Consider the following 115,343-nt stretch of genomic DNA (forward strand, 5'->3'; position numbering starts at 1 on the left):
TATAAAAGACCATCCACCATTTTGTCTTTTAGCTTGTCCAAAAACCAGGATGCACTTTTGTTCTTGAATGAGACCGAAGTGAAATATTGCCCGGAAAGGATGGCCAAAAAGACCGAGATGAACTGAGACCATTTTAAGAACTGGTCATAACCGTTAAATTTCGTGGATATGGGAATGATAAAATCAAAAAGGACGGCTAACGCGACAAAGAACGTGAACGAGGCCAACATGTATATGCTAACCTGGTGGGGGAGTGTTGTATCGCTTGCCTGCACTATGTTGCGAATTATGTCATATGAAGTGACAATGATGTTTGGCAGTACAAATAAGGCCAAAAGAAGGCTGTAAAAATTAAATATGGGCCTTTCTGCAAAAGGTCTGTAGCCAAAGAAATCTAGGCTTGGGATATAGCTTGGATCATTGATAAAGAAGTAGGTCGAAATAAGAACCGCTAAAGCTCCGAAAATGTTCATGAGCTTCCAGCCGTTCTTGCGCTTCATCTTGAGACTGATTTCTGCGGTATGGTGTATGGCGTTCCCGAGCTGGATCCAGCCAAGGGCTGCCGCGCAGAATATGAGTTGCCTTGCCGTATAGGCTTTGGTCCCTGCAATAAAGTTATCGCCACTAAAGAAAATGTCGCCAATCAAGTTGCTCGCTTGCCAGAATATGCTGATGATGACCAGCTGGTGTATGGGGCGAGGGAGCTGCTTGACGGACGTCTTTTGACCAAGCATGATGGGAAAATAGCATACGATGATCAACGCTACTACAGTAAGCGTTATAACGTAGGGCGAGTTTGTAAATAGACTCTCGTGCATATTTTCCCAGCTTCTTGACCTTTTTTACTTGGTTCTCTTGATACCGAAAGTCTTTTTCTGCTCGAAGGAGTTCTTTGTAGAGAAGTTCTTGATAACCTTCGGGTTGCCCTTGACTTCGGAGTTGTTCATGTTAGGTGTAAATTTAGTTTCGATTTCGGCCTTGTAAATATATGCACCTGTGCCAACTGCTCTATCATCCTTGCTTCTGATGCCCGATGGAGCCTTATTTGCCCATTCAATGACGAATTCCACCTGGTTGTTGGGCGTGAGATAAAGCTTCGGGTCTACGTTGAAGGACTTGTTGAAGCGGTTGACAAAGCTTCCGAGGTTAGAATAGATCGGAATGCGGAACTTGACGTTCAGGTTGCTCCATGCGCATTCGGTGCTTAAGGAGGCGCCGCGAGGTACGGTGAGCTTCACGTCAAAGATGGCACCACCGATATCGGTAGAATCGATACCTGTCAAGGTCACCTTGCCGTCCTGAATCAAGTCATACTTGTTGCTAGACGGATTCTTGACGTAGAGTCGCATGGTTTCCTTGACATCAACCTTGGTGCGGTTGTTCGAGTTCAAGTCGGAGACGATGTCGCGCAATTTCACGTCGAACTTGATCTTCGGTGCGCCATTGCCGTTGACCAAAACCCAAGGAACATCAAATTCCGGATAGTTGCCATTAGCATCCTTGAAGGCGCTTGTCATCATGGAGCCCATTCTCACAAAATCGCCTTCCATGACAGTTCCCGAAAGATCGTTCATGAAGAGGATGGACAAGCCCGTATTGTTTTGGGCAAAGTTCCAGAGCGAGAATGCGCTGCTGAATACGTTGGACTGTTTTTCGGCGCGCTTGTGTCTGTAGAACTGCTGCGTCGAATCTGCTAAGACGAGAGGTTCACTTGCTGTAATGGAGAGAATGTCTGCCGTAGCGGTTTGGCTAATGACCGCAGAAACAAAGACCGGTCCAACCTTATCTTCGGCGAGAACGGAGTTCGTTTCGGTGGCAGCACCTGTTCCGAGATATTGCGTGACCTGACCTGCGTGGACAAGCTGCTTGCCGCCTGGGAGGGCGCCTTCAAAGTTACCGGCCGTATTGCCGAACTGGAACGGCTTTTCAAGGTCGATAGAGAGGTTTTCGCCGTTAAACACGAACAGGCTCTTATCGACGGTGAGCGTTTCGGGCTTTGCCGTACCGAAGATGATTTCCAGGTATTCCGGTGTATGCTTTGCATCAAGAGGTTTCTGGAAAGAGACGTTGACATGGCTTGCATAACCGTTTTGGAGCTTGTCTGTGATGACGGCGTATGTCATCGGAATCGGCAAGATCTTCAGGAGAATTTCAACCTTTTCCGGTGTACAGAGGCCTGCGACGCCATTGCCGTTCAAGTCGGTGATGGTGCCTGCCGGGTCGAGCTGACCCCACATGCCTGCAGTTACTAGGGATCCTGCACTTGCATCGATTTCGAAGTCCCAGATGTTCTTTGCGTCATTATAGAGCTTGGCAGAAAGGACTGTCGGCGTTGCTGCCTTGGTCACCTGGTCGGCCGCATAGAGAACGAGCGGGAAGTTTGTACCTGGTGCAGAAATCGGTTCGCTGAATTGCAGATAGAGGTGGTCCGGTGCGGTCGGTTCAGATTCAAGGCGTTCAAGAACCGTTGCCGAGAGAAGTGCCGGAGCGATTCCGTCTGCATACGAGTCGTCGACCGTTTTGACGTTACCCTGAATGTCGCTTGTGAGAGTGATTTTTCCGGTAGCGTTCGTCACGATTTCCTGTGGAACGTTGATTTCAACAATAAGCGACTTGCCGTTCAGCGATTTAACCTTGTTGGCGGTGATGGTCTCGCTTCCGTATGTGAACGTAATCGAGGTGAAGTGCTGGTTTTCCGCATATTCAGAGGAAAGCGTAATGTCCATGGCGTCAGGAATGTGGTCGCAGTTCAAGTCTACAATCTTTGCGAAGTCGATAATCGGCCATGGCGGAAGCTCTTCAATGGTAAGCGTTGCTGTTGCCGGCGTGTAAGAATAGTCCTTGGTGTTGGAATGCGTTGCCGATATGGTTGTCGTTACGGCGACCTTGGAGCTCACATAGAATGTGGCCTCGCCATCGTAAAGCGTTATGGTTGTGACCGGAATCGTTGCCGTAGGATCCGTGTAGAAGAGAACGTTCGGATCTTCGCTGACGAGTTCTACGTTCAGGTTCTTTTCGCTCTTGAGAAGTTCGAGGGCGCTGTCGAGGAGCGATACGTGCACTTCGACAAACTTGTCCTTGTAGCCGACGATATTACCGCTGTTAAAGACGAGATAGCGTTTTTCGAGCGGCTTCGTGATACTGTCGATTTCAACATTGCTACGGACAACAGCGCAGGCGCAGTCGTACTTGTTTTCTTCCTTCTGGTTGGCGTTTCTGTTGTGCCAGCTGACCCATTCCATGTAGTTGTTGCCGTAGGCAAGCGTTGTGTCTGGGGTTGTACCGAAATAGATTTCTGTTTTGCTGGTCGGGCTGATATAGTCGAACTTGTAAGGATCGCTATTCATTTCAACGGCATCGAGAAAACCTGTGGGAGTGACCTTACTTGTTGCGGCATAGACGGTTTTAGGGTCAACTCTTTCGGTGGAGTATCTCGGGCTTACGAACGGTTCCGTGAAGGATATTTCAACATTGCGTTTGACCTGAGGTCCCTTTTCTGGCGTGTAGTCCGGGCCATAGCCGTAGATGTGCTTGCCGTGGTAATGGACGGTAATATAGGGGTCTCGGGTAAAGGCAACCACTTTTTCGCCTTTAGAGTTGTGTTCAAGGAACGTTGTTTCAGAACCCTTGAAGTAAGGAGCTTGGGTCAAGTCGATTCCTTCGAAATATTCAGGATCAGTATTTTCGGTGTGTGCGCGAAGAGACCAGGAATTATCGATGTCCTTGAATGTCACTGTCTTTACATTAGGATCGTAGTTGTGGAAAATAATTTGGATAATCAACTGTCCAGAAACTTCTACAGTGCCCTTGACGTTAATGGGTAAATAGTAGCCTCCAAAACCGTCATCCTGTGCTGTGCCAAACATTACACTGATCGGTTTGCCCATTTGACCGTCGCCACCGAAGTTCTGATGGGCGTTTCCGAGGGCAGAAAGGTTTTGATCCTTGAGATACATGCGGATTTCGAAGTCTTCGAATGGTACGGTGTCGTTGTTTGCAAGCGACAAGATAAAGGCGTGGCAATCTTGCCATTGGCTACAGGCTGCTTCTCCACCGTAAGAACTCGGTTTCAAAGAAATATCGAGATCAGCGTAGGTGGCGTGGGTTTCTGTGGTAAATGAGTATTCTTCAGAAGTCTTTGCGCCCGAGGAAACGGTAAAGTAATAGGTCGTACCGGCTTCTAGTCCTGTGAGCTCGGCTTCGTGGAAAAGGACTGCGCTGCCACTTGCATTTTGGGTTTCAGTGTAGGCTCCCTTGGCCTTTCCGTAGTTGACGACTCCATTCAGACGGTCGGTGCTCCACCAGTAAATCTTTGCACTGCGGTGGTCTACCTGGCAAATCGTAACTCCCTTGATTTCAGTCAGTTTGGGAGTCATGGTAAAGGAGTACCAATAACCATGGTTGTCATCCGTGGTTAGATTTCTCTTGGTATCCACACCTTCGAGGAAGAAGTAGTATGTCTGGCCAGGAACGAGATTTGTAAGTGTTATAGCACCGCCCTTGGATGCCTTTTCCTGTTGCACGGATTTTGCCGTATTGGGGTTTGTGGTCACATCGTAGAATACGGTTACAAGTGCAACTTCATTTGCATCCCAGCTTATAATCGCTTCGGTATCCGAAATCGGGGTTCCTACGATGTTGCTGAAAATCGGACCTTCGTTATCGGGCGGGAGTGTTTCTGCAAGGCTCTGTGCCGGGAAGAGGAACTGTGCCGAGAAGTCGATGCATGTTTCTGTCGAGGTGTACTTGCTCCAGTCTTCAATAAGAGTTTTTTCCGGATCGCGACCACCCATGAGGGCGCCCTTCGGGCAGCGATACTGGTAAGGCATACCACCGGTATTGAGGCCATCGGGGTTTGCAGAACGGTTGTGCGGGTGTTGCGGGTTCTTGTCGCCTGCGCCCATCAAAAGTGAAATATCCCACGGGTTTGCGCCAAGGGCGTAATACATGTTGTCCAAAGCGACCCTCAGGTAGCGTTCGTCCTTCGTGAGTTCATACATCAAGAAGATGGAAACGGCCGTACCCAGGTTGTAACGGATGACACCCCAGTCAAAGCTCGTCCATACAAGGTTGTAGGGTGTGATGACCTTGAGGTCTGTTGGCCCTTCATGAGCTTCGCTTTTTTCGTTGGATTCTACACCCGGGTTGACGAGAACAGTAGAGTCACCCTGATTTGTGGCGTCATTCAGAATTTTGCGGAATGTGGCCATCGTACGCATAGAGAGCGAGTCTCGTTCGATTTCAGTAAGGCCGAATTCTGCTGCTGTTTCTGTGCTCTTCAAAATCAAGTTCTGGAAAGCGAACAGCACATAGGTGTGAATGTTCTGGTAGTCTGTTGCCCAGCCGCCAGGAGAAAAGCCGCTTTCGTTGCCGAGGAATCCTGCTTTGAAGTAGTCCAGGTTGAATCTAGAGTTGGTGGGGTTGTTGAAAATGTTGGTATTCTTGTAAAGGTCGTAACGGTAGGTCGTGTCCTTTGTGGCGTACCACAAGGCGAGTGCAGCTGCCGCACCGTCGTCATAACGCGGACCGCCACCAGTGTAGAATCCCGGGAAGTCCGTTGTCTTTCCCATTTCGTTTCCGTTGCCGTAGTCAAAGAGCGGCATCATCACGTTTTTGTAGATGTCCTTTGCGGCTTCGATGAGCGTATCTGAATAGGCCGGGTCATAAACGCGATAGCCGGCTGCGACGTTTGCAAGGGCTGCAACGAACATGCCCGAAGTATTGGCTCCAATGCCTGTGAGCACAACGCGGTCCGGACCACCCTTTGCTTCGGTCTGTGAATCTTGGCGTTCCGGCAAGTCCCAGAACGAGTGGTCCTTTTCGTCAACGCCTACGGAATGGTACATGTCATTTTTGGCAATCAATCCATCTTCTTTGGAGGCCTTGTAAAGCTTGAGTATGTAATCGGCACCGATTTTTGCTTCATAGAGAATATCCGGGATACCGTCTGTAAAGACCGTGTCCGCATAGGAATGACCATAGCGGTCTTCGGCCTTGTTGGGGTAGGTGAGGTAGACCATCGAAAGCACGTAGGCCGTGTAGCCGAGCGTTTCGGAAACTTTGAAATGGTCACCGCAGTCATGCCATCCGCCCGTCAAGTCATGTCCGACTTTGGAGCCGTCTTTCAAGTGGCAGGGCTTGTGGAAGTGCGAATCTGTGTTACCGCAGCGTTGAATCCCGAAGAACTGCAAGGAGTTCTCAAGGATGGCGTTGAAAATAGAAGGGTGCACATGGAATGTGGCCGAAGTATCGTTTCCGACAACAAGGAAGTATTCACCTGTAGTCGAAAGTGTTGTAAAGTCTGCGCGATACAGGTCTTCTTTTTCTGTGCTGATAGAATCCTGCTTGCCGAACTCATAGACGCTTTCCATTGAGTTGAACGCTCCGTTAATCCAGATGTTAGGCTTTGTAGCGCCTTTCTTGATGAGCGAGAGGTTTCCGCCACCAGGAACTTCTTTACCGCTATTGGCGTCAATGACCTTGAACGTCATTTCCTTCGGATTGGCAACGTAGGCGTACTTGTAGTCCTGTGGCCTGAACCCGCTTTGGTTCAGGCGGATTGGGCGTCTGTTATAGACGTTCAATGAGTCCAGGTAACGACGGTTACAGTTTGTACACGTCCTGTCGATATTAGGGAGTTCCCCTGCAATAGAATAGTCCATGCAGAGTAAGGCCAGTAAAGAAATTGCGCTAAGTAGTTTTTTCATACTTCTAATTTATCTTGTTCAAAAAAATAAAGAAGCCGCCTGAATAGCTAGATCCAGGTGGCTCCATGTTTATTAATTATTTCTTTCTCTTAAAGCCGAGAGTCTTTGTCTTGCTGTCGGTTGCCTTTTCCTTTCTTTCGCCAACGGTCTTGCAAGCAAGCTTGTAGTCGTTGCTAGAAGCTTCGAAGGTCGTTGCGCAGTAGGTTTCGGCGGTAAGGTCGAACTTCGCGATGTAGGCGCCGGTTCCAATCTTATTGCCCTTCTTTGCTACAGGTGCCTCGTTGTCCTTGGCTGCCCATTCCACGTTGAGCTTAAGAATACCGTTGTCTACAAGTTCGCGTATTGCCGAGAATTTTTCCTTCGGAATGTCGAGATTGTACGTGTTGATGTACTGTCCAAGATTGTCGTAGAGGTCCATGACGATCTTCAGGCGGTAATCAAACATGGGGATTCCTTCGTGAGTCGTGAAGGCTGCCGAAGGCATTGTAATCTGGATATCGAAGTTCGGACCCGATCTGTAGTACATGGCAGTATCGGCTTGACCGAGAATATTTCCGTTATCGCTGATGAAGCTGTTCTTGCCACCGATCGTCGCTGTCGTAACGAAGGCGTTATCCTTGGCTGCAATCGGACGACCTGCATAAGCGTTGGCCTTCGGGGTCGAGACCGGCTTTGTGAGTGTCACGTTGAAGCGGATGTTGTCGTCACCAGTGATACGGACGTAGGGGTTCGCGCTTGTCGGAGCGTTGTTGTTCTTGTCAAGGTAGGCAGAACCGATTGCGTCCGGAACGAGGCGGATACGGTCACCGGCATGGACAACGTTATCCTTTTCGTTGTACATGAAGACCTGGGCCTTGCTGGAGCCTTGCGGCTTTTCGGACGGAATGTAGCTGTCACGTTCACGCTGGATGTACTTGCCCGTTTCGAGAATGGTGAGCGGTTCAGACATATTGACCGTAAGCATTCCCTTGATCATGCGGGCCGAAGAGATAACCGGCGGGCACTTGTCGTACAATGTGTAGTTCGTTTCGAAGAAGCCGTTTGCGGTACCCTTGAGCGGGGAGACCGTTCCGTTGCCGTCCTTGTCGCCGCTTGTAGATCCGTAAGGATAGGCCTTGGAGGCAGGAATGGTGATTTCGATAATGCTGTTGGTATCTTGCACGAGCTTGGTGTTGACTGAATCAACCGCTACAGTGTACGGAGCCGAAAGTGTATCACGGATGGTCCAGTAGCTTTCTTTAGGCTTGATTACACCTCCAGTGGTGTCTGCAGTCGTGATGAAGCTACGAGTGATGCCCGGGGTGCCCCAGACCGTGACGATGCTGTCGAACACGTCCTTCGTCTTGAGCTTCTTTTCGAACATCATGTAGATAACATCGGGGACGCCATCGCCTTCAAGGTCAATCATTTCAGCATGGTAAATAGGTACCGGGCGAGAAATCAGCGTTACCGGAACGGTCGGCTTGCAGCCTACCGGATCAATAGCGTTGAAGCTTTCGTCGGTAATGGTGAAGTTGCCAGTAGTTCTTGCCGATGCGAGTGCGCCGACAGGGACAAGCGAATTGTTTTCGTTACCGGTGATGATAATCTGCCAGCTCTTGCCGTTGTTGGTCGTCGTTGCAGATCCAACTACTGTAGGCATGCCCGCGGTATTCGAGATAACGAGCGGCCATTCGTTCATGGAAGAGAACACAACAGGTTCAGAGAAGGCGACCATGACGGTATCGAAACCACTGTTGTCGTCGTCAGCCTTTTCGAGAATCGATACGCTCACGAGCGTGGGGAGAATACCATCGGTAATCTTGGCCGTTTCTGCGTTTGCAATGCCATTTTCTGCAACGTAGGTCGTGATCTTTCCAGAAGGACTTGCGTTTACAGGGTGGAGGCTCGTGTCGATTGCGACAACGACTTCGTTTTGGTCAAGATAGTTCTTTGCGACAAGCGGAACCTTGATGGTGTCTGCCATACCTTCGATGAAGTACTTGATGCTGTCGAGCGTGTAGTTGTCGGTAAGCTTGTTCGTGAAAGTAATTCTCAGCTGGTCCGCCTTGTTGTCGCAGTCGGTATCTTCTGCAAGAACCTTTTGCGGAGACGGAATCTTGGATTCGGCGTAGAATGTCTGCTTAGAGATATCTTCTTCATCGTCTGGGTCGATGTAGATAACCTGGATCGTGTCGCCAGCGTAGAACGAAATTTCAGAAGTCTGGTTCCTCGTTTCCTTGGAATGGTTGACTGCTGTAATCGGTCCTCCGACGAAGTGGCCAGGATTATTAGCATCTGCCGTCAAAGTCACCTTGAGGACATCGTCCTTCTTGTTATTGATGATCTGGACTTCAACAGTCTTGACATTGCCCTTAATCTTATCCTTGTCCATCACGTCGATGTAGAACGTCGTTCCTTCCGGCTTTGCAGGGCTTGCAATCGGGTTGCCTGCGGCATCCTTGATCACGAGCGTCGAAGCGGTAGCATCGCCCTTGGAGAAGTTCACGTAGTAGCTTCTGTTTTCAAATGCGCAACCGCCATTTTCGGTGCAGGCGTCGCAGGTCGGATCCGGGCCAACAAATATGGTCACGTCAACCTTGTTACTGCCGATACCCATCTTGACCGGAATATCGAGATCCCACATGTCGCTTGGAATGTCGTACTTGGCGATAATCTGGGTTCCGGATTCATCGAGGAGCCACTTGTTCATGCCGTCGACATATCCCTGACCGCTAACCTTCACGCCGTTTGCCCAAATCTTTGTGATGTGGCCATTTTCTGTGACGTGAGCCTTACCGGTGACATGCACGATGCTGCTGGTCTGGTCGATTTCGATGAAGGAGCCGTTAGAGACGTTGAACGGTTTATCGAGAGTCAGAGAAATCTTGTAATTAGCCCTCTTGGTTTCCATTTCCTTTCTGGATGGGCTGTAACCCCAGACAAACTGGTCTTTACGATAAACAGTGATATACGGGTCTACAGGAATGTCGCCGTCGATATCGCCGTAGTCCTTGTCTTCGACTGGCATACCGTCATAATCGGCGCCATCTTCCATGTAGGTGTGCGGACGCCAGGACCAGTCGCCAGATTCCTTGCTGAAGCGCTTTTTGCCCGGGGCGCGTATGGTTTCGCAGGTCTTGTAACCGTCGTTTGAGATACCGGAAGAGAAGCCGAAGTCTACGCGGAGACGAGACTGGGACTTGATGACGGAGGAGCCCAACGGAGCCGGGAAGTAGTAGGAGTATTTTCCTGTTGCCGGATCATAGGTGTCGTCCAGGCGAACCGGAAGTGCGGCACGCAGCAAGTCGCGAAGTTCGCGGTCGTTTTCGCAAGGCTTGTTGAAGCCTGCTTCGTCGTATGCCTGGCAAATATCGGAGTCGATCAAAGTAGCGCACTTTTCGACTTCTTCAGGCAATGCGGTGAAGTAGAGGCGAAGTGTCAAGCTGTCGAACGGTCTTGCTTCGTTGTTGTAAACGTTCAAGTTCAAGAAGTCCATGCCACCGAAGATGTACTGGTAGCCGCGGACGCTAAAGTCATACTGCGTCACAGGAGTCGTGAACTTGAGGAGTTCGCCATTGTCGTTGACATTGGTGAACACGCCGTTGCTTTCGACCATGAAGTAGTATGTCGTCTTTTCCTGAAGTCCGCCAATCTTTACGTAATGGAACTTGGTTGGAATGCCGGAAACGTCGGCGTTTCCGCTACCAGAATTGTATGCGAATTCAGCTGCCGTGGAGTGCGGCTTTGTATCCCAGTAAACCTTGGATTCGTATTCGCCGTTCGGGGTGTACCACATGATTTCTGCGGTATCTGCCGTGACGTTACAGACGGTCACGTTCACGATGTTTGCGTTTTCAATAGTGTTGAGCGTCGTAAATGTGAACGGAGTCTGAGTGCTGTCGACAAGGAACTTGGTCTTGGAATTCTCGGGCTTATAAGCGTTAAGACCGGTAACGTAGAAGTAGTAGGTTGTGCCCGGAGTGAGGTTGCGGAGCACCATTTCGTGCTGGACGCCGGCTACGGTATCAGCTGCCGTCAGTGTGTACTGGCCTTCGGCGGTACCGTAAGATATGACGGTTGTACCGCGCTGGGTGAGCTTCACCATTACGATAGCGGAGTCCATGCTCACGTGGCGGATTTCCACGTTGATGTCCGGTGCTGCGGTCTTGTCAAATTTCTGGGAGGCGATCATGTTCGAGCTAACCAGCGTTGCTGCAGCGTCGATACAGGTTTCGGACTTGTGGTAGTCTTCCCAGCTCTTGTTGTCGGGGACCATGGAGTTTTCTGTACCCGGCTTGACACCACCATAAAGGGCGCCTGTCGGCGGATTGTACTTATAGGCTGCACCCGGCTGGTTCTTGCCTTCGGGGTTTGCTGCACGGTGGTGCGGGTGAGCGTCGTTCTTGTCGCCAACACCCAAGATGTAAGAAACATCCCACGGGTTCACACCAAGGAGATAGTTCAACTGGTTGATGCCCAACTGGCGCATTTCGTCGGCCTTCCAGTCCGGAGTGCCGAGGTCGGGGAGGCTAATACCCTTTTCGGTAATGTCTTTGGCGACATCGGAATAGGCAAGAACTTCAAAGATGTTGCCGGCCTGGTAACGGTTATAGATCCAGTCCTGGTCCGTCTGCATGGTGTACCAGATCGGGTCGTACTTGACTGAGTTCGGCTTCCAGCCGATACCTTTCCAGTTCGGGCTTGTGGGGAGCACGATTTCTGCGGTTCCAGAGCCCAAGCTCATGTCGCCGAGGTTGTAAATCATGTCCATGATACAGTCTTCAACGGCGTGAGCCCATTCGGTTTCGGTAAGGCCGTAAACTGTTGTTGCTTTAGTCTTGTCAGCAAGAATGAGCTTGTAAAGGGCGTAGAGGGCGTAGCTGTAGGCGTTTGCCCAGCTCGTGTTCTTGACGTTCTTCAAGAAGCCCTTGTTGTCTGTAACGAACCAGCCACCTTCAAAGCAGCCGGAGCAGTCCATAAAATCTTGGGGAACAGTTGTTTTGAGTGTTCTGGAACGGATTGCGTCATCGCCATACTTAGAATCTTCGGTTGCATACCACAGGGCGACCGATGCAAGTGCAAGATCATCAAAGTATTCGTTGTTGCCGTTGTAGGCCGGGCTAGACCAACCGGCTGCTTCGGTGTTGTTCTTGTAGGTCTTGCCTTGTGCCATCGACTTTGCAAAGTCGTACATTTCTATTGCGACTTTCAAGCAGCTGTCAGCGAAAGCTTTGTATTCGGGGTAATCCTGGTACATCTTACCGACAATGGCAAGGCCTGCTGCCGTTTCACCACCGATGTTTGCACCGATTTCACCGAGACGCACCGTACGGGATGCCGGACCACCACGGTCTGTTGCCGAGGCGGAGTTGTCGACCGGGAGCTTGTCCTGGTTTTCGGGGCGTCCCCACCAGCCGTGGTCAGAGCCGAAGTTACCGACAGAGAGGGCCATGTCGTCGATGACGCCTTTTGCGCGAACGTAAGCACGGAGAACGAAGTCTGCGCCGTGCTTTGCTTCACGGAGCATGTCCGGTATACCGTCGGTATTGACCGTTTCGCCCTGGTTAAAGGCGTAGACGTCCTGGTCTGCATCCGGGTTTGTCGCTGCCATCACAGCTGCGACCATGAATGCATACATTTGGGTCTGAGATTCCTTCAGATGGTCACCGCAGTCATAGTAACCGCCTTCAAGCGTCCCGGCGAGGGAGGCGTTGAACGGACCGCGAACATCGTCTGCTCCGGTGACGACCGGACCACCACCATCAAGAGTGTGGCTAGCCGGGTGGAACCAGGACTCGCCATTACCACTGCGGTTGATGCCGTAGAACTTGAGGGCGGCATTCTTCACCATGGAGTAAACCTGGTTACTGATGATGAATGTACTCGAAATTTCTTTGCCGACTTTGATACGGAGACGGGTTTCGGTCGGAACACCCTGCGGAATGTTACCGATCATGATCTTGCCGGCTTGGCCTGTGATATCGACCTGGTAACGCTTCTGGTCGTTTGTAGCAGCGTTTGTGCCTGCGATAATCGTCCAGTCCGAGGTTATGCTTTGGCCATTGGGAGCGGGCTTAAGGGTGCCAGTTACAGCAGGGCTAAGGGATTGGCCGTTGACGTCAACGACTTCAAAGGAACTTTCGTTGCCGATGACATAGAATTGGCGTTCCAAGTCGGATTCAAGATAACCCGCCTGGTTGACGCGGATAGGCGACATGCGGACGTTAATGGCGTCCAGATATGCCTGGTTCAGTGTATCGGGAATTAAAGCATTGGGTGCATAGGAGGCCGGAGTTCTGTTCTTCGGCACCATGTTGTGCTTGTTCGTGACCGTTGTATCGAACCGGTTGAATACGGTGCTGTCCCACGTTAACGGATAGGTGGGGCGAATCAAGTCATAAGGAGTCGGTTGTTCCTGTTGTGCTGCCATTACGGATGTTGCAGCGCACAATGCAAACAGATACTTCTTAATACTCACGTTGTCTCCTTTACATATGTAAAAAGCGGGCAAAACTAGTCTTGCCCTCTAATTATATTCTCTCAAAAGATAAAATAGATTATTTATGTAAAAATGTTTTGTGATATATTCCTTTTTTGTTCTCAGAATATTCTCTATTTTGCTTTTCTGATTTGTTAAGTGTATCATATGAATAAGGAAATAAAAAAATGGGCCCAAAGGTTTCATTGAGCTTCCACTTATTCTTTATGTAATGTATATAAAAGTTTACCATTTTGAGAAAAAAGTCTCCTAGACCGTTAAATCCAGGAGACTTTTTTCTGATTTTTACATTTTCCTCTTGAAGCCGAATGTCTTGGTTTTGCTATCGGAAGCTTTCTCTGCCTTGATTCCGGCTTTTTCGCATGATAGCTTGTAATCGTTGCTGGACTTGTCAAAATTCGTGGCGCAGAAGGATTCTGCCGTGAGGTCGAATTTTGCAATATAGGCTCCAGTTCCAATCTTGTTGCCCTTCTTGGCTACAGGAGCTTCGTTGTCTTTGGCGGCCCATTCCAGGTTCAACTTAAAAAGACCGTTATTGATCAGGTTTCGCATCTCTGCAAATTTTTCTTTTGGAATATCAAGCTTATAGGTGTTGATGTACTGTCCGAGGTTGTCATAGAGGTCCATGACGACTTTCAGGCGGAAATCGTACATTGGCAATCCTTCGTGAGTCGTAAAGCTTGCGGACGGCATCATGACTTCGATTTCGAAGTTCGGGCCCGAACTGAAATAAGCAGCCGTATCCACTTGACCGAGAACGGAACCGTCTCCGTTGATAAAGTTGTGCTTGCCGTTGATGACTGCGCTTGTGACGAAGGATTCGTTGGCGATTGTTTCTGGGCGCCCGATGTAGGCTTCTGCCTTTGGCTTAGAAACAGGCTTGGTCAGCGTCACGTTGAAGCGGATCTTGTCATTGCCTGTGATGCGTACGTAGGGATTAGAAATTGTCGGTGCAATTCCGTTCTTGTCGATGAATGCTGAACCGAGTATGTCTGGGACGAGACGGACGCGGTCGCCGGCATGGAAGACGTTATCCTTTTCGTTGTAGGTGAATAGGTAGCTCTTGCCGTAGCCTTGTGGCTTTTCGGATGGAATGTATTCGTCGTGTTCCCGCTGTATGTACTTGCCTGTTTCGAGTATATTTACCGATTCAGATATGTTGACCGTGAGTAAACCACTGACTAGACGTGCCGAGGTGATGATTGGGGGGCATTTGTCGTAAAGTGTGTAGATGGTTTCGAAAAATCCATTAGTAATGCCTTTGTGCGGGGAAATCGTACCGTTTCCGTCATTTTCGCCGCTTGTAGAACCTATTGGATAGGCTTTGTTTTCTGGAATGTTGATTTCGATAATGCTATACGTGTTGACGGAATCCTTTTTCGTAACGGAGTCTATTTGCACGGAGAACGGTGCCGATACGGAGTCACGGATTGTCCAGTAGGATTCATTTGGCTTGATGACGCCGCCTGTGGTGTCCGCCGTTGTGATAAAGCTGCGTGTAATGCCCGGATTTCCCCAGCTCGTCACGATGCTATCGAACATGTCCTTTGTTTTCAGCTTGCTTTCGAACATGATGTAGATCTTGTCCGGAATGCCGTCGCCTTGGATGTCTATCATTTCTGCGTGATAGACCGGAACTGGGCGGCTGATGAGCGTTACTGGTACCGTAGGCTTGCAACCAGTTGGATCAATCGGATTGAAATTTTGGTCGGTAATGGAATATCCGCCGGTCGTTCTTGCGGCAGCTTGGGCGCCAATGGGTACTAGTGTATTGTCCTTGTTTCCGCTGATGATAAATTGCCAGCTCATTCCGTTGTTTGTTGTTGTACCTTTTCCGGTGACGGTTGGTACTCCTGCTGCTCCCGAAATGGAAAGCGGCCATTCGCTTTGGGATGAAAGGATTACCGGTTCTGAGAATGTTATCAAGACGGTATCAAGGTCGTTGTTGTCATTGTCCGATTTTTCGAGAATCGAGACACTCACGAGTGTGGGGAGGATGCCGTCCGTTATTTTTGTCGTTTCTGCATTAGGCGTGCCCTTGTCTGCAATGTAAGTCGTGATTTTTCCGGACGGGGTTGCATCGGTCGGGATAAGGCTTGTGTCAATAGGGATGGTGACTTCATTCAAGTCCGCATATTTCGAGGCTGTAAGCGGAACCTTTATGGAGTCTGTCATGCCTTCGATAAAGTACTTGATGCTGTCAAGCGTGTATCCCTCAGTAATCTTGTTCGAAAAAATGATTCTCAGCTGGTCTGCTTTGTTATCGCAGTCGGTATCTTCGGCGAGAACCTTCTGTGGCGACGGAACCTTGGATATGGCGTAGAACGATTGCTTCGAAATATCGTCTTCGTCATTCGGGTCGGTATAGACAACCTGGATGGTGTCGCCTGCGAAGAATGAAATCTCGGAAGTCTGGTTTCTCGTTTCCTTGGAATGGTTGACTGCGGTAATCGGCCCGCAGGTAAAGTGGCCTGGATTTGCTGCATCTGCTTTCAAGGTGACGGTGAGTTCGTCATTCCTCTTGCTGTTGATGATTTGGACATCGATTGTCTTTGTGTTGCTCTTGACTTTATCTTTGTCCATCACGTCAATGTAGAATGTCGTGCCTTCCGGATTGGCGGGGCTGATAATTGGGTTGCCGTTGACCAAGGCGTCCTTGATGACAAGCTGCGATTCCGTGGCATCGCCTTTGGAGAAGTTCACGTAGTAGGATCTGTTCTCGAAGGCGCATCCGCCGTTTTCTAGGCATGCATCGCATGTGGGGTCAGGCCCTGCGAACAGGGTTATATCGACCTTCTTGCTTCCGATGCTCATTTTGACCGGAATGTCGAGATTCCACATGTCGGTCGGAATATCGTACTTGGCGATGATTTTTGTTCCTGATTCGTCAAGAATCCATTTATTCAAACCGTCAACATATGGAACGCCACTCACTTTGACGCCGTTGGCCCAAATCTTTGTAATGTATCCTCCTTCAGAAATGTGAGCCTTGCCGGTGACGTGGACGGTGCTGCTGGTTTGGTCGATATCGATATGGGAACCGTTGGATACATTGAACGGTGGATCAAGTACCATGTTGATTTTGTAGTTCGCTCTCTTAGTCTGCATTTCCTTCTTGGAAGGACTGTAACCCCAGATAAATTCATCCTTGCGGTACACGGATACATAAGGATTCACCGGAGCCGCGTCAAAGTCTTTGTCTCCTTCGTCTTTTTCGATACACGGCATGCCTGGGTAATCCAGTTCTTCGCCGTTTGCGCGAGAGTGCGGCATCCAGCTCCAGTCACCCGGATTTTCATCCAAGGTTGGGGCGCCCGGAGTTTCGTTGGACGGGGCGTACCATTTGTTGCCAGAATAGCAATAAAGCTTTTTGTTTGGCGCTTCGTTCATCAAGTCCTTGTAAGGTGGGTACGGACTGCGGTGATCAAATCTCACGTCAAAGCGCAGGCGGCTTGAACTTTTGATGACTGTGGAGCCGAGGTTTAGCGGGAAGTACCATTGCCATGTTCCAGTAGCATCGTCGTAGGTGTCTTCAATTTTGACAGGATGGGCGTCGCGCAGGAGTCTTGCAAGTTCCTCGATGGTTTCTTCAGGGCATGAGCCGCTGAAACCCGCTTCGTCATAGTCGTTACAAATGTCTGTACCCATGCCGATATCGTTTTCGATTTCGTCGGTACCGCGCATGTAAAGGCGGATGGTCAAACTGTCGAATGCTCTAGATTCGTTATTGAAAATGTTGATGTTGACCATGGCCATATCGACCTGCCAAGGGTACTGGTAAGTCTTTACGCTAAAGTCGTACCACGTGACGGGTGTCGTGAATTTTAACGGCTTGCCGTCATCGTCGACATTGGCAAATGTGCCATTGCTTTCGACCATGAAGTAATAAGTCGTCTTTTCCTTGAGCTCACCAATCTTTACGTAATGGAATTGGGTCGGAATGCCAGATACATCGGCGTTTCCTGCACCGGTATTGTAGGCGTATTCGGTTGCTGTAGAGTGCGGCTGGACGTCCCAGTAAATTCTGGATTCGTATTCGCCGTTCGGGGTGTACCACATGATTTCGGCGCTGTCTGCAGATACGTTACAGACGGTGACGTTGGTGATTTCTGCGCTTTCAACGGAACTTAGGGTCGTGAATGAATACGGCGTTTGTGTGCTGTCGACGAGATATTTGGGCTTTTCGTTTTCAGGCTTGTAGGCGTTTGCTCCCGTAACGTAGAAGTAATAGGTGGTGCCGGGCGTTAAGTTGCGGAGGACGATATCGTGCTGGACGCCTTTAAGGTTGTCTGTTGCGGTAAGCGAGTATTCACCTTCTGTGGTGCCGTAATGAATGACGGCTGTTCCTCGTATGGTCAGATTTACAGTCACAATGGCGGAGTCTGCGCTTTTGTGGCGAATTTCTACGCTTATGTCTGGCGCCTGGGTCATATCGAATTTGTGGGCGACAAGGCTAACCGCGCCTAAGAACGTAGCAGAGGCGTCGATGCAGACTTCGGATTTTTCATAATCTTCCCAGCTCATTGTCTTTGGAACAAATGAATTGGCTCCACCGGGCTTGATGCCTCCAAGGAAGGCGCCTGTGGGGATTTTATACGGGTAATGACCGCCTGGAACATTTGTTCCTTCTGGGTTTGAAGCACGGTGGTGCGGGTGGGCATCATTCTTGTCTCCGACGCCGTAGATAAACGAAATGTCCCACGGATTCACGCCAAGCATGTAGTTCATCTGGTTGATGGCGAGCTGTTGCATTTCGTCGGTTTTCCAGTTGGGGGTGCCCATGTGCGGGAGCGTAATGCCTTGAGCTTCTATGCTTTTGGCGACATCGACGTATGCCATGACATCAAAGATGTTGCCTGCTTGGTAGCGGTTGTAAATCCAATCCCCAGATGGCGAGGCCATGTTGTACCAATCGTCGTCGTATGTCACTTTATTCTGTTTCCAGATGATGCTGCCCATGGGTAGTTCGATGGAGGCTCCGGCACCTTCGGACATGTCGGAAACGTTATAAATCAAGTTGGCAACGCAGTCTTCAACGGCGTTCAGCCATTCATCTTCGGTCAGGCCGTATTGCGTGATTGCCTTGTTCTTGTCGGCGAGGATGAGCTTGTACAAAGCGTAAAGGGCGAATGTGTAGCTGTTGGCCCAACTTGTAGACTTTACGTTTTTCAAGAACCCCTTGTCGTTTGTGACGAACCAGCCGCCTTCAAAGCAACCGGCACAGTTTTCCATATATTCCTGAGTTGGAGCCGTTTGCCCTTTATCGCCAATTTTTACTCCTGCTGGCACTAATTTCCTGGTACGGATCATATCATCGGCGTATTGCTTGTTTCCGGTGGCGTAGAGAAGGGCTACAGAAGCGAGTGCCAAGTCGTCGTAGAATTCATTGTTGCCGTTATAGGCTTGACTGGACCAGCTTGCTGCAGATGTGTTGTTCTTAATCGGCTTGTCGCCGTCATAGGTGCTTTTACCTTGAGCGATGGCTTTGGCCAGGCTGTACATTTTTTCTGCAACCATCAAGCAGCTGTCCGCAAAATCTTCGTATTCGGAATAATCTTTGAACATCTTGCCAAGAATGGCAAGGCCTGCGGCTGTTTCACCGCCGATATTCGAGCCTATTTCACCTAAACGGACCATTCTTGAACTTGGGCCGCCTCGGTCTGTTGCTGATGGCGAGCCGTCTACCGGAATGCCATCCTGATTTTCCGGGCGTCCCCACCAACCGTGGTCAGAACCTTTGGCTCCAATGGAAAGGGCCATGTCGTCGATGACGCCTTTTGCCCTTACAAAGGAACGGAGTACAAAATCAGCGCCGTGCTTCGCTTCGCGGAGCATGTCCGGGACACCGTCGCGTCCGCCTGCTCCATGGTTGAATTTGTAATGGTCTACGTCTACATCCGGGTTTGTTGCCGCCATGACCGCAGCGACCATGAAGGCATACATCTGGGTTTGGGATTCTTTCAGGTGGTCACCGCAGTCGTAGTAACCGCCTTCGAGAGTCCCTGCCATTGATGCGTCGTAATAGTTTCGAACTTCTGCTTTGTCGCCGACGGTTACTGCGCCGGCGCCATCTTTCGTGTGGCTTGATGGGTGGAACCAAGAATCTCCGTAACCGCTGCGGTTGATGCCGTAAAATTTGATGGCGGCATCCTTGACCATAGTGTACACCTGGTCGGAAATGATGAACGTGCTAGAAATTTCATTGCCGACTTTAATGCGGAGGCGGGTGTCTGTGGGGACTCCCTGCGGAATGTTCCCAATCATGATGGTGCCGGATTGACCGGTAATATCCACTTTATAGCGCATCTGGTCATTTGTGGCGGCGTTTGTGCCTGCGACAATGGTCCAGTCAGAGGATGTCGTGTGGCCAGAAGACTTTAGCGAGCCGGTAATGGCAGGGCTAAAAGGCTTGCCGTTGACATCGACAATTTCAAAGGTGGAGGCTGTTCCGATGTAGTAGAATTGACGTTCCTTGTCGCTTTCGAGATAGCCCGCCTGGTTTACGCGGATGGGCGACATGTGGTAATTGATGGCGTCAAGATAAGCCTGGTCTAGGGTGTCGACAATATAGGCGTTCGGCGCGTAAAATGGAGTTGTCCTGATTTTGGGAACGGTATTCTTTTTCTTGGTGACCGATGCATCGTAATGATCAAAAACGGTCGTGTCCCATGTTAGCGGAAATGTTGGCCTGATTAGGTCATATGGAGTGGGTTGTTCTTGTTGTGCGATTGCTAAGGGTACAACAAAAAACAGTATCAAAAGATACTTTATAATAGACATTTTTCCTCCCAAACATGGAAAATGCAAAAAAAAATATTTTGCTTAATTACTTTATCTTATCTAGAAGTAAAATAATTTATTTACATGGGGATGACTTAAAATAAATTTATTTCTGTTCTCTAGCTGTTCCTCATTTTTGCAAAATTTTTGGACGCACAAAAAAAAAAGACCGTCCTTGCGGGCGGTCTCCAAATTTTTAGAAAAGCGTTCTTAAAATCGCTTATTAGTCCCCAGTGAAGATGATCACGAGAACAGAGGCGATGAATGCTGCAGAAACGGCGATGAATTCCCACGGATTGTCCATGACTGCGGATTTTGCCGTGCCGCTTGTTTCATTTTCGACGTTCTTCTGTTCTTCTTCAGCCTTTGCCTTAGCTTCGGCTTCAGCGGCCTTCTTTTCTTCTTCGGCCTTGGCGAGAGCTGCGGAGTCTACCGGAGCTTCGGTCTTGGCTTCGAGAACTTCAGTGGCTTCAGCGGCCTGAGCCTTTGCTGTGTCAGCGACGGCTTGTGCCTGAGCCTGTGCGGAATCTGCTGTTGCAGTTACTGCCTGTGCTGCGTCAGCGGCTTGGGCCTGCGTTGCAGCTGCTGCATCTGTTGCCTGGGTCTGTGCTGCTTCGGCGGTGGCGGTTGCCTGAGCCTGTGCTGCATCAGTCGTTGCTGCGGCTTGAGCCTGAGCTGCAGCTGCGGTGTTGTCAGCTGTTTTAGCTGCTGCAGCGGTTGCTTCTGCTGCCTGAGTCTGGGTAGCGGCTGTGGCTTCAGCAGCCTTTGCCTCTACTGCGGCCGGAGCTTCGGCTGCTTTTTCTACCTTGGCGGCGACGGCCTTCTTGGCCGGAGCTGCCTTGCTAACCTTTTTTGCGGCCGGAGCTGCAAAAACCATAGCTGCCGAAATCATCGTGGCGAGCAGAATCTTTTTCATTATTCAATCCTCTTAGAAAAGAAAGTTTTTTGTTTCGTTATCAAAAATAATACATCTTCTGTGATTTTGGTCATGAAAAAAGTAAAAAAGTTCAAAAAAATTGTGAAAAAGGGTGATGAACGGTCGGTTCTAGGGGATAAGTGGAACAAAGTTGGGTAGCTTTTTCGATGGAAAGAATTATTTTTACAGCCGAAAGTAACGAAATAACCCTTAACCCCTATTATCTACTATGGCATTCAAATACGAAGCTACCGTCCAGCACGGTGAAGATACTACCGAATACGTAAATCTCGGTAAAGATGGCGTTTCTGTCGCCGAATTCGAAGGCAAGAAGATCCTCAAGGTTTCCAAGGAAGCTTTGACGAAGATCGCTCAGGCTGCATTCGAAGAAGTTGAATTCTGCCTCCGTCCGGCCCATACGGCCAAGGTCGCCAAGATTCTCCAGGATCCGGAAGCTTCGGATAACGACAAGTTTGTCGCCCTCACCATGCTCAAGAACGCATGCGTTGCCGCTAAGGGCATTCTCCCGTTCTGCCAGGATACCGGTACGGCTATTTGCGTTGCCCACAAGGGCCAGCAGGTCTGGACGGGCTTTGATGACGCCGAAGCTATTTCTGAAGGTGTCTACAACGCTTACACCACCAAGAACCTTCGCTACAGCCAAATTGCTCCCTTGACCATGTACGAAGAAAAGAACACGGGCTGCAACCTCCCGGCTCAGATTGATATCCATGCCGAAGAAGGTGCCGAAATGAAGTTCTTGTTCGTCGCCAAGGGCGGTGGTTCTGCTAACAAGACTTACTACTGGCCGATGACCAAGGCGCTCCTCAACCCGAAGTCCTTGGAAAAGTTCCTCGCCGAAAAGGTGAAGACGCTCGGTACAGCCGCTTGCCCTCCGTACCACCTTGCTATCGTGATTGGCGGTACCTCTGCCGAAATGAACACGCACATGGTGAAGCTCGCTAGCTGCGGCTACCTCGACGATATTCCGACGAGCGGTTCTGAAGGCGGTCGTATTTTCCGCGACCTCGAAATGGAAGAAAAGGTTCTCCACATTTGCCAGAAGACAGGCATTGGCGCCCAGTTCGGTGGCAAGTACCTCGTACACGATGTTCGCGTGATCCGCGCTCCGCGTCATGCTGCAAGCTGCCCGGTTTCCATCGGCGTTTCTTGCTCTGCTGACCGTAACATCAAGGCCAAGATTGACGAAAACGGCCTCTGGCTCGAAAAGATGGAACACCATCCGGAAAATTATATCCCGGCTGGCAACGCCGTGAACCTTGCTCCGGCTATCGAAATTGACCTTGACCGTCCGATGAAGGAAGTGCTCGCCGACCTCACCAAGTATCCGGTGAAGACGCGTCTTTCCCTCAAGGGTACGATGATCGTGGCTCGCGACATGGCCCACGCGAAGATTGCTGAAATCTTCGACAAGCAGGAACGCGGCGAAGAACTCACGGACGAAGAAAAGACCGTGCTCAAGGTTGTTTCTGACCACCCGATTTACTACGCTGGCCCGGCCAAGACTCCGGCAGGCATGCCGACGGGTAGCTTTGGCCCGACGACGGCTAACCGCATGGACCCGTACGTGATGCGCTTCCAGAGCAAGGGTGCTTCGATGATCATGGTCGCTAAGGGCAACCGCTCTCAGGACGTGACCGACGCCTGCAAGAAGTACGGTGGATTCTTCCTCGGCTCTATCGGCGGTCCGGCAGCCATCCTCGCTGAACAGAACATTCTCAGCAACGACATCGTGGCCTTCCCGGAACTCGGCATGGAAGCCATCCGCAAGATCACCATCAAGGACTTCCCGGCATTCATCTTGGTCGATGACAAGGGCAACAACTTCTTTGAAGGACTTATCTAATCGGATGAATTGTCATTCCCGCCTTGAGCGGGAATCTCCCTTTCATTAAGAACGTCCCGCAAGTTTGTGCTTGCGGGGCGTTCTTGTATATAGGAATTTGTATATATTTAAAGCGATGTTTAAGGCTTTGCGTATCGCTGTATTTCTTTTGATGTGCTGCAGTTCTGTAGCGATGGCCCAGCTTTTATCTGATGTTCAGAAATCTCAAAACGAAGAGAATGTTTGGGTCCCTGAATCTGTATTATACATGTCTCCAAATTTACCCAAATGCATGGACTTAGGGAACGGATGTCTAGGGGAAAACCTTAATTATGATAAAGTAAAAGATGGAATAGAGTGGGACAAGTGCCGTAATGGAGATAAGGATTGCTATTTGACAAAAAATGTGAAGAATGCGGAACCCTTTGTTAAAGCTCTAGTACAGCCGTTTATCTATAATCACGAAAAGCGTGAACGCCAGTCCGGCGAATCGTCAAAATAATCGTAATGTAATTGCTATTGAAAAAAGCAGACTTCTTTCGAAGCCTGCTTGAATGAGTTTGGTTGTGAGGAGTGTGTTATTTCGTATTTGAAATTCGAATTGTTTTGCTATTGGTCTTGATGACGTAAATGCCACCTGGTAGATTTACACGAGCTTTATCCCAAATGTTTTGCATAGAGCTTTCGCTTGCTTGGAATGAGGTCACGCGGTTCCCAAGGACATCATAGACGGAGTAAGCTTGCGATGAATTTGTCCGAATGCTGAATTTAGGCAATGCCGTTTTTTCTTTGGCCGCAGCAATTTCAATCCAATCGAGATTAAAGTATGGCTTGTCTATTCGAATTTTGAGTACATGGTCGCCCGCGGTAATTGCAGGTACGGTCGTTGTGACGGTTTCGAAGTTTTTCCAGTCACCGGTGTTGGGAACAGTGATTTTAGCGATATCTTTATCATCAACGAGAATGGAGAAGAATGTGCTATCGCTTGGCGACGATACGCGTGCGGTAATGTCGAGCGAATCGTTTTTGGAGACTTTTATCGTATAACGCAGCCAATCGTTGGCATAACCCCAGCCGTAAATAATGGCGTCGCCTGCGCTGTCGAGGCCTGCATTGTCTTCGCGGTAGAGCGAGTTCTCGTTTTCAATGTCGGTGTCCAAGAATCCCTGACCGTTGCCGCCCTTGTCGTAGTTTTCTGCTTCGATTTTTCCCGGGATGGTAAGCGTATCCTTAAACGGTTCAATCGGATCAGGCTTCTTGAGTTCAATTTTACTTCCATAACCGGCAGCGACAATGTTTGCTTGAACTTTATCGTCAATAGAATCTGGCGGGTTGCCGATTGTCATGCAGCCTTCGAAGAATGTTCCTGCGCCGCCATCGCTGCCGTCACCGCCGTTGCCGAGGACAATGGCGCCTTGGAGCTTGCGCGGACTATAGCCTCTTTTGCGGGGACCATCCCACATAGTGGTGAGCTTTCCTTCTTGCGCACTGCCGCCTTTCAGTTTGAATGTGCCGTCGTTCGGTCCTTTGAGCATGGCTGTAGCGTAGTCGGCATCAATTGTTTGTGCATCTGGCCATGGGGTAGTATGTGTTCTGCCCCACATGTATCCGGCATCGTTGCCTTTGAACACGCCGTCTTCCAAGTCGGCGGCGACCCATGGGCCTGTGCCTTGTCCAGGACCGCCCCAATCCTTGTCGTCACCGAAATAAATACATTCCATGGTTCCCGGGCCGTCGTCATTGCCGGTTGTTTCAGCGTTGCCGTAGTTGAAACAGCACATGTCATTGTAGTGCCTGCCATCGACCACCATGTACATGGATTCTTCTTCGTCTCCGGTAGCGACACCTTTGGTTTCGTTGTTGCGGTAACCTGTAGAAGACCACGCGTCGCGATAAAAGCCGTACGCTTTTCGACCGTTGATGTAGATGGGCGCCCTGTCGGCGATGGCTTCTCTGCCGCCTTCTTTAAGCCAAAAGACGGGAGGCGATTTTTTCAAATCGTTTTTGTAACTACTCTGGTCATAAATGATTGAAATTGTGCATTTGGAGCCTGCACAAAAGTCGTCTTGCACGGAAGATTTGACATAACCTCCCATGGTCTCAACCGGAATGTCCTTGGTTTCGCCGTCGGCACGGCGGACCTGGTAAAGATTCCCGTTGTAATTGCCGTACAAGGCTCGGGTTAAACTGTGTGCGGCTACGCATGGCGTATTGGCTCTTGCGTAAATGTCGCACGGACCTTCGTTAGCATAGACTGTTATGGCTGTAGCCGCTAACAAGGCTACAACCTTGATTGTTGTGTATTTCATCCAAATATCCCCCTTTGGTGATTACTATTAAGAAAATATCTCTTTGAAGGGGGATAAATATTGGCTTTTAGAAATCTTCCATTGTCAATTTATCAAAGGCGAATAATCGGATGTTTAAATAACTTTGTCTGTGACGATGCGCCATTCGCCGGGCTTTAATTTGCCAAGCGGGATGTTTCCGATTTGCACGCGGACAAGGCGGAGCGTGGGGAAGCCTACGGCTGCAGTCATGTGACGGACTTGGCGGTTCTTGCCTTCGATGAGCGTTAAACGGACCCAGCTGGTGGGAATGTTTGCGCGGAAACGTACTGGCGGATTGCGTTCCCAAATCCAGTCCGGGGCTTCGACAATTTCAGCTTTGCAGGGCTTCGTGTGGTAGCCCTTGATGTCTACTCCTTTTGCGAGCTTGCGAACGGCTTCTTCGGTGATTTGGCCGTCTACTTGCGCGAGGTATGTGCGTGGGTGCTCGTATTTTGGGTCTAGAAGCTTTTTGATGAGCTTGCCGTTATCGGTCAGGAGCAAAGCGCCCTCGCTATCGTGGTCGAGTCGGCCTGCGGCGTACACTCCTGGCGGAAATCCGAAGCTATCGAGGGCGGGGTGGCCCGCTTCGGGGGTGAACTGGCTCAAAACACCAAAAGGCTTATTGAAAATAATAACGGTAGACATGCGCCCAAATGATAAAAAAAATTATATTAAAAACCATGATTGATATTTATACTTTGGCGAAAAATCCGCTCGTGTTCCAAAAGCCGAGAACAATTACTTCGGCTTATATTGATGTGTCTGGAAAGATGGGTCTTGCACAGACTGTGCTCATGGTCCAGGACAATATTACTGAAAATTTTGGCGCCATGAAAATGGATAATTTCGTGGTGAAAGAAAAGGGCGGCTTCTGGGTCGTTTACAAGGCTAAGTTCAAGTTCCTCAAGCGCCCGTATTGGCGTGACAAGGTTGTGACGACGTCTTTTCCGGCGGATAATCAGCTGATTCGTTTGAACGAAAATACGGCAATCACCACGGTGGAAGGCGAACCGATTATTTTTGCAAAACAGGAAATGTGCTGCCTCAGTCTCGATCGCCATCGCCCGATGCGACTTTCTTCGGTGGACTTCCCGACGGAAGGTTTCCCGGAAGCGTTTATGACGGATGAATTCGACCGCTTTAACGTGAAGCCCGAAGAGTACGAAGAAGTTTATCAGCAAAAGGTGCTGCCGCAGCATATCGACATGTCGCACCACATGAACAACATTGAATATGTGAAGCTTGCGCTCAATGTGTTTAGCGCTTCGGATTTGGAACTCTGCATTCCGTCTGAACTCGAAGTTCATTACTTGGGCGAATCCGAAGAAGGGCAGACGATGAGAGTCTTCCGTGCCGATCACAACGGTGCTACGTACATGCGAATTCTCGACGAAAATGATCGCCCCGTCTTCGAGATGAAACTTAGAATGATGTAAACTATTACGCTCGTCGTCATTCTGACGACCGTAGGGCGGAAGAATCGAGTGCGAGGTGAGCAAAGCAGGGCTGCTTGCAGACCTATTTTTGAGCCGAAGCCTCGGACGGCGTAGCCGTCAATCCAGTAATTTCTTGAGTTCTTCGCTAGACTTGACTGGATCTTTCCGCCGTTGGCGTCAAGATGACGAGATGCATCTTTATTGCTGCAATATCTGAAAGAATTCCGGGCGGTGAAAGTCCGGTTTTTCTGTTTCTATGCGGAATGCGCTCAGGTAATGGGGCGTGTTTGCTTTATCGGCGCATTTGTAGAGGTTTCCGCGGAGTGGCGCCTCGAATGCTTTTATTCCAAAAATCTCGGCAGGAATTTCGACCGTCATTGTCCAATAGACAGAATCGTCCTGAATGCTCGGCGCTGTTCCTGAACGCTTGATTTTCGCGATAGTGTCGAGCGGAAGCGTTTGTCTGTTGTTGCGATCGTTTCCTCGGGCGGCGAGCACAAAGCCTCGGCTTGTCGTTTCGAAGTTGAAATATTCGGCTGGGTTCGTTGGGTTCTGCAAAAAAATTTCCACGCAGGAATCTTCCCAGCTGCGTCCGTTGTCTTCTTGAACGGCGGCGCGGTAGCAGTCCAAAGGTTCTTCTACGGTAAACTTAACGACGACGCTGTTTGTCGTTTGCGAAAACTCGGCTGTGACCATTGGGTGAATGATTCCCTGGTTGGCCGTCCATTGCATATTCGGTTTTAAAAGCATGGGTAGAAGTTAGAAAAAGTTATTGGTAGTTGGTCATTGGTTATTGGTCTTTGGTTGATTGTTGAAACTAAAGATTTTCTAATGACCATTGACTAATGACTATTGACCTTATTTTATAGCTTTAATTTAATGTGGATAAAGTATTGAATTTGATTAACTTATATGAATTAAAAAGACTGATTAATCAGTGGTTAAATCGATTAATCACTTTTTTATTTGAATGAAAGTGCTGAAATTTGCTTAAAAACGCCAATTTTTGCTTTGGCACGCCTTTTGCATACTGTGTTGTGTTCCGCTAGAATGCGAGTGCATTTGCCTGCGGTTAATCTTCAAAAATAGGAGGCCGATATGGCTGAAAAAACAGAAAAGAAAACATCGTGTATCCCTGCAATGTCCCCGGCGTTTGACTGTCTTGCCGTGACGAATGTTCAAGTTTATCCGTTCAAGGAAGGGGCTAATCTTGGCCACATGAAGGGGATTGCGACAATTGTACTGAATGACCAAATTCAGATTCGTGGGCTCCGCGTGATGGATGGCGAAAATGGCATGTTTGTGGGGTATCCGCTTGATACATTCTACAAGGGCGAAGATTACCGCACTGTATGTTTGCCGATTACGCGACAGCTGCGTGAACATATCGAAAATTGCGTGCTTGAAAAGTATCAGGCTGCAGTAGCGTAAGGTAGGTGCAAATTGTTTCGTAGAATCCGTTCTTATTGCTTGTTTGGAATAAAGGCTGTTCCCGTGAGTGTAGAAGTCGATGCCTCTCAAGGACTGCCAGGTTTTACTCTTGTTGGGCTTCCGGACAATGCGGTAAGGGAATCTCGAGAGCGAGTCGTTTCGGCAATACGTTCCATCGGGAAAGTGGTGACTGGTTTCCGTACAACGGTGAACTTGTCGCCTGCGGATTTACGAAAGGAGGGGAGTGCATTAGACCTTCCGCTAGCGATTGGCTTGCTTGTTTCGACTGGGGAAATTGAAATTCCACAGCTGGATCGCTATGTCTTTGTGGGCGAACTTTCATTGGATGGTTTGTTGAAGCCTGTCCGTGGAGTGTTATCTATCGCAATGAATTTGTCTACAGAACGTGAGCGCATTCTCGTTATTCCGCGCGGGAATGTGCAGGAAGCCTCGCTAGTGGAAGGTCTTCGTTTTATTTGTGCGGATACACTTGGGGAATGTGTTGAAATTCTAGAGCGCAATTCAAGCCAAGATGTGAAAATCTCAAAAGGGATTGCGTCGTGTCGGGCGGATATTGGTAATGGCGTTCCTGATTTTAAGAATGTGGTGGGGATGGAAGGTGTAAAGCGAGCGCTTGAAATTGCTGCTGCGGGAGCGCATAATTTTTTGCTTGTGGGCTCTCCTGGTGCGGGCAAGACGCTTTGTGCGAAATGCTTGCCGGGAATCCTCCCTGAGATGACGGAACAGGAAATCTTGGAAACAACGCGAATCCATTCCTGTGCGCGTCGTGCTGGTGATTCTGATGAGTTTAAACCTGTACTTACGCGGCCATTCCGTTCACCGCATCATTCGGCGTCTATGGCTTCGCTTGTAGGCGGTGGCACACGGCTCTTGCCGGGCGAGGCGAGCTTGGCACATAATGGCGTATTGTTCTTGGATGAGTTGCCTGAGTTCAACCGGAGCGTCTTGGAAGCTTTACGCGAGCCGATGGAAGAAGGTGAAATCTCGGTTAGCCGAGCTAGCGGTACTGTGGTGTGGCCTGCTCGATTTATGATGGGGGCTGCTATGAACCCGTGCCCATGCGGCTATTCAATGGACCCGAAACGCGAGTGTACTTGCTTGCCCGAGGCTCGCAAACGTTATCGTGAAAAAATCTCGGGACCGCTATTGGACCGTATCGATATCCAGGTGAGCGTGCCACCTGTAGATGCTGCCATGTTTGCGATAAAAGGGCGAGGGGAGTCGTCTGCGGATATTCGCAGGCGCGTGTGTACTGCACGATCTGTTCAGCGGGAGCGCTTTCGCAATTTGACTTTTAAATCCAATGCCGAAATGTCGTCGGAATACGCACGGAAATTTGCGGAGATGACTCCTGCTGTAGAAAGCTTTGCGGTAAATGCCGCTGCTAAAATGGAATTGAGTGCGCGCGGATACTTTAGGTTGTTAAAAGTCGCGCGCACGATCGCTGACTTGCGCGGCGCCTCCGCCGTTGATATTATGGATCTTTCAGAAGCTTTGCGCTACCGCGCCTTTAGAGGCTAATCTCTACTAATCTTAATGCTTGCTTCGGCGCCAAGGCAACCGGGAACGGCTTTGGGCTTTGCGACGGATACTTCGACGGCGGTTGCTTTGGGGTAATGCTCCAGAACGTATTCCGCGGTCTTAACGACCAGAGTCTCGACTAGCTTAAAACAAGAAAGGCGGATGAACCCTTTGAGTTCTTCCGCCAGCTTTGCATAATCGATAGATTCGTTTAAATCTTCAGTTTCTGCAGCTTTGGCAAAGTCCAACCAAAGGGTCAGGTTCAAGATGATTGGCTGTTCGTTTTCGCGTTCGTAGGGGAGTATGCCTACAATGCAATCAAATTGAACGTCTTTGAGTCGGATTCGCCCTTGTTCCATTACCATGCGAACAACACGATAGCTGTTGTCAAGGAGATTGCTGTGACGCCGAACCAGATGTTGCGGCCCATAGCGTAAGAATCCTTGGTGTCCGTGTTAACCTTCATTCTGTCTTGGAGGTCTGCATAAGTCCAGCCACTAGCCATGAATGCGCCTCTATTAGTTTCAGTCGTAGCGTTTCTTGTTGTCTTGTAGTGGTCAATGCAAGCTTTCTGGTCCGTGACACCGTTAATCTTGCTGCAAGCGGTCTTGATCTTGTCTTCGACGATGTCAGAAACTTTCTTAAGCTTCTTGTAGGCGTCGTTTGCTTCGCTAGACTTCATCTGCTGGTAGATGCCCATGACGGCGCTGCCTGCTGCAACTGCGGAGAGGGCGACTGCGCTCCAGAAGCGGACTTCGTCAGCAATACCGAAACGGTCGGTAACATCTTGTGCTGCTGCAGAAGCGGAGTAATCGCGAGCATCGGCACGAGCGTTAGTGCTATTCAAGTCACCGGAAACATCGTAGTTCTTGCCGCTTTTTGCTGCAATGATGTCTTCGTCGCAAGAAACGTCAAATTCGTCGCATTCCTGCTTCGGAGCAGAGGCGCTTTCAGCCGGAGCTTCGCCCTTGAGGTCAACCTGTACGCCGTTGACAAATGCGATTGCGGACGTTGCACCCGGGATGTAAACGAACTTGCCGTCAAAGTAAACCTTTTCTGCGTCATCACCCGGCTTCATGCCGCGGCGAACGTAAAGCTTGGACTTCACAACGTTTTTGTAAGAGGCGGTAGAAGGAACGCTCAACGCTGTCATGGAAGAAATATCACCGACATCACCGATGTAAAGCTGATAGGCGTTAATGCCGGATTCCTGAGCAAACTTCTGACGGAGAACGATTTTTCCAGAAGGAACAGATGCTGCTTCATCAACAGAAACTGTGTTCAGTTCGCCGTAAGAGGCAAAAATCTGATTGTCAGACGAGACGGCATCTTTTGCCGTGAAATCAGCAATATCATAAACTCCAGCGAATGCTGCTGCAGCGGAAAGGCAGAGGGCCAATAAGAAAGAACGCTTCATCGTATCTACTCCGAATAATCCAATTTTTTTGGAAAATATATAAAAAAAACACCAGTAATGAATTATATAATTTTTTTTCACGAAAGGAATCACGATTTGGGCGAATAAATTATTAGTGTGATGAAAATATCATGTAATTATAGGGTTTAATTGGCTTCGTTTGTAAACGTCTATTTACAAAATGCAAGGCTGGGCTAAATGGGGGGGGATGGGGTTGGCGCCTTCTTGTGAAATCGGAATTAGGAAATTGTCGCAGCTCTCGCCTTTGACGCTCTTTGAGCGTCTTTTGCTGGGCTCAAAAATGAATCTGCAAGCAGCTTCGCTTTGTTCGCCCTACGCAAAAGTTACTATATTTTCCCGCGTGAAATTTTAACCCTAAAAAAGAAGGTGCTATAATGGCAAAGCTTTCTATCGAAGATCTCGAACTCGCCGGCAAGCGCGTGTTCATCCGTGTCGACTTCAACGTTCCGCAGGACAAGGTGACTGGTGAAATCACCAACACCAAGCGTATCGAAGCCGCTCTCCCGACCATCCAGTACGCTCTCGACAAGGGTGCAGCCGTCGTGCTCGCTTCCCACCTCGGCCGTCCGAATGGCGAAAAGAACATGAAGTACACGCTCGCTCCGGTTGCAAAGAAGCTCGAAGAACTCATCAAGAAGCCGGTGAAGTTCCTCTCCGACTGCGTTGGTCCGGAAGTCGAAGCCGCCTGCGCCGCTATCAAGCCGGGTGAAATCATCCTCCTCGAAAACCTCCGCTTCCACATCGAAGAAGAAGGCAAGCGCAAGATCAAGAACGCTGATGGCACCGAAACCAAGGAAAAGGCCGACAAGGAAGCCGTCAAGGCATTCCGCGCAAGCCTCACCAAGCTCGCTGACGTTTATGTGAACGACGCTTTCGGTACCGCTCACCGCGATCACTCTTCCATGACTGGTGTCGCACTCCCGCAGCGTGCCGCTGGTTTCCTCATGAACAAGGAACTCAAGGCTTTCGACCAGGTGCTCAACAATCCTCCGCGTCCGTTCCTCGCCATCCTCGGCGGTGCAAAGGTCGCTGACAAGATCCAGCTCATCAACAACCTCCTCGACAAGGCCGACAAGATCATCATCGGCGGCGGCATGGCTTTCACCTTCAAGAAGGTTCTCAACAACATCGAAATCGGTTCTTCTTTGTTTGACGAAGAAGGTGCCAAGCTCGTTCCGGATCTCATGGCTAAGGCTAAGGCTGCTGGCAAGGAAATCATCCTCCCGGTTGACTACATCGCTGCCGACAAGTTCGCTGCCGATGCTGCTACTAAGGCTGTCACGGATGCCGAAGGCATTCCGGCTGGCTGGATGGGCCTCGATGTGGGCGCTGAATCCACCAAGCTCTTCGTGAATGCTATCAAGTCCGCAAAGACCATCGTCTGGAACGGTCCTGCAGGCGTGTTTGAATTCGAAGCCTTTGAAAAGGCTACCAAGGCTATGGCCGACGCTATCGTCGAAGCTACCGCTGCTGGCGCAATCACCGTGATCGGTGGTGGCGATACCGCTACGGCTGCCAAGAAGTACGGCGCTGACAAGAAGGTGACCCACACCTCTACGGGTGGTGGCGCATCCCTCGAACTCCTCGAAGGAAAGGTGCTCCCGGGCGTCGCTGTGCTTACTGATAAGTAATCCACAGGAAAGTCATCCTGGAGCCCTAAAAAGGGCGATAGGATCCATCACCTTTGAAAGACTCTGCAAGTTTTTGCAGGGTCTTTTTTGTGTTGTCATGCCGCACTTGCTAATAGCCACTTGCAGCTTTGCTGCTTAGTGGATATAGTCCTCGAAACGGGGAAGGCGGCATCGCCTTTTTAGAGACTCTCGCGTTCTCGCGAGATTTTTTTCGTTCTATATATCTTTTTTATTGCTTTGTCAGTTATTCGCTTTTTTTTCAGAGAATCTGGAATCATTATTCTATTTTATTTGCATGCATTTTTACAAACATTTGATTGTAGCTTTGATTTTGCTTTGTTCGTTCAGTTTTGCGCAGGAAAAGTCTTTGAACGGCTCGATTCCTGTTGCGAAGACTCCTGTGGATTCTGCTGCGTATTATCAGAAAATGTATGAGTACAATTTGGAAAAATATCACACCGATGTTTTTGTGAAAGACGTGATGTTCTGGACTTATATCGGAGGCATGATTGCTTCTGGTTGTATCTCTTTGCCTGTGGCTTTGGGGGCGGGAGTTCGCGGTGGAAAAATATCTACTATGGAGAAGGTTGGGATTATTGCTCCTTTAGCTATTATGGGAACTGCTGGTCTTGGGTATATTACCTTTGAAATTGCGACATTAGTTCGCCGCAGTAAATATGAAAAATACTATCAAAAGTGGAATGATTATCAAATCGTGCCTTTTGTGAATCCCGTTAATGGGGGTGTGGGCGGATTATTGTCGTTGAATTTCTAGAACTGCAGGACTTATTCCTGTCAGTGGAATGGTCTTCGGGGCTTTTTTCGGATATGCTTGACTTGCGGTCTGCTTTTTTGTATATTAACAATAGAAACAGGGTGGTAGGTCGCCACCTGAGAAAAAAAGAAAGGCCAAATTGATGAAACAGGGTGGTAGGTTGCCACCTGAGAAAAAAAGAAAAACCAAAATTTGCCGCTTCTTATATGAAAATATAAGGAGCGGCTTTTTTGTTGAGGAGAAAATGAGCCGAATTACAATCGTTCATTTGAACGAAAAATTTTTTGAAGAGCATGCTCAGCATGTTGAAATATTAAAGAAACCAAAAAGACCGCATTTGGTTTTGATTTTGAAAATAGCTCAGGGTACGTTTGCTATTCCTTTTAGAACAAGTGCTCACCGTCCTAAGACAGGTCGTATTTCGCATTGCTTTTTCTTTGCAAAATCTGGTCGAAAATCGTTAAGCACGACAGGGCGTATCCCGGCTCTTGATTTTGCGAAGGCTGTTATTGTTACAGAAGATGATATTGGAGATGTAACAAGGATTGATGCAAATGAATTTAAGGAATTGCAAGATCATTTCCGCGAAATCGAGACGAAGTTTCTGAATTATCTAAGATATTATGTGAATTCAATTAAGACACAGACGAATTTGGATGCCCCTGAAATCAAGTATTCTTCACTGCAATATTTTATGGATACTCTTGTTGAAATGGATCTTGAAAAATAAATGGTTCTCGTTTTAGTCTTGTTCGCCTTGCTTTTGCGGTGCGGTTTCGTCGTGTTCCTCGATTTTACTGACTTTGGTGAACCAGTAGTCTTCGCTGTTGATGGAACTCATGTTGCCGATGAGCTGGTCGAGGTCGAGATTTTGAATGTCGTTGTTTTCGTTAGGCATAGCTAGAATATATATATTTATAAGAAAAGGTGATGCCGGCACGGAGGCCGGCATGACAATGTAAAAGGAGCTTTTATGTCGATTGCCGAATTTTCGAAGAAATTTCATGCAGATAAGCGCGGTAATTGCGCTATGGCTGTAGCTTATGGCTATGCGCGTGCTACGGGCAAGTCCGAAGATGAAGCGGTAAAGGCCGCTGAAATGTTCCGTACTTTTGGCGGTGGCAAGGCTCCGGACGGTTTGTGCGGGGCGCTCTATGCCGCGAAGATGATGCAGCCCGACCACGCTGAATCGATTGAAGATGTCTTTAAGCGCGGTGCTCAGGGCTGTACCAAGTGTAAGGAAATTCGCCCGAATAAGATTATCCCGTGCAACCGCTGTGTGGAACTGGCGGGCGAGGCGCTGGATTTTTTGGAGAAATAACTGGATGCTTCGGGCGTTTGCCCTCAGCATGACGAGTTGTACATTGTGGGCTTTCGCCCTCAGCATGACGTGATTAGGTGCTTCGGGCTTTTTGCCCTCAGCATGATGGTCTATACCCTCACGTTCAAGAGGTCTTCTTCCCAGGCGTCTTTTTGCTTGCGGAGAGCTTCGAGAGACTTGTCGTCGGCGGTGCTTTCGTCGCGTGCCTGCATGAGCTGCTTGTAGCCTTCGGCGAGTTCGCTTGCGTGCGGGTAGTCCGGTGCGAGTTTTGCAAGGGCCTCTAAAATGGCGTTGTCCGAATACAGGCGGGCAATCCCTTCGAGGGTGCGCTCGATATACTTTTGAGTTTCGTTGCTTTGCTTAAATGATTCAGCCTCTTCAAATTCAAGAGGCTTTATTTTGTCCATCCACTCGCACTCTTGAGCGTAGAGTTCGTTATCTTCGGCGATGGCGTCTTTACGACCGAAAATGGCCAACTGAGATTTGAGGAACGGACGGTAGCTCTCGATGTCGATTTTTTGCGATGTTTGCTCGAAAAAATTGCCAAGATTCTTGAGATTTGTTTCGGATGGATTGTTCAGAAGGCATTCTTTGAGGACTGCAAGCTGATCTTTTGGCGGGAGTCGCTTGAAAGATTCGGAACGGGTGCTGTTGGCGCGGATTCTGAGGCGTAAAATGCGCAACAGCAGAAGCATCATAACAATGAAAAATACAATAGACCAATTCATGGGCGGAAAAAATAGATAATCTGCGTCAAAAAATGATAGATAAAAGAATAAATTGCCTGTATTATACGGGTATCATTTAAAAAATCTCAAAAAAAACTGTTTTTACATATATTTTGCAATATTACAAGACCTCATTTCTTTTTATTTGGTTTATATTTAGGTGGAATTGTTGTACCTATTATTAGGTGGAGATTGGAATATTATGAAATTGACTAAATGGATTACCCTAAGCGCTTTATTTGGTTTTTCCGTGTCCTTTGCACAAGGCGCTAAGGATGTCCGTATCCTGGATATTGTTATTCGCGATTTCCAGCCGAATCACCCAGACTTCGAAAATTTCTCGGAAGAAGCTGTTAAGCATCTGGACAATATTTATAATTACAGGACTGGTACTGGAACGCTCATGCAGTTGAATGGCTATGATCTTTCCTGGTATAATAATGCGGCCAAGTATCATTATTCCTGTGGTAATATGAATACTATTGCTTTGGGTGCCGGTGCTGCGATTGGTGCAGATGGTCTTCCGATGAAGCCTAACTATGCTCTGCCTTTGTATTTGCAGCAAGTTTCTACTAAAGATACTTTGCGATATGGTGAATGCGGTGATAAGTATAAAGACCCGAAGACGCAGGTCGAACTGACTCAACGTGGTTATAAGAACGCACAAAATGATGTTAGTGGCTACAAGTGCCCGAATGGAAATACCATGTGGGCAAACCCGGTTATTTATACTCCGGGCATGGTGGCTCCGTATTTGCAGTTCCCGAAAATGACGGGCGGCGAAGGCAAATATGACATGCTTAATGATGTGGTTATTGTTAAGGCAAACGACCTTTGTGATAACCAGTACTTTGAACAGTGGTTTGCAGATGTCCCGCCGGTAAATGGCCTTTATGTCAATAAGCGTGTTAATACGACGATGGACATTCCGAAGGACGATAATTCGAACTACTTTATTTACGACTACAACTACAACAATGGCGGTTATTCTCCGTTGGATAGTATCAATCCGGATACTAGAGAATGGGTGATGAATAAGCCCTGCAACCCCAAAATCCAGCCAAACCAGGTTTGTGATCAGTTTGATCCGCAGACGCTTTCTATTTTCTGCCCGCCGTATGATTATGAATGGCGCGATAAGCAGGCGGACTATCGTGGAAATAACACGTATAAGCTTTGTACGGACTGGCTGAACTATGGTGGCCCGCGCAATGTAAGTGCAATTGACGGTAGTGGTTATAGTGCTGCATGGCAGGCTGCTGTGTATAATGGTTCTTTGGGTAAGCAACACCTCCGCAATTACGCCTTTACGATGATGGGCTATGCTAGCTTCAAGTACAAGCAGAGCAACCAGAGTCCTATGCACGAAGTCTTCGAATTCGCCGGTGACGATGATATGTGGATTTTCGTGGATGGCGTTCTTGTCGTGGACTTGGGCGGTACTCACTTGTCAGCTCCGGGTAAGGTGGATATTGAAGTCCTTGCCAAGAACAACCATGGTTGCCATATCCTTGCTGACGGAACTCCGGAACCTCTTGCTAATTATTCCAACTGCGCTGGCGCTTCTGATGCAAAGGGTTGGGCTGATGATACCTGGCACCATTTGCACTTCTTCTATGCAGACCGCCAGTCTGATGGTTCTAACATTTATATTCGTACTTCTCTTGCTGAACTTGCTCCGTCTCGCTATGGTCAGCCGTCTGTAGGTAACGTTATTGTGAAGGTGGGCGAAGATGGCGTTCCTAAGAACAGTATGTTTATGAACGTTCCGCTTGCTGATTCCACCGTTGCCAATATGGTCAATCCGATTAATAACGCTCCGTCTATGCTTGTGATGCGTGATGAAGTTGTGCTTGGTTTAGATGGCAAGCCGTTAAAGAATTCCCAGGGTACGGATTCCATGGTCACTAATGTTTATGGTTATTATGTGTCAAAGATGGAAGGTCCTGTTGATAAAGGTGCTGATGGTCAATTGTACCAGTTCAGCGGTACTTTGACGGATGCGACTGGTAGAGTTCTTGAAGGTGGACTTTTGGGTAATGACCGCATTGCCTTTAACGTGAAATGGTCTCAGGGACTTGAAGATGATGGCAATGGCGGAAACTACACTGCTGATGAATGGAAGCAGATCATGTTCTGGTCTAAGTTGATGCCGTTTAACGTCGCTGCATCTTCGGGTAAGAATGTGGAAGGCTTCGACGAAAAGGATAAGTGGGCCAAGATTTCTTATACGGCAGTCGCTGTTGTGACGGTTATTCCTGATGATCCGGCTTATGACCGTCCGGACTTTACTAACGAAGCTCAGAAACTTTCGAATTTGGCTGAAGCTAGCGATGATGGAACTCTCCCGACGGATATGACGGCTGACCTTGTGTTGACTCCGATTCCTGCAACGGGCATTGACCCGATGAAGTGGGCTAAGGATAATGCCGAAACCATTACGGTTTCTGGCCCTCAGGGTGAAGTTGCTGCTGGTTCTGTCGTTTATGGTGCAAGTCAGGGGACGAATTCGACGCTTTGCTATAGCAATGGCTCTAAGAAAGTTCCTGGCAAGAAGAGTAATGAATCTTGCACACAGTGGTCTTTCCCGACAACTCAGCCGTTCCACGTGAACATTCGTGTGTTTGACCATCTTGGACACTTTGTGAACCAGTATACCAAGCGTGTTACGGGTGATGATTTCAAGAATGCATTGATGGGTCAGCGCGCCGGTAGTGTTGTTGCTGGCAAGACTGAACCTAAATGTAATGATTTGCCGTTGTATGGTGAAACTGGTGCCTTGCTTGCTACGATCAAGATGTATCCTGTAACGGATAAGGGTCGTTTGCTCGCTACGGGTCCGTATGTATACCAGATGACGGTTGTGTTGGAACAGTTCGATTATTGCTATTCGAATGGTAGTTCTACAACGCCTGCAACGATGCCGTTCCAGCGTACTACGGAAACGATCAGACGCGGTTATCGTAGAACTGTAAGAAAGTAATTCTTAGAGAATATTGAAGATACTCCCTGTGGTGATTCCACGGGGAGTTTTTTATAGTCTGTGGGAGGAAAGCGCGCAGGGGCTCGCGGCGTGTGGCGCCGGTGCGGTTAGAGAGGCTTTGCTATCAGTGCGAAGGGTTCGGCATCGGTGATGCGGACGCGGAGCGTTTGCCCGGCAGGGAATGTGCCTTGTAAGGCGACGGGGCGGTAGGCTTCGTTGCGGGCGATGGTTGTGCCTGCGCGGTAGCCGGGCTTTTCTGTGACGACGGTGCATTCGTCGCCGATCCATTCGCGGTTGTTCTCGAGGGCGATTTTCTGGAACGCTTCGGCGAGAATCGCGGAACGTTCGTGCTTGATATCGTCGGGGACTGCCAGGCTGGATGCTGATTCGAGATGCGTTGGTTTGCTTGTTTCGAGACGCGCGGCGACAGTGCCTGGGCGTGCGACAAAACGCGTGTTGTTGCAGACGGTCGGGCGAGTTTCTTTTAAAAGCTTTAACGTATCGTTGAAATCAGCGTCGGTTTCGCCGGGATAGCCGACAATAAGGTCGGTGCTGAGCGTGAACTTGCGGAATCGCTCGGTAAAGGCGTGGGCGAGGGTTGCGTAGTCGCGTGCGGTGTGACGGCGGTTCATCGCCTTGAGAACGTTTTCGCTGCCACTCTGGACGGGAATGTGGATGAACTTGTAAATGCGATTATCCGTGAAGCAATCCAAAAGTGCTTCTTGATAGCCGAGGACATGGCGCGGATTGCCCATGCCGAGGCGGATGTGGTAATTGCCGTTCACGTGTGTGAGGATTCTTTGTGTGAGTTCAGCGAGATTCGTGCCGATGTCAAAACCGTAGCAGGCGCAGTCTTGGCCGGTGAGCTGGATTTCGAGGCAACCGTCATCGACGAGCGCTTGGACTTGATCTACGATAGTTTGGGGCGCAAAGCTGTGGAGTCGTCCTTTGACGAGGTGCGTGCTGCAAAAGGCGCACGCGTCGAGACAGCCTTCTTCGATGTTCACGATGCCGACGAACGGGGATTCGCGAAGGACATTGCGATAGATTTTGTTGCTGCCGGGAGTGCGCGCGGATGTCTGACTTGAGGGGGATTGCGCGGACTGGGTTGGTAATATTGCCGAATCTTCAAGTTCTTTTAGGCTTGTGAATTGAACGTGCGGAACGGCGCGGAGAGCTTCTTCGCGGAAGTCCTTAGGGGCGCAACCCGTGATGTATATGGGAACGCCCGGAAATGTGCTCGCTGCTTTGCGCAGAAGTTTCATGGCGCCCGCATTGCCCTTGACCGTGCAAACGTTCAGGTAGAACGCTTCGGGCTTTTCAGTGCGGAAGTCCACGGGATTTGCGGCGCTTGTGGAATTCGCGGCATTTTCAAGATTCGCGGGCGTCTTGGAAGAAAAACTCGTTGCTCTTGTGGAATGCGCCGGCTTCGCTTCCGGAAACTCGAACGTGACTTCGGATTTTTGCGAGAGGATGCGCGCAATCTTTTCACCGTCACCGAAATTTGCGGCACAGCCCTGGCTTAAAACGACTATCATCTCTTGAATTTTTCCAGCGTGATGCCGGGGTAATAGTGCGTTAAAATCTGGATGTAGCTTTGACCGGCCTGTGCGCGAGCGCGAGCGCCCATTTGGCAAAGCCCAACGCCATGCCCGAATCCCTTGCCTTTGAGAATCCATTCATTCCCGTTCTTGTGGATGCGGAAAAAGCTGGAGGGGAGGATGGTGCCACCGCGCTTGAATAGCCAGCGGATTTTGTCTGCTTTGGCAGTGAAAGAACCGTTGTTCGTTTCGATGACGAGCGTGTGGATGCGACCGCTTTTGAGCGTGTCTTGAATGTGCATCGACTTGATGCTCGAAAAACTCGGGACGTTTGCTTTCGCTTCTTTTGCGTTTATCTGGAATAAATCGCGAAGTTCATCTTCGGTGAATTCACGAGTCCATTCCGAGTAGCTTGATTCGCGGCACCACGGTGTTCCGTCGGGGCGGAGGTCGGGCTTGTTTTTGAGATAGGGGTGGTCTGGGCGACCCCAGGTGACAACGCCTTCGGTTTCGCCTCCGCAAGTGGAATGGTAATAGGCAGTGATGAATTCTCCGTTGTACGTCATCACGACGCCTTCGGTTTCACGGATGGCTTTGTCTGTAAGTGCCGTGGCGCTGTGGAGACCTTTGTAGACTTGGTCGCGTGTGTCGGCGTAAACGTCAAAGCCTTGTGCGACTCGGCTGCCGAAGTGCTTGTAGGCATAGGTACGTGCGGCAACGGCTTGGGCCTTGAGCGCTTCAAACTTGGATTCGTCGAGTTTGCCGATTTCGTAAGGAACAACGCCTCGCAAGTAATCTTCAATGTCGATGACGTTGATGGCGTTTAGCTTGTTGCCATTGGCGGTGACGATAAATTCACCGTTGTAGCAGGCTTTATTGAGGCCTGCCTTGTCTGTTGCAATGGCGATGCAATCGCTTGCGGAAGATCCTGTGGCCTTGAAAACGCGTCGGTCTGCGGTTTGCTGGCGCTTTGATTTTGTCTTGATTTTGAGTTTGCCTTTAGAGGCGGTGATGTGCAGTTCTTCGTTCTTTTGACGGACGAAAATGTTTGGCACACCGACAAAGACGCCCACCTGGATAGGGCGGTTGAGTTCTTTGGCGATTTTTTGAGGAACGATGGTCTGCTCAGATACGCTGTTTGCTTCGATCGGGCTATACTCAGAATTGCCGGCCGCAAGAGATGAGGTCGCCAAGGAGAGTGTCGTCAAAGCAACTGCTGAAAATATCCGGAGCAGGCCCATGGACCTTATTTCTTTTTGAGCTTCGCCTGGGTTTCTTTTGCCATCTTGCGGAGCTTGGACTGATTCATCGTGCGGTCCGACGTCGAGATCTTATCGACAAAGAGGTCGCCGTTGAGGTGGTCGCATTCGTGCTGGATGCAGCGGGCGAACAGACCTTCGCAGTTATGAATTTCCTGGGCTTCGCCATTGATGTCAAAGAAACGAACTGTCACGCGGTCCGGACGGACAACGTTGCAGAAAATTTCCGGGAGGGAGAGGCAACCTTCATCGTAATCGACGTTTTTGGCATCCGGTTCAGCTTCCCATTCGGGGTTGAACATGATGTACGGACGCGGTTCCTCTTCGTCTGGAATGGCGGTGTCGATGACCACGAGACGGATGTTCTTGCCAATCTGCGGAGCGGCAAGGCCGCAGCCCGGAGCATCGTACATGGTTTCGAGCATGTCTTTTGCGAGCTGGCGGAGTTCCGGCGTGATTTCGGTGATGGGTTCGCACTTTTTGCGAAGCACCGGGTCACCGTAAATTCTGATGGGGAGAATGGCCATGATTACTTCTTTTCTTCGACCTTAGCGGAAGTGTCGTTGTTGATGACGCGGAGAATGGCTGCCTTTTCGAATTCGATGGTGGAGGTGCCAGTGCGGAGCGTGATGATGTTTTCTTCCATGCTAGCGATGGTGCCGATGATGCCTGCGGCGGTCATGACCTTGTCGCCCTTCTTGAGCTGCTTGCGCATTTCGTCCATCTGCTTCATTTCCTTCTGCTTCGGGCGGATGAAGAAGAGCCACATCACCACAAAGAGGAGGATGAGCGGGAGGAAGCTAGCGAGAGCGCCCGGCTGTTCCGGCTGAGCGGCTGCGTCCTGTGCGAAAGCGGCGATGGAGGAAAGAGTCACGAGAAGTGCAGAGAGTTTCATATTGAACCTTGTAAAAGGGTGAATGTGTTACGTAACAAAGATAGTAATTTGGATTTTAGAACTTAGAACTTAGAGCTTAGAATTGCTGGCAATAATCGATACTTGAATTTTTTTTCGTTTTACAAGAAGGCGATTCCCGACTGTCATCCCGGACTTGTTCCGGGACGGGAATGACATTCAGTCTATTGACTAATGACCGATGACTACTGGCCAGTAATTAATTTCTTATCGAGCAATGGATAAATGCGGTTGAGTTCGAGCAGGTTTAGGAGCTTGTCGAAGTTGGCGCAATATTTTTCTTTGGGGAGCTCTTTGAGGAGCTGCTTTTGCAAAAGCGTTTCGAGGTTGCGCGGGGTGAGGCTCATCCCGTGCATGGTGCGCTTGGTTTGCTCAATCAAATCGCTGGTGTTAACGGCAACGAGACCGTCGGACTGGAGTTCGCCTTTGTCGCAGGCGGCTTTCACAAATGCGGTGAGGATAGCCTGGTCGGTAAGCGAAAGGATGTTCGGCGATGTGCTCTTGTAAATGGCGCGATGGCGGAGCGTCTCGTAGAGAATCTTGATCAGCGGCTTGTTCTCTACAGATACGGATTCCGATTGCAAACGGACGAGCTTGAAGTCCTGTAAAATAATTAATAGTTTGTATGTTCCAAGTGCGGAGAGCTTTGAAAATTGAGCGATTTCGTCTTGTAGTGCGACTAAACTAATATCTTTCGCGGGCATTCTCGAAAGCACGAACAACAGCGACGGGAAAGTTGTGATCAAGTCGCTTTTGCGCTTGTTCTCTTGCGCGATGTGATTGCGCTGTGTGAGGAACGCGAGAATGGACTTGAGCCAGATGGGTTGTTCTTTCATCGTGTCGTGCAAGGCGCTTTGCGGAACGACTTCGATTTCGCAGTCTTCTTCGGCGCAGACCGTGTATTCCATGGGTTCGCCTGCGATAAGGCTGAGTTCGCCAAATGTGGAACCTGGGCCGAAATTCAGAATTTGCGTACCGTTTTGCTCGTCCTTAGAAGTTGCGGTAAGTGCACCGCTTTTGACGATGTAAAACGAATGGGTGAGGTCGCCTTGCAGGCAGAGATTTTCGCCTTCTCTCAAAATCATTTGACCGTCCCCTTGAGATTTGGCTCGTACTGCAAAGCCAATAAATAGTAATTTACTTTGTCAAAATTAAGGGCGAAAAGATGGTTCTCTTTTTCGTTGAACCATTCAAATTGCTGCATTTGGAGCCAGTCTGTAACGCCAACTTCAAGGTTATGTTCCTTGAATAAATTCATCCATGCGGAGCCGTCTATGGTTGTACTTGGTTCGAGAGTCGATAGCCAAACGAGACATCTCTTTTGCTGGAGCGTGAGCTTGAACGGAAGCCACGGAAGTTCAAGTTCTTGCGTCTTGAGGTAGTCCGCGAAAATTTTGAGAAGGAGCGGGTCCGGGACGGTTAGCGTCGAGCCGTTGGCTTGCGGGATGAGCATCTTGCGGCGGATAAGCGTCTTTAGAGCTTCGTTTGCAGCGGGGAACGGCGTCTTGGTGAGCCACGAGAATTCTTGCAACAGCAACTGCTTTTGCAAAATTTCGTCTTTGCTGTAGAATTTGCAGAAAGAGGCGAGGCTTTCGAGCGGATTTTCCGTCTTTGCTGCGCGGATGGACTCGTTGATGCGGCGCGTTTTGGCCGAAATCGCCTTGATAGCTGCCAAAAGCCAGACGGGGAGCGCCTTTAGCTCGGATTCCATGCACTCGTCATTGATGATGGTGATGGTGGAATCGGTTGTCGCCTGGAAAATATAGCGTACGGGTTCGCGTTCAAGCAGGGCGCCTACGCCCACGAGATTTCCGGGATGGATCTTGAAAACGACCTTGTTGTTCGCTTTGGGGTCGAGTGCGACAAGCTCACCTTCGTTCAAAAGGATGATTTTCTTGTCTTCGTCCTCTGGTGAGGATACAACAAAACCCGCCTTCACGCGGAGTCGCGTGGGCGGGATAAGTCTTGGTTGCGAATTCCCCGTAATCATCGGGAAATAACCGCCTTCGAAGTCCGGCTAATTAAGCCTGGCGTTCTTCGATACGTGCAGCCTTACCGCGGAGGTCGCGCATGTAGTAAATGCGAGCCTGGTGAACCTTACCGGAGCGTTCGACAACGATGGAGTCGATGCGCGGGGAGTTGACCGGGAAGATACGTTCGACAGCGACTGCACCGGACATCTTGCGGACCGTGATGGACTTGCCGATGCCAGAGTTCTTCTGCTGAATAACGACGCCCTTGAACGGCTGGATACGTTCCTTGGTACCTTCGATAACCTTGACGTTAACGGTAACGGTATCGCCAGCACGGAATTCCGGAAGGTCGGTCTTCAAATTTTCGTTTTGGATTGCTTCAATGTTCAGGGACATAATGTGTACCTCGTTATTATTTGTCGCCAAATGTAGTATTTATTTCAAGATTTTTAAAGATGTCGGGGCGTCTTTCTTGCGTTCTTTTTAACGATTCTTGACGTCTCCACTCTGAAATGTTCTTGTGATGACCGGAAAGTAGCACCTCAGGCACCTTTTTTCCTTCGAATTCTTCGGGGCGGGTGTAGACGGGCCAACCCAAAACGCCTTGCGCAAAAGAGTCCGTTTCACCGGATTCCTTGTGGCCCAGAGCCCCGTCCAGCAGTCGCACTACGGCGTCCGTGACGAGCATCGCCGGAAGTTCGCCTCCGCTCACGACAAAATCGCCGATGGAAATTTCCATGTCGACCTCGGTCTGGCGGATGCGGTCATCGATTCCCTTGTAGTGTCCGCAGACAAGAACAAGGTGGTTTTCTTGAGAGAGTTCTTTAGCAATCTTGTGTGTGAAGGGGACGCCATCTGCCGTGAGGTAGATGACTTTTCCGCCATCTTCCTTGACTCCCGTGCTGCGAATGGCCTTCGCAAGCGGTTCGGGACGGAGTACCATGCCCGGTTCGCCACCGTACGGAACATCGTCCACCTGCCCGTAGGCGTTGATGGCGAAGTCTCGCAGATAGACTGTATTGAACTCAAACAAGCCTTTTGCCTGTGCGCGGCCCATGATTGAATTTTTCATCGGCGCGAACATTTCGGGGAAGATGGTGATGCAGTCGATCTTCATCGTTCCTCCGGGCAAACGGATTTTAAATAGTCGCTATCACAAACAATGAACTTTTCTTCGTCGTTGATTTCCTTGACGCAATCGTCAATCCAAGGGGCGAGGATGGACTTGCTGCTGAATTCAGATTGCACGGCAAGGTCGAACTTGATGAGGAACGCATCGACCGTCATCAGTTCTTGCACTTCGATGACTTCACCGACGTCGCGACCGTCTTCGGTGTGGACGCGGAAACCTTCCAGGTCGTCAAGATAGTATTCGCCTTCGGGGAGCGGGAGACGTTCGGATTCGGGAATCATGACGTCGCCATTGACGAGCGGAGAGAGTGCTTCTGGAGTGTCGAAACCCTTGAATTTCAAGAGCCAGAGGTTGTTTGCCTGCTTGGCATCTTCGAGGGTGAGTTCCAAAACTTCGCCATTCCTCTTTTGAACGCGCACGTCTTTAAGGCTCTTGCAGCGAGTCAGGTCGTGGGTCAGGGGCATCGCTTTGATGTAGCCTTTGACGCCATGCGCACGCATGAGCTGGCAGACGGTGATGTATTCTTGAGAATCCATTTTAGAAGAAAGACGAGAGACTAGAGACGAGAGATGGTTGTTTGTGGTTTGCTAAAGAAAAAAGTCCCGTGCATGCGGCACGAGACTCTTTATTAAAGGCGTAATTAAGCCTGTGCTTCTTCAGCGGCCGGAGCTTCAGCAGCTTCCTTGGCAGCCTTTTCGGCTTCGAGGCGAGCCTGAGCCTTCGGGCTCAACTTGCGCTGCTTGGACTTGATTTCGCGAGCGACCGGAGCCTTGCCTTCGATGGAGCGGTTGGCCTTGAGGTCGTGGAACAAGTCAGAAATGCCAGTCTTCTTGAGGAGAGACTTGACAGTGTCAGACGGCTGTGCACCGACGGAGAGCCACTTGAGGACCTTTTCCTGTTCGAAGCGGATTTCCGGCTGCTTGAGGTTCGGGTTGAAGAAACCGACCTGTTCGATAAAGCTATCGTCGCGAGCCTTGCGGTTGTCGATGACGACGATGCGGTAGATCGGGTTGTGACGCTTGCCGAAGCGGGCGAGACGGATAACAGTTGCCATTTTATACCTCTTTATGGGGTTTTTCCCGAAATTTCGGGGTTTTAGTTCTTTTGATGCCAAATATAGCAAACTTGCTTTTGTGTGTAAAGGACGGCAATGAAAAAAAATCCGTCATTTACTTATAAATTAATTTGTTGAGCGGCGCGAAAATCTATAAAAATGCCGAAATTTGCTCAAAAATGCCAATTTTAAACGAAAAAGACCCGCTTTGTCGCGGGCCCTTGATTATCTCTTTTTCTTCTTGTTTTTGTCCTTGGGCGGGGTGTAGTTCGAACCGATGGTTCCGCCGTTGTTCTGGCGCTTGGCGAAATCGCCGACCTTCTTGAACATTTCCTTCATGCTTTCGTACTGCTTGAGGACTGCGTTCACGCGGGCGGCATCCGTGCCGGAACCCTTTGCGATACGGGCCTTGCGGCTACCGTCAATAATCTGCGGCTTCTTGCGTTCCTTCGGCGTCATGGAGCTGAGGACAGCTTCCACATAGACCAACTGCTTTTCGTCGATCTGGTCGAGCGGGAGCTTGTTGAGTCCCGGGATGAGGCTCAAAATATCCTTGATGCGGCCGAGCTTCTTGATCGTGCGGAGCTGCTTCAAGAAGTCGTTCAAGTCGAACGTGTTGTTGAGAATCTTTTTCTTGAGGTCCTTCGCGTCCTTTTCGTCGATGACCTGCTGAGCCTTTTCAACGAGGGAGACCACGTCGCCCATGCCGAGGATTCGGCTAGCCATGCGGTCCGGGTGGAAAAGGTCGATTTCGTTCAGCTTTTCGCCAACACCGATAAAGCATATAGGCACGCCCGTCATCTTCTTGATGCTGAGCGCTGCACCGCCGCGGGTGTCGCCATCCATCTTCGAGAGGCAGACGCCCGTGAAGTTCAGACGGTTCCAGAAAGTCTCGGCGACATTCACTGCTTCCTGACCGATCATGGCGTCAGCGACGAACAAAATTTCGTCCGGATGAACTGCGTCGCGTGCCTTTTCGAGTTCCTGCATCAACTCTTCGTCAATCTGCAAACGGCCTGCGGTATCGTAAATCACGAGGTCAAAACCGTTGTCCTTTGCGTACTGGTAGCCGTGCTTGATGATTTCGACCGGATTGCCCTGGCCTTCGTCATAAACCGGGACGCCGATGGACTTGCCGAGCACCTGCAACTGCTTGATAGCGGCCGGACGGTAAACGTCAGCGGCGACGAGGAGCGGTTTCCTCTTCTTCTTGCTGCGCATCCAGAGGGCAATCTTGCCTGCAAACGTCGTCTTGCCCGAACCCTGCAGACCGACCATCATGATGCCCACCGGGGAGGGGGCGGAAAGGTTGATTTCCTTAGTTTCTCCACCCATGACGGCTACAAGCTCGTCGTGGATAATCTTCACAATCTGCTGACCCGGGGTCACGGAATTGAGCACTTCGGCGCCCATGGACTTTTCCTTGACAGACTTCACAAAGTCGCGGGTCACGTTGAAGTTCACGTCGGCAGCGAGGAACGCGCGACGCACCTCACGCAGCGATTCCGCCACATTTTCTTCGGTAAGTTTGCCCTGCCCACGCAGGTTCTTGAGGGTATTTTCTAGAGAATCAGTCAGCTGTGAAAACATAGTGGGTCAAAGATAGTAATTAGAACTTAGAACTTAGAGCTTAGAACTTAGAAAAGTGTGTGAAAAAGCTTGTAATGGTGTCATTCTGAGCGGAGCCAGTAAGGCGAAGTCGAAGAATCTATAAAATTTAGGAATGTTGGTGAAAATGCTTGTAATGACGTCATCCTGAACGCGAAGCGTGAAGGATCCAGTAAATTTTATATGGGGAGGGAGAAGTCTCTCCCTCGCTTCAGCCTTCGGCTTCCGCTACCTTTTCCGCCGCCCTGAGCTTGTCGAAGGGGAGCGGGCTTCAGACGCCAGCCCGCAACGCCTGGCTTGTCCTGCCCGCACGCCATCAAAATCCTTTGAAAAATTCCCATTTTTTAGAAAAAATCACTCTTTTGTAAACTTTTTGTGCGTTTCGCTCTTTTTTATGTTATCTTTTTAACGAAATAGAGTTTTTACTCTTGTTCTCCAAACGAAATCTGCAAATTTCAAATAACCGAGAACAAGGTGAACGCTCACGCAGGCACGCCGTTTTTGCGGTGTGTTTCAGTTTGCTATGCCGACTATTGAGTCGGTCTTTGGCCGTATGGTCAAGGGCAACAGCCCTTTCGGGGCGTGGGTCGTTTGCGTTTATCGGTTATAGGCTTTGCAGAGCCTCGTTTGGATAAATGCAACGATCTGCGCCTTTTTTGTATTCTCTAAAAATGCGGATTATTGCCAAGAAGGGGAGAAACTCCTGTAATTTTAATTAAGGAGAAATTTATGCCTAAATGTCCTCATTGTGGTGCTAATGTTGATGCTGAAGATCCTTTTATTTGGACCTGATTTTATAAATGTTCAAAATTGACCCAAGTCGTATCACTTAAACAAGGAAACTATTATGTCAAGAGAAAGAAGAGTTAACTATCAATGTAACTATTGCGGTAAGAGCGGAATAGGATATGTAGAAGAAGAATATAGAAATAATCAATGGCAAGTTGTCAGTGAGACAATTCCCAATGGATGGAGTAGATATCGCTATAAAATGCTTGTTTGTCCTCAATGTGATGATAATCCCAAAGTAAGAGCGGCTATTCGAAATAAAATAAAGTCAAAAGATTCTTCCCGCACAGGTTGCTTTCTTGCTCTTGCTTCATTTTCAATATTGATTCCTGGATTTTCTTTTTTGGCAAGTAAAGACTACATTGGGATTATATTTTGTTCGGCCATAGTGATAGGTAATATCTTTATTTTTAAAGCACTAGGAACTAAAAAAAGTGGATATGTTATTTCTGTTCTACTTTTAATAATTGAAGTATTCCTTTCTTTTGCTTTATTAATAGGCTCTATTGATGCTGGCAAATAATCAGATTCTTCGAATTATGTTGCAGCTTTAATAACGGAAAAGCGTAATGTATCCCCAATGGGTTAACAAGTAAAACATCCTCCTTATCTTTATTGCTTGAAGTAGAAAACTATAAAAATTTTGAACAGTTAATAAAGTTATGGAGGAAGTTTATTTTTCCCCGATGGGTAAAAATACAAGAAAGAAAAATAGTCTAAGGAGTAATGATATGGTGAAGTTTTTTGCTTTAGTTTTATTTATGGAGGCCATGTCTTGGGCTGTTGTTGTTAAGCCTCCCTTTTCGAAGAAAGATATTCTCGTAAATATTCTATCTCCTTCGAATACAAGTACTTCAAAGGTGTTAAGTACTATGCCGATTGTTATTGATGGACGATATATGTGCCCATATATTGGTTCCGTATATGGTCCCATGGAAAAGGATTTTGTCTGTGCTGATGCGTATGTTTATCATTTGGTACGGGTTGCTGCAAATACAAAAAAATCCTTAGATTGTTATTATGATTACAATCTGCTTAGTGGTGATCATACGCTTTCCGTTCTGCAACAGAAGGAATGCCCAGATATTCTTGTTAGCTATGCAGGATACAAATTTTTAGCAGCTGTTTATTTTGATGAGATTGATGATTATCGATTGTATTTCTTTGATATGGATGTCCCGAAACAGGTTTTTCAGGGAGATTTGGATAATTTTCCCAAGGTACAATCTCAAATTCGGTATAGACGAACGCATATGGGTCGTGAAAAAACTAAAAATGAGATCATATTTTAGTCTCTAATTAAAAGTGTGTGCATATAAGTATAGCAGGCCGTGAACGACCTGCTGCTTTTATGGAATGCGCGGCCCCTTGCGCGCTCAATCTCGAAATAGTAAATTCTTATTTAGTTCAAATTTCAACAGCGAGGTAAAGAAAATGACGGATGTGATGGCTGAACGCGAAAACGCTTTTGCCGAAGGCAAAGAAGAAGGTTTTGCCGAAGGCAGGGCGGAAGGCTTTGCTGAAGGGGCTTTTACCGAGCGTACAAAAGCGGATAAGGAAAAACGTCAAATGGCGAAAAGTCTCAAGGAACAGAATGTAGATGTTTCTATAATCGCTAAAACGACTGGTTTTTCTGAAGAAGAAATTCGCAGTTTATAGCTGAAATTCAGTCTTTAAGAATGCAAAAAAGCAGGCCGCATGAACGACCTGCTTTTCTTGTTCCGTTTTTACAGCCTTTGTCCTTCGTTCCAGTAATCGGTGGGTTGCTCGACGCCGCATTCTTTTGCGATGTAGACGGGTTCAAGTCCTTTCTTTCGCTGGTCGATGTAGTTCTTGAGAGCTTTAATCGCAATTGGCGAGAGAATCAAGATGACGGGGATGTTCACGAGGACCATGAGGCCTTGGCAAAGGTCTGCGCTGTCCCAGGCGAACGATGCGCTGGATGTGGCGCCTAAGAAGACGATGGCGGTTGCGATGGTCTTGAATACATTGCGGATTTTCTTGGTGGGGCGCCTGTTCAAGATGAAGCGGAGGCAGCCTTCGGTGTAGTAGTAGTTTCCGATGAGCGTGGTGTAGCCAAAGAGGCACATGGAGAATGTGATGAAGATGGCGCCGTTGCTGCCGAGAACGGAGGCGAGAGACTTTTGTACGTAAATGATTCCCGAAATGTCCTTGCTGGGTTCGATGTTGGTCGAGAGGCACATGAGGGCTGTGGCGGAGCAGATGAGGAGCGTGTCGATGAATACGGAAAGCGATTGCACGAGGCCTTGCTTGACGGGGTGCGAAACGCTTGCACTTGCACTTGCGTTCGGGGCAGAACCCATACCTGCTTCGTTGGAGTAGAGGCCGCGCTTGATGCCGTACATGATGCAGCTTCCGGCGAAGCCGCCAAATCCAGCGTCAAACGAAAATGCATTCTTGAAAATCGTGCCGAACATGGCGGGAACGTTCGATATGTTGTATATGATGATGCCGAAGGCGACGATGACGTAGATGGTTCCCATGAAGGGGACTAGGTAACTTGTGATGGTGGAAATTTTCTTCGCGCCTTCCCAGATGCAAAGAGCGAAGAGTGCGGCTAAAATGAATCCGACGATGAACGGTGTGGATGCCTGATCGTAGAATTTGTATCCGGTGAGGGAGTCCTGAATGTTGTACGAGGCGAGCAGGTTGTAGCCCACGATGTAGGTGAGGAGCACAAAGCCCGAGAAGAGAACGCCTAGCCAACGTTTGCCGAGAGCTGTCTGGATGTAATAGGACGGTCCGCCGTAAGAGTGTCCTGTGACATCGTCATGGCGCTTGTAAATCTGGGCGAGGGTGGATTCTACGAATGCGGAGGCGGCGCCGAGGATGGCGATTACCCACATCCAGAAAATGGCGCCCGGGCCGCCGAGGCAAATGGCCGAAGATACGCCGACGATGTTTCCGGTGCCGACGCGGGAGGCTGTCGAGACCATCAATGCCGCAAATGACGAAATCCCGTGCTTGTGCAATGGCTTTTCGCGGGTGACACGGAATGTTTCGATCAGATAGCGGACTTGTGGAAATCCCAAACGGACTGAAAGGAATACCCCAGCAACAATCAAAAACAGCGGGACTATGTAGAAATCGTAAAGGGCGGTGTTAAGCACCGAAACAACGGGATGTAAGGGGTTTGACATAGAAATCTCCTATTGGATAAATAGTAGAAAAATTTTTAAATTTTCCCGCCATGCAACCGTTAAGTAAACGCACTGAAACTTTTACCGATTCCGTTATCCGCCGAATGACCCGTATTGCCAATGCTTGCGGGGCTATTAACCTGTCGCAGGGATTTCCTGATTTTGACCCGCCTGAGGCGCTCACGAAGCGTCTTTCGGAAGTGGCTTTGACGGGGCCGCACCAGTATGCGATTACTTTTGGCGCGCAGAATTTCCGCGAGGCGCTGAGCGATAAGCAGTTCCATTTTAGCGGGCTGCGTTACGATCCGCAAAAAGAGATAGTGATTACTTGCGGCAGTACCGAAGCGATGATGGCTTCGATGATGTCGGTCTGCAATCCGGGCGATAAGGTGGTACTGTTCTCGCCGTTTTACGAGAACTATTCCGCCGATACGATTTTGTGCGGGGCGACTCCGGTTTATGTGCCGCTTTCGCCTGTTGACTTGAGCTTTGATGCGAACGTCTTGGAAAGTGCGATGGCGCAACCTGGCGTGAAGGCGCTGGTGCTTTGCAATCCGGCAAATCCGAGTGGTAAAGTCTTTACGCACGAAGAACTTTCGATTATTGCATCGCTTGCTGTCAAGTACGACTTGTATGTGATTACAGACGAGGTTTACGAGCATATCGTTTTTGCTCCGCATCGCCACACGTACATTGCGACGCTCCCAGGAATGCTCGAACGCACGATTGAATGTAGCAGCTTGAGCAAGACTTACTCGATTACGGGTTGGCGTTTGGGCTATGTGCTTGCAGCGGAACCGGTTATGGAACGCATCAAGAAGGTTCATGACTTTTTGACGGTGGGTGCTGCGGCTCCGTTGATGGAGGCTGCTGTGACGGCGCTCCGTTTTGACGACTCGTACTATACGGGGTTGCAGGCGCATTACACGCACATGAAGGATGTATTTACAAACGGACTCCGCAATCTCGGGTTGCGTTTTACCGAACCGCAAGGGGCTTACTTTGTACTGATTGATATTAGCGAGTTCGGGTATGAAGGAGATGAACAATTCTGTATTGATATGGCGCAGAAGGTGGGTGTCGCGGCTGTTCCGGGGTCGAGCTTCTTCCGCGAGCCGGTGGACCATCTTGTTCGTTTGCATTTCGCGAAGAAAGATGAAACGCTTTACGAAGCACTCAATCGCTTGGAAAATTTGAAAAAGTTGAAACGATAGCTTGTGTGAATTAATTTGTAATTAAAAGGTGTGGCGGAATGCTGCTCCTTTTTTAGTTATAAAAAAATTGTATCATCAGTAATGAAATAATAGTATTGGACAAAAGCCTCCGCAGAATCTAATATTGTGCCAACAAAAAAACAACTTAACAACGGAGGAATCAATGAATATCTTTAAAAAAAATACGAAACTTTCGACTATTATTTTAGCATCACTCCTTTCACTTTCTGCATGTTCTGATGACGATTCAAATTCTGTCGCTCCTTCAACCTCTGAAGAACATGAACATCATGCTACGGAAGAACATTCCGGTTCTGGCGAAACGCATTCCGGTGCTGCCGATGAACATTCTGGTCATGCTACGGAATCTGGTGACCACAAATCTGCATCAAGCGGCTTGACGCTTGGCGATGAAAATATTAAAGATGGCATCATTTTCTTGCAGGATACGACAATTAATGGCGTGTTGACGGTGAATACTTCAACGCCGGGCGCAACGGTGCTTAAAAACGTCAAGGTCACAGGCAATTTGTTGATTAAGCGCTCTGGCCGCGTCGATTTCTCGGGTAGTGCCGATGTGGTTCACGTGGGTAGCAGCAATACGGATGTCTACGCTTTTGAAGACAACGCAAAAGTGAATGGCCATCATTTTATGGGCAAGAACAATACCTTTACGACCAAGAGATTTTCGGATTATCAGGAAGTAGATTGGACCGAAAAGGCTGTGCATTTGTCTACAGGAATCCACTTGGCTTATACGGTCACGGGTGACGAAAAGGGCACTCCTGTCATTTTGATCCACGGCCTTACGGATGGTCGCGTTTCTTGGTCGCAGGTGGCTCCACAGCTTGCCAAGAAGGGCTATCGCGTTTATGTTCCGGAACTCCGCGGTAACGGAAAGACGGATAAACCTATTGAAGAATCGGCTTATGCGCTCAAGGAATTGACGAATGATATCGCAGCCTTTATTGATAAACTTGAACTGAAGAAGCCGCATATTGTTGGCCATTCTCTAGGCGCGTTTGTGGCGCAGGAACTCTCTATTTTGCATGCCGATAAAATTGCATCCATTACATTGATTGGCTCGGGCGCTGCGGTCGATGAAACGAATGCCACGATAGATTGGCTTGTGAATGGCACAGGTGATAAAAATTTTGATGGAATTTTTGCTTACGATTCTACGCAGAAACTTCCTGAATCCTTCATTGAAAAGTGGGGCGAAAATACGAATCCCGATGAAGAATTCCAGGCGGCGAACTTGGAACATTTAAAACAAGTTCCTTACTATGCATGGAAATTCCTCGTCAGGAATTTGTTGAAGATTGATAATTCGAATCGTCTTTCTTCGATTAAATCGGATGTCCAAATTATTTGGGGTACAAAGGACGCTATATTCGATAAAAAGTCGCAGGAAACTTTGCAAAAGGGTCTCGATAAGGCAAAGAGCATCGAATTCCATGAAATCAAGGACGCCGATCATAATACACATTGGGGCTCCAAAGCCGCTGTAGAAACGGTAACGGACTATATCGACAACTTTATCAAGGGCGACAAGTAATTATTAATTATGGGGAGGAGTATCTGTAAAAAGATACTCCTTTGTGTTATGAATAAAATAATTTTATCATGCGTTTTATTGTTTGCGGGTGTCGCTTTTTCTGAAATTCGCCCGAAGTTGGACCTTTCTGGGATGGTGATGGTCCACGCTTATTCCGATTGGAATACGGATGAGCCTAAGGTTACGCACCGTTTTGAATCTATGCTAGATTTGGACTTTGACCTTCGTTTTAACGATCGCTGGTCTGCATGGCTTGAACTCGAAGCGATGGGGATGGCGATGAACGGAATGGAGGATATGGAAGGAATGGACATGGGCGATGAATCGTCTATGGATCCCGTAAATCCTGCTGTTGTCTTTAATGGCGCGTATATTCAATACACTCGTTCGGAACGCACTTTCTTTCGCGTTGGTGACTTGAAATTTTTTGAAGGTATTTTCAAGAATTATTATGATTTCGGGGATCCGCGCGATGACGCTGCAGGCATTTCGCAAAAGACGATTCGCGGTTTAGAATTCCAGTGGAACGGATTGCAATTTGATATAGGTTTTGGCACTGCGGGCAATGACCAAAGTTGCCATTACCATTTCATGTTTGGCGAGTACATGGGAATGGATTGTCTGGAAGGTTATACGTATGAAGTTCATGCGGCGTACGACTTAGAAATTGCAAATCAAGTTTTCCGTCCTTATTTTGATTACAAAAGCTATCAGCGTAAAGACTACAATGAACTTTATGCAGGCTTGGATGTATCGCTATCTTTGGGAAACTTTGCTTTCCACGGGTTGTACGGATTTCATTCGGTATTCCTCGCAAGTGACGATGCTGTCTCGAACCACGTCTTGCTTGTAGAACCGTCATTTGATATTTCGAGATTTTGCATAGTGGGCTCTTTGTTCTATGCGTTCATCGATGACCCTGTTCGTACAAGTCTAGAAATTACCTCGCGTCCGGAATACTTTTTTGCTTTCATTGAACCGAGTGTTGCCGTGAATGAATATCTGAGTATCGGCGTTCCTTTGGAATTGCATACGAACAGCTTGGATAAAAAGGATGACTTGGGCTCTGTGCGCATCGGCGGAAGATTCTACTTTAATGTTCCTGACTTTAAAATAGATATTATTTCGATGGTGCTTGTCGATATCCCGTATGGCGATGATTGGCCGTCCGAAGGGAATAAGAATGATCCTTCCTTTATTTTTGGTGTAGAAGCGATGTTTGACTTCTAGGAGCTCATATGAAAAAGATTGTATTACTTTGTATTTTGCTGAGTTCCCTTGCGATGGCTCGTTTTGATTGCTGTGCCCGCAAACGCGCAACTATTAAAAAACAAGAAACTTCATTGACTTTTTCGGTGGGAGTGGTCCGTGATGAAGATGAGTCCCTGCTGAAGAAGGCTTCATCTTCGCTTGCCAAGGAATCTATCACGTTACAGATAAAAAAGTGGGATACTCAGGAGCATGCCAACGAGGCACTTGCCAAGGGCTTTGTCGATGGCTTGTATATTGATAGTCTTTGGTTTAACTCGGATTCAGATAAGAAAGAAGTTCTCTTGAGGCTGAAAAAAGAAATAGGAAAGTAAAATCGGCTGTCGCGCGGTCTTTGATTTTTTCTATCTTTGCCAAGCTATGGTTGATGCTATTTTAAATAGGTTCTATAAACCTTCGAAATTCAAGAAGAACGGGGACGTGAAGGATGTGCTCGTGGTGGCACTCCCGATGCTTCTGTCGATGTCGTTTGACACGTTCATGACGTTCATTGACCGATTGTTCCTCTCGAAGCTTGGCCCTGCCGAAATGAATGCGGCGCTTGGGGCGGGGGCGGTGCAGCTTGCACTCACGATGTTTTTTACGGGCGCGATTAGCTATACGACGGCAATGGTGGCTCAGCGCTTGGGTGGTAAAAAACGCTGGGATTGCGCCCGCGTGTTCATGCAATCGGTGTACTTGTCGCTGATTTCAGTGCCGCTTTTGTACCTCACGATTCCGCTGGGGCATTTTGCGTTTGGACTGGAGCATTTGCCGGCGGATCAGCTCGAATACCAGAAGACGTATTTCAATATTTTGATGTTTGGCGGCGTAATCAATTTGTTGCGTAATGCCGCTCCGTGTTTCTTTAGCGGTATTGGCGAAACCAAGGTCGTGATGAAGGCTGCTTTCGTTGGCATGATTGTGAACGTTGCTTGCAACTTTGTGTTGATTTACGGCTACGGTCCGATTCCTGCGATGGGCGTTGCGGGCGCTGCTTATGGCACGCTTATTGGCAATGTGGTTTCTACGGTGATTCTGTTTGCGAAGTTCTTTAGCAATAGTTGCCATCGTCGTTTCCGCACGCGTTTTGCTTTCGCGTTTAGCTGGCCGTTGACTCGCGAACTTTTGAAAAAGGGCATTCCGTCTGGCGTCGAGATGTTCTTGAACATGGCGGCGTTTCAGTCGTTGATTTTGATGTTCCATGCGCTTGGGCCTGAGGCGGCGACAGCTTCTTCGATCATGTTCAACTGGGACTTGGTGGCGTATGTGCCGCTGATGGGGCTGGAGGTCGCGTCGACGAGCCTGGTGGGGCGCTATGTGGGCGCCAAGAATGCCGCTGCGGCAACGCGTTCGACTTATTCTGGACTTAAGCTTGGCTGGGGCTATTCTCTGGTGATGGGCGTTTTTTTCATCTTCTTGCCGGGCGTGTTGACGGACATTTTCAAGCCGGATGTTGCCGAGGCGACGGAAAGCGCGCTTGCGATTTTTAATGCGGCTCGCCCGATGAGCATGTTCATGCTTCGGATTGCGACGTTCTACATTTTTGTTGAAGTCTTGCTCGTGATTTATGCGGGTGCGCTTCGCGGTGCGGGCGATACGGTCTGGGTGATGTTCGCTTGCGGTATCATGAACTGGTTCGTGGCGATTGCCTTGTACATCGTGGCTTACGTCTTCCATCTGCCGGCCCATTACGCTTGGATTGTCGTGGTTGCCGTTTATAGCACGGCTCCGCTGATTTTCTGGCGTCGCTGGAAGAGCGGAAAATGGCGCAGACACGTGATGAACGCTAAGTAAAGCTCAAAAATCGTAGATTCGGGGCTTTTTTACAACTTTTAACTAGGCTTATCGAAGTGCTGTAGGTATATTTATAAGACCTGCGGCATTTTTGTTTTTGGTGTGGGCTATTTTTGCAGAGGTCGTGGGTGAGGATTGGAATTGGATATGAAAAAAAATCACGTCATTGCGGGCTTCGTTGCGCTCGCATCTATCGCTTTTGCTGCCCCGCCGTCTAACTTTAGCGGCTGGAATCTCGTTTTTGAAGATAACTTTGACGGCACTTCGCTTGACACGAAAAAGTGGAACTCGACGTACAACTGGGGCCCGACGCATAACCATCGCGCCTACTGCGCCAAAGAAAACGTGATTGTCTCCGATGGTACACTCAAGCTCAAGGGAGAAAAGAAAACGCATCCTGATGCCAAAGGACGAAAGGCCAAATTCAACAACAAGGAAATCCCTGTCGATTACACTTCGGGCGCAATTGACACCAAAGGCCATTTCGAAGTCAAGTACGGATATATTGAAGGCCGTTTCAAGGCACCCTCACAAAAGGGAACTTGGCCTGCGTTCTGGACGTTGCAAGACGGCTGGCCTCCTGAAATCGACATTTTGGAAATTCCTGCGTCGCGTAAGCAGCACCATTATTATTTACATTACACAGACCCGAGCTGGTACAACAGTCATGGCTCGGCGTGGGATCATGAAGCCTCTTTTGGCGGCCATAAGGACGACAATGTGGACCGCTCGGCGGATTTCCACACGTATGCGGTGGAATGGGATGAATCGACGCTTAGCTTTTATTTTGACGACAAAAAGTTTGCAAGTTACAACCGCCCGACTGAAATCAAGCAGCTTTCGGCGCAGTACATTATCGTGAATTTGGCGATTGGTGGCTGGGCTGGCGATGATATTGAAATCACTTCGGACAAACCTGCATATTTCGAAGCGGACTGGGTGCGTGTATGGCAGGCGAAACCTGCAAAGCCCGATACCGTGCGCATTATGTCGATGAATTTTGGTACATGCATGACGCGAACTGCCGAGGACAAGCTTGCGCTTGGCGATTGCAGCGGCGATAATGCGATTGCAACGATAACTCCGCTTTCTTCGACAACTTACCGCATCAATTTTGGCGATATCTCGCTAGATACGCCGAATGAGTCAACTGATGCGGGTGTGACGATGGGCCTTTACAAGTGGAATGGCGGCGGTCATCAAAAAGTAGTCATGGAAAAGCAATCCGGCTATGAGGGCTCCGTGGTGCGCATGAAAATGCAACACAGCAATATGTATCTGCGAGCAACGACGGATGGCGAACGCGTGGTGCAAAGCTGGGCTGATGACTGGGAATGGAACCAGATGTGGCGTTTACTCAAGTCAGGTGATGAAATTCCGACGAAGGATCCTACGATTGGTTTGCGCGATGTCTCGCGAACACAAGCCCCTGCTTATGGCGCCAAAGTTTTCCGTAAGAATGGGATGCTTTACGTACAGTTCGGCGACGGGCTTCGGGGCGATAATTCCCGCGAATCCCGCACCTACGATTTCAAGGGCCGGACAATTAAATAAATTACTCTTTTCTTTTGTATCCGCTGAGCCCGAGTAAAATCAGGGCCGGCGTATAGAAGTACCATACAAAGTTGTTGGCGACAGTCGCTACAATTTCTTGAACGCTGTGGTCATCGCCGGTTGCAAGCGAAATGCCTACGCATGCATCGCAGCAGAAGAATAGAATCATGCCGCGTTTGATGTTGCGTGCGTTTTTAGCGGGGAAATATCCTTTGCTAGGAACCTTGCAGGCGACAACGAGTGAGCAAATGAGGAATGCTGCATAAGTTGCGATAATCGGGACTGTCGGTCCTTCGAAAATGCGGAACAGATGAAGCGCATTCGTGATGAACATGACCGTAAATGGAATGATCAAAATCCACGGAGAGCTTTTGTCTGTATCGCTTGTGCGTGTGTGACGGTAGATAAAAAGCGCCTGCACGACCATAAAGAAGCAAATGCCAAGCAACGTGTAATCGCTGCGGTGCTCCAGAACGTGTGCATAATTGTGCATGATTTTCAAACAGAAATCCGCGCACAAAGCCATAGCGAAACCCGCCTGCAAAAAGTTGCGGTCGCGCTTGCACAGGCAATTCCCGCCAATGAAAAATACGACAATCGTCATGATGGCGGTAACAGCGAACTTAGCGATGTTCTGGTAGTTGCTGCTTTCGACGAGGCACTGCTCGACAGCACCACAGTTGTAAAATACAAGCCAGTCTCTCACGAAGAATGTAATCATGAGAATTCCGACGATAATAATAAGCGAAGTTATAAGTGTTTTCTTGTTCATAACGTACAATATAAGTAAATTCAAAGATAATGAATATTATTTGTCTGAATTTATATCAATGTCGAGCATGTCTGCAACGCATGGAATGAATTCGTTTTTATATTGTTCATTGTTGCTGTATTCATAAACATGGTGGTTGGGCTTTTCCCTTATGTATTTGCTCATGTCCTTTGTGTTGCAAAGTGATTTGGGGTATTGTATGTCTTCTCGAACATGTTTACTTGTGTAGGAACAGGTCTTGTCTTTAGATTCAAATGTTACGGTTTCTGTAGCGACGTTGTCAGAATTGATTTCATATGATCCTGTTACTTTTACAGAAATCCCGTTGGCTTTAAATTTGGCTGTATTGCATCCTGATTTTAGAATTGAAACGTCGTCGACATCCATATCTAAATCGTATTGCAAAAATTCTTCAATCCAATAATCGTCAAAATCATCTCCGATGCAATATTTCTTGTTCTTTTCCCAAGAAAAAGCAAGACTGTTATGTGTGATTGTTAGAACGCGAAAAGCTTTTGATTTTTCACCTTTTCCTGGTTCGCATTCTAGGGTTCCGTTTTCGTAGTGACAATCGTCATCGTTTGGTACTTCTTTCCAAGTGCCATAGATGCCTTCTGCGTTATTGCTTGTTAAAACTAAAGGATCTCCTTCGTGTCGAACTTTTGCGATGGAGTTGATGTCTGTAGAACTATTTCCTGTGAAGATGAGTAATGTGTCATGGGTGAATTCGTAACCATAATTCTTTTTGTATACGTATTCATCCCAACGTGTGCTGTTTGAAGTTACATAGCAAAAATCATAAATGATTGAAAATAGCTGATTTGTTTCATCAAGTATGTATTTGGGCTTTGAACTCGCTGATGTTCCGTTATCTCCACAACTGGTGAGGGGAAAAATAATGGATGCAAATAAAGTGAATAATAAGATTGTATTTTTCATGAATTATTCTCCTAATTCAACTTCTTCAAAACGGTATTTTTGTTTGACGTCTGGATATTTTTCGTGATCGACTTCGCTTAAGAACATGGATTTCTCGCGAAGCCAAACTGTATTATCGCCGTAAAGTGCGCGGTAGATGACGTATTCATCTTCGGTTTCGGAATGTTTCGCTACTCCTTCAACAATGTAGTAGCGATTTTTGAAGTGCTTGTAAATGCCGTGAATTTTAAGTTCTCTTTTTTCCATAAATTTTTTCCTGAATATTAAAGAATGATTTTTTTCAATTTTTTGTAACTTATTACAATTTGTGAAACCTCTTTTACATCTTACGTAATATTTTTGAATTGCAAAAAAATATTTGTTTTGCAATTTACCTTATTTCGTGCGAATTCGCAAGAGCTTTTGTTATATTATGACATGTAAAGCGCAAGAAATCTTGCATCAGGAGGCGTAAGATGATTTCTTTGAATGACTATCTGTTTTCTGGAAACACTGTGTTGAAAATTTTGCACCAATATTCAAATGATCTCAGAAACAGCGCTAAGGAAACACATAATGGCATCGATCTTGCGCATTCAAATTTTCTGATTCAGATTATTGAATTGCTGGAACACAATGACTTCTTGACTTCGCAATCTCAACGAATAAAAGAATTCTACAAGTACATGACGAGGGAATATCCCTTCTTGGCGTTTACGTTCAAAGGGCGTATCAAATCTCTGATTCGCGCCGAAGAAAAATTTAATGGGTATATCCTTGAATTTGTTTATAACTATTACAAGAAAAATGGGGTGTTCCCATCTGAAGCCGAAATAAAAAGCACGCTGAATTTCCGCGACTTGATTGCTTACCGTATCGTTATTTCGATGCCATCTTGCCATATCAAAAAAGGTGAAGAACGGAGCGAAGTTGAACGGAAGTATCTTTACGAAATTGCGAACGTCATGCCCGAATTTTTGGAAGAACGTGGGTTTACTCCAGAAATTTCAAGACATAAGGATGGCGGTCATTGCGACTTGCTAAAAGATGCTGTTCAGCCTTATTACCATGACTCGGTGGCGACTCCGCGAAGCTCCGGTTACCAATCGTTGCATATAACGATGTATGATAATCTTGCACGTTGCTATACCGAAGTGCAACTTAGAACAAAAGATATGGATGACTTTGCTGAAATCGGTGATGCAAACCACTTCGGTTATGAAAAGACGCAAGAAACGCGACGCTCCAAGCATGACCAAATTCCAAGCGGCGAGTGCGTTTACTTTGATGATGCTTATGAGCGCCTGACGAAATTGCAGGAACTTGAGCTTTCAAAGCTGGACGTGAATATGTTTAAGGCCATCAACAATCAATTGATTAACGATGGTTGCGGACTTTTCAGAGGACGCCAAATTTTGCCGTTCGAACACCTATCAAGATTCCAGAACGACTTGATAGATTAGCGTTCTGGTATGATAGGCTTTCATTAGTTATTGCTATAGATAAATTCTACTTCACTGTTATTTTTTGCATTTGCGTTCCGCTTGCAGTTTCTATGCGCACAATGAAATTGCCTCTGCCGAGTACTTCGCTTGCAATGCGGATGTTTCCGCGGGCGATGGCGTGCATTCGCAGTACGCTTTGCCCGAGACTGTTGAACACGTTTATACGGCGCACTTTCCCTGAACCGTTGTCGATAAACCAGTTGCCGTTTTCATGGTGCAGCAGGTTCCCTGTGAGAGCGCTTCTCGTGGGGGCTATGGCGTCGATTTGTTTTGGCGTAGTTGTAGTGAGTAGCACCGCGGTGATGGATTTTGCAGGGAGCGTCATCTTGAATCTGTTTATGCTGTAGCCCGTCGCAGTGGTCGTTCCGCCCTGCGCATTTGCTTCAACTGCGTTCTCTTTCAAGGCGTTGCTTGTGTGCGAAACGAACGTTTCGCCTTGGAGATTTTGCAAGGTGAGTGTTTTGACTGTTCCGTCGGAGGCGAAGTTCGCAAGATCGAGGTTGATTTCTTGTGCGTCCTTTTCAGCGCGGTTCACGAAGATGACTGTGAGCGAATCGCCCTTGTTACTGATTGAACTGTAGGCGGATACCAGCGAATCATTACTTGAAGTCGACTGCACTCGGTTTGGATGACCGTAGCGGCTGAAAAGGTGCACTGTTTCGTACATACCGTCGCCCCAGGTCCACGGGGTGAAAATTTCGACACCGTTGTCCTGCATGGTGCCAAGGAATGACGCGTAAATGAGTGCTGTCACCATAGGATCAGAATCGTTCAGGTCGGTTTCGGTAATGCCGAGCGTAATGCCGTGATCCTTGCCGAAATATTTTTCGAGCCAGTCGTTGATACGCTTGAAGATGTACTCCTTGGTGATTTTATTGTCCCAGTTGCCACCGACCATCTTTATGCCGTTTGCGCCTGGATAGTTATAGGTCGTGTCAAACAAGACTCGATGCCAGTTCACGCGTGATTCGTAATCCTTTTCTGTCGGGTACCAGTGAATGTCGAAAACATCGAGTAGGCGAACACCAGATTTTTTCTGTTCTTCGGCAACTTTCATGATAAAGTATTCTAGCCAACAGTAGTTGCGGTCTTCGCCTTTAGGGCGGTCTTCCTTGTTGTACGAAGATACGGAACACCATTGCCATTCGTTTGCGGCAACAGGGCCGGTGAGCTTGATGTCTTTCCACTGGGCGCGCGCCTTCTTGGCAACGTCAATGTAACGCTCAACGAGAAAGTCTCCCGTGACGGGCAAATCCAGGTCGGAATGTGTACCGCGCCAAATTTCCATCTCGTTGTCCATGCTCCAATACTTGAAACGGCTCATATCAAACTTGAGTTCGTCTTTCCAATGCGGGATAATCGCTACCGTAGAATCGGCCGGCCATTCTATGTTGTAAAGCGATGGGTCGCCCGCTTTGATGAGCGTCTTTCCGTCTTCTGAGACTTCGCCGCCGCCCGCAAGGTCGAACGTTTGCGTTGCGTACGTGCCGTGTTCTTGTTTCCAGTTCCAGTCGGGAAAGTTGTAGTCAGTGCTACTAGCTGCATAGCCTGTGAGCTGGAAGGCGTACATCGCGTCGATCCCCGGCATGTTGTCGAGCACCTTTTGTGCGGTAATCGCCCAATCGTGCGAGTACACGTTGTTATACCAGTCGGGGTGAACTGTCATTTTGTGACGCCAATTGTAGCGCGTGGCGTTGTTGCCGTTGTTCGCTCGCAACATGTGGATGCCTGCTTCGAGCATCTGGTTGATGAAGGCAGACTCTTCTTCGGTCACCTCAGCGTCGCCATCGCTGATTTTGTCGATGTTTCGCCCGTAAAGGTACGGCGAAATTTTCTTGATGCCCGCATTTGCATCAACGGTAATGTCGATGGCCAATGTGGGGGAGACCGCAAATAGCGTGCCGAAAGCAGCCACTGTGAAAAAATTTGAATATCCCATAAACAACGCCTTTTAAATGGTCACTGCGGAACGGTTTTCCTGTAAATATATACTCAAATATAGTTTGGCAAAAATTAAATAAACGCCTGTGGACATTTGTGACTACAGGCGCATTTTTAGGGATGGGCGTTTTTTTTACGGAGATTCCGCCTTTTTAGGACTTTTGCGCCATTCCTTGAGCTTCTGCACGCCGTCAGTGGACCAGAGTGCCCAGGCAATCAGCACAGGCTGGAAGAACAGGCGGATAAAACGAGCCTGGTCAGTGTCAAGTCCGAATGCGTTGATGCCGTTCACGTACTGGCTGATGTTGCCCGGGAAAATAGCAACGTAGAACAGCGCAAGCAGTACGCCAACCGTACCCTTGTGCTTGTACAAGAATATCATGCTGAGGCCGAGAGCGATCTCGACAACCCCCGAGGCCAATACCACGAAATCCAGGAATCCCGGATTCTGCGGAAACCACGATGGGACCTGCGCCAGGAATTCCTGCCTAGCGATGGTCAAGTGACTGATACCTGCATAGGTCATAAATAACCCTAGCAGACCCCTACAAAACATTTTTAAGTATTTCATATTTTTAATATAGGATAAAAGGGGCGGAAAAGTCAAAAAATTTTTTTGCCACGAATGAGTGCTAAAAGGCTAACGTTAAACTGAAATTTCTATTTCAAACAGTTGGTTCGCAAGCCCGACCGTTGGTTCGAAATCAGCAATCTTCTTGAACCCGTATTTTTCGTATAGGCCGTGGTGCTCGCTTTTGAGATAAACTTTTTTGTAGCCGAGCCTTTGGGCGTAATCAAGCGCTGCGTCAATTAAGCTTTTGGATAGCCGCTCTCCCCGGAATTTTTCGCTAACGTAAACGAGGTTAATAAAGGGGCTGCAATTGAATTTCGGAGGAATGTTCCCGTTCTCCTCGAGAACGCAAAAGCCGACAACATCTTCACCGTGTACAGCAACGAAAACTTTTTCCCAGTCTAGGAAATCGTTCTTTGACATTCGCTCGGCTAAACGACGCCCCGGCAGCCATGGGCAATCATTCGCGAAAGCGCGGGTCTTTTCCCACCACGGATCATCTTTGTTAATCGCGATTATCATTGCTTGCCTCAGCTTTTAAAGAATCCCTATAGGACTTAACTAAACAAGATAAACCTATTTTAGGACAATATACCACTTTTTCAAAGGGATAGTTTTACCCCTGCTCATAAAGAGCCCTTATAAGTTTTTACGGGTACTTTGCTCCGGGGACGTTCTTCAGAATTTCTTTCCAGAAGTCGCGGAATTCCTTTTCGGTGACGGAGCCTCCAGCGGAAAGTAGCCGGTAGTGCTCGCCTTGCCAAACGTAATCGACGGGGGAGGCTTCAAAGCCATTGCGCTGGTAAAAGTCGCGACGACGATTCCTGCGTTCAAGTTCTTCGGCGTCCTTGGAATCTTCTTCGACTTCGATATCGACAACGATGCGTGTGTCGGGGTGTTGTTCGCGAATGACTTGCAGAATTTGTGAGCCGTACCCGCGGCTGCGCAGTTCTGGAACGACTGCGAAATAGACGATGTTCGTAATGCTCCCGTGCGTGATGGAGTTCGAGAATCCGCAGAACTTGGGAGCCGCGCCACTTTCGCCATCTTCCTTGCCGAAAAACGCCCAGAATTCACGCTTGATTTTATCGTCAAGCAAATGCTTGATCGGGATGCGCTCGTTCGCCGGGAACGCCGATTCGTACAGCGCCTTGACCTGCGGCAACCACGGAGATTTCTTTGTGACTTCAAAATACTGGAGCATTGTCGTTTACCAGAACAGGTTTTTGTAGCTAGTTCCGAGTGCATCGGCGAGGCGGTGAGCCATCTTGCGACCGATGGGCTCCTTTCCTCGTTCCATTGCGGATACTTGTTGTTTGGTGATTCCAGCCTTGTCTGCCAACTGTTGCTGGGTGTAGCCGAAGGTCGTTCGCAAAAGTTTTAAGCTTTCTGCAGGAGTGGACTTGGCTTCCGTTTCCTTGAACCAGTCGGTATCCATAATATTTATGGATTCTTCGTTATCATCGCACTTGATTTCCTCTACATTTGGAAAAGCGGACTTTAAAAATATGACGAGATAATCAGGAATGTTTTTCCCTTCAAAAGTAAAAACGGTCCCATTCTTAGCCTTGCTAGTAAGGCGCATTTTCACGGCTTCCAACATAGGTGACCTCCAGTTCAATTCCTTTAATCGTTTCAATCCAGCATGCCGCCCAGTCGTGTAAGTCTCTTACCAATTTGGCGAAGAGAACTTGCTCTTTTTGGGGCTTAAGCCTTACTGCTTTTAGAATTTTTGGTTTTGTTATTACATTCATAATGTATGAAAAATCTTTCCTTGTGTCAAGAATTTTTCTTTACATTGATAATGAAAAAGACTCCAAGTAAAAACTTGGAGTTTTAATCTACAATCGAAAAATATGAAAAAAGTGAAATCCCTAAATTTTGCAATCAGCCGTTTGCAAATCGCTTGATTTTGTCATCTATGGTTGTCTGTTGTTCACTTGAAAAGAATAGGAATGTATATTTATCCTTATGAAATTGCTTGAAAATAAATTTATTCCATTTGTCGCGGCGATTGCTTTTGCGATTGCAGGCTGCAGCGACTCGAAAAATTCCACGAAAGAATCTGCGGAACGTAAGTCTGCGGTAAATCTTGAAACTCCTGCGAAAGTGACGATGCCTTCTGCTGCGGTGAACACGCCTGAAGTCGAAGGAACGAAAACTGTTACGCTTGCGAACGGAGCTTCGGTCACTTGGATTCAGGACAACGAGGGCAAAAAGCTGATGCCTCGTGAACTTTTCAGCGATGCGAGCGACTCTCTTTACGAAAGTTTGAATATGCCTGCGGGCCTCCCAGCTTCTGTCAGCACGTTCTTGGTAAAAACGGATGGTAAGTACATCTTGTTTGATGCTGGTCTTGGAGCGTGGGGCGGACAACTGATGAAGCGGCTTTCTGCGTTAAACGTGGATCCGGATTCTATAGGACTCGTCTATTTGACTCATTTTCATGCGGACCACATTGCGGGCCTTGTGAAAAACGGCACCGCCGGGAAAATGGAGAAAGCCTTCAAAAATGCCGCAGTGTATGCAGGCAAGGTGGAATATGACGCTTGGATGAACGATATCCCGAAAAATGATTTGCAAAAGGATATCATGGCTCTTTATAAAGATAGTCTCCACTTGTTTGCTTTCGGTGATAGCCTTCCGCATGGTGTTCTTGCATTGGATGCCGTGGGGCATACGCCAGGCCATACCGCTTTCCAAATTTCAAACTTGCTCGTGATTGGCGACTTGATGCATGGCTATGCATTGCAAAAGATCCATCCCGAAATCAATTCCAATTACGACATGGACAAGGAAAAATCTGCCGCAAGCCGCAAACGCATTATGCAGTACGCACGCGAACATAAACTCCTGATGGCCGGAATGCACTTGCCACCTCCCGGATTTGCGAAGTAATGGCTTTTTTTTGCGGAAAATTGGCTACTAGAACAGGTTCTTGTAGCTAGTTCCGAGTGCATAGACAAAGTGTCTATAAAATTTTTAGGGGAGGGCGCGCGCTTAGCCACTTTTCTGTATAATTTATAATTGTTGTTTAACCCAAAGGGATATATGGGAATGTTTAATAAGCTTTCTGGTTTTGCGTCCGCGGCGTGTGTTGCTGCGGGCTTTGTGCTGTTTGGTGCGGTTCCTTCCGAGGCTGCTCCGGACCCGAATTTCCACATTTACATTGCGTACGGGCAGTCCAATATGGGCGGCACGGCTGATGCTCAGAGCGCAGATAAGGTCGAAAATTCACGCTTCAAAATTTTCGCAACGCAAAAATGCTCGGGCAAGGGGCGCAACACGCTCGGCGATGTTTACCCGGCAGTGCCTTCGCTCTTTAACTGCGGCAACACGATTTCTGTGGCGGACTGGTTTGGTCGCACAATGGCTGACAGCATGCCCGACGTGACGATTGGGATTATCCCGGTCGCGGTGGGTGGCGCGAGCATCAAGCTCTTTGACCAGGACCAGTACAAAACTTATCTCTCGACGGCAGAAACCTGGCTCCAGAACTACGCCAAGGAATACGCAAGCGATGGCAATGTGACGAAGACGATTATCGACATCGCGAAAAAGGCGCAAGAAAAGGGCGTTATCAAAGGCTTCATTTTTCATCAGGGCGAAACTGACGGTGGCTATTCCGACTGGCCGAAAATTGTGAAAAAGACCCGCGATGATATTCTCAAGGCGCTCGACATGAGTTCCGATACGGTGCCGTTTGTGGCGGGCGAACTCCTCCGCGAAGGCTGCTGCTATTCTGACCGCGTGTCGAAACTTCCGAATTCCATGGACAATACTTATTATGCCTCTTCCGAAAATTTGAAGGGCAATGGCGTGGACCGCTACCACTTCAATCACGATGCCTACGTGGAATTCGGCAAGCGCTATGCGGCGCAGATGCTCAAGGCAGTGAACCGCAAGCCTGTAGAACCAGTTCCGCAGAAGCCGTTTGGCAAGGTAGAAGGCGATAGCGTTGTCGCTGGCGAAGCCGCCAAGATTCCAGGCAAGATCGAAGCTGAAAACTACGACATCAATGGCGTCGGTACGGGCAATTTCTCGTACTCGGATAAAGATTCCGAAAACAGGGGTGGCGAGTATCGCAAGGATGGCGTGGATATTTATAAGGGCGGTGACAATTACGCCATTGGTTACACGCAAGAAGGCGAATGGCTAGAATACACCGTGAATGTGGAGCGTGATGGAAAGTTCTACGTCTCTGCGAATGTGGCTTCTGGAACAGAATCGTCTAGCTTTAGCTTGCTTTTGGATGATAAGGAAATTGTACCCTCCACGAAGGTTCCAAAAACGGGCGATGAGTGGGACGTCTATGAAAGACTGGAATTAGGTCAGGTGGAATTCACTAAGGGCGAGCATGTGCTGAAGCTTTTGATTACAGGCAATTACGTGAACATCGACTGGATTGAAGTTGAGGATCGCTCGCTTGCCATTCGTCCGAAATTCGAGGCTTCATCGGGCGCGCAAACCTACGATGTATTCGATATGCTCGGAGCGCATGTTGGCCGTATCGAGGCTACAACCTCTCAAGATGTTTCGCAGAAAGTCCGCGCTCTCGTAAAACAAAAAGGCTCGTATCTCGTGAAGTCCCGTAACAGCTCTGCGACAATACGTGTGATGAAGTAATTTTTGCGATTCTAAAGAACTGCTTTTCTAAAGACCCGGGCGACCTCGTCCGGGTTATCGCTTTTCAGCCAACTTAATGTTTCCGTGCCACGGTAGCTCCAGGCAAAAATGTTCTTGATGCCTGCAGCACGGCTTTCAGCGACGGCGATAGCGAGGTCGTTTTCTCGGCCCGCTTCAATCTGGTAGGCCTTGACCCACATCTGTACGGACTTCCCGTAGTGGGCCGCAACTTCTACGAGCTTGTTTGCTGTCTCGCGGTATTTTTCGCGGACCCATTCTTCACTTGCTCCGCGCTCCCAGTACGGATCGCTTGCGATTTCATCGACGGCCTCAAGGCGCGCGACACGACCCCAGTCGTCGAGCCCCGCCGGGAACCACGGCGGGAGCATGCAAACGCAGTTGCGTTTGCCGCGCGCTTTAACATCTTGAGTCATCTCGTCTAAGAAATCAATGAGGCTTTCTTCGCGGAAATGCTTTACGTCATCTGTAAACTCGGCGGGCATCTCGTAGCCGAACTTTGTACGGAACTTTGCGCGGCATTTTTCGCAGCGGCAGCTCCAGTTGCTAAGCCCGCCCTTCTCGAAGTAAAAGTGCGGTTCGTCCCAGAAAATCGTAGAGACGTTTGTATCGCAGACCGTTGCAATCCACTTGTGCATGTACGCGCGGAACTCTGGATGATTTGGGCAGGCGGCAACCTTTGGCTTTCCGTCTATGGCGACTTGGCACATGTCGTGATTCCTTGCTGTGAGTTCCGAATAAGCTTCACCGCCAAACACGCGGCCGACGCCCCATGGATTCACGTAAACGGAAAGTCCCATCGCGGCAGAATCGTTCACGATCTGCTTCATGGTGTCATAATAGTATTGCAGGTCTTCTTCGCTCCAAGTATGGAGGATTGCGTTGTATCCTGCTTCCTTTATGTGTACAAGGTCCATGTGTGCGAGCTTCGGAGAGCGCACACCAAAGTAGCTGACGCCTTTAATCACGGTAAAAAACCTCTGTTTAAAATCCTCTGTAGCTCTTGTGCTGAGTCCACTTGGCCCATTGCGGGCAGCCGTTCTTGTGCAGCACGTTTTCGAGCGTTGCGCACCATTCGTCTTCGTTTATGGGGCGCCTGATCCAGAATGTTCCGTTGTCGCTTGAATCTTCGGGGAGAGGCATGTCGTCTGGAATGATTTCGATAATCCACGATTCGGGAATGCCGTTGTGGAGTTCCTTGCTGAAGGCCAGGTTCTTCTCGGTTGCATGGTCGGCATGGTCAAAGATGATGAGCGATGGCGACTGACCGATGATGAGTGCCGATTCCAAAAGGCTCTGGGCGCTTTCGATGGAATTGCAAGTATAGAGGGTGGAATCTTCCGCCATGTTACCATGTTCTAAAAGCCAGCGGAATGTCCACTGGTTCAGCTTGTCGAGGCTGCCTGGCGATGATGGCGTTATAAAAAATATGTGTCCCACGCCTAAAGTATAGAAAGTTTATTGTTAAATTATTGGCAGAAAAATTGAATTGTCCTTGAAAATTATGAAATTCCCAGACCTAGGCGAGTTTAGATTCGTCAGCAAAATTTTGGAAGGGGCTTATCCCTTGAAGAACGAGTCGCCGGTACACCGCAGCTGGCTCAATGCAGGGGATGACTGCGCCATCTTTGATGGCTGGCTTGCGACCAAGGACCTCTCGGTCGAGAACACGCACTTTCGCTTGGATTGGTCGAGTCCTGAACAGGCGGTCGAGAAGCACATTGTGTCCAACGTCTCGGATGTGTCTTCCATGGGCGGTCTGCCCAAGATTGCGTTGTTCGGACTTTGCGTGAACAAAAACTGGAGCGAAGAAACTCGAAACAGAATTGCAAAAGCGGTTGCGCAAGGCTTTGAGAGAAGAGGAATTACGCTGATTGGTGGAGATACGGTTGTAGGCGATGTCGGGATGTTTTCGACAACTCTCCTCGGCACGACCGATGGTAAAATTTCACTCCTCCGCAGTGCGGCAAAACCGGGGGACCATGTTTTTGTGGCGGGCACGCTCGGCAAATCTGATGCCGGACTTTGGATTTTGATGAACCACCCCGAAGAGGCTAAACGCTTCCCGCGGCTGGTGGAATACCACCTTGCACCCAAAATTTGCGAGGATGCGGGGGCTCAACTGGTGAAACAGGGGGTGCGTGGCGCCTGCATGGACATTAGCGATGGCCTTAGTTCCGAAGTAAACCACCTTGCGCTCTCGTCTGGCGTTTCTATCGAAATTGACGAGCAAAAACTGCCTATTGACCCCGATGTTTTGGAAATGTGCGAGTATTTTGGGCTTTCCCCCCTCCATTTTGCACTAAATGGTGGCGAAGAATACGAACTTCTGTTCACTTCTAATCTTACAAAAAGTATATATTTAGAAGGAGTGTCCCCAAATGGGACTGTCCACGATATCGGATTGGTATCTTGTGGTAGTGGTGTTTGTTTGAAAAGGCAAGATGGAGTTAAGGCGCTCCTGAATGCCCAGGCGTGGTCGCATCTATGAAAGATTCAAATAGTTTAGGGCAGTTGCTGGTTCGTGTTAACCTGATTAACGAAGACCAGTTGAAGTACGCCGAAGATGAAGTTAAGTATCAGGCTCAGTTGGGCAAGAAGGTGACTCTTGTCCAGATTCTTGTAAAGGCCGGTATGGTCAAGCAAGAACAGCTGACGGATATTCTTGGTGTCCAGATGCAGAGTGTCACCAAGAAACGTATTGGTGAAATGCTTTTGGACCAGGGCTTCATTACCCAGGACCAGTTGAACGAAGCTCTTGAAAAGCAGAAAACGTCGGGCGGTAAGCGCTTAGGGCGCGTGCTCGTCGATCTTAAGTTTATTGACGAAAAGAAACTTACGGATATTCTCTGCTGCCAGTTCGAAGTGCCTTTTGTAAAGCTTGATGCCATCAAGCTTGATGAAAAAGTTTACGAGTACATTACTGAAGAACAGTGCAAAGCGCACAAGATTGTTCCGCTGTATGTGACGAAGGATTCTCGCCAGGCCCTTGTGGTTGCCATGGCGGACCCGACAAATGTGCGCCTCAGGGACTCTATCAAGTTTAAGGTCAAGAAAAACGTCGATGTGGTCATGGCGTCTGAACAGGACATCAAGAAGACTATCGACATCCTCTTTGCAGGCCATGGTCCCGCCGAAGAATCCCTTGCAGAACTTATCGGTTCTTCTAACGACGATGAACTTGAAACTGTCGAACGCGGAAGTGGCAATAGCGATGAACCGGAATTGACCGACGAAGAAGGCCGCCAGGTCGTGAAGATTGTGACGACCTTGATCCATGAAGCTATTGCCCGTCATGCATCCGATATTCACCTTGAACCGCAAGAGACCTTCCTCAAGTTGCGCTACCGTATTGACGGTGACTTGCAGGTGATGTCTCCGATTCCGGCACGACTCATGCCGCAGATCCTTTCGCGTATCAAGCTCTTGTCCAAGATGGACATCGCAGAAAAGCGTAAGCCGTTGGACGGCCGTTTCACGGTGCGTTACAAGGGATCCGAAGTTGACCTTCGTGTGAGCTCGTTCCCGATTTCTTTGCGTAAGCGCGGCGTCTGCGAAAAGATCGTTATGCGTATTTTGGACCCGAATTCGGGTCAGTTCCCGCTTAAGGAAATGGGCTTTGACGCCCGCGTGCTCAAGCAGTTTATCGATGCGATTAATGCCCCGAACGGCATTGTGCTCGTTACTGGTCCGACGGGTTCCGGTAAGTCTACCACGCTTTACGCTTCTATTCGAGAAATTTTGGATTCCACGATCAACATCTCGACGATGGAAGACCCGGTGGAATTGAATATTGACGGCGTGAACCAGGGCCAGATTAACAATGCCGCAGGCTTTACCTTTGCGGCGGGCATTCGTGCCTTGCTCCGTCAGGACCCGGACGTGATCATGATCGGTGAAATGCGTGACCAAGAAACCTCGACAATGGCTATCGAAGCTGCTTTGACGGGTCACTTGGTCTTCAGTACGCTCCATACGAACGACGCTGCCGGTGCATTCCCTCGTTTGCTCGAAATGGGACTGGAACCGTTCCTTGTGTCTACTGCAATTAAGGGAGTCTTGGCCCAGCGACTTGTGCGCCGCATTTGCAAGAACTGCAAGGAACCGGTCGAAATCTCGCAGGAACTTCGCGATGAACTCCACCTCTCGCCGGACATGCAGTTCTATCATGGCCGCGGTTGTGAAAAGTGCGATGGTTCGGGCTTCAAGGGCCGTTGCGGTATTTACGAGTTCCTCGTGCCGAACGAAGCTGTGCGTAATCTCGTGATCAAGCGCGCTTCCGGTGACGAAATCAAGCGCGAGGCCATCAAGTCTTGCGAAATGATTACGCTCCGTATGGATGGCATCAACAAGGCTCTCCAGGGTCTGACGACTTTGGAACAGGCCATTGGCGCTTCCACCGCCGACGAATAATAGACGCTTGTCGCCCCGAACAGTCATCCCGGACTCCGTTCCGGGATCGCCTTTATCGTGTCATCCCCGCCTTTTTATCTTGTCATCCCCGCCTCCGAGCGGGGATCTCCTATTTTTGTAAGAGTCTAAACTAATAACCAATGACCATTGACCAATGGCCAAATTACTATATTGCACATCTGTATATCGACTAGGAGTGCTAGATGGACGATTTTGTAGAATGCAATGTTGTTGATGATAGTGTTTTAGATAAAGAGTTGAACCCGGAACAGGCCGCTGCCGCGAAGAAAATCAACGGTCCGATGTTGATTTTGGCCGGTGCAGGTTCTGGAAAGACGCGTTGCATTACTTACAAGATTGCTCACTTGGTTTCGTACCACAAGATTGATTCCAATCGCGTGCTGGCAGTGACTTTTACGAACAAGGCCGCCCGCGAAATGAAGGACCGTATCCAGAAGCTTTTGAATTGCCGTAAGCCGTTCACGTGGATGGGAACGTTCCACTCTGTTTGTCTTAAGCTTTTGAAACTCTGCTTGGCCAAGGAGTCCGTGATCAAGGCGCTTGGCGGCAAGTGGTTTGATGCAAACTTCTCCATTTACGATGATGATGACCAGAAGCGCATCCTCAAGGAAATCTTGAAGGACGATCTTGGCGACGATTATGACGTGAATGAATTGAAGAAGGTTCATAGCGCTATTTCTCGTTTCAAGAATACGGTCTTGTACAAGAACGACAAGGCGGTTTTGCAGACGCCGGATGTGGCTGCTTTGAACGCTGAATTTGCTGATGAAGAACGCAAGGCTCGTTATTACGCCGCTTACCAGAAAAAGCTTGCGGAATCGAACGCGATGGACTTCGACGACTTGCTGTTCAATACGGTTCGCATGTTGCAGATGGTGCCGAATTTGGCGGAACAGCTGAGACAGCGTTTCCAGTACGTTGTCGTGGACGAATACCAGGATACGAACGACGTTCAGTATGAACTTTTGAAGTTGCTCATCAACAAGGATACGAAAAACGTAACGGTGGTGGGCGATGACGACCAGAGTATTTACGGCTGGCGTGGCGCAAACATCAAGATTATCCGTAACTTTCACCGCGATTTTGCTCCGGTGACGATTGTAAAGCTCGAACGCAATTACCGCTCAACAGCAAACATTGTGAAAGGCGCTGGTTCCGTGATTGCGCATAACGTCCGCCCTGCCGAAATGCAGAAAAACGTGTTCTCCAAGGAGGAAGCGGGCGAGCTTATTCACGTGCGCTATTTTGAAGATGACCGTGCCGAAGCTTCGAACATTGCAAAGACTGTGGCGCAGGCGGGCCCTGATTTTTATGCCAAGACTGCAATTTTCTACCGCACGAACGCGCAGTCCCGCGTACTTGAAAAGGCGCTCAACGATTTGCGCATTCCGTCGGTGATTTTTGGCGGTACAAGATTCTGGGACCGCAAGGAAATCAAGGATGTGCTTGCTTACTTGCGCGTGCTCGCCAACGAAAAAGACGATGCAGCCTACTTGCGCGTGATTAACACTCCGCCGCGTGCCATCGGCAAGACGACAGTCGAAGGCGTACTCGCCAAGGTGAAAGCGGGCGAGGGGTCGTTCTGGGACAATTTATTGGCCGAGGCGAACGGCACGGGGCGCGGCGCTCCGAAGCTCAAGGTGTTTACGGACCTTGTGACGAACTGGAAGAACATGATGGCTTCTGGTGAGTATCCGCTTCCGATTCTTGCTGAACATATCATCAACGATACGGGCTATAAGGACTTCTTGCGCAAGGAAGACGAAGTCACGGCTGATGAACGCATTGCGAACTTGGACGAAATGATTAACGCTATCCGTGAATTTGACGAAGAACATCCGGGCGCAACTCTCGATGCTTTCTTGCAGGATATTTCGCTTTTGACGGATGGCGACAAGAAAGTCGATACATCGAAGGGCCTCGTGACGCTCATGACGATTCACATGGCGAAGGGCTTGGAATTCAATACGGTTCATCTGGCGGGTTGCGATGATGAAATCTTCCCGCTCGTGCGTGGAACTTCTATGCTCTCGATGGCAGAAATCAACGAGCAGATGGAAGAAGAACGCCGCCTGTTCTATGTGGGCTGCACCCGTGCTGAAAAGAAACTTTATCTGTACCATGCGGAACGCAGGTTCTTCCAGGGGAACATCCGTCCGTTTGCGCCGTCGCGCTTTCTTAAGGAATTGGATCCGTCCGTTGTCGACTTTACGCCGTGCTTGAATACGCGTCCGTCTGTTCCTGATTTTGTCGGCAATACGCGCTCCAAGCCGTCATACGGTTCGTACGGCTCGTCGAACTATGGCTCTCGTCCGTCTTATGGCAATTCGGGCTCGGGCAATTCCTATGGAAATTCTTATGGCAATCGCTCGTTTGGCGGAAATTCGTATGGCGGAGGTTCTCGTGGCGGTTATGGGAACGGTTCCGGCAACTCGTACGGTGGCGGTTCTTACGGCTCGTATGGCTCTCGTCCGGCGCCTGTGCCACAATCCATCAAGAAGAACGATAAGCATATTGTCTACCGCAATCCGGTGAAGGTTGTGAAGGCGCCTGCTCCGTCTGGTCCGACAATCGAGTACGATAATCCGTACCACGAGGGCGCACGCGTTCGCCATTCTAGGTATGGAACGGGCGTGATTATGAAGGCTTACGGCAGTGGCGACAATGCTCGCGTCGATGTGCGCTTCGACCGCGAGAACATGAACCGCACCATCATCCTCAAATACGCCACATTGGAAGTGATTGGGTGATTGATGTGTGAGGTCGCTTTGCTATGAGGCTTGAGGATCATTTAAACATGTGTGCTGTCTAACCTTGCATGTCATGCCCCGCTCCGACGGGGCATCTCCTTTCTACAGTCTTACATGTAAATTTTCATAAAAACGCTTGACGTTGTTTTTGCGATTTTGTAAATGATATTCAGTGGTCATAAAGCTTGTAATACAGAATGTATGGTGAGTATGAAAATTTGTAAAATGGACAAGTTTATCATTGCGATTGTCATCGCATGTGTTGCTTTTATACTTTCTGGTTGCAAAGAAGAAAAAAGAGTGACTGAGTCTAGCCATTTGACTGCAACGAAGGAATTGGCTACATCTCAAAAAAATGAAAAACCTATTTGTTGTTTCAAGGAAGATTATAATGTTGTAGAATCTAATGATAATGTTGCACATCAAAGGAACTTAAAAAATGATAGTTCCTCTGCAGGTCTAGATAGTAGTTGGTATCGTCGTGGTAAGCCGATACCTGGCTTATGTATTTCTGTTGGGGAGACTTGTTTCCAATCTCCAGATGATCCTCATACAAGAATTAAATATAAGGGAACCATTAAGTTACCTTTTATAAGTGATATTGATTTCAAGTATGAAAAGAAGGCTTCTCGTTCTGCTTCGGATATTGTGAAAATTATTCGTCAACGGAAATCGGGACTTCACTTTACTTATTACAAACATCTGAGAAAAAATCCTGGAATTAAAGGTAAAATTACCTTAAAATTCACAATTGCTCCAAAAGGTGAAATTTCTGATATTTCCATCGTTTCCTCTACAACTCAAAATCGCAATTTTGATGCGGAAATACTAGAAAAAGTAAGCCATTGGAGGTTTAACTCAACAAAATACGGCAAAACAACTGTCACAATCCCGTTGACCTTTACTGAATGAATATTGCTTGCAAACGGTTGTTTGTAGAACAACCTGCTACTCGGTCATGTCAACTCAAGCAAGCTTGGTTGCCGCGGCACTCGTGCAAACGTTTGTTTGCAAAATGAATGTCAACCAGCCCTCCCCCTTGTTTTTCTTGAACGTGTTTGTTAGATTATGGTCGACGGTTCTGATGAACTGAATTTATTTATCGTTATCTATATCCTTTCTTATATCATTGCTTTTATGAACTTGTCTCTAAAAAAGAGAAAGGATTTTTATGGAAGAAAAACAGACGGCAAAAAAGCCTCACGATGCTTTTTTCCGTTGGCTGTTTGCAGATTCAAATCACCTCAGGTTGTTGCTTGAACTTGCGGGAAAAGTAAATGTTGACGTGGCGGATTTTCTTGCTGCGGTAAAATTGGACACTTTAGTTCGCATTCCGGACTCGTATTCCGAAGTGTACGAAACAGGCGATGCGGATTTGGCTTTCCGCGTGAACGTCGCTACGGGAGCGCCCGTATTTGTGGGAATTCTCGTGGAACACAAGTCCGGCCGTGATGCCGACACGTTCAATCAGCTTGCTCGCTACGTGCGCTCCGTGATGAAACGCTTCGATGAAGGTCGCCTGTTTGATGGACTCCCGACGATGGCTATCATATTCTATAACGGGCGCGAAAATTGGAACCCGCTGGAACTGCTCGAAAAGGACTATCCCAAGTATTTTCATGGCATGGTGTTGCCGTTCCGCTGTGCGTTCGTGAACATGTCGGACATTCCGGATAGCGACTGCCTAGCTTGCGAAAATGTCGCAACAGGCCTCGGAATCGCGGCGATGGCGCATGCTTACGACAAGGATGCCTTCCTTGAAGTGTTCCGTCAATTCAAGCCGAGATTGCGAAAAATGCCAGACAAGGAGTGCTCTTGTTTGCTCGAAAAAATAAGTCTATATTTAGCAGAGTATCTCGGTAAAGAAGTTATGAAGGAGTTGAACATGGCTTTCAAGAGCATTGGACAAAAGTACGGATTCGTCAGTGCCGGCGATTCATTCCGTCAGGAGATTGCTGATGCGCGCACTGAAGAACAAGCCAAAGCGCAAAAGCTGATAGATGAAGAACGTCAAAAAGCCGAGAACGCTAAAGCAGAATTGGTGCAGAATCGTGACGACACTGAAACTGTTTTGCGTGAAATGGGAATATCCGATGAACAAATTGCTGAAATGCAAGCCAAATTAGATGTTCTTCGTCAAAGTCGACAATCTCATGGATAACTTACTTTGGGTATACCGAGGAACAAATCTTAGCGGAGTAGAAAAAATTTTCTATCTTGCATCCTGTAAAAAAAGAGGTTTTTTATGCTTGAACGTGAAGAAGTTTTGAAGCTCGCGAAGTTGTCTCGCTTGAGCATTGCAGAAGAAGATATTCCGGCAATCAAGGGTCACTTGGACAAGATGCTCGACCATCTCGAAGCATTGAAGGCTTTGGACCTTTCTAACGTGGAACCGATGACCGCTGTCGAAAACGGCGCTACCATCCTCCGCGAAGACGTGCCGGTCCAGGGCTTTACGCTCGAACAGGCTTTTGCAAACGCTCCGGCCGTCGAAAACGACCACTTCGCCATCCCGAAGGTGATGTAGTTCGCCTTGAACAAGGTCAGTTGCATCGTTCCGGCCCGCATGGGCTCTTCCAGATTCCCGGGGAAACCTCTCCTGAAGCTCAACGGCAAGGAGATGATTGTCCGTACCATGGAACGAGCGCTCCTTGCGGATTGCTTTGACCGCATTGTCTGTGCGACGGATAGCGCTGAAATCGAAACGGTGGTCAAGGCGGCAGGCTTTGACTGCGTGATGACTGGCGAATGTGCAACTGGTTCTGACCGCGTGGCGGAGGCCGCCAAAAAGCTTGGCCTCGACCTGGTCGTGAATCTTCAGGGCGACGAGCCTCTCGTTGAACCTTCCGTGCTCCGCGATGTCGCGAAAGACCTCTCGGAACACTCCGACTGCTGGGTGACGGTCGCATGCCCGTTGAACCCCGCAGAAGCTGAACTCAAGACCGTCGTGAAAGTGCTCGTGCGCGACGGTGTGGCTGTTGACTTTACAAGGTCCGTGCCGCCTGCAGAAGCGAACCGCTGGTTCCAGCACCAGGGCATTTACGCATACTCCCGCGAAGCCCGCGACGAGTTTGCATCGCTTCCGCAGAACAAAATTGAGCAGGAACGCTCGCTGGAGCAAATGCGAATCTTAGGGCGCCGCCCGATCCGCATTGTCCAGAGCGTGTACCCGAGCATCTCTGTGGATGTCCCGTCGGACGCGACCCACGTCGAGAATATTTTATTAGATCGTTTGCTATATCCTTCTCTAGATGAACCTTTCAGAAAAGGCAATGAACGCTTCTGAAAAAAGAATTCTCAAACTCGCAATAATCCTCTTTACTATTGGCTTAACCGTCCGCTACCTCCCGTGGGGACTCCCGTCTATTGAGACATTCGAAGTCGGTGACGCTATTATTGTCGCCAATGCGCCTCCGGGTGCGTTTTCTGATGCAGTCCCGGTTGCAGATGCTAGTACAGTCCAGACTTACGATACCGACAAAGTAATACCAATTGCTGATCCCGGCCCGAAATCGACCGAGCATCACCGTAAGGCGAAGAAAAAAGTCACGCTCCCGCTCCATATTAATACTGCGAGTGCAGACGACTTGTGCGCGCTAAAAGGGGTGGGGCCCAAGCTTGCCGAAAAAATTATTGAGCAAAGAACCGCGTCTGGGCCGTTCAAAGGGCCTGCGGACCTCAAAAAAGTGCATGGAATTGGAAAGAAAAAGCTTGAAAACATGTTACAATCGATAATTTTTGATTAGTTTTAGGATATAAAACTTTACATAAGCATATTTATGAGCGAAACGAAGTTATACCTAGGTATTGAAGTTGGCGACACTTCTATGAAGGTTGCCCTTGTAGACGCTTCAGCAAAGAAGGTTGTCAAGGCTGCTGTCCTCCCGTCGGAGAGCAACCCTATTTACGATATTTTCCTTTTTGAAAGCATGCTCCAGCAGTGGGTGGATGAAAACGAGATCAAGGATGTTGTGGCGACTTCGGTCACGATGCCTGCGACGATGTCGATTATCCGCAAGGTCTATGTGCCACAAGAAGCTGTCGCTAACAAGGCGCAGTATTTGAAGTGGTACATGGAACTGTTTACTAATGCCGATGTGAGCGCCTATATCGTGGACTCCAAGACGCTAAGTGGTGACGATTCCCTGGGTTATAACGAATTGATCATGGCTGTCCGCAAGGAATGGGTCGAAGCTCTGCGCAAGGGTTTCCGTTCCCGAATGCTTGCTCCAAAGTCTTTGGAAGTCGATGTGCTTTCGCTCATGAACGTGATGGATGTTGGCGAAAAGATCAAGGATGCCGTTTGCGTGGTGAAGGCTGACTTTGCCGGTGTGACACTTGCCTGGATGCGTCGTGACGAGCTCCTTGCATTGCGTTGCGTTTCGACTCTTTCGATGGTCGGCAAGACCGAAGATACGGCTTATCCGATTCTTGCAAACGAGATTGTAGAACAGATGAAACTGGTCCAGACGGAAAATGCCATTAGTGGTGTAACTGACGTGCGTCTGTGTGGTGAGATGGCTTCGAACGAACAGTTCGTGAATACTCTCACGAGCAAACTGGGTGATTACCAGGTGTCGCTTATGTCTGGCTTGTCTCAGCTCCCGTGTGACGAAAGCGTGAACCCCGTCGACATGATTTGCTGTATTGGTGCTGTTGGCGCTGCTCTCAATCAGATGGAGGGTGTATGATTCACATGAACCTTATTGCGGTGGCGGAAAGAAATTCCTCCATCGGTAGTGTCTCGCAGCATGTGCATGTGACGAACGTTGCGGACGTGGAACGCCGTTATAAGAGAAAGTATTTGACGGTTGCTGTTGCTGCGTTGTTTGCTGTTGTCGCTTTTAGTTGCTACTTGAGCGTCTGGGGTGTTCCCTCTGCGTTGGATGGCGTTTTCCCGGATTCCTACCTCAACTTGATCGGGGCGAAGGGCGGTTCTGTGGCCAAGACGGCCGCTGCCGGTCCGACCGCCGAAGAGATTGCAAAACAGCAGGAAGCCGTGGCGAAGGCTCGTGCGGCAATGTCTGTCAGGGATATTGTTGGCGAGATTAAGCCCGAGGTCTTGTTTAATAACAAACGAACGAGCTACAATAGTTACTTGCCGCTCGAAAAGCTTTCGTACCAGAAGACTTCCTTGGCTCAGTTCCTGTCGTTCCTCAATACAGCTGTACCGGATGATATCGGTTTTTCGGAATGCGTGTTCCAGGCCCCGAACTACTATTATCTCCGTGGTATTGCGATGAAGGCTTCTTCGCAGCATACGCTTATGGATAGGCTCAAGGCTGTAAGTAAACAGCTCCAGACGCCGATTGCCTCTGAAGCGGCGACCGAAGTGGCTGCATTTGGCCAGTTCTCTGTGCCGCAGGTGCGCCTTGATGCCGTGCGCGGTTTTGTTCCGGCTGCGGAAGTTGCAGCAGAAGTCAAGGCTCTTAAATCGCTTGCGGCTTCGAACAAGGTGCAGCTGAAGGGTACTGAAAAGCCTGTCGTCGAAGATTTTGGCGTGTACAAGCGCTATACGTACAACGTTACGACAACGTCGGACTTTGCTGAATTGCTGAACTTCTTGAACGCCTTTGCAAATTCACCAATCCGCATGGGTGTGCCGAAGACCGATCTTAGATTTGCAAAGAAGTTCCTCGTCACGTCTCTGCGTGTCGAAATGCTTGTCCGCTAATATGCCGATTCGTATTACTGGCGGTTCTTTGCGGGGGCGCAATATCGAGTCCCCGGATACCATGAAAACACGTCCGACAGCTTCCCGCACGAGGGAAGCTCTCTTTAACATTTTGCAGGGCGTCGACGGATTCCGCATGTTGGACCTTTTTGCCGGCAGTGGCATTATGGGCCTTGAGGCGCTGAGCCGTGGGGCTGCAAGCGTTACTGCTGTGGAACTTGCACGCCCGCAGGCGAAGATGATTGAACGCTCGTACAAGTCGGTTGGCATGGATTCCAGGCTTAAGCTTTTGGAAACGAGCGTACTCACGCTGAAAAAGGAAATTGTCTGTGCCGAAGGCGGTTTTGACTTGATTTATGCAGATCCGCCGTTCAAGGACATGGAATACCCGGACTTGCGCCCGTTTATCGAGTGGTTGAACCCGGGCGGCGTGGCTGTTTTTGAAGCTCCGAGCCGCAAGTTGCCCGAATGGGCTGAAGGTGACGATTTTCAGGGGCAAGTTCGCCGCTATGGCGAGTCATCGCTGATTATTTTCAGGGCGTGATTTTTGTAAATTATACCACATGGTGTGGAATTCTAAAGCAAAGAAAAAAATGGCTATGGAGGATGGTTGTGGACGCCGTGTTGCGGTGTTTGCAGGCTCCTTTGACCCGTTTACTGTTGGACACTTTGACCTTGTAAAACGTGCCGCAGGCATTTTTGATTCCTTGATTGTGCTTGTCGCCCAGAACGCAAACAAGAAAAACTTGTTTGACGCCGAAACGCGCAAGGCGATGATTGAGGTTGCTGTTTCTGAATTCCCGAATGTTTCTGTCGATGTTTATGGCGGATTGACGGTCGATTTTATGAAGTCTGTCGGGGCGCATTATCTGTTGCGCGGGATCCGCAATTCGGCTGACTTGGATGCAGAACAGGCGGTCGCCTGGAACAACAAGGTCATCTACGGTGATGGCGATGTCGAGACGGTGCTTTTGCTCAGTGCGCAGGAACATCTTGTGGTGAGTAGCTCCCTTGTGCGAGAACTCCTCGAGTGCGGTGCCGGAAAGAGCCCAGCCGAGCAGAAACGCCTTATCTCTAATTATGTGCCGAAGAACATGGTATCCATGCTTTTAAAAGAGTTTAGGAAAAAATATGAAGCCATTTAAATATTTACCCAAGGCCTTGCAGACGCTTTTAATTGCGAATGCGGCTGTATTTATTATCGCATTCCTGGGACGCGGACTTGAAATCAACCTGGGCGCCGGTTACGGAAGCCTTACGGATTACATCAGCTATTATGGCGCATTTATGCCGAGAGTCCCGCTTGAACTGTGGCGCTACGTGACGTACATGTTCATCCACTTTGACTTTATGCATTTCTTCTTCAATATGCTGATGCTCTGGATGTTCGGTTCCGAAGTGGCAGAATGGATGGGGTCGCGTCATTTTATCTCGATGTACTTTTTCTGCGGAATCTTTGCGGCGCTGTTCAGCTTCTTCATGTGCTTGCTCGGGCTTACGAACAATCCGATTATCGGTGCGTCTGGCGCCTTGATGGGTGTCTTTGTCGCTTACTACAAGTTCTTCCCGGATCGTGTCATCCTCATGTTCTTTGTCATCCCGATGCGAATCAAGAACGCCATGTGGGTGATGATTGCGCTTGATATTCTCTTTGCAAATTCGGGGGACATGATTGCACACTTTGCCCACTTGGGCGGTGTCGTGGCCGGGTTCCTTTACATGGCGGTTTTCCAGAACGGTCCGAAGGTGCTTTATCATTCTCCGCTTTCGGCTATTTTCCGTTTGTTCTCCCGGAATCCAGAAAAGTATGATCAAGGAAATTCGGGAACGCGCTCTTATCGGAGTGACCGTGTAGAAGAACCGGAAGTTCTCGAAGGTGAAGTGTTCTACGTAGATGAACAGAAACGCATGGACGAAATCCTCAAGAAGGTGGAACGCAGTGGTATCCAGTCCTTGAGCGAATCGGAACGTGAATTTTTATTAAAAGCGGGTGACCGTTTGCGTCGCCGTCGCGGAGGATTCTAATGAAGAAAGTTCTTGGTATGGGCGCTGCCCTTGTCGATATTTTGGCTAACGTGAGTGATGAATGGATTCAAGCTCAGGGTGTACAGAAGGGTGGCATGAACATGGTCGACTGGCCGCAGATGGAAAAGTTCCTTGGCGCTCTCGACAATCCGATTCGCGTGCCGGGTGGCTCGACTTGCAATACCATGGTGGGTCTTTCTCGCTTGCACGGCAAGGCTGCCTTTATTTCGAAGATTGGCGATGACGAACTTGGCAAGCTTTTCCAGGAACACTTGAAGAATAACGGTGTGGAATCGAAGCTCGGGATGAGCGATGTCGCTACGGGCTGCGTGTTCTCTGCCGTGACTCCGGATGCCCAGCGCTCCATGTGGACTTATCTTGGCGCTTCGGACTTCCTCGGTTCGGATGACTTTACTCCGGCTCTCTATGACGATGTGGGACTCCTTTACGCTGAAGGCTACCGTGCTTTTAATGGCGAATGCTTCAAGAAGTCGTTTACGCTCGCTCGTAGCCTCGGTGTCGAAACCGCTCTCGACTTTAGCTCGTTCGGTGTGGTCGAAGCTTGCCGCAAGCTGTTCGATGAACTCTTCGAAGAAAAGATGATTGATATTATCATCGCTAACGAAGATGAAGCTTTTGCTTATGCAGGTGTCAAGGAAGAAGCTGCTCTCGAAGTCTTGGCGAAGAAGGCTAAGGTCGCGGTCGTGAAGATTGGCAAGCGCGGTGCCTTGATCGCTAAGGATGGCGTGGTAACTCGCGTGTCTGCGGGTGCTGCAAAGGCTATCGATACGACGGGTGCTGGTGACCTCTGGGCATCGGGTTTCCTCTACGGTTACATGAACGGCTGGGATATGGAACGCTCGGGCAAGCTCGGTAGCATTGTCTCGAACGAAGTTGTTCAGGTGATGGGCGCCCAGATTCCGGAAGAAGGCTGGCAGCGCATTTACGCCCAGATGTAATTGAGGGTATATGGTTTCTGTTGTTCGTTCTTTTGTGAAGTCGTGGGCTTTGTGCTCTTTGCTCGTGCTTGCTTTTGCCGGAGTTGTAAATGCAGCTGATTCGAAAACTGCAGGTAGTGCTGCAGAAAATGCGGCGGAAAAGGCAGAGCTTGTTGCAGAAATTGCTGTGCGCGATAGCGTGATGGCGGTTCACGACAGTGCCTGTACTGTAGAAAAGCAGTCTTTGCGTTCGGATCTCGAAGTGGAAAAGGCCAAGTGCGAAAACTGGGAACAGAGCTACAACACGCTTAAGAAGAACAACGAAACCTGTGCCAAGGCTTTGAGTGTTGCTGTCCAGGCTACTCAAGAGCAAATGGAACAGCAGAAAGCTAAGGAAAAGGTCGACAAGGAAAAAGAAAATACGGACCGCATGATGACTGGTGCATCTATGGCGGCTAGCTTTGGACTTGGCATGTTAATCATGTGGCTTATTCTTGATTAAATTTATTAAGTGATAATCTAGGCTGGATTACGCAGGAGTTGAAATGAAAAGAACCGCTTTGGTCATGAGCCTGCTTCTGTGTGCGGGTTTCTCATTTGCAAAAAAGTCGGATGTCCCGGCAGGGCCGTTCCATTTGCGTTCGACGCTGAAGCAGATTGCTTCTGTTCCCATGACGACTGCTGAAATTTCGGCATACATGCCCGAAAAGAAGGTGCTGTTCGTTGTTGGCGGCGAGAATGTCCTCGAAGTCGTTGACATGGCTAGTCCTGCATCGCCGAAAAAGATAAGCGAAATGAAGTTGCCGGGTGGCGCCTCTAGCGTGACTGTTTATGGTGACCTCGTGGCCGTTAGCCTCTTGAACAATCCTGAATGGAAAATGGGACATGTGCAGGTGATGCGCTATAACAAGAAACTTGAAGTTCTTGGAAAGCATGAACTGTGCTACATGCCTGACATGATTACGTTTACACCGGATGGTGCGAATTTGCTCGTGGCATGCGAAGGTTCTCCGGATGAAACTTTCGCGGAAGACCCGGAAGGCGGCATTGGCGTTTTGTCGATTGCAGGCGTGAATGTGTCGAGTGCTGCTGAATTGGCTAGAGCTTGGAAAAAGCCGCAGAAGACGGTTGTCGGATTTGGCGAACTCGATTCGCTTGCTCTGATGGCAAAGGGCGTTCGTAAGACGGGTGTGAAGAGCTTTGTGCAGTCGCTTGAACCGGAATATATTACGGTTTCCGAAGATTCTAAAACGGCGTGGGTGAGCTTGCAAGAGAACAATGCTCTTGTGAAGTTTGATGTGGCCGCCAAGAAAATTTTGGATGTATTCCCGCTTGGATATGTGGACCATTCAAAGCCGGGATTTGGTCTGGACATCAAGAAGAACAAGCAAATTGAGATTAAAAACTATCCGTTGCGCGGCTTGCGCCAGCCTGATGGAATTTCTGCGTTCACTGTGAATGGCAAGACGTTTGTGCTTACGGCCAATGAAGGCGCTCCGGTCAATGATTACAAGGCTTGGACGGATGTGACGACTCCGATGATGCTTGCCCAGAATGGCTTGCTGGATCCGAGTGTGTTTACGGCTGAAGTGCTCGAAGATGTGAAGAACATTTCTGTGAGCAATTTGGAACGCTGCAATGTAGCTCCGGATAAGACGGAGAATGGCAGATGCCCTTACATGTATAGCTTTGGAACGCGCTCGATAAGCATTTTCGATGGCGAAACGGGGCACCTGATGTGGGATTCTGGCGACGCTTTTGAACAGACAATGGCTCAGATGGCGCCTGATTACTTTAACTGGAATTCCAAGAAGGGTAAAGTCAAGATGGATGCTCGCAGTGAAGACAAGGGCTGCGAACCGGAAAACGTGACGACGGGTATTGTGGGCGATAAGCGCTATGCTTTTGTTGGTCTAGAACGCACGAGTGGTGTTGCCGTGTTTGACATTACGGGAATCGAGAGCGGGAATGCTCCGAAACTGGAAGATTTCTATTTAGACCCGAAAGATCGCGGTCCTGAAGGCATCTTGTTTATCCCTGCAGAAAAGAGCCCGAACGGTGAACCGCTTTTAGTTGTAGGCTACGAGTACAGCAAAACTCTTGCTGTGTATAGCGTGAAGTAGCGCTCCGCACATTACATGACCGTTTCCGGCCACGGGTGCTTTGGATAGCGCCCGCGGAGTTCTTTACGGACTTCGGCGTAGGTGTTCTGCCAGAAGCTTGTGAGATCCCATGTTTTTTGAATCGTGCGGAAGTTCGGTGCGAGAATGTCGTAACGCACTTTGAGCTTGTTGTCTGCGATTTTGTGCTCGCCGCGGAGCTGCATAAAGTCTTCGATGCGTGCAGATATCTCAACGAGAACGCCGTCTGCGCTTTGTACAATCTTGCCGCTGCTCTGTTCATCAGCGGTGGCGACTTCTTGATAGCTGTAACGGGCTCGCTTGCCATTGGGCAATACGTAATGATCGGGGAACGTTTTTTGCAACCATGCGAGCATGGACTTGCCGAAGTAATCTTCGACAATGTTGCGGTAACGGTCTTCGTTGATGTCGCGCAAAAGGAATATGCCGTCCGTAAGCTCGTTTAGAATAAGCTCCATATCCTCGTCATTGAATTCGGGGAGGCCGTATTCCGGGTAAAGCTTTGCCGCAAGGCGCATCTTGATAAGGAGCGTCTGGATGTTTTCGGTGAGATAACGGCCGGTCCAGTTTTCTTTTTCGAGCTTGTCGCGCCAAGCATCGGCTGTGAGCTCTTTGAGCTTTTCGAGGACTTTGGGCGATGCTTCTTGCGGGAGGATTTCTTTGCGGCTTGTTTCGCGGACGTCGCCATTGGGACTTTCGCTTTCGTGAATCTCGATGCCGATAAAGCGTTCTTGACCGCTACGCCATAACAGTTCATAGCGAATGTTTTCGCTTTCGCCGCCGAGCAATTCTTTGGGCACAGGAGCGTAAAGGCTCACGCGCAGTTCGGATTTGCTGCCGCCACCTGTGCGGAGCATAGAGAGCGCGAGCAATGCGTATGGCGGCTCTGATACTTGCAAACGGATGGTGTTGCCGTTGCTTAACTTGTAAACGTTACCGCTTGGAGTGGCGAGAGCATCCGGGAATGCGGCGAGAAGCTGTTGCGCCATGAAATGTGAGGACGGAGAGTAAACGGGCATCTCCTTTAATGAGTCGCGGAAGTCGCGGAGCTGCTTTAGCGTGAACGAAACTTCTCGCGGAATGTTGATGGCTTTAGAAAGAGTATCGCTTGCGAGCGTGAACAAGTTGAGCGTGTCTTTAGATTTCTGTACAAATTCTGTGCCGGAATGGATCCAGGCCATGGCGGCTAGGAGCAAGTCGGGGAGGTCTGCGGCGCTTGTTGCTTTTGCTAAAATCAATGCGAGCGGAATGCTTGAAATCGGTGTTTGAATGGCTCGCTTGCCGAGTTCCGTGATGTGACCGTCTTGCAACATGCCGAAGTTATTGAGCATCGATGTGGCGACTCTTTCGCGCGCTTCTGGAATCGCCGTGGGCAGTTTTATTCCCGCTCTCTCATCTGACTCAAGCGCTGCTTTTTGCAATAGAAATTCCGAGGGCTCGATTTGCAAGACTTCGGGCACGATGCCTTGTGGCATGTGCTTCTCGGCATCTTCGGTCCAGAGGCGGATGGCGCAACCGTTCTGTGTACGGCCACTACGGCCACTGCGCTGGATGGCGTTCTGCAACGAAATTGGGAGCGTGCGGAGTACGTTTACTTTTTCGCTATCGTCATATTCACTGACGCGTTCGATACCGCTATCGACAACACCTGTCACATTTGGAACAGTGATAGACGTTTCTGCAATGTTGGTCGTAAAGATGACGCGCGGACGTTCCGTTTCTTCGAAAATGCGGTCTTGCGTTTCTCGGTCTTGGCCGCCGTAGAGTTCAAGGAATTCGGCGACATTGTCGCCCAGAGCTTCGCTCGCGGCGGTGTGGCATTTGGCAATTTCTGCTTTACCCGGCAAGAATACGAGCGTTGTCTGCCAAACGTTATTGCGGTACAAAGTGCGCAATGCGCGGACAACTTCGCTTTCGATTCCCTGACCTGCGCTGATGTTTACGCCTGCGGCGGGTTTCTGGTGAAGAATTTGTACGGGATAAAGCGGATGCCCGAGTTCCAGACATTTGACGCCGAGCGCTTGTTCCATTTCTTCGCGGTTGAGCTTTGCACTCATGACGGCGATTCTTGGCGCTTTGATACTTTCACTACCTGAAGTTTGGCTTGCTGCTTGCAATTTGAGCAAGTACGCAAAGAGCAGGTCCATGTCGGCTTTGCGTTCGTGGTATTCATCGAAGATGACCCATTCCGCATTCATCTTGCCGTGCAGAAGCTCCTGCAAAAAGTTACCGTACGTTTGGAACAAGATTCTCGTAGCGCTGGATTTGCAACTGTCTTGGCGGAACTGGTAACCGACGGTCTTGCCGCAGGGCTCGTTGTGGAGCTTTGCTGAGTACTGCGCGAGGGCGAGGGCTGCGATGCGTCTCGGTTGCAATACGACAATGCGACCGCTAAAGTGATTGCTCAAGAACCACGGGATGTACAAAGACTTACCGCTACCGGTGGGCGCTTCGACGAGCAAGTTGTTCGTCTTGTTGACGGCGTCTACGAGCTTTTGTTCTTCTTCGGCAATGGCTAAATCTTTGTACGTGCGCATTGTAGATGTTCTCTTTAGGTTTCTTTAAACAACAGACCCCGGCGCATTGACCGGGGTATATAAAAGAAGATTTAACTGGATCCTTCGCTGCTTCGCCACTCAGGATGACGTAATGGCTTCGCCACTCAGGATGATTTCCTACTGACTAAGCCTTCGGGTATCTCAGCTTTTCACCAGTAGCGGCGTCAATGTAAGGCGGCTTGCCTTCGCGGAACTTCTGGTTGATGACCAAGTTCTGGAGTCTCCTACGGATGCCAGCTTCGGTCTTGCAGAAGAAGAACACGACCTTGTTTGTACCCGGAACCTGGAACACAGCAAGCTTGAACTTCTGAGAAACGGCGCGACGGAAAAACTTCACATCTTCTTTCTTCGGGATGACCTGATCGCTGCCCGGCTTGATTTCGCAAATCATGTCGGCATCGGCGAGCAAAGCCTTGGACTTCTGCTGGAGAGCGAGGAAGTTCGGTTCGGTGCTCTTGCGGATGTTTTCCATGTTGAACGGGCTTCTGGCTTTCAGGCCCTTGAGCGCACCACGGATAACAAAAAATAAAGCGACGACCACGACCAGAATAATCAGGTAGGGCCAGTTGTTTGCTAAAAAGTCTAACATAATCACCTCAATTTGGTGCCTCAAATATAGCAATTTTTGTGAGCTTCGCAAAAAACGCTAGCGAATGCCTTTTGTATCTTTGATTCGTGAAATTTTTTGTGAAGACTTTTTTGTTAGCGGGGATAGTTTCCGCTTTTGTATCTGCAAACGCCGCCGAAACAGATTCGCTGCGTGTGGATTCTGACCAATGTGTTGATGGAGCAAAAATCGAATCGATTGAGTTTGAAGGCTTGGAACATACGAAGCCGCGTGTGGTGTGGCGCGAACTCACGCACAAGGTTGGGGGCGAATTTTCGCAGAAGACTTTTGAGTCAGAGAAGCTTCGCCTGCAAGACCTAGACCTCTTTACGGATATTTACGTTTCTTGTAAAAATGGGAACGTAGTTTATAATTTCAAGGAAATCTTTCGCTGGATCCCGTCGCCGGCTGGCAAAAAGACGGACCGCGATGGTCTCATGCTGGGGCTTGCCCTTGCGAACCTGAATGTGCTGGGCGAAGACATCCGTGCCGAGGTGCAGTTCCGTACCGCCATTGACCCGTTCTTCGAAAATAACGAGTACGCCTTTTACGCAAGTTCCCCGTATTTGTTCGGGCTCCCGTTGGGTTGGAATTTTGAATTTTTGCGGACGGATAGCTGGGATGACCTTCGTGGTTTTCAGGATGCGACATGGTTGCTTAGTTTAGATGTGAACTGGAAACTGCTTTCGCATTTTTCAATTCTCGGCAAAACCGTGTACCGCTATTTAGAAAAGGGACCTGGCGTGTTGCCTGAATTTGGGCTTGGCTTTGCTGTGGACTACCGCGATAGCGAACTTGATACGCGTAAGGGAATTTATTTTGAAAGTGACGTGACGCATGTTGGCGTTGGCGGCAAGCGTGGCGAGAATTTTGTTGAGTTCCTGGAAGATGCTCGAGCCTATTACACGTTTGGTCGATTTGTCACGGGGGCGACCGCACTTGTTCGCTTGCGTCCGGGCGATGTAAAAAAATATGATTATTACTATCACGGCGGAGCAAATACGTTCCGTGGGCACGAGTCCGATTCGTTGCATTTGGGTGTCCATGAGATGCTTTTGACGTTGGAAGAACGTTTTGTTTTGCGCGAGCGCCGTCCGGCTTCGTTGTGGGGTGTTAACTTCTTCTATGGTATTCAACTGGTGGCGGGCTTAGATGCAAGCGTGCTTTGGGATAAAGGTACTCCTGGCTGGAAAAAATATGAAGGCGCTGTCTATGGAGGCTTGCATGTCGTAATCCCGGCGCTGGACCGAATCCGCTTTGAAGTGGGGTACAGCCCGGATCATGGTGAACCGGTGTTCTATTTTGGCCTCTTTGACAAGGTGACCTCGGCACGCTGGCGGAGCAGGTAATTCAGAGTTTGGATTTGAAGGCTCTTTGGTAAAAAAAGACTTTACAAATTCCGAATAAATACTAAATTAGGGATTATATTTGTAATAAAAAGATAATGAGGCTCAACGTGGGCCGACGGAGAATAAATGGCTATTAACTATTTGGATCTTCCAATTGGACGCAAGTATCCCTATGAAGTGGATTGCGTCGTGGAAATCGGTAAAGACACGAACTTGAAGTATGAATACGACGAACGCCTGCATGTGTTCCGTCTTGACCGTTGCCTCTTGAGCTCTATGAGCTACCCTTGCACGTATGGTTTTATTCCGAGCACCAAGGCTGACGATGGTGATGCTTTGGATATGCTCATTTACAGCCCGGCATCCATGATTACGGGGACGGTTTGCACTTGTCGCGTGATTGGAGCGCTTGACATGACCGATGGTGGCAAGAAGGACTACAAGGTTTTGGGCGTGCCGGTGTTCAACCCGCGTCCGTTCTGCGACATTACTGATGTGGACCAGATGTTCCTCCGCATTACAAAGAACTTCTTCCAGAACTACAAGGAACTGGAAGGCAAGGACGTGCAAATTGGGGATTGGATGAATGCTGCTTTTGCTCGTGAAAAGGTGATTGCGGCTCACAAGGCTTACTTTCAGAACCAGGTCCAGGTGCCGGAATCCTGCTACCAGGAACCTGAACATGACGAAAAGATAACTGCTGAGGAGTTGATATAAGCCGAGCGTCGCGGGAGACCGCTTGCGGGCTCACATGACCGAGGCGCAATATCTAGAAAAACAACGAAGTTGTTTTTTATTTATCTAAAGTCTTGGAATTTGCTCGTTATAAAATTTGCCTATGGTCTTGTCTTTGATGGCAAGACCATTTTTTTTAAGAATTTGTTGGTTTTGTTACAAAATATTTAATATATTATTTTTGTTGTAACAATTAAAGTAGATAGAGGTTTTATGAACAAGCTTATGCTTACCTGCGCGATGTCGCTCATGCTGCTTAGCACGTCTGCTATGGCATTGACGATTAACGTTGAACCGAAAAAGGAGGAAAAATCTCGTGTAGCACCGCCTCCTCCGCCACCTCCTCCTTCGGCTAGGGTGGTCACCTGCAAGTTTGCAGAACCGAAGTGTGACCGTCATGACAGAATTCATGCTGAACGTTACAACAACGATCAGAAGATGTATAGCCGTGGCGAATGCTATCGTGGTGAAAAGGAACGTAAGTTTGACTTCTACTGCGATAACGGTGATGTCTGGATGCAGATTGATTACCGTCGCGACCGTGCTGACCGTATTGAATGCAAGGATCCGAAGCGTGGCAAGTTCTTTGCTGCTCGCAGCGTTCGCGAATGCGAAGATCTTCATCGTGACTACAATCGTCCGGAACCGCCTCGTAAGCACCATCACGACCGTCGAGACTACCGCGACTAAGTTTGCGTAAAATTTTTAGCGAGCGTAGGCTCGCTTGCTGAAATTAAAAAGCCTCTCGCTTAAAGCGGGAGGCTAAATTTTTTGCAGGGAGGAGGGATTAGCCCTTGTAACCCTTGGGATTGTTCTTTTGCCAGTTCCAGGCGTCACGGCACATTTCTTCGATGCCGTATTGTGCCTTCCAACCGAGTTCGTCGAATGCCTTTTGCGGGTTGCAGTAGCAAGTGGCGATATCGCCTGCGCGACGCGGCTTGATGCTGTACGGAATCTTGACGTTGTTGACCTTTTCGAAAGCTTTTACGACGTCGAGCACGGAATAGCCATGACCTGTACCCAAGTTATAAATAGCGAGCCCGCACTTGCGTTCAATAGCCTTGAGTGCGCTCACGTGGCCAGAGGCGAGGTCGCAGACGTGGATGTAGTCGCGGACACCTGTGCCATCCGGGGTATCGTAGTCATTGCCAAACACGCCGAGTTCCTTGCGGAGACCGACTGCGGTCTGTGTGATGTATGGCATTAAGTTGTTTGGAATTCCGTTCGGGTCTTCGCCGATACGTCCGCTCGGGTGTGCGCCAATTGGGTTGAAGTAACGGAGCAAAACGATGTTCCATTCCGGGTCTGCTTTTTGCACGTCGCGGAGGACTTCTTCGAGCATGGACTTTGTCTGTCCGTAGGGGTTGGTGCATTGGCCCTTGGGGCAAGCTTCTGTAATAGGAATTTGTGCCGGGTTGCCGTAAACGGTTGCCGAAGAACTGAAAATGAGGTTCTTGCAGCCGTGATTACGCATGGTATGGAGCAACACGAATGTGGCGTTCATGTTGTTTTCGTAGTATTCGAGCGGCTTTGCGACGGATTCGCCGACGGCCTTGAGCCCTGCAAAGTGGATGCAGGCGTCGAACTTGTTTTCGCTGAAAATCTTGTCCATGGCGGCAGCGTCACGGACGTCTGCCTTGACGAACGGAATGGGGGAGCCAACTAGCTCTGCTACGCGGCGGAGCGATTCATCGCTTGAGTTTACAAGGTTATCGACAACGACTACGGAATGACCCGCTTTGTAGAGTTCGATGATGGTGTGGCTTCCGATATAGCCTGCGCCACCCATAACAGCTATTTTCATGATTGCTCCAATGATAAAAGTTCGGTGCATAATATACGAAATTTTTAGATTGTAGATATGAACGATTACTATCAATTTGCAATACTTTCAGCTGTCGTTGTGGCGGTTTATGCTTTTTTGTATTTCGTAGTGCATCCGCTTGCGAAATGGATTGCGATAAAGACTCCGAACAAGTTTGATGACTTGCTTGTGAAAAAGAAAGTGATTTCTCGTGCGCTCTTTTTTGTGCCGGTGATTATTCTGGTGCAGTCGTTCCCGTATGTGCTCGCGAAGGGCCATTGGCTTTATGAATTTTGTGAACATATCGGAAATATTTTGTTCACGGTAGCAGCATTCTTGCTCGCGAGTGCTGTGCTTGACGTCATCGAAAGCCTGAATGAACGCAATGTGAAAATGAAGTTGCGCCCGATGCGCGGCATTTTCCAGGCCATTAAACTTGCGATGTTCTGTGTGGCGACCATCCTTGTGGCTTCACAGATTGTGAATAAAAGTCCGGTGATTATTTTGTCGACTTTGGGCGCCATGGCAACGGTCTTGTTGTTGGTTTTCAGGGACTCGATTCTTGGCTTGGTCTCTGGAATCCAAATAAACTTGTCGGACCTCTTGCGCAAGGGCGACTGGATTGAAATTGAACGCCACCATGCTGATGGTTCGGTCATTGACATTACGCTTACATCTGTGAAAGTACGTAACTGGGACAATACGGTTTCGGTGATTCCGGCGTACGACTTGATTACGAATTCGTTCCGCAACTGGCGTGGTATGCAGGAATCGGGCGGTCGCCGCATCAAGCGTTCGCTTTTCATTGACCAGCAGAGCATCCGCTTTTTGACGCCTGAAGAAATTGAAAAGTTCATGAAGATTGATGTGCTGCGCCCGTACTTGGAACAAAAGTTAAGTGAAATCGGTGAAGGTTCGGGTGTGTCGGAAAATGTCACTGTGACAAAGCTGAATGGCCGCCATTTGACAAACATCGGAACGTTCAGGGCTTACTGCACGGCGTATCTCCGCAGCCGTAAGACGATTGCTCAAGACATGACGCTTATGACGCGACAGCTTGCGCCAACGCCGACCGGGCTCCCGCTTGAAATCTATGCATTTGCCAATACGGTGGAATGGATCGAATACGAAAATATCCAGTCCGATATTTTTGATTTTCTGATTGCATCGCTCCCGGAATTTGGGCTTTCGCTGTACCAGTACGCGAACCGTGTGCCGTAATTTTTTTCTACATTCGTTAATATGGATATTAATGAATGGCGCATTCGCATTGACGAACTTAATGATGAACTGATGTCGCTCCTCAACAAGAGGGCTACATACGCTGCTGAAATTGGGAAAATCAAGAAACAGAAAGGTTTGCCCGTTTTTGATGAAGGTCGCGAACAGTCTGTCTTGAATTTGGTCGCCGAGAAGGCCGCAAAGGCCGGTGGCCCGCTTTCTCCGGAATCGTTCCAGAATATTTTCCGTGTCATCATGGAAGAAACTCGCAAGGTGGAAGAATAATGGTTGCCCGCATTACTATGGTGGGGTTTGGTCTCTTGGCAAGCTCGATTGCTGCTGCTATCAAACAGGCTGAGCTCCCGACGAAGATTCGAGCCGTGAGTTCTCCTGCAACGCTCAAGCGTGCTCGTGAACTTGAACTTGCCGATGAATTTTTTGAATACGACGAGACTGAAAAATGGGCGAAGGATAGCGACCTGATTTTGCTCTGTGCGCCGATCCTCCACATTTTGAAGATGATTGATGCGCTTGGTAAAGTTTCGTGGGCAGGTGCTAATGCTGGCCGAGAAATCTTGGTGAGCGATATCGGTTCGACAAAGGTTGAAATTTGCAAGGCGGGCGTGCGCTTGCCCTCTCCGTTCCGCTTTGTCGGTAGCCATCCGATGGCGGGTTCTGAAAAACGCACTTGCGAATACAACGATCCTGCGATTTTTGAAAATGCATATTGGTTTGTCTGCCCGCCAGATGGAACGCCTGAATCTGTTTATGCCCCGCTTTTGGAAATTATCCGCTTTGTGGGCGCAAATCCTGTCGTGTTCCCGCCGGAACATCACGACCGCACGATGGCATGGGTGAGTCACATGCCGCAGATGCTGAGCTCAACGCTTGCCGGGAACTTGCCGGAACGCTTGCTCAAGCACAACTACCAGCATTTTGCAGGCCGCGCTTTCCGCGACATGACGCGTATTGCCGCCTCGGGCTGGGGAATGTGGCATGATATCGCCGTGACGAATCGCGACGAGACGACTCGCGCCCTTTGCGAAGTCCGTGATGGTCTCGACAAGACGATTGCGGCGATGAACGGACTCAACGTCGTGAAGGACGGTAAGCCTGCTTCGGGTAATTTTGAAAATGACGAGCATAGCGTGGTTGCCGATAATTCGCAGGCGCTTGCTGATATTTTCAAGGCGGGTAACGATGGACGTGCGAGCTTATTTGCTCCGGGTCGCAATAACACCAACTCGTTCTACGAAATTACGGTCCAGCTCAAGGATAAGCCGGGCGCTCTGTTGAGCGTGATGCAGCCACTTGCCGAAGAAGGCATCAACATTCGCGACATAGAACTCATGAAAGTCCGCGAAAATGTGGCGGGTACGCTTTTGCTTGCGTTCAAGACTCAAGAAGAAGCGGCCCGTGCCGTGAAGACGCTGCAATATTTGGAATACGAAGTTAAAGAAAGACGTTAATTTGCTTAAGGAATAGACGATGGAATTCTTGATGAATCCCGACCGTGAACGGATGAATTTGACGTTGGTGATGGCGCTTTTGGTGAATGGCCGCACCGTGTTGGAAAATTTTGCGTGGGCAAGTGGTAGTGAAAAGTATGCCGAGGCGCTGAAAGAATTTGGTCTCACTTACGAATTGCAAGGACATCAGCTTGTCTTGAATGGCAAGGGGTTCCAGTACTCTATTCCGACCATGCTTCCGTTCAAGTTTGGCGAAGCCGATAACGTGATGCTTTGGACGCTCGCAAGTAAGGACGAAGAACAGCTCTACACGTTTGCTGCTGAAGTTGATGATGTGGGCATTGCCCGTGTGAATGCGGCAAAGGAAACGCTCCAGAAGTATTTCAAGATTAAGGTGCAAAAGGATGAACCGGCAAAGTTTGTCTTTAACTTTTTGCGCGATGAACTAAACGTCAAGAAGGATTCTCTGGGGAACGTTTCGTCTGTGATGCGCAACAGGCTTTTGCTCCGTGCGCTTATCCGCAATGACTATTTGAATTTTGAAGAAAAGTCTACGGTACATGACCAGTGGACGAAAATGCTCATTTACTTTGGTGCGGCTGTGAAGTATGAAGGCCGTGGCATGGAACAGTTGAGCGAATTTGAACGCCGCTTGATGATTGCGCAGGGCAAGAAGATTGAACGTACGCAGTTTACGGAACTTTCGGAGACGAAGGTGATTACCGCGCGTGAATACTATGTGCCGGGTGATACGACGGAAGCGACTGCGTTTGCGGTTCTTGCGACTGTCGGTAACATGCCGAAGGACAACGTCATCAAGCTTTTGAACGTAGACTTGAACAGCAGCCGTGCGGGTGCGCTCACATGCCTCAAGCGTATGGGGGCAAACGTCGAAACGGTGAGCCGTCGTGAAAAGTATGGCGACGTTTTTGGCGATGTTGAAATCAAGCCGCTTGCTTCAGGCAAGCGCTTGCAGGGCCGTCGCTTTAGCGAAGACGTGATTGCAACGGCGCTCGAAGAATACCCGCTGTTGGCTGTGGCGGCTTGCTACGGCGAAGGCGAAACGATTTTGCGCGTGCCCAAGGAAGTCCGCAAGGAAATGCGCCCCAAGAATGAATTTTTGGCGGTGAACTTGCGCAAGACGGGTGCCGAAGTTGGCGTGTACGACGATGGCCTTGTGATTCGCGGCCTTGAAACGATTGTGAACGGTAGCGATTTTGACGGTGGCGATTCGGCGCAGATGGGGCTTGCCTTGAGCGTGTTGTCGCTTGCGCTCCAGAACGATGAACCGGTCGAAAATATGGACAAGGTCGAAGCGATGTTCCCGGGTGTTGTCGACAAGCTCAAGAATGTGCTTGTGGCGGAAAACGCCGAGAAGAAGGAATAATTAGGCTGACGCAGTAAACGAACGCGAAACTTGAGGATGAAAATGAACAAGTCTTTCAGCAGCATTGGAATTGTCGGGTTCAAGGACAAGAGTGCCGATTTGGCATGTGCCTTGAAGCAGATTACTTCTTGGGCGCTTGAACACCCGCAGGTGAAATTTTATGCGCTCGATTCCCTCAAGGAACTCGTGAAAAAGCCGATTCGCGTGGTGAAAGAATCCGCGTTGCAGAAGACGGATTTGCTGCTTGCGATTGGCGGTGACGGCACGGTGCTGACGGCCGCGCACATGGCGCTTGGCCACAACATCCCGATTCTTGGAGTGAATGCCGGGCGCGTGGGATTCTTGGCGGAATCGCGTGTGGAAGGCTTGACCAAGACGCTCGATAGCTTGCTTGCTGGCGACTTCTCAACTCGCGAACGCATGATGATCGAGGCTGCGGTTTATCACGGCAGAAAGTGCATTGCAAAGCAGACTGTTCTGAATGAAGTCCACGTGCGCGCGCACGCTCCGGAACGCATGGTGAACGTGAACGTGGCTTATAACGATACTTGCTTGACGGAATACTGGGCGGATTCAATTCTCGTTTCGACTCCGACGGGTTCAACGGCATACAATTTGGCGGCTGGTGGCCCGATTATCCATCCTTCGACGCCTGCGGTGGTGCTCACGCCTGTGGCTCCGAGTAGTCTCTCGGTGCGTCCGCTTGTGCTTTCGCTGACGGATAAAAAGTTGCGAATGGCGTCTGCGGTGAATTGCTCGCTGGACCTCGTTTTTGACGGGCGCATCACGCTAGAAATGAAACCGGATGAATATGTGATGTTGTCAGAAAGTAAACTTGTGACGACGTTTATTCGCATGCGCCACACGGGCTTTGTGGGCGCTCTTCGCGAAAAACTTGGCTGGACGGGTAAACCGCGATCTGCTTGATCTCGCCCTGCTTTAAATCGCCCAACTCAAAATTGCAGAACTTGATGCGCACAAGGCGTAAAACTTCGTAGCCGAGCTTCGCGAGCATGCGGCGAATTTCACGATTCTTGCCTTCGTCCAAAGTGATTTCTAACCAACAGTTCTTTTCGCCTGCGCTGTAAAGTTTGGCGCTGACGGCGTGCATGAACTCTTCGGGTTCGCCAAAAACGCGGGGTGGGACGTTGAAGCCTTTTTCCATTTGCGAAAGTTCTTCGGCAGTGAGGTGGCCGTTAACCTGAACACGGTAGATTTTTGTATGCGGAACTGTTACTGGATCCTTCGTGGAGTTTATCCCGGACTCCGTTCCGGGACTCAGGATGACGCTTGCGTTTGTCATTTCTGCCTTTGAACCGCGCGACTCTTGAGGATTCAGCAAAGCATCCGCCCATTGCGTGTCATTTGTAAATAGCAACAACCCTTCGCTAGCGGCATCGAGCCTGCCAACGGGCGATATATGCGGTACGGGTTTGTCGGGGAACATCTTGGCGTATTGCTCGCGGAAAAGGTCCATCACGGTTGCGCGCCCTTTTTCGTCGCTTGCCGTAGTGACGTAGCCACGCGGCTTGTTCATCATAAAGTAAACGAACTCGCTTGCTTTTACGGGCTTTCCGTCAACGCATATTTCATCATTTTCGCGGGCGGGAGTGTCCGGATCGCGGACGATTTTACCACGCAAAGAAACCCGGCCCTCGCGGACCAGGTTTTCTGCTTGGCTTCTGCTGCAAAAACCGCGCTTAGAAATCACACGGGCAACGCCGTGAGCTTTGGCTTTAGTGGCGCCAGACGCGGGCTTTGTGCAGCCTCTTTCCCGGTTTACTTGCCGAGATATGCCTTGATGTTTTCGAGGCATTTCTTGTTCTGAGCTTCGGTACCGACGGTAATGCGGAGCACGTCACCCATAGCCGGCTGCGGACGGATGATGGTACCCTTGGCCTGCAAGAACTTGAAGGCGTCCATCGGATCCTTGAATCCACTGACGGCGATGAAGTTTGCGTGGCTGTCGACGTAGGGGAGGCCGAGTTCCTTGAAACCAGCCTTGAGCTGTTCGAGACCCTTCTTGTTGAGTTCGCGAACCTTGTTCACGTAATCCTGGTCGTCGATAGCGCCGATGGCTGCTGCCTGAGCGATGCTGTTCACGTTGAACGGTTCACGCACGCGGTTGATGAGGGCGACGATTTCCGGACGGGTGATGCAGTAGCCCACGCGGAGACCAGCGAGACCGTAGATCTTGCTGAACGTACGGCAGCAGATGATGTTCTTGCCAGCGGCGATGCGGCTGTTGAAATCCGGAACGAGTTCCGGCGTGTCTTCGATAAATTCAGTGTAGGCTTCGTCCATCACGAGAACGCAAGTTTCCGGGAGGCTGTCGGCGAAGTCGAGGATTTCCTTGGCGGTGAGGTCAGAACCGGTCGGGTTGTTCGGGTTGGCGAGGAACACGATGCGGGTCTTTTCGTTCACGGCGTCGCGCATAGCCTTGAGGTTGTAGTTGTATCCCGGAGCTGGCATGTCAACTTCAACAATCTTGGCGTTCATGGCCATCGTGGCGAGCTTGTAAACAGCGAAGCTGTGGTTGCCCATGACGGCTTCCGTGCCGGGGCCGAGGAACACCTGGGCAATCATGTCCAAGAGTTCGTTACTGCCGTTACCCACAGCGATCTGGTCGCGGTTCACGCCGCGGAATTCAGCAATCTTTCCGATGAGGTCGTAAGAACCGCCATCCGGATAGAGGTTCACTTCTTCCAAAGCCTTGCGAGCTTCGGCCATGCCCTTCGGGCTCGGGCCAAACGGGTTTTCGTTGCTGGCGAGCTTGTCAATGTCTTTCGGGTCGAGGCCGAATTCACGAGCGGTGTAGGCGATGGGTTTGCCGGTCACGTAGAGCGGCTGCTTCAAAATGTGCTGTTGTGCGAGCTGATTGATATCCATTTTTACAGTAATAAGTGGTTAGTGATTGGTTGTTAGGATTCGTTCTGAATTAATTCGTCGAAGGATCCTGTAGATTTGTAATCCGTAAGGAATTATAGCAATTTTTTATATTAGGGTTATGACGAAATCTATCGTTTTTAGCGTTGTCGCATCGTTAGAAGCTCTTACCATTGTAATTGGTTTGAGTTTTAAATGTGATGGCTTGTTTTTCCCGCTTTTGGGATTCTCGTTTTTAATTTGGGCTTTCTCTCGAATAATGCGGTTTAATTCGTCTTTAAATGTTTATTTCTTATTTTCCCTATTTGTTCCAATTGCATGGTTGGTTTTAGATGTGCTTCCTCGGATGATTCAGTCTGATGGTGGTGTTTGGGATAATGTTACCTTTTTGTTGTTTTGCCCGTGCATAGGTATAGCCACTTGAATTGAAGTTGTCCTAAATAGATTCATTCATGGAACGCCGTTGGTCATTCAGTGGCCATCAATGAGCGAGAAAGAATAGCCCCGTGCTAATGGCTGAAAAATAGAGCAATTGAGCTTTCTTTGACAAAATGTCTAGAAATTAAATGTGAAATTGTGCTCTATAATGGCTTTGGGAATATAAATTATATGTTGGAAAAATAAGGAATTTTTTGAGATGTTTGAAGCTTCGAATCGAATTTTAGCGGTGCTGTGCGGACTTGCTGTTTGTGCGTCTGCGGCGGTAGATCAGTGCAAGCCGATTGGCTGGGCGACTCGTTTGGGCCGTACTTCGACTGAATTTAATGTAACCGGTGGCGGAAATGCAACTCCCATTACCGTAAAAACATTTGCTGATTTGCAAAAGTACGCGAAGGATTCTTCTCCGCGTGTGATTTACATAGACGGTACGCTTGGCGATGGCTGGAGCGGGCGAACGGGGGACCGCTTGAATATCACGGGTTCCAACAAGACCATCATCGGACTTAAGCCGGGGACTGTGCTTAAAGCGCCAATTCACATCAGCAAGGCTTCAAACATTATCGTCCGCAATATCGTGATTCAAGGGCCGGGCAGTAATGCTGAGCAGGCTTGGGACAACCTCACCATTGAAAATAACGGTTCCAAAAATATATGGATTGACCACTGTGAATTCTGGGATGGTCAGGATGGCAATGCCGATGTGGTAAAAGGTGCAGATAACGTAACGTTTACGTGGTGCATTTTTGGCTACAAGAAAAAGAGTTCGCACAACCTTTCGAATCTCATCGGCAGTTCTGACAATGAACCCGAAAGCGAAGGCAAGCTGAATGTGACCTACATGTTCAACTGGTGGCAGGCAGCCAACCAGCGCAAACCACGCTGCCGTTACGGAAACGTTCATGTGGTGAACAACTTGCTTACGGGCAATGCTAGCATCACAAACGGAACCGATGTGCTTGGCGTTTCGGCTGGCCACATGTGCAAAGTGCGCACGGAACGTAATGTATTTATCAACGAAGCAAACCCAATTTATACGGGCAATGCGAACGGCACGGGCGTGAACGAAGTCATCGACAATATTTTCACGAATTGCTCGGGCAATACAAAGGGAACAGGGACTTCTTTTACACCGCCGTATGAATACACGAGCTTTATGCTCAAGGCGAGCGAAGTTGAAGCTGCCGTGAAGGCGAATGCGGGCGCTACGCTCAAGAGTCCGACGGAATGTGATGCTAATTATGTGGAACCGGAACCGCCGACACCTGATAAACAGTTCCAGGCCGAAACGGGTACGATTACAGGTGGCGTTTCTGAAAGCAGCAATGGCGGTTACCACGGCGATGGCTATGTGAATTTCGATAAGGGCGGCGATGTCGTCGTGAACGTGAAAGTCGATACGGCTGGCCAATATCGCTTTGATATCGATTTTGCAAATGGCTCCAGTGAAGCACGCTCTCTTGCGATTTCTGCTGGTTTAGATACGGCAACGACATCTTTCAAGACTACTGGTGGCTGGACCGTCTGGGAAACTTCAGAAGTTTTGATTAATCTGGCGGCTGGCGAAAATGCAGTGAGGTTTGCAACCGTTGGCGGCAATGACGGCCCGAACATCGACCAGTTCGATGTAACGCTTGTGAAGGCTGCTGAAAAAGATACGACGGAAAAGCCGACGTCGATTCACACGAAAACAGCTGCTGTGGTCGCGCCGAGCGTCTATCGCGTTAGCATTTTCGATACAAAGGGCGCATTGGTGCGCCGCATGAATGTGGAATCCGCAAAAGTTGGCGATGTCGCTTGGATGACCCGCGGCCTGCCTGCAGGGCTTTACGTGATGCAACTGAAAAGCGCAGGCTCGGAACGCCGCAAGTTTATTGCAGTGAAGTAGGAATTTTTATAAGTTCCGCTTGCATAATTTGAAGCCAAGAGAAAATTGCGGTCGAAATTTTCGTCCGCAAAAATTTATCGAAAATATTTTGCAGACCTCTTGACGGAGGTCTGCTTGTAATTTATATTACTGGTGTACAAATGAGCATTTTGCACCGCGGCAAACAATTAAACCCTCGCCTTTTTAAGCATGTAGGCGGAAGGAGTGAAAGATGAGTGAAAAAGAAAGGCTTAAATCTGTCTCGATCCCGCAAATTCACGATCAGATGTATTGCATTTGCATTGAAAATGAATTAGATTTGTATAAAGAAGAGGTGATTCATATGGCAAATGCAGTTTTACAGACAAGAATCGACAAAGCCACTAAGGATGAGGCTGAGCAGTTATTTGAATCTCTCGGTCTGGATATTACTACGGCAATTAGACTGTTCTTGAAACAGGCTATTAACCAACGCTGCATCCCTTTTGAAATTGTTCCTCCTCAACGCGAGTTTTCCGATTCGACATTAGCCGCTATTGAAGAAGCTAAAAGTCTTGCTAGAAATCCAAAAGCGAAAAGATATTCTTCTGCTAAGGAACTCCTTGAGGATTGCAAGTAATGGTATACGAGCTTCTTAAGACATCTCGCTTTAAGGCTGGTGTAAAGCTTGCGCGAAAGCGGGGATTAGATATTTCTCTTCTAGAGAATGTCATTGAAAAATTGCGACTTGATCAACCACTTGATGCAAAGCATCGTAATCATGAATTGTCAGGGAATTTCAAAGGCGTCTGGGAATGCCATATTCAGCCGGATTGGCTATTGCTTTACTTGAAGGATAATGGCGTGCTAGTGCTGACTTTGGTTGACACTGGATCGCATAGCGATATCTTTAAAAAATGACTGCTGAAAAAGGGCAGGCGATGCTTGCCTTTTTTAATTCAGCAACCATTGGTTGCTAAATCGTCAGTAGTAGAGGAGCCTTTGCTACGCAAATAGGCTTGGAAACTGTTGCTAGTATTCCTTAATCTTCTTTAAAAACTCGACAAGTTCGCGATTCAGCTCGCTATTGAGCGTGTCTGCTTCTTGGATGGTGTGGTGCTCGTCGCCTTCGAAATCGTGGGCGCGTTCACCGCAAATGTCCACGCCGAGAATCCTGCGACCTGTGGTAAGTGCGGTGATGCAATCTTTGAGGGCGTCAAGCGTAAGTGAACCTTGATCCCAATTGGTTACAGCATAGGATGGCGAGAGTGCGTCTTTGTCGATGGAAATGTAGAGATTAGGCGAGAGGACGTTCACAAAATCGCTGCAGATTAGAGACGAGAGAATGCTGAGTTCGCTTTCGCGGATGAATGTCACTTTATCTAAAATGCTTGATTCCCTAGATTGCGAAAGCTCTTCGCGGACGGTTTCGACGAGTTCGTCTTTGACACCGATGATAATTGCATTTTGAATAAACTTATTGTTGTCGAGGACTTCTTTGACCCAACCGCCACAGCTTAAAATTCCGCCGAAACGGGGCGGTTGCATGTCGGGATGATGGTCGAATACGATGAGCGTGAATGGTTCCTGGACTCTATCGGTCCAGAGCTTGCTCATGTAATGGTAATTGCCGTTGTCAAAGAAGTGAATACTTGGTTGCGGCGCAATGTCGTTTGTGGAATTGTCGCGATTCTCGATAATGCGGTTGCATTCACTTTTGCTGTCGCTTTCTGCGTTGTCAATCGATTCGTTAATTTCCTTGATGGCGTCGTCGTCACAGTAGCAGTCAGTTCCTACGATTTTTGTGCAGTCGAGCCAGCGAACGTCCTTGCTTGTTTCTGCGGTGGCGCGCAGTTCTTGCATAAAGGCTTGCTCGGCGTAAACGCCCGTGAAATCTTGAACTGTAATCATCATTGTCAAAAAATAGTTAAAAATCTGCTGCTTTGGGCAAAAAAGGCGGTGCCTGCTCAGTGACAGGCATGACAGACTTTGGGAAAAATAGCGTGTTTTGAAGTTTTCCTGTTGTTGTTTTTCTCCGAGTTTTTGATTATTTTAGTGAGGTCAAGGAGTTTTTATGCAAGAAGAATTGAAGAATATTACGGACGAAGACAAGCGCTTTATGCAGATGGCTATTCAGTTGTCCGTTGAAAATGTTGATAATGGCGGTGGTCCGTTTGGCGCTGTTATTGTCAAGGATGGCGAGGTCGTGGCGACGGGCGCAAATCGCGTTGTGCCGAATAATGATCCGACGGCTCATGCCGAGGTGACTGCAATTCGCAATGCTTGTGCAAAACTCGGAACGTTCATGTTGGACGGCTGTACCGTTTACACGAGCTGCGAACCCTGCCCGATGTGCTTGAGCGCTTTGTACTGGGCTCGTGTCAAGCGCATCTGCTATGCCAATACAAAAGCCGATGCCGCGGCCATCGAATTCGACGATTCCTTTATCTATGATCAACTCGATTTGCCGTACGAAAAACGTGCTATCAAGTGCGACCATTTTATGCGAAACGATGCGCTTGTTGCTTTCAAAAAGTGGGCGTCAAAGACAGACAAGACGCGCTATTAGATTCCTGTTATTTCTAATAACTAATGACTAATAACTAAAAATTTATTTAAACCGTTTGCAAAAACTGCAGGTTTGACAAAAAGGGTGGCGTAGTTCGTGCTGCGCGAACCCTTCTTTTATATTTTGCGCGAGCGGGCTTTCTAAAATTTCAGCAAAGCTTTGTTCGCCGATGTTACCGAGTGTAATTTGTCCGCTATGGTCGAGGCAACAGGCGACAACGCGACCGTCATGGAGAATCGCTACGTGCGTGTCTAGCGCGCGGCAAGTGCCTGCGATGTTTTGCTCTGGATGACAATTGTTACTGTTTTCGGATTGCGCTGAAGGCCATTTAAATCTTGTGTCTTCGTGCAGATAAAGTCGACCGGTTATGTTGAAACTCTTGTGGCGACTGCAGAAATGCCCGGGCGTGATATCAACGCCAAAAGTCTCGTGGATGCGTTTAAGCATGTAGCTGTTCCACGAGGAGGCATCTTCGGCGCCGACGTTCCACAATCGTAAATTGATGTAGAGATCGGGGCGCTCGACAATTGAGAGACTGCAAAAATCAAGGACATTTTGCAAATAGCGTTCCGCGGTTTCTTGGGGGAGTTCCGCGTAGGCATGCGTCGAAAAGTTGACTTGGCGGACGGCGGGCGAGGCAAGAATTTGACGGCCTGTGCGTTCAATCGTTGTGCCGTTAGTCGTGAGCGTGAGCTTTAATGGCGTTTGTTCGAGCTTTTTGAGGTAATGCACAAAGCCGGGGTGGAGCGTGGGTTCGCCGAGAACGTGAAAGTAGACGTTTGTTGCGCCGATTTCTTGCGCGCCTGTGATGCATGTTTCGAACAGCTTGGAATCCATGAACGTGCGGCTCGCGGACGTCGACGAATTGTCTGCTGCAAATCCGTTGTCGGCTTCATTCACGTTGCCTACAGCAGTTCCGCAGGGGCAAAAGCTACAATGCAAATTGCAAACGTTCGTGATTTCGATGTAGACGCTGTTCACGAGAGGCCCCTCATCTCCATAATTGCTTCTTGGTATTCGCTGAGTTTGCCTGCTTTTTTGATTTTCTTGAAATTTTTTTTTGGAATGCTTGGTTCGAGGTATTCCCAGAAACTTTGTACGTGCGAGAGAATTTGGCTGTCGCCTTGGTTCGTTTTGCAGGCGTGGTCAAATATGACCTGGTGCATTTGGAAAAGTTTGCCGAGCAAATTTTGATGAGTGTTGCTGTTTAGGGGGGCGGCGCAGTTTATATCGCGCATTCCTTTGTATTCCGCTGCTAAACTTGGTTTCGCGAGAAGTCCGCGGCCGATCATCACGCCTGCGAGCTTCGGGTAGCGTCGTTCCATTTCACAGATTTGCGAGACGGTTGTGATGTCGCCGTTATAAACGAGCGGATGGCGGCATTCCTCATAAAACTTTTCAAATGATTTGAAATCGATTGCGCCTTTGTACTGTTGCTTGCCGAGTCTGGGGTGGAGCGTAATTTGCGAGAGCGGCGCTTCGTTTAGAATCGGGAGGAGAGCAAAGGCTTCGTCAGGGGCGTCTTGCCCAAGCCGCATCTTGACGGAAAACTTTATCGGCGCAGTTACTTTTGCCATTGCCGGCGCGGTTCCGTTCGTAACGCTAGACAATTTCCTGATCTCGTCCATTATTTCTTGGACGGTTTGCTTGTCGTTTAAGATTCCTGCTCCACGATGGCGGTTGACTTGCATCGGGAAGGGGCATCCCATGTTGAAGTCAATTTCCATGTAGCCTTTGGCGATTAGCGCGTCTGCGAGGATTTTAAATTCATCGACGCTGTTCGCGATAATTTGCGGAATCTCGCGTGCATTTTCCTCCGCAATGTCCGTGCATCTTGAATTTGCGCATTCAGCATTCGCGATTTCTAAATCTCGCAAATCTTTTTCGCGCGGTTTCCCGTTTTCAATCCGCAAGAACGGTGTGTAATATGCATCAACACCGCCAAAGATTTCAGCGTGGGCTTTTCGATAAATGCCCGTCGTGTAACCTTGTAGCGGTGCAAATAGATTTTTTAGCATGGCGCTTTTTTGCGGACCTTGTTTTTTACAAATGCAATAGTAAATGTATTAATCTTTTTTCAACTAAGAATGGCGATGCCGTCCCCATACGCGGATCATGACCACGTAAGAACTAAAGTTCTAAGTGGTCAAAGAGAACAGAGTCCGGCATGACAATTGAAAAAATGTGGATTATGCTTTTTATTTTCCGAGAGCTTTCTTCAAAGCTCTGATGGCGTTTCCGCGATGGCTGATGACCTTTTTCTCTTCAAGTTCCATCTGCGCAAACGTTCTCGTTTCACCATCCGGAACAAAGAGCGGATCATAACCGAAGCCCATGTCGCCGACAGGTGCGTGGTTGATTTCGCCGCGGCATTCGCCTTCGAAAATAATCGGCTTGCTGATGACAAATTCACCTTTTTCGTTCTTGGTGACGGTTTGGTATGAGAGTGCACAGAAATAACGTGCTTTACGGTCTTCGATACCTTCGAGCTTTTGCATCAACTTGACGTTGTTGGCTTCGTCATCGCCGTGCTTACCGCAGTAGCGGGCGCTGTAAATGCCAGGTTCGCCGTTCAAGGCGAAAACTTCAAGGCCAGAATCATCGGCGAGAACGGTCGCTTCGATGTTGCGCTTAGCGAGCCATTGAGCCGTTGTATTCGACTTGATGATGGCGTTTTCGGCAAAGGAATTCCCATCTTCGATGATGTCTTCGTCAAAACCGATGTCTTTCAAAGTCTTGAATTCGTAATGGTCTGTGCCCAAGATGTGGGCAAAGTCTCTAATTTTTCCGGCACTTCCGGTCGCGATAACAAATAAACGTTTCATGTTACGATTGATAAATAAAAAATGACTGGATCCTACGCTTCGCTCAGGATGACAGGTTAGTAATGTTCCGGTTTCATGACGATCAAGATGGCGTCAACGATAATGCCGACTCCGCAGAGACCGCCGGTGCAAAGCCACAAGATTCCTGTCCAGATTTTTCCTTCGTAAAAACGGTGCAGACCCAAGTATCCGAGCAGAATACAGAGGGCAAGAGCAATCCATTTGTTGTGTTCACCAGTAGAAGGCATAAAGACTCCTTGTTTTTTACGAGTACAATTTAGAAAATGTGCGGAATAGCCGCTAGTCAATGGTCCATAGTCATTAGAAATATTCAATAACCATCAACTAATAACTAATGACCATATCTACCTACTTAAACATTTATTATTATTCCTTTCGTGAAAATGAAAAAAATATCGACTTCTTTTTTGTGCCTTGCAGGGCTTTCTGCGGGTATGTTCCTTGCTGCATCTTGTGCAGCTCCGTCTGTCAATCCTTCCGTGCAGGCCAATGAATCTGTGGCTCCGGTCATTCATGTTCCTGTTTATGCGGCTCCTGTTGCTGTGTTTGAAATGCGCGTGCTCGATAAGGATAAGCAGGTTCGTGTCGTTGATAAGCCTACTCTTGCGGCTCTCGATTTTGCGGCATATTTCTCGAATCCGATTCGCATGGCGGGTATGGATGAAAAACCTGAAAATTACACGGGCAAAATGGCGAATGCCAAGCTTGCAGAATTCCCGTTCCCGATGCTCGATTCGATTTCGGAATACGAACCGGAGGCTGTTGCTGGTGTAGCTCCGATTGCGTGGGAACCGTTTGCGAAGATTCTCTATGCGCAGACTGGCGATGAAACGCTTTCGAAGACCTTGAATGAAATTGAAGCGGTCAAGTGGAATGAACCCGATGTATTCCGCGCTTTCCAGACGGTAAGCCGTTTGTGGGGTGTGCCTGGAACGGGTGAAAATCAGGGAAAGATTGAATGGTGGGCCGAAGTGATGCCTGCTGTCTGGACGGGCCGTGCTCCGTTCTATGGTAAGCTCAAGTTCGTTTCGGGTGGTGAGTCTGCGGAAGTCTTGAATTACTACATGACGGCCGAGATGAACAGTGAAGAGGCCATGAACTGGGCTCGCACGCTTTCGTCTTACTGGTACCCGACATTGAATACGGACTTGGAACAACATACGCCTGGTGCTATTTGGGAAAACTCGAGTGCAAATCGCCCGTTTGCAGTGATGCGCGGAAACCCGATGGGGAGCCCCATGTGGGTTGCTTTTGAAGTTCCGGCGTTCCGCTTGACGGATGAACAGTTGCGTGCTGCTGCTGTTGCCGATTCTTTGGCGGCTGCAGGTGAAGTTGTGCCGGTGAACCGCACGCTCGATACGAGTTCTTATGCTCGCTTGGAAACGCTTGCTGCTATGGAAAATAGCTGCCCTGCAACGCCTGCGACAAAGAAGTTCCGCGAAGCTTTGAAGAAAAAGCTATCGAAGCTCCCGAAGGAACAGAATGCCTGGGCGGATAACGGAATGCTTTGGTTCCGCCGCAATGCAAACTACCTCGTTGCAGATAAAATTAGTGGTCAGGATAGCCTCCATAATCCGCTCCCGAGAATGATTGAACTCAAGCAGTACTTGGATTCCATGAATGTTCAGCTTCTTGTGGTTCCTGTTCCTGTAAAAGAAGAAATCTATGCGGATAAGCTTGTAAAGGGTACACCTGCGGACTTGTGCGTGAACGTGAACGGCCGTGAATTTATCCGCGAAATGCTCGCCGCCGGGATAGACGTACTCGACCTTTACCCGTCTCTGATGGCGGCCCGCAGTGGCGATGACGCTCCGCATTACAGCTACCAGCGCTACGATACGCACTGGGCATTGCCGGGCATGCTTGCCGCTATGGAACAGCTCGCTTCTCGCGTGACGCAGTATAGTTGGTATGCCGATGCAAACCCGCAGCCGGGTAGCCTCGTGATGAAGGATACGGTAGTGCTGCGCGAAGGGGACTTGGTCGCTCACTTGCCGGATAAGGAAAAGTCCAAGTATGCTGCCGATACTCTTGCAGGCATGAAAATCTACAAGGGCGACAAACCGTACAAGGGCGGCAAAAATGCGCCGATCCTCTTGATGGGCGACTCGTTCACGGGGGTGTTCGAATCCGTGGACCAGAAAAGCGGTGGCCCGGGTTCCTTGCTTGCTTATGCAACGGGACTCGACGTTCAGGTGCTTACAAGCTGGGGCGGTGGCCCAGGCGTTCGCGCTCGCCTCAAGAAGATGAAAAAGGACATGCTGAGCAAGCGCCTCGTGATTTACATGATGACTGCTCGTGACTACTGGCAAAGCCCGATGGAATGGGACGGAATTTAGACGAAAGAACGCTCGCAAAGCTCGCTACAGACGAAAGACTAGAGAAGGGTCTTTCGTCTCTCGTCTCTCGTCTCTCCTCTAAACTTTTTTGGTGGCTATTCTTCGCGACTCTTTTGATAGCACTCCCGTTTCTGCTTTGGAACGGGGAGAACGATTCCATGAGCTATCGCGAAATGGCGTGCGTATTTGAAGAACGTGCGCCGGGCTGCCTTGATTCTATTGGCGATTGGCATGCGGGACTTGCTTATTTTGATAGCAGTGTCGCAGTGAATCACGATACTTTGCAATCTCTGAAAAACCTGCTTTGGCAATTTTGGAATATCGATTTTGCCGGGGCGGGCGAGGCCGCTGTTGCTAAAGATGCTGTGCTTCCGCTTCGCGTTCTTGCAAACAGAAAATCTGGCTGCATGGGGCTTTCTTGGCTTGCGCTCATGGTGGCCGAAGCGCGCGGTTTGCATCTCGATGCTATTCTCCTTCCGGGGCACGTCTTTTTGCGTTACGGTTCCTCGGACCGTTTTGTGAACTTGGAATCGAACCGTCGCGGCTTTACATACACCGATGAAGAATACCGAGAAAAGTACCAAAAAGGTCCTTGGACCGGCCTTGAATTTAAACCGCTAGAAACGCGGCAGTTCGTAGGACTTGCCGCATTTGATATCGGCAATCTGTACCTTGAAAACGATGTCCCCCGAGCGCTCACGTGGTACCGCATGGCCGAAGAATTTTTTCCGGAATATCCGGGAATTAGCGTAAATCAGACTATTGCAAAAAGTCGATTGCCTGATATTCTGTAAAATTTTTTGTGATTGTGCTTTTTTCGCCTGTATTATGGCGTTTGGGGTCTGTTATTTATTGGGTTTAATTTCCCGTGAATTTCTATTTTTTAGGGGAAATGTCGACACGCTGCGATAACGCTTTTTTCTTAGGAAAGATACTTTTTTGGGTATCTTGTATTCTTGTTTTTTCGGGGTGTGATACTTTTTTTGGCGAACATGTTTGGCTAAATGCTCCGATAGAAACAGACAAGGCTCATGATGGCTTAATTACGATCAAGGCTTCGAAAATTAAAAATTCGAATGGTGGTGCTATGTCGTACCTAGGTACGTATGCTCCAACTGCAAAACCTAGTGAAACGCCTCAATTGAAGGCGGCCTTGAATTATGATTTTTCCATTGGTGCGCACGAGATTACTTGCGGTGAATTTAAACGGATCATGGGGACAACTTTTGATGATCGTTGCCGAGGCAAGGATTCTGATTTGCTGCCCGTGACTAGGGTTACTTATTTTGATGCCGTCCTTTATGCAAACGAACGTAGTAAGCGTGAAGGCTACGATACTGCTTATACTTATTTCTCAACTGCTTTTGATGCCGCGGGAAACTGCGTATCGATGGAAAGTATTCTCTTCCATCCCGAAGTGGAGGCGTATCGTCTGCCGACAGAAGCGGAATGGATTATGGCCGCAGACCGCGATTGGAATCCTTCTGCAGAGTGGAATGCGCTGAATTCCGATTTTGAGCCGAAAAAAGTTTGCTCGTATCCTCGTATTCATGGCGACTTTTGCGATATGGGCGGCAATGTCAAGGAATGGGTCTCGGATTGGCTTGGCTATTTCAGGGACACGACGATTACGAATTTTGTCGGAGCTTCTGATGGCGGTTCTCTAGGTGAACGCATTATCAAGGGCGGGAGCTATCGCAACGACCCGTCTTCGATTAAACTCTATAATCGTGGCGATGTCTACATTGTGACTTCGGCGGCGAAGTCGGAATATCTTGGTTTCCGTATTGCCTTTGGTAAAATTCCAGATGCCGTCTGGATGAGGCGAGATGGTCAAGTTCGACAAAATAGGGTTATCCCGATGGCAGGCGCTAGCGTCGTCAAGAAGAACATGGAAACGTATCGTACAAAACTTGTTTTCCGTAATGACGTGAGCGGAAACTTGGCTTTTGTGGATTATGTCAATGGCTCTCTGTCGGTTTTCGAATTTTTGGACACCCTTGATTCCTATCATCCTGATATTTCTCCGGATGGGAGACTTGTTGCCTTTTGTACAGGAATGGAAGGCGTTTCTGGCAAGTCGGATGTCTATATTCGTCCGCTCTCGGAAAATTATACGAAACCGTTAAAGGTTAAGGCCAATGGAAATGCAGCCATCCCGCGATGGCGCTTGCTTGAAAATGGCGATACCGTCATTGTGTATGTTTCGGATGCCGGTAATAACAAGGAAAATTCTGCGTTTAAGTCGAAAAGTACATGGCAGGTGAAGTATGCCAATGGTCGCTTTGGCGTTCCTCAAAAGCTTTTTGACGGCGCTTATCACGGTGGTATATCTGATGATAATACGCTTGCCGTAACGGGTGCCAGATTGTTGCGTGCGAAAGTGGCCAAGCCCGGCATGACCCTTGCAAATGCTCGTGATACCATATGGTATAATGGGGAACAGGCCTGTAACGTTTCGCTTGCGAACGATGGCACGAAGCGTGTGGCGTTCCTTGATTTTGGCGGGGATACCGGGATTGACTTTGTGGGTGAAAGCTATGGGACGCATGAACGGTTGCTTATTGCGGACAGTACAGGAAAACTAATCAAGTCCATTGCGGCACCTGTGGGCGATAGCTTTGACCATACGGAATGGGCTCAGAATTATACGGGTTCGGACCCTGATGGCGGTTTTATTGTTGCTACTCTTGTAAACGCCAATGGAACGCACAAGAAAATTGTCCTTATAAATGTGAAAGATGGCTCGATTTTGGATTTGGTTGAAGGCGATGAACTTTGGCACCCCGCAATTTGGCGTAAGAAGTACGAAACTTCAAAAACGTCAGAACTTGATCCTGACAGCGCAGGCGTTTATTTGCGCCCTGCGGATGAATGGGCTTCTGTTATCATGCGCTTCAACATGGAACTTCTCTGGAAGTATCGCGATTCTGCGAATGTGGCCATTCTGGGCTCGTCACGCCCGTTGTTTGGCATAAGCCCTTCGCGTTTCGATAAAAGTTTCTTTGCGGTGAATTTTGGACAAACGCCTAATTCCATCTATATGACAAGGGATTATTTGGACCATTATGTATTCAATCATCTGAAAAAGTTGAAATATTTGATTATTTCGCTTGATATTGATTTCTGGTACAAAATTGATGGCCCTAATGGCGACAACATGTTCTATACGCATTTTGATAACTATCCGGGATATGTGTACGACAAGAATCATGATTATTGGAAAGACGGAGTTCCAGATGGATTGCTGGAATATACAGAAAATGCGATTGGTTCTTCGGATGAAAGTTTGTACATGAAGGACCGTGGCCGGTATTCTTATTCGAATTGTAGTTCTTGGCGTGAAAATCCTGAAATTGAGATGGATAGCACCTATTATGATTCCCGCGAATACTTGCTTGAAGACTGTAAGAAAGCCCTCATTTCCATTATTGAGGAAGCGGCAAAGAGGAATATCCGTGTGGTGGGTGTTATTTTCCCGCAGAGCCCGGCGTATAAGGAAACAGGCGCGTTTGGACGTTATGGACTCCGCCGTAGCAGGGCAAAGAAACTGATTGATGAACTTAGTTCTTTAAATAAGAAGTATCCGAATTTTTTGGTGATGGATGAAAATAAAATGGGAAAGCACGACTATACAGATAATATGGCTGTAGATGAAGACCATTTATGTAATGGTGGTGCTGGGTTATTGAGCTATCGGTTGAATGAGCTCTTGTTATCCTGGGAAAAGAAAAAATGAAAAACTTTATCCGTCATCCTTTTTGCTATAGAGTCCTTTGCTTTATTTCTCTTATTTTGGGAGTTTCATGTAATGAAGAAAATCCCGTTTT

The 115,343-nt window shown here is 48.7% G+C and carries 100 protein-coding genes (2 of these 100 cut by a window edge); 55 read left to right on the forward strand and 45 right to left on the reverse strand.

From position 1 onward, the window contains the following. From CRN95_RS07070 to CRN95_RS07090, 5 genes are all read right to left on the reverse strand, one after another. Positions 1–734 carry the start of an ATP-binding protein gene (locus tag CRN95_RS07070; RefSeq protein WP_159462291.1) on the reverse strand. Its footprint begins 1,561 nt before the window's first position, so only the first 734 of its 2,295 coding nucleotides appear in the window; the start codon lies at positions 732–734; its stop codon lies off the left edge, out of view. Between the two features lie 108 nt (positions 735–842). Beyond that, complete coding sequence (locus CRN95_RS07075) at positions 843–6,707, reverse strand: glycoside hydrolase family 9 protein (RefSeq protein ID WP_097020481.1); 5,865 nt, start codon at positions 6,705–6,707, stop codon at positions 843–845. 76 nt (positions 6,708–6,783) lie between these two features. Beyond that, positions 6,784–13,167: a glycoside hydrolase family 9 protein gene (locus CRN95_RS07080; RefSeq protein ID WP_097020482.1), complete on the reverse strand. Its 6,384-nt coding sequence runs from the start codon at positions 13,165–13,167 to the stop codon at positions 6,784–6,786. Between the two features lie 306 nt (positions 13,168–13,473). Next, positions 13,474–19,968 carry a glycoside hydrolase family 9 protein gene (locus CRN95_RS07085; RefSeq protein ID WP_097020483.1) on the reverse strand — a complete coding sequence of 2,165 codons (6,495 nt, stop codon included), beginning with the start codon at positions 19,966–19,968 and terminating at the stop codon, positions 13,474–13,476. 223 nt (positions 19,969–20,191) lie between these two features. After that, the gene (locus tag CRN95_RS07090; protein WP_097020484.1) at positions 20,192–20,884 is read right to left on the reverse strand and encodes a hypothetical protein; all 693 of its coding nucleotides are present in this window, start codon (positions 20,882–20,884) and stop codon (positions 20,192–20,194) included. A gap of 229 nt (positions 20,885–21,113) precedes the next feature. Between CRN95_RS07090 and CRN95_RS07095 the strand changes: the two genes are divergently transcribed. Together CRN95_RS07095 and CRN95_RS07100 are read left to right on the forward strand one after the other, a co-directional pair. Further along, a complete protein-coding gene (locus CRN95_RS07095; RefSeq protein WP_072826902.1) occupies positions 21,114–22,751 on the forward strand; it encodes a fumarate hydratase in 1,638 nt (545 codons plus the stop codon). Between the two features lie 115 nt (positions 22,752–22,866). Beyond that, on the forward strand, positions 22,867–23,232 hold the full coding sequence (locus tag CRN95_RS07100; RefSeq protein ID WP_088629302.1) for a hypothetical protein: 366 nt from the start codon (positions 22,867–22,869) through the stop codon (positions 23,230–23,232). A gap of 76 nt (positions 23,233–23,308) precedes the next feature. On the opposite strand, the gene CRN95_RS07105 is transcribed toward CRN95_RS07100, so the two are convergent. Then, positions 23,309–25,039 (reverse strand): arabinofuranosidase catalytic domain-containing protein, encoded by a 1,731-nt coding sequence (locus CRN95_RS07105; RefSeq protein ID WP_088629301.1) that lies wholly within the window; start codon positions 25,037–25,039, stop codon positions 23,309–23,311. Between the two features lie 114 nt (positions 25,040–25,153). Continuing rightward, positions 25,154–25,705, reverse strand: coding sequence for a pseudouridine synthase (locus CRN95_RS07110; protein WP_088629300.1), 552 nt, complete (start codon positions 25,703–25,705; stop codon positions 25,154–25,156). 35 nt (positions 25,706–25,740) lie between these two features. Between CRN95_RS07110 and CRN95_RS07115 the strand changes: the two genes are divergently transcribed. Next, positions 25,741–26,496, forward strand: coding sequence for an acyl-[acyl-carrier-protein] thioesterase (locus CRN95_RS07115; protein ID WP_088629299.1), 756 nt, complete (start codon positions 25,741–25,743; stop codon positions 26,494–26,496). A gap of 198 nt (positions 26,497–26,694) precedes the next feature. Here the strand turns inward: CRN95_RS07115 and CRN95_RS07120 are convergent, their stop codons facing one another. Next, positions 26,695–27,246: a carbohydrate-binding family 9-like protein gene (locus CRN95_RS07120; protein WP_088629298.1), complete on the reverse strand. Its 552-nt coding sequence runs from the start codon at positions 27,244–27,246 to the stop codon at positions 26,695–26,697. A 348-nt stretch (positions 27,247–27,594) separates the two neighbouring features. Here CRN95_RS07120 and CRN95_RS07125 point away from each other — a divergent pair, with 348 nt between their 5' ends. Next, positions 27,595–27,927 (forward strand): SpoVG family protein, encoded by a 333-nt coding sequence (locus tag CRN95_RS07125; protein ID WP_235002928.1) that lies wholly within the window; start codon positions 27,595–27,597, stop codon positions 27,925–27,927. 12 nt (positions 27,928–27,939) lie between these two features. Beyond that, a complete protein-coding gene (locus CRN95_RS07130; RefSeq protein WP_088629297.1) occupies positions 27,940–29,469 on the forward strand; it encodes a YifB family Mg chelatase-like AAA ATPase in 1,530 nt (509 codons plus the stop codon). Here the strand turns inward: CRN95_RS07130 and folB are convergent. Beyond that, complete coding sequence (gene folB / locus CRN95_RS07135; protein WP_088629296.1) at positions 29,466–29,828, reverse strand: dihydroneopterin aldolase; 363 nt, start codon at positions 29,826–29,828, stop codon at positions 29,466–29,468. The genes CRN95_RS07130 and folB overlap by 4 nt on opposite strands. After that, the gene (locus tag CRN95_RS07140; protein ID WP_088629295.1) at positions 29,828–30,886 is read right to left on the reverse strand and encodes a hypothetical protein; all 1,059 of its coding nucleotides are present in this window, start codon (positions 30,884–30,886) and stop codon (positions 29,828–29,830) included. The genes folB and CRN95_RS07140 overlap by 1 nt, the downstream gene beginning before the upstream one ends. A 395-nt stretch (positions 30,887–31,281) precedes the next feature. Here CRN95_RS07140 and pgk point away from each other — a divergent pair, with 395 nt between their 5' ends. The 3 genes from pgk (at position 31,282) to CRN95_RS07155 (ending at position 34,043) form a co-directional block, all read left to right on the forward strand. Beyond that, positions 31,282–32,538: a phosphoglycerate kinase gene (gene pgk, locus CRN95_RS07145; protein WP_088629294.1), complete on the forward strand. Its 1,257-nt coding sequence runs from the start codon at positions 31,282–31,284 to the stop codon at positions 32,536–32,538. 295 nt (positions 32,539–32,833) lie between these two features. Next, positions 32,834–33,313 (forward strand): hypothetical protein, encoded by a 480-nt coding sequence (locus CRN95_RS07150; protein WP_097020485.1) that lies wholly within the window; start codon positions 32,834–32,836, stop codon positions 33,311–33,313. A gap of 142 nt (positions 33,314–33,455) precedes the next feature. Further along, a complete protein-coding gene (locus CRN95_RS07155) occupies positions 33,456–34,043 on the forward strand; it encodes a hypothetical protein (protein WP_097020486.1) in 588 nt (195 codons plus the stop codon). A gap of 12 nt (positions 34,044–34,055) precedes the next feature. Here CRN95_RS07155 and CRN95_RS14910 read toward each other — a convergent pair whose 3' ends face one another. Further along, positions 34,056–34,211, reverse strand: coding sequence for a hypothetical protein (locus tag CRN95_RS14910; RefSeq protein WP_200816187.1), 156 nt, complete (start codon positions 34,209–34,211; stop codon positions 34,056–34,058). A 75-nt stretch (positions 34,212–34,286) separates the two neighbouring features. Here CRN95_RS14910 and CRN95_RS07160 point away from each other — a divergent pair, with 75 nt between their 5' ends. Then, on the forward strand, positions 34,287–34,634 hold the full coding sequence (locus CRN95_RS07160; protein ID WP_088629291.1) for a hypothetical protein: 348 nt from the start codon (positions 34,287–34,289) through the stop codon (positions 34,632–34,634). A gap of 110 nt (positions 34,635–34,744) precedes the next feature. Here CRN95_RS07160 and CRN95_RS07165 read toward each other — a convergent pair whose 3' ends face one another. Further along, positions 34,745–35,362 (reverse strand): hypothetical protein, encoded by a 618-nt coding sequence (locus CRN95_RS07165; protein WP_097020487.1) that lies wholly within the window; start codon positions 35,360–35,362, stop codon positions 34,745–34,747. 202 nt (positions 35,363–35,564) lie between these two features. Here CRN95_RS07165 and CRN95_RS07170 point away from each other — a divergent pair, with 202 nt between their 5' ends. Next, complete coding sequence (locus CRN95_RS07170; protein WP_097020488.1) at positions 35,565–38,345, forward strand: fibro-slime domain-containing protein; 2,781 nt, start codon at positions 35,565–35,567, stop codon at positions 38,343–38,345. 107 nt (positions 38,346–38,452) lie between these two features. Here the strand turns inward: CRN95_RS07170 and CRN95_RS07175 are convergent, their stop codons facing one another. The 11 genes from CRN95_RS07175 to ffh all read right to left on the reverse strand — a co-directional run bounded on the left by CRN95_RS07175 (position 38,453) and on the right by ffh (position 47,807). Then, positions 38,453–39,883 carry a MiaB/RimO family radical SAM methylthiotransferase gene (locus tag CRN95_RS07175; protein WP_097020489.1) on the reverse strand — a complete coding sequence of 477 codons (1,431 nt, stop codon included), beginning with the start codon at positions 39,881–39,883 and terminating at the stop codon, positions 38,453–38,455. Then, positions 39,880–41,127 carry a SpoIID/LytB domain-containing protein gene (locus tag CRN95_RS07180; protein ID WP_097020490.1) on the reverse strand — a complete coding sequence of 416 codons (1,248 nt, stop codon included), beginning with the start codon at positions 41,125–41,127 and terminating at the stop codon, positions 39,880–39,882. Before CRN95_RS07180 ends, CRN95_RS07175 begins: the two co-directional genes overlap by 4 nt. 5 nt (positions 41,128–41,132) lie before the next feature. Beyond that, positions 41,133–41,672 carry a peptide deformylase gene (gene def, locus CRN95_RS07185; protein ID WP_014547023.1) on the reverse strand — a complete coding sequence of 180 codons (540 nt, stop codon included), beginning with the start codon at positions 41,670–41,672 and terminating at the stop codon, positions 41,133–41,135. Between the two features lie 2 nt (positions 41,673–41,674). Continuing rightward, complete coding sequence (gene yajC / locus CRN95_RS07190; RefSeq protein ID WP_015732288.1) at positions 41,675–42,040, reverse strand: preprotein translocase subunit YajC; 366 nt, start codon at positions 42,038–42,040, stop codon at positions 41,675–41,677. A gap of 203 nt (positions 42,041–42,243) precedes the next feature. Then, a complete protein-coding gene (locus tag CRN95_RS07195) occupies positions 42,244–43,143 on the reverse strand; it encodes a Crp/Fnr family transcriptional regulator (protein WP_097020491.1) in 900 nt (299 codons plus the stop codon). Next, positions 43,140–44,048, reverse strand: a complete 909-nt coding sequence (locus tag CRN95_RS07200) for a Crp/Fnr family transcriptional regulator (protein WP_097020492.1) — start codon at positions 44,046–44,048, stop codon at positions 43,140–43,142. Before CRN95_RS07200 ends, CRN95_RS07195 begins: the two co-directional genes overlap by 4 nt. 31 nt (positions 44,049–44,079) lie before the next feature. Continuing rightward, the gene (gene rplS, locus CRN95_RS07205; protein ID WP_073424632.1) at positions 44,080–44,427 is read right to left on the reverse strand and encodes a 50S ribosomal protein L19; all 348 of its coding nucleotides are present in this window, start codon (positions 44,425–44,427) and stop codon (positions 44,080–44,082) included. A 16-nt stretch (positions 44,428–44,443) separates the two neighbouring features. Beyond that, positions 44,444–45,148: a tRNA (guanosine(37)-N1)-methyltransferase TrmD gene (gene trmD, locus CRN95_RS07210; protein WP_097020493.1), complete on the reverse strand. Its 705-nt coding sequence runs from the start codon at positions 45,146–45,148 to the stop codon at positions 44,444–44,446. Then, on the reverse strand, positions 45,145–45,699 hold the full coding sequence (rimM, locus tag CRN95_RS07215; protein WP_088629284.1) for a ribosome maturation factor RimM: 555 nt from the start codon (positions 45,697–45,699) through the stop codon (positions 45,145–45,147). The genes trmD and rimM overlap by 4 nt, the downstream gene beginning before the upstream one ends. A gap of 104 nt (positions 45,700–45,803) precedes the next feature. Beyond that, positions 45,804–46,217: a 30S ribosomal protein S16 gene (gene rpsP / locus CRN95_RS15110; protein WP_014547029.1), complete on the reverse strand. Its 414-nt coding sequence runs from the start codon at positions 46,215–46,217 to the stop codon at positions 45,804–45,806. Between the two features lie 225 nt (positions 46,218–46,442). After that, complete coding sequence (ffh, locus tag CRN95_RS07225; protein WP_014547033.1) at positions 46,443–47,807, reverse strand: signal recognition particle protein; 1,365 nt, start codon at positions 47,805–47,807, stop codon at positions 46,443–46,445. Between the two features lie 865 nt (positions 47,808–48,672). On the opposite strand from ffh, the gene CRN95_RS07230 reads away from it, so the two are divergent. From CRN95_RS07230 to CRN95_RS07240, 3 genes are all read left to right on the forward strand, one after another. Continuing rightward, on the forward strand, positions 48,673–49,137 hold the full coding sequence (locus CRN95_RS07230; RefSeq protein ID WP_097020494.1) for a hypothetical protein: 465 nt from the start codon (positions 48,673–48,675) through the stop codon (positions 49,135–49,137). Between the two features lie 163 nt (positions 49,138–49,300). After that, the gene (locus CRN95_RS07235) at positions 49,301–49,906 is read left to right on the forward strand and encodes a hypothetical protein (RefSeq protein WP_097020495.1); all 606 of its coding nucleotides are present in this window, start codon (positions 49,301–49,303) and stop codon (positions 49,904–49,906) included. 64 nt (positions 49,907–49,970) lie between these two features. Then, entirely contained in the window at positions 49,971–50,273 is a 303-nt protein-coding gene (locus CRN95_RS07240) for a hypothetical protein (protein ID WP_145993972.1), read from the forward strand. A 68-nt stretch (positions 50,274–50,341) separates the two neighbouring features. Here CRN95_RS07240 and CRN95_RS07245 read toward each other — a convergent pair whose 3' ends face one another. Then, entirely contained in the window at positions 50,342–51,775 is a 1,434-nt protein-coding gene (locus CRN95_RS07245) for a sodium:alanine symporter family protein (protein ID WP_097020497.1), read from the reverse strand. Positions 51,776–51,825: 50 nt separating this feature from the next. Between CRN95_RS07245 and CRN95_RS07250 the strand changes: the two genes are divergently transcribed. From CRN95_RS07250 to CRN95_RS07275, 6 genes are all read left to right on the forward strand, one after another. Continuing rightward, complete coding sequence (locus tag CRN95_RS07250; RefSeq protein WP_097020498.1) at positions 51,826–52,989, forward strand: pyridoxal phosphate-dependent aminotransferase; 1,164 nt, start codon at positions 51,826–51,828, stop codon at positions 52,987–52,989. A gap of 163 nt (positions 52,990–53,152) precedes the next feature. Further along, entirely contained in the window at positions 53,153–54,547 is a 1,395-nt protein-coding gene (locus CRN95_RS07255; protein WP_097020499.1) for an alpha/beta fold hydrolase, read from the forward strand. A 48-nt stretch (positions 54,548–54,595) separates the two neighbouring features. Then, positions 54,596–55,777, forward strand: coding sequence for a hypothetical protein (locus CRN95_RS07260; RefSeq protein ID WP_235002929.1), 1,182 nt, complete (start codon positions 54,596–54,598; stop codon positions 55,775–55,777). A gap of 8 nt (positions 55,778–55,785) precedes the next feature. Continuing rightward, entirely contained in the window at positions 55,786–56,130 is a 345-nt protein-coding gene (locus CRN95_RS07265; RefSeq protein ID WP_097020501.1) for a MetQ/NlpA family ABC transporter substrate-binding protein, read from the forward strand. A gap of 46 nt (positions 56,131–56,176) precedes the next feature. Continuing rightward, positions 56,177–57,592 (forward strand): MATE family efflux transporter, encoded by a 1,416-nt coding sequence (locus CRN95_RS07270; protein ID WP_097020502.1) that lies wholly within the window; start codon positions 56,177–56,179, stop codon positions 57,590–57,592. Positions 57,593–57,739: 147 nt separating this feature from the next. Beyond that, positions 57,740–59,146, forward strand: a complete 1,407-nt coding sequence (locus CRN95_RS07275; RefSeq protein WP_097020503.1) for a glycoside hydrolase family 16 protein — start codon at positions 57,740–57,742, stop codon at positions 59,144–59,146. A 1-nt stretch (position 59,147) separates the two neighbouring features. Here the strand turns inward: CRN95_RS07275 and CRN95_RS07280 are convergent, their stop codons facing one another. From CRN95_RS07280 to CRN95_RS07290, 3 genes are read right to left on the reverse strand one after another with little or no spacing between them, the layout of a single operon-like run. After that, positions 59,148–59,918, reverse strand: a complete 771-nt coding sequence (locus CRN95_RS07280) for a lysoplasmalogenase family protein (RefSeq protein WP_014547043.1) — start codon at positions 59,916–59,918, stop codon at positions 59,148–59,150. 36 nt (positions 59,919–59,954) lie between these two features. After that, complete coding sequence (locus CRN95_RS07285) at positions 59,955–60,857, reverse strand: hypothetical protein (RefSeq protein WP_097020504.1); 903 nt, start codon at positions 60,855–60,857, stop codon at positions 59,955–59,957. A gap of 3 nt (positions 60,858–60,860) precedes the next feature. Next, on the reverse strand, positions 60,861–61,103 hold the full coding sequence (locus CRN95_RS07290; RefSeq protein ID WP_097020505.1) for a DUF1653 domain-containing protein: 243 nt from the start codon (positions 61,101–61,103) through the stop codon (positions 60,861–60,863). A 209-nt stretch (positions 61,104–61,312) separates the two neighbouring features. On the opposite strand from CRN95_RS07290, the gene CRN95_RS07295 reads away from it, so the two are divergent. Continuing rightward, on the forward strand, positions 61,313–62,299 hold the full coding sequence (locus tag CRN95_RS07295) for a guanosine polyphosphate pyrophosphohydrolase (protein WP_088629453.1): 987 nt from the start codon (positions 61,313–61,315) through the stop codon (positions 62,297–62,299). A gap of 46 nt (positions 62,300–62,345) precedes the next feature. On the opposite strand, the gene CRN95_RS07300 is transcribed toward CRN95_RS07295, so the two are convergent. From CRN95_RS07300 to CRN95_RS07325, 6 genes are all read right to left on the reverse strand, one after another. Continuing rightward, positions 62,346–64,280 carry a glycoside hydrolase family 44 protein gene (locus CRN95_RS07300; protein WP_088659750.1) on the reverse strand — a complete coding sequence of 645 codons (1,935 nt, stop codon included), beginning with the start codon at positions 64,278–64,280 and terminating at the stop codon, positions 62,346–62,348. A gap of 135 nt (positions 64,281–64,415) precedes the next feature. Then, on the reverse strand, positions 64,416–64,853 hold the full coding sequence (locus tag CRN95_RS07305; protein ID WP_097020506.1) for a hypothetical protein: 438 nt from the start codon (positions 64,851–64,853) through the stop codon (positions 64,416–64,418). A 75-nt stretch (positions 64,854–64,928) separates the two neighbouring features. Next, positions 64,929–65,375 (reverse strand): GNAT family N-acetyltransferase, encoded by a 447-nt coding sequence (locus CRN95_RS07310; protein WP_097020507.1) that lies wholly within the window; start codon positions 65,373–65,375, stop codon positions 64,929–64,931. Positions 65,376–65,502: 127 nt separating this feature from the next. Further along, positions 65,503–66,057: a GNAT family N-acetyltransferase gene (locus CRN95_RS07315; RefSeq protein ID WP_097020508.1), complete on the reverse strand. Its 555-nt coding sequence runs from the start codon at positions 66,055–66,057 to the stop codon at positions 65,503–65,505. A gap of 6 nt (positions 66,058–66,063) precedes the next feature. Next, positions 66,064–66,456: a helix-turn-helix transcriptional regulator gene (locus CRN95_RS15015; RefSeq protein WP_235002931.1), complete on the reverse strand. Its 393-nt coding sequence runs from the start codon at positions 66,454–66,456 to the stop codon at positions 66,064–66,066. Then, the gene (locus CRN95_RS07325; protein WP_200816188.1) at positions 66,425–66,607 is read right to left on the reverse strand and encodes a hypothetical protein; all 183 of its coding nucleotides are present in this window, start codon (positions 66,605–66,607) and stop codon (positions 66,425–66,427) included. Before CRN95_RS07325 ends, CRN95_RS15015 begins: the two co-directional genes overlap by 32 nt. Positions 66,608–66,824: 217 nt before the next feature. On the opposite strand from CRN95_RS07325, the gene CRN95_RS07330 reads away from it, so the two are divergent. Further along, complete coding sequence (locus CRN95_RS07330; RefSeq protein WP_097020510.1) at positions 66,825–67,751, forward strand: MBL fold metallo-hydrolase; 927 nt, start codon at positions 66,825–66,827, stop codon at positions 67,749–67,751. Between the two features lie 153 nt (positions 67,752–67,904). Then, a complete protein-coding gene (locus CRN95_RS07335) occupies positions 67,905–69,479 on the forward strand; it encodes a sialate O-acetylesterase (protein WP_097020511.1) in 1,575 nt (524 codons plus the stop codon). Between the two features lie 11 nt (positions 69,480–69,490). Here CRN95_RS07335 and CRN95_RS07340 read toward each other — a convergent pair whose 3' ends face one another. After that, the gene (locus tag CRN95_RS07340) at positions 69,491–70,465 is read right to left on the reverse strand and encodes a hypothetical protein (RefSeq protein ID WP_097020512.1); all 975 of its coding nucleotides are present in this window, start codon (positions 70,463–70,465) and stop codon (positions 69,491–69,493) included. A 16-nt stretch (positions 70,466–70,481) separates the two neighbouring features. Continuing rightward, positions 70,482–70,937, reverse strand: a complete 456-nt coding sequence (locus CRN95_RS07345) for a hypothetical protein (RefSeq protein WP_139260759.1) — start codon at positions 70,935–70,937, stop codon at positions 70,482–70,484. A gap of 127 nt (positions 70,938–71,064) precedes the next feature. Between CRN95_RS07345 and thiL the strand changes: the two genes are divergently transcribed. The 16 genes from thiL to CRN95_RS07425 all read left to right on the forward strand — a co-directional run bounded on the left by thiL (position 71,065) and on the right by CRN95_RS07425 (position 87,441). Beyond that, a complete protein-coding gene (thiL, locus tag CRN95_RS07350; RefSeq protein ID WP_235002932.1) occupies positions 71,065–71,988 on the forward strand; it encodes a thiamine-phosphate kinase in 924 nt (307 codons plus the stop codon). Then, positions 71,985–73,910, forward strand: a complete 1,926-nt coding sequence (locus CRN95_RS07355) for a GspE/PulE family protein (RefSeq protein ID WP_235002933.1) — start codon at positions 71,985–71,987, stop codon at positions 73,908–73,910. Before thiL ends, CRN95_RS07355 begins: the two co-directional genes overlap by 4 nt. A gap of 203 nt (positions 73,911–74,113) precedes the next feature. Next, positions 74,114–76,681, forward strand: a complete 2,568-nt coding sequence (locus CRN95_RS07360; protein WP_097020513.1) for an ATP-dependent helicase — start codon at positions 74,114–74,116, stop codon at positions 76,679–76,681. 225 nt (positions 76,682–76,906) lie between these two features. Next, the gene (locus CRN95_RS07365; RefSeq protein WP_159462292.1) at positions 76,907–77,593 is read left to right on the forward strand and encodes a TonB family protein; all 687 of its coding nucleotides are present in this window, start codon (positions 76,907–76,909) and stop codon (positions 77,591–77,593) included. Positions 77,594–77,852: 259 nt separating this feature from the next. After that, positions 77,853–78,842, forward strand: a complete 990-nt coding sequence (locus CRN95_RS07370) for an Rpn family recombination-promoting nuclease/putative transposase (protein WP_097020515.1) — start codon at positions 77,853–77,855, stop codon at positions 78,840–78,842. Positions 78,843–78,926: 84 nt separating this feature from the next. Further along, on the forward strand, positions 78,927–79,208 hold the full coding sequence (gene gatC, locus CRN95_RS07375) for an Asp-tRNA(Asn)/Glu-tRNA(Gln) amidotransferase subunit GatC (RefSeq protein WP_073422954.1): 282 nt from the start codon (positions 78,927–78,929) through the stop codon (positions 79,206–79,208). Between the two features lie 6 nt (positions 79,209–79,214). Continuing rightward, positions 79,215–79,967, forward strand: a complete 753-nt coding sequence (locus CRN95_RS07380; RefSeq protein ID WP_088629261.1) for a 3-deoxy-manno-octulosonate cytidylyltransferase — start codon at positions 79,215–79,217, stop codon at positions 79,965–79,967. Further along, positions 79,933–80,427, forward strand: a complete 495-nt coding sequence (locus CRN95_RS07385; RefSeq protein WP_088629260.1) for a helix-hairpin-helix domain-containing protein — start codon at positions 79,933–79,935, stop codon at positions 80,425–80,427. Before CRN95_RS07380 ends, CRN95_RS07385 begins: the two co-directional genes overlap by 35 nt. Before the next feature lie 33 nt (positions 80,428–80,460). Next, on the forward strand, positions 80,461–81,372 hold the full coding sequence (locus CRN95_RS07390) for a hypothetical protein (protein WP_088629259.1): 912 nt from the start codon (positions 80,461–80,463) through the stop codon (positions 81,370–81,372). Then, the gene (locus CRN95_RS07395; RefSeq protein WP_088629258.1) at positions 81,369–82,355 is read left to right on the forward strand and encodes a hypothetical protein; all 987 of its coding nucleotides are present in this window, start codon (positions 81,369–81,371) and stop codon (positions 82,353–82,355) included. Before CRN95_RS07390 ends, CRN95_RS07395 begins: the two co-directional genes overlap by 4 nt. A 1-nt stretch (position 82,356) precedes the next feature. Next, positions 82,357–82,899 carry a 16S rRNA (guanine(966)-N(2))-methyltransferase RsmD gene (rsmD, locus tag CRN95_RS07400; RefSeq protein ID WP_088629257.1) on the forward strand — a complete coding sequence of 181 codons (543 nt, stop codon included), beginning with the start codon at positions 82,357–82,359 and terminating at the stop codon, positions 82,897–82,899. Between the two features lie 19 nt (positions 82,900–82,918). After that, a complete protein-coding gene (coaD, locus tag CRN95_RS07405; RefSeq protein WP_176421735.1) occupies positions 82,919–83,500 on the forward strand; it encodes a pantetheine-phosphate adenylyltransferase in 582 nt (193 codons plus the stop codon). Beyond that, the gene (locus tag CRN95_RS07410) at positions 83,487–84,380 is read left to right on the forward strand and encodes a rhomboid family intramembrane serine protease (RefSeq protein ID WP_088629256.1); all 894 of its coding nucleotides are present in this window, start codon (positions 83,487–83,489) and stop codon (positions 84,378–84,380) included. Before coaD ends, CRN95_RS07410 begins: the two co-directional genes overlap by 14 nt. Next, entirely contained in the window at positions 84,380–85,339 is a 960-nt protein-coding gene (locus CRN95_RS07415; protein WP_088629255.1) for an adenosine kinase, read from the forward strand. The genes CRN95_RS07410 and CRN95_RS07415 overlap by 1 nt, the downstream gene beginning before the upstream one ends. A gap of 10 nt (positions 85,340–85,349) precedes the next feature. Next, positions 85,350–85,820 (forward strand): hypothetical protein, encoded by a 471-nt coding sequence (locus CRN95_RS07420; RefSeq protein WP_088629254.1) that lies wholly within the window; start codon positions 85,350–85,352, stop codon positions 85,818–85,820. A gap of 43 nt (positions 85,821–85,863) precedes the next feature. Then, positions 85,864–87,441 (forward strand): choice-of-anchor I family protein, encoded by a 1,578-nt coding sequence (locus CRN95_RS07425; RefSeq protein WP_088629253.1) that lies wholly within the window; start codon positions 85,864–85,866, stop codon positions 87,439–87,441. Positions 87,442–87,452: 11 nt separating this feature from the next. Here the strand turns inward: CRN95_RS07425 and CRN95_RS07430 are convergent, their stop codons facing one another. Together CRN95_RS07430 and CRN95_RS07435 are read right to left on the reverse strand one after the other, a co-directional pair. Continuing rightward, positions 87,453–89,996, reverse strand: coding sequence for an ATP-dependent helicase C-terminal domain-containing protein (locus tag CRN95_RS07430; RefSeq protein ID WP_088629252.1), 2,544 nt, complete (start codon positions 89,994–89,996; stop codon positions 87,453–87,455). A 145-nt stretch (positions 89,997–90,141) separates the two neighbouring features. Beyond that, the gene (locus CRN95_RS07435) at positions 90,142–90,606 is read right to left on the reverse strand and encodes a hypothetical protein (protein WP_088629251.1); all 465 of its coding nucleotides are present in this window, start codon (positions 90,604–90,606) and stop codon (positions 90,142–90,144) included. An 86-nt stretch (positions 90,607–90,692) separates the two neighbouring features. Between CRN95_RS07435 and CRN95_RS07440 the strand changes: the two genes are divergently transcribed. The 3 genes from CRN95_RS07440 (at position 90,693) to CRN95_RS07450 (ending at position 93,398) form a co-directional block, all read left to right on the forward strand. Next, entirely contained in the window at positions 90,693–91,973 is a 1,281-nt protein-coding gene (locus tag CRN95_RS07440; RefSeq protein WP_088629250.1) for a BamA/TamA family outer membrane protein, read from the forward strand. Positions 91,974–92,099: 126 nt separating this feature from the next. Further along, positions 92,100–92,690 (forward strand): inorganic diphosphatase, encoded by a 591-nt coding sequence (locus tag CRN95_RS07445; protein ID WP_088629249.1) that lies wholly within the window; start codon positions 92,100–92,102, stop codon positions 92,688–92,690. A gap of 231 nt (positions 92,691–92,921) precedes the next feature. Beyond that, entirely contained in the window at positions 92,922–93,398 is a 477-nt protein-coding gene (locus CRN95_RS07450; protein ID WP_088629248.1) for a hypothetical protein, read from the forward strand. A gap of 97 nt (positions 93,399–93,495) precedes the next feature. On the opposite strand, the gene galE is transcribed toward CRN95_RS07450, so the two are convergent. Beyond that, entirely contained in the window at positions 93,496–94,512 is a 1,017-nt protein-coding gene (galE, locus tag CRN95_RS07455; RefSeq protein WP_088629247.1) for a UDP-glucose 4-epimerase GalE, read from the reverse strand. Between the two features lie 57 nt (positions 94,513–94,569). Between galE and CRN95_RS07460 the strand changes: the two genes are divergently transcribed. The 5 genes from CRN95_RS07460 to CRN95_RS07480 are packed head-to-tail and all read left to right on the forward strand — an operon-like array spanning position 94,570 to position 99,516. Next, positions 94,570–95,733 carry a mechanosensitive ion channel family protein gene (locus CRN95_RS07460; RefSeq protein ID WP_014547163.1) on the forward strand — a complete coding sequence of 388 codons (1,164 nt, stop codon included), beginning with the start codon at positions 94,570–94,572 and terminating at the stop codon, positions 95,731–95,733. 21 nt (positions 95,734–95,754) lie between these two features. Then, on the forward strand, positions 95,755–96,018 hold the full coding sequence (locus CRN95_RS07465; RefSeq protein WP_014547164.1) for a chorismate mutase: 264 nt from the start codon (positions 95,755–95,757) through the stop codon (positions 96,016–96,018). Continuing rightward, positions 96,018–97,202: a prephenate dehydrogenase/arogenate dehydrogenase family protein gene (locus tag CRN95_RS07470; RefSeq protein ID WP_088629246.1), complete on the forward strand. Its 1,185-nt coding sequence runs from the start codon at positions 96,018–96,020 to the stop codon at positions 97,200–97,202. The genes CRN95_RS07465 and CRN95_RS07470 overlap by 1 nt, the downstream gene beginning before the upstream one ends. Before the next feature lie 19 nt (positions 97,203–97,221). Continuing rightward, positions 97,222–98,589 carry a 3-phosphoshikimate 1-carboxyvinyltransferase gene (locus tag CRN95_RS07475; protein ID WP_088629245.1) on the forward strand — a complete coding sequence of 456 codons (1,368 nt, stop codon included), beginning with the start codon at positions 97,222–97,224 and terminating at the stop codon, positions 98,587–98,589. Between the two features lie 42 nt (positions 98,590–98,631). Further along, on the forward strand, positions 98,632–99,516 hold the full coding sequence (locus tag CRN95_RS07480) for an NAD(+)/NADH kinase (protein ID WP_088629244.1): 885 nt from the start codon (positions 98,632–98,634) through the stop codon (positions 99,514–99,516). Here the strand turns inward: CRN95_RS07480 and CRN95_RS07485 are convergent. Next, entirely contained in the window at positions 99,437–100,300 is an 864-nt protein-coding gene (locus CRN95_RS07485) for a pseudouridine synthase (RefSeq protein ID WP_235002934.1), read from the reverse strand. The genes CRN95_RS07480 and CRN95_RS07485 overlap by 80 nt on opposite strands. A gap of 68 nt (positions 100,301–100,368) precedes the next feature. Further along, a complete protein-coding gene (gene hisC / locus CRN95_RS07490) occupies positions 100,369–101,478 on the reverse strand; it encodes a histidinol-phosphate transaminase (protein ID WP_097020516.1) in 1,110 nt (369 codons plus the stop codon). Between the two features lie 118 nt (positions 101,479–101,596). On the opposite strand from hisC, the gene CRN95_RS14660 reads away from it, so the two are divergent. From CRN95_RS14660 to CRN95_RS07505, 4 genes are all read left to right on the forward strand, one after another. Next, entirely contained in the window at positions 101,597–101,899 is a 303-nt protein-coding gene (locus CRN95_RS14660) for a hypothetical protein (protein ID WP_145993973.1), read from the forward strand. Positions 101,900–102,112: 213 nt separating this feature from the next. Further along, positions 102,113–103,801, forward strand: coding sequence for a carbohydrate-binding protein (locus tag CRN95_RS07495; RefSeq protein WP_097020517.1), 1,689 nt, complete (start codon positions 102,113–102,115; stop codon positions 103,799–103,801). A gap of 322 nt (positions 103,802–104,123) precedes the next feature. Further along, the gene (locus tag CRN95_RS07500; RefSeq protein ID WP_097020763.1) at positions 104,124–104,399 is read left to right on the forward strand and encodes a type II toxin-antitoxin system RelB/DinJ family antitoxin; all 276 of its coding nucleotides are present in this window, start codon (positions 104,124–104,126) and stop codon (positions 104,397–104,399) included. Further along, entirely contained in the window at positions 104,399–104,680 is a 282-nt protein-coding gene (locus tag CRN95_RS07505) for a type II toxin-antitoxin system YafQ family toxin (protein ID WP_088629239.1), read from the forward strand. Before CRN95_RS07500 ends, CRN95_RS07505 begins: the two co-directional genes overlap by 1 nt. A 111-nt stretch (positions 104,681–104,791) precedes the next feature. Here the strand turns inward: CRN95_RS07505 and CRN95_RS07510 are convergent, their stop codons facing one another. Then, on the reverse strand, positions 104,792–105,673 hold the full coding sequence (locus CRN95_RS07510) for an arginase family protein (protein WP_097020518.1): 882 nt from the start codon (positions 105,671–105,673) through the stop codon (positions 104,792–104,794). Positions 105,674–105,833: 160 nt separating this feature from the next. Here CRN95_RS07510 and CRN95_RS07515 point away from each other — a divergent pair, with 160 nt between their 5' ends. Beyond that, positions 105,834–106,328 (forward strand): nucleoside deaminase, encoded by a 495-nt coding sequence (locus tag CRN95_RS07515; RefSeq protein ID WP_097020519.1) that lies wholly within the window; start codon positions 105,834–105,836, stop codon positions 106,326–106,328. A gap of 42 nt (positions 106,329–106,370) precedes the next feature. On the opposite strand, the gene CRN95_RS07520 is transcribed toward CRN95_RS07515, so the two are convergent. The 4 genes from CRN95_RS07520 to CRN95_RS07535 form a co-directional block, all read right to left on the reverse strand. Then, on the reverse strand, positions 106,371–107,309 hold the full coding sequence (locus CRN95_RS07520) for a radical SAM/SPASM domain-containing protein (protein WP_097020520.1): 939 nt from the start codon (positions 107,307–107,309) through the stop codon (positions 106,371–106,373). Then, complete coding sequence (locus CRN95_RS07525; protein ID WP_097020521.1) at positions 107,306–108,346, reverse strand: tRNA-dihydrouridine synthase family protein; 1,041 nt, start codon at positions 108,344–108,346, stop codon at positions 107,306–107,308. Before CRN95_RS07525 ends, CRN95_RS07520 begins: the two co-directional genes overlap by 4 nt. Positions 108,347–108,526: 180 nt before the next feature. Further along, the gene (gene rdgB / locus CRN95_RS07530) at positions 108,527–109,153 is read right to left on the reverse strand and encodes an RdgB/HAM1 family non-canonical purine NTP pyrophosphatase (RefSeq protein ID WP_097020522.1); all 627 of its coding nucleotides are present in this window, start codon (positions 109,151–109,153) and stop codon (positions 108,527–108,529) included. Between the two features lie 56 nt (positions 109,154–109,209). Beyond that, the gene (locus tag CRN95_RS07535) at positions 109,210–109,401 is read right to left on the reverse strand and encodes a TM2 domain-containing protein (RefSeq protein ID WP_088629233.1); all 192 of its coding nucleotides are present in this window, start codon (positions 109,399–109,401) and stop codon (positions 109,210–109,212) included. Positions 109,402–109,557: 156 nt separating this feature from the next. Between CRN95_RS07535 and CRN95_RS07540 the strand changes: the two genes are divergently transcribed. The 4 genes from CRN95_RS07540 to CRN95_RS07555 form a co-directional block, all read left to right on the forward strand. After that, a complete protein-coding gene (locus CRN95_RS07540) occupies positions 109,558–111,513 on the forward strand; it encodes a hypothetical protein (RefSeq protein ID WP_097020523.1) in 1,956 nt (651 codons plus the stop codon). After that, positions 111,498–112,307: a transglutaminase family protein gene (locus tag CRN95_RS07545; RefSeq protein WP_097020524.1), complete on the forward strand. Its 810-nt coding sequence runs from the start codon at positions 111,498–111,500 to the stop codon at positions 112,305–112,307. The genes CRN95_RS07540 and CRN95_RS07545 overlap by 16 nt, the downstream gene beginning before the upstream one ends. Before the next feature lie 293 nt (positions 112,308–112,600). Beyond that, a complete protein-coding gene (locus CRN95_RS07550; protein WP_235002935.1) occupies positions 112,601–115,252 on the forward strand; it encodes a TIGR02171 family protein in 2,652 nt (883 codons plus the stop codon). After that, positions 115,249–115,343 carry the 5' portion of a TIGR02171 family protein gene (locus tag CRN95_RS07555; RefSeq protein WP_097020526.1) on the forward strand. Its footprint extends 2,656 nt past the window's final position, so the window shows 95 of its 2,751 coding nt (coding positions 1–95); the start codon lies at positions 115,249–115,251; its stop codon lies beyond the right edge, outside the window. The genes CRN95_RS07550 and CRN95_RS07555 overlap by 4 nt, the downstream gene beginning before the upstream one ends.

The sequence above is a fragment of the Fibrobacter sp. UWB16 genome, from assembly GCF_900215325.1.
GTDB lineage: Bacteria > Fibrobacterota > Fibrobacteria > Fibrobacterales > Fibrobacteraceae > Fibrobacter.

Coding starts and splice junctions, on each gene's coding strand:
- CRN95_RS07075 (WP_097020481.1), bottom strand. CDS start 6,707: ATGAAAAAACTACTTAGCGCAATTTCTTTACTGGCCTTACTCTGCATG.
- CRN95_RS07085 (WP_097020483.1), bottom strand. CDS start 19,968: ATGTCTATTATAAAGTATCTTTTGATACTGTTTTTTGTTGTACCCTTA.
- CRN95_RS07090 (WP_097020484.1), bottom strand. CDS start 20,884: ATGAAAAAGATTCTGCTCGCCACGATGATTTCGGCAGCTATGGTTTTT.
- CRN95_RS07095 (WP_072826902.1), top strand. CDS start 21,114: ATGGCATTCAAATACGAAGCTACCGTCCAGCACGGTGAAGATACTACC.
- CRN95_RS07100 (WP_088629302.1), top strand. CDS start 22,867: ATGTTTAAGGCTTTGCGTATCGCTGTATTTCTTTTGATGTGCTGCAGT.
- CRN95_RS07105 (WP_088629301.1), bottom strand. CDS start 25,039: ATGAAATACACAACAATCAAGGTTGTAGCCTTGTTAGCGGCTACAGCC.
- CRN95_RS07110 (WP_088629300.1), bottom strand. CDS start 25,705: ATGTCTACCGTTATTATTTTCAATAAGCCTTTTGGTGTTTTGAGCCAG.
- CRN95_RS07115 (WP_088629299.1), top strand. CDS start 25,741: ATGATTGATATTTATACTTTGGCGAAAAATCCGCTCGTGTTCCAAAAG.
- CRN95_RS07120 (WP_088629298.1), bottom strand. CDS start 27,246: ATGCTTTTAAAACCGAATATGCAATGGACGGCCAACCAGGGAATCATT.
- CRN95_RS07125 (WP_235002928.1), top strand. CDS start 27,595: ATGGCTGAAAAAACAGAAAAGAAAACATCGTGTATCCCTGCAATGTCC.
- folB (WP_088629296.1), bottom strand. CDS start 29,828: ATGGAACAAGGGCGAATCCGACTCAAAGACGTTCAATTTGATTGCATT.
- CRN95_RS07140 (WP_088629295.1), bottom strand. CDS start 30,886: ATGAAGCGTTCTTTCTTATTGGCCCTCTGCCTTTCCGCTGCAGCAGCA.
- pgk (WP_088629294.1), top strand. CDS start 31,282: ATGGCAAAGCTTTCTATCGAAGATCTCGAACTCGCCGGCAAGCGCGTG.
- CRN95_RS07150 (WP_097020485.1), top strand. CDS start 32,834: ATGCATTTTTACAAACATTTGATTGTAGCTTTGATTTTGCTTTGTTCG.
- CRN95_RS07155 (WP_097020486.1), top strand. CDS start 33,456: ATGAAACAGGGTGGTAGGTTGCCACCTGAGAAAAAAAGAAAAACCAAA.
- CRN95_RS14910 (WP_200816187.1), bottom strand. CDS start 34,211: ATGCCTAACGAAAACAACGACATTCAAAATCTCGACCTCGACCAGCTC.
- CRN95_RS07160 (WP_088629291.1), top strand. CDS start 34,287: ATGTCGATTGCCGAATTTTCGAAGAAATTTCATGCAGATAAGCGCGGT.
- CRN95_RS07165 (WP_097020487.1), bottom strand. CDS start 35,362: ATGAATTGGTCTATTGTATTTTTCATTGTTATGATGCTTCTGCTGTTG.
- CRN95_RS07170 (WP_097020488.1), top strand. CDS start 35,565: ATGAAATTGACTAAATGGATTACCCTAAGCGCTTTATTTGGTTTTTCC.
- CRN95_RS07175 (WP_097020489.1), bottom strand. CDS start 39,883: ATGATAGTCGTTTTAAGCCAGGGCTGTGCCGCAAATTTCGGTGACGGT.
- CRN95_RS07180 (WP_097020490.1), bottom strand. CDS start 41,127: ATGGGCCTGCTCCGGATATTTTCAGCAGTTGCTTTGACGACACTCTCC.
- def (WP_014547023.1), bottom strand. CDS start 41,672: ATGGCCATTCTCCCCATCAGAATTTACGGTGACCCGGTGCTTCGCAAA.
- yajC (WP_015732288.1), bottom strand. CDS start 42,040: ATGAAACTCTCTGCACTTCTCGTGACTCTTTCCTCCATCGCCGCTTTC.
- CRN95_RS07195 (WP_097020491.1), bottom strand. CDS start 43,143: ATGATTTTGAGAGAAGGCGAAAATCTCTGCCTGCAAGGCGACCTCACC.
- CRN95_RS07200 (WP_097020492.1), bottom strand. CDS start 44,048: ATGATTACGGGGAATTCGCAACCAAGACTTATCCCGCCCACGCGACTC.
- rplS (WP_073424632.1), bottom strand. CDS start 44,427: ATGTCCCTGAACATTGAAGCAATCCAAAACGAAAATTTGAAGACCGAC.
- trmD (WP_097020493.1), bottom strand. CDS start 45,148: ATGAAGATCGACTGCATCACCATCTTCCCCGAAATGTTCGCGCCGATG.
- rimM (WP_088629284.1), bottom strand. CDS start 45,699: ATGGATTCTCAAGAATACATCACCGTCTGCCAGCTCATGCGTGCGCAT.
- rpsP (WP_014547029.1), bottom strand. CDS start 46,217: ATGGCAACTGTTATCCGTCTCGCCCGCTTCGGCAAGCGTCACAACCCG.
- ffh (WP_014547033.1), bottom strand. CDS start 47,807: ATGTTTTCACAGCTGACTGATTCTCTAGAAAATACCCTCAAGAACCTG.
- CRN95_RS07230 (WP_097020494.1), top strand. CDS start 48,673: ATGTCAAGAGAAAGAAGAGTTAACTATCAATGTAACTATTGCGGTAAG.
- CRN95_RS07235 (WP_097020495.1), top strand. CDS start 49,301: ATGGGTAAAAATACAAGAAAGAAAAATAGTCTAAGGAGTAATGATATG.
- CRN95_RS07240 (WP_145993972.1), top strand. CDS start 49,971: ATGCGCGGCCCCTTGCGCGCTCAATCTCGAAATAGTAAATTCTTATTT.
- CRN95_RS07245 (WP_097020497.1), bottom strand. CDS start 51,775: ATGTCAAACCCCTTACATCCCGTTGTTTCGGTGCTTAACACCGCCCTT.
- CRN95_RS07250 (WP_097020498.1), top strand. CDS start 51,826: ATGCAACCGTTAAGTAAACGCACTGAAACTTTTACCGATTCCGTTATC.
- CRN95_RS07255 (WP_097020499.1), top strand. CDS start 53,153: ATGAATATCTTTAAAAAAAATACGAAACTTTCGACTATTATTTTAGCA.
- CRN95_RS07260 (WP_235002929.1), top strand. CDS start 54,596: ATGAATAAAATAATTTTATCATGCGTTTTATTGTTTGCGGGTGTCGCT.
- CRN95_RS07265 (WP_097020501.1), top strand. CDS start 55,786: ATGAAAAAGATTGTATTACTTTGTATTTTGCTGAGTTCCCTTGCGATG.
- CRN95_RS07270 (WP_097020502.1), top strand. CDS start 56,177: ATGGTTGATGCTATTTTAAATAGGTTCTATAAACCTTCGAAATTCAAG.
- CRN95_RS07275 (WP_097020503.1), top strand. CDS start 57,740: ATGAAAAAAAATCACGTCATTGCGGGCTTCGTTGCGCTCGCATCTATC.
- CRN95_RS07280 (WP_014547043.1), bottom strand. CDS start 59,918: ATGAACAAGAAAACACTTATAACTTCGCTTATTATTATCGTCGGAATT.
- CRN95_RS07285 (WP_097020504.1), bottom strand. CDS start 60,857: ATGAAAAATACAATCTTATTATTCACTTTATTTGCATCCATTATTTTT.
- CRN95_RS07290 (WP_097020505.1), bottom strand. CDS start 61,103: ATGGAAAAAAGAGAACTTAAAATTCACGGCATTTACAAGCACTTCAAA.
- CRN95_RS07295 (WP_088629453.1), top strand. CDS start 61,313: ATGATTTCTTTGAATGACTATCTGTTTTCTGGAAACACTGTGTTGAAA.
- CRN95_RS07300 (WP_088659750.1), bottom strand. CDS start 64,280: ATGGGATATTCAAATTTTTTCACAGTGGCTGCTTTCGGCACGCTATTT.
- CRN95_RS07305 (WP_097020506.1), bottom strand. CDS start 64,853: ATGAAATACTTAAAAATGTTTTGTAGGGGTCTGCTAGGGTTATTTATG.
- CRN95_RS07310 (WP_097020507.1), bottom strand. CDS start 65,375: ATGATAATCGCGATTAACAAAGATGATCCGTGGTGGGAAAAGACCCGC.
- CRN95_RS07315 (WP_097020508.1), bottom strand. CDS start 66,057: ATGCTCCAGTATTTTGAAGTCACAAAGAAATCTCCGTGGTTGCCGCAG.
- CRN95_RS15015 (WP_235002931.1), bottom strand. CDS start 66,456: ATGTTGGAAGCCGTGAAAATGCGCCTTACTAGCAAGGCTAAGAATGGG.
- CRN95_RS07325 (WP_200816188.1), bottom strand. CDS start 66,607: ATGAATGTAATAACAAAACCAAAAATTCTAAAAGCAGTAAGGCTTAAG.
- CRN95_RS07330 (WP_097020510.1), top strand. CDS start 66,825: ATGAAATTGCTTGAAAATAAATTTATTCCATTTGTCGCGGCGATTGCT.
- CRN95_RS07335 (WP_097020511.1), top strand. CDS start 67,905: ATGGGAATGTTTAATAAGCTTTCTGGTTTTGCGTCCGCGGCGTGTGTT.
- CRN95_RS07355 (WP_235002933.1), top strand. CDS start 71,985: ATGAAAGATTCAAATAGTTTAGGGCAGTTGCTGGTTCGTGTTAACCTG.
- CRN95_RS07360 (WP_097020513.1), top strand. CDS start 74,114: ATGGACGATTTTGTAGAATGCAATGTTGTTGATGATAGTGTTTTAGAT.
- CRN95_RS07365 (WP_159462292.1), top strand. CDS start 76,907: ATGGACAAGTTTATCATTGCGATTGTCATCGCATGTGTTGCTTTTATA.
- CRN95_RS07370 (WP_097020515.1), top strand. CDS start 77,853: ATGGAAGAAAAACAGACGGCAAAAAAGCCTCACGATGCTTTTTTCCGT.
- gatC (WP_073422954.1), top strand. CDS start 78,927: ATGCTTGAACGTGAAGAAGTTTTGAAGCTCGCGAAGTTGTCTCGCTTG.
- CRN95_RS07385 (WP_088629260.1), top strand. CDS start 79,933: ATGAACCTTTCAGAAAAGGCAATGAACGCTTCTGAAAAAAGAATTCTC.
- CRN95_RS07390 (WP_088629259.1), top strand. CDS start 80,461: ATGAGCGAAACGAAGTTATACCTAGGTATTGAAGTTGGCGACACTTCT.
- CRN95_RS07395 (WP_088629258.1), top strand. CDS start 81,369: ATGATTCACATGAACCTTATTGCGGTGGCGGAAAGAAATTCCTCCATC.
- rsmD (WP_088629257.1), top strand. CDS start 82,357: ATGCCGATTCGTATTACTGGCGGTTCTTTGCGGGGGCGCAATATCGAG.
- coaD (WP_176421735.1), top strand. CDS start 82,919: ATGGTGTGGAATTCTAAAGCAAAGAAAAAAATGGCTATGGAGGATGGT.
- CRN95_RS07410 (WP_088629256.1), top strand. CDS start 83,487: ATGAAGCCATTTAAATATTTACCCAAGGCCTTGCAGACGCTTTTAATT.
- CRN95_RS07415 (WP_088629255.1), top strand. CDS start 84,380: ATGAAGAAAGTTCTTGGTATGGGCGCTGCCCTTGTCGATATTTTGGCT.
- CRN95_RS07420 (WP_088629254.1), top strand. CDS start 85,350: ATGGTTTCTGTTGTTCGTTCTTTTGTGAAGTCGTGGGCTTTGTGCTCT.
- CRN95_RS07425 (WP_088629253.1), top strand. CDS start 85,864: ATGAAAAGAACCGCTTTGGTCATGAGCCTGCTTCTGTGTGCGGGTTTC.
- CRN95_RS07430 (WP_088629252.1), bottom strand. CDS start 89,996: ATGCGCACGTACAAAGATTTAGCCATTGCCGAAGAAGAACAAAAGCTC.
- CRN95_RS07435 (WP_088629251.1), bottom strand. CDS start 90,606: ATGTTAGACTTTTTAGCAAACAACTGGCCCTACCTGATTATTCTGGTC.
- CRN95_RS07445 (WP_088629249.1), top strand. CDS start 92,100: ATGGCTATTAACTATTTGGATCTTCCAATTGGACGCAAGTATCCCTAT.
- CRN95_RS07450 (WP_088629248.1), top strand. CDS start 92,922: ATGAACAAGCTTATGCTTACCTGCGCGATGTCGCTCATGCTGCTTAGC.
- galE (WP_088629247.1), bottom strand. CDS start 94,512: ATGAAAATAGCTGTTATGGGTGGCGCAGGCTATATCGGAAGCCACACC.
- CRN95_RS07460 (WP_014547163.1), top strand. CDS start 94,570: ATGAACGATTACTATCAATTTGCAATACTTTCAGCTGTCGTTGTGGCG.
- CRN95_RS07465 (WP_014547164.1), top strand. CDS start 95,755: ATGGATATTAATGAATGGCGCATTCGCATTGACGAACTTAATGATGAA.
- CRN95_RS07470 (WP_088629246.1), top strand. CDS start 96,018: ATGGTTGCCCGCATTACTATGGTGGGGTTTGGTCTCTTGGCAAGCTCG.
- CRN95_RS07475 (WP_088629245.1), top strand. CDS start 97,222: ATGGAATTCTTGATGAATCCCGACCGTGAACGGATGAATTTGACGTTG.
- CRN95_RS07480 (WP_088629244.1), top strand. CDS start 98,632: ATGAACAAGTCTTTCAGCAGCATTGGAATTGTCGGGTTCAAGGACAAG.
- hisC (WP_097020516.1), bottom strand. CDS start 101,478: ATGGATATCAATCAGCTCGCACAACAGCACATTTTGAAGCAGCCGCTC.
- CRN95_RS14660 (WP_145993973.1), top strand. CDS start 101,597: ATGACGAAATCTATCGTTTTTAGCGTTGTCGCATCGTTAGAAGCTCTT.
- CRN95_RS07495 (WP_097020517.1), top strand. CDS start 102,113: ATGTTTGAAGCTTCGAATCGAATTTTAGCGGTGCTGTGCGGACTTGCT.
- CRN95_RS07500 (WP_097020763.1), top strand. CDS start 104,124: ATGGCAAATGCAGTTTTACAGACAAGAATCGACAAAGCCACTAAGGAT.
- CRN95_RS07505 (WP_088629239.1), top strand. CDS start 104,399: ATGGTATACGAGCTTCTTAAGACATCTCGCTTTAAGGCTGGTGTAAAG.
- CRN95_RS07510 (WP_097020518.1), bottom strand. CDS start 105,673: ATGATGATTACAGTTCAAGATTTCACGGGCGTTTACGCCGAGCAAGCC.
- CRN95_RS07515 (WP_097020519.1), top strand. CDS start 105,834: ATGCAAGAAGAATTGAAGAATATTACGGACGAAGACAAGCGCTTTATG.
- CRN95_RS07525 (WP_097020521.1), bottom strand. CDS start 108,346: ATGCTAAAAAATCTATTTGCACCGCTACAAGGTTACACGACGGGCATT.
- rdgB (WP_097020522.1), bottom strand. CDS start 109,153: ATGAAACGTTTATTTGTTATCGCGACCGGAAGTGCCGGAAAAATTAGA.
- CRN95_RS07535 (WP_088629233.1), bottom strand. CDS start 109,401: ATGCCTTCTACTGGTGAACACAACAAATGGATTGCTCTTGCCCTCTGT.
- CRN95_RS07540 (WP_097020523.1), top strand. CDS start 109,558: ATGAAAAAAATATCGACTTCTTTTTTGTGCCTTGCAGGGCTTTCTGCG.
- CRN95_RS07545 (WP_097020524.1), top strand. CDS start 111,498: ATGGGACGGAATTTAGACGAAAGAACGCTCGCAAAGCTCGCTACAGAC.
- CRN95_RS07550 (WP_235002935.1), top strand. CDS start 112,601: ATGTCGTACCTAGGTACGTATGCTCCAACTGCAAAACCTAGTGAAACG.